Origin of the sequence: Roseibium sp. MMSF_3412, from assembly GCF_030733265.1 — a bacterium.
Taxonomy (GTDB): Bacteria; Pseudomonadota; Alphaproteobacteria; order Rhizobiales; family Stappiaceae; genus Roseibium.
The window spans coordinates 1-115343 of record NZ_JASHJI010000011.1; the positions used below are offsets into that span (position 1 = coordinate 1).

The following is a 115343-nucleotide window of genomic DNA, read 5'->3' on the forward strand; positions in this document are numbered from 1 at the left end:
ACGGATCGGCGGCGCCACCAGCCCATCGGTCCAGACCCTCGCCAACCGCTTTCCCTGGATGGCTTCGGCAACTGTCAGACCGGTCAGCCAATGCCAGGAAAGCCAGGTCCGATGAAACCTTTGGAAGAAATCCTGCGGAACGCCGCCCGTTCAGACAAGACAATTGTCCTGAGTGAAGGTGCCGACCCGCGGGTCATCCAGGCAGCGGTCGATGCTCGAAAGCAAGGTATCGCCAGGATCATTCTGGTCTGCGACAGCGAAGCCGAAGAGGCGCAACTGGCGAACGCCCGCGAGATCGACGGGCTGGAAATCCATCGTCCGGCGACCTCGTCCCTGACTAAAGAGCTTGCAGAACTGTATCACTCGATGCGCAAGCACAAGGGCGTCGACCCTGAGCAGGCAATGCAGCAGGCGCTTGTGCCACATGTCTATGCGGCGCTGCTCGTCAAGGCCGGACACGCAGACGGCTGTATCGGCGGTGCGGTGCTCTCCTCCGCGGAAGTTATCAAGACCGCTATCCAGGTCATCGGAGTGGCGGAGGGAACCAAGCTCGTTTCGAGTTTCTTCCTGTTTCTGTTTTGCGAAGACCACCATGTACGAAAAGGCGCGTGTATTTTTTCCGACGCCGGACTCGTGGTCGATCCGACTGCCGAGGAATTGAGCGAAATCGCCATCGCATCCGCGCGCTCATACCAGGACCTGACCAACGACGCCGCCCGGATTGCCATGCTTTCCTTTTCGACACGCGGAAGTGCGGAACATCACGCCGTCTCGAAGGTTCAGCAGGCAACAATGCTTGCACGTGAGGCGGCCCCCGACCTTCTCATCGACGGTGAATTGCAATTCGACGCAGCGTTCGTACCAGAGGTTGCCCAATCGAAAGCGGCGGATTCACCAATTGAAGGTAACGCGAACGTTTTTATCTTTCCTAATCTTGACGCAGGAAATATTGGCTACAAGATCGCACAGAGGATTGGGGGAGCGAAGGCTATCGGGCCGATCCTGCAAGGACTATCGCATCCGGCAAACGATTTGTCGCGCGGGTGCAGCTCGGAGGATATTCTTCACATGATCGCAGTTACAACCGCACAGTCAGTTCACAAGGACACGAAGACAACCGGCATGGAGCGGACCGTATGACGGCCCCCATTGTCGACACCTCGCCGAAAGTCTCCGACGAGGTTCGCAAGACGACCTGCTACATGTGCGCCTGCCGCTGCGGCATCAATGTGCATCTCAAGGACGGAAAGGTCGCCTATATCGAGGGCAACCGGGACCATCCGGTCAACAAGGGCGTTCTGTGTGCCAAAGGCTCTTCCGGCATCATGCAGGTCAATGCCCCGTCGCGCCTGCGCGCGCCGCTCAAGCGAACCGGTCCCCGCGGCTCGGGCGAATTTCAGGAAATCTCCTGGGATGAAGCTCTGGAACTTGCCAAGTCCTGGCTCGAACCTGTCCGCAAGTCCGCCCCGGAGAAGCTCGCTTTCTTCACCGGGCGCGACCAGTCGCAGAGTTTCACCAGTTTCTGGGCGCAGAATTTCGGCACGCCCAACTATGCAGCCCACGGCGGGTTCTGTTCGGTCAACATGGCGACCGCAGGCATCTACACGATGGGCGGTGCCTTCTGGGAATTCGGCCAGCCGGACTGGGATCACACCAAGCTCTTCATGATCTTCGGTGTCGCGGAGGATCACGATTCCAACCCCATCAAGATGGGTCTCGGCAAGCTCAAGGCGCGGGGTGGCAAGGTCATCGGCGTCAATCCGATCCGCTCCGGCTACAACGCGATTGCCGATGAATGGGTCGGCATTACACCCGGTACGGACGGGCTGTTCATTTCGTCCCTGATCCATGTCCTCTTGAAAGCCGGCAAGGTCGATCTTTCCTATCTTGCCCAGTTCACGAATGCACCGTGTCTGGTCAACGCAACCCCGGGCTCTTCCGAGGAAGGGCTGCTGATTCGCAACGACGACGGCAAGCCGTTGGTCATCGACCGGACAAGCGGGACATTGCAGCCTTTCGACAAGCAGGGCGTCAAACCGGATCTGGCGGCCCAGGTCGACATGGACGGCGTCATGCACAAGACAGTCTTTCAGCACCTTGCCGACCGGTTTCTTTCCGACGATCACAGCCCGGAAGCCGTTTCCGAGCAATGCGGGGTGCGCCCGGGCCGTATCCGGGCGATTGCCGCAGAACTTGCGCGCGTCGCCTTTGAAGAAGCCTTTGAGCTGGATCAGCCCTGGACCGATTTCCGCGGCACCCGCCACGAGAAGATGCTCGGCCGTCCGGTCAGTTTCCACGCCATGCGCGGTATCTCCGCGCATTCCAACGGGTTTCAGACCTGCCGCGCGCTTCATGTTCTTCAGATCCTGCTCGGCACGGTCGAGGTTCCGGGCGGTTTCCGGTTCAAGCCGCCCTATCCGAAACCCGTCGAAGCTCACCCGACACCGCATTGCCATTCGAAGCCGGACTGCCCCCTGGACGGACCGCATCTCGGCTTCGTCCGCAGTCCCGCCGATCTGGCTCTGAAGGAAGACGGCACACCGGCGCGCATCGACAAGGCGTTCACCTGGGAAAACCCGCTTTCGGCCCACGGCCTGATGCACATGGTGATCTCGAACGCGCATGCGGGCGATCCCTACAAGATCGACACCCTGTTTCTCTACATGGCCAACATGGCCTGGAACTCGTCCATGAACACCCGTGGTGTCATGGACATGCTGACGGACAAGGACGAAAACGGCGACTATGTCATCCCGCGGATCATCTATTCCGATGCCTATTCCTCGGAAATGGTGGCCTATGCCGACCTGATCCTGCCCGACACGACCTACCTGGAGCGTCACGACTGTATTTCGCTGCTGGACCGGCCAATCTGCGAGGCGGATGCCGCCGCCGACGCGATTCGCTGGCCGGTGATCGAGCCGGACCGCGACGTCCGCGGGTTCCAGTCGGTACTGGTCGATCTTGGAGCGCGGCTCAAGCTGCCCGGTTTCGTCGATGAAAACGGCACAGCGCTCTACAAGGACTATGCGGATTACATGGTCAATCACCAGCGCAGGCCGGGGATCGGACCACTGGCAGGGTTTCGCGGTAACGGAACGCAGACCGGCCGGGGAGACGTCAATCCCGACCAGTTGCAGCGCTATATCGACAACGGCAGTTTCTTCGTGGAACATGTTCCGGACGAGGCGACCTACTACAAACCCTGGAATGCCGCCTACCAGGACTGGGCGGTCGGGCTCGGTTTCTACGACGCTCCTCAGCCCTACCTGTTTCAGCTCTATGCCGAACCGCTGCGCCGGTTCCAGCTTGCCGCGGAAGGACACGGTGAACGCCAACCGCCGGATCACCTGAGACAGCAGATCAAGGACTATCTGGATCCGCTTCCGGTCTGGTATCCGCCCATCGAGGACGGCTCCGTCGATACGGAGGCCTATCCCGTACACGCGCTGACGCAACGGCCGATGGCAATGTACCATTCCTGGGGCAGCCAGAACGCCTGGCTGCGTCAGATCCACGGGCGCAATCCGCTCTATGTTCCGACAAAGATCTGGCAGGAAAACGGGTTCAAGGATGGCGACTGGGCGCGGCTTACCTCCGTCCATGGCGAGATCACGGTTCCGGTCGCGCATATGGCCGGGCTCAACGAAAACACGGTCTGGACCTGGAACGCGATCGGCAAGCGCAAAGGGGCCTGGGCGCTCGACGACGACGCACCGGAAGCGACCAGCGGCTTCCTTTTGAACCACCTGATACACGAACTTCTGCCGCCCAAGGGCGATGGTCTCAGATGGTCGAATTCAGACCCTGTCACCGGTCAGGCCGCGTGGTTCGACCTCAGGGTGAAGATTGAAAAGGCGTCCGCTCCTGCGGAAAGCCAGCCGGCCTTCGGGCCATTGAAATCGCCGGTCGGCAAAGGACCCGCCACAGTGCAACAGAAGGTGACCTCATGACCCAGTTGCCAGCGGCCACGGACAAGAAACTCGGCCTTGTCATCGATCTGGACACATGCGTCGGCTGTCATGCCTGCGTTACCGCCTGCAAGGGCTGGAACACCGAAAACTACGGTGCGCCGCTCAGCGATACCGATGCCTATGGCGGTGATCCGGTCGGGACCTTTCTCAACCGGATTCACAGCTATGAAGTGGAACCCAAGGGCGGCGGCTGCAGCCAGACGGTCCATTTTCCGAAGTCTTGCCTTCATTGCGAAGACGCGCCCTGCGTCACGGTCTGTCCGACCGGTGCCAGCTACAAGCGGACCGAGGACGGGATCGTTCTTGTCAACGAGGATGCCTGCATCGGCTGCGGATTGTGCGCGTGGGCCTGCCCCTATGGCGCCCGCGAGATGGATGCCGTCGCCGGCGTGATGAAAAAATGCACGCTCTGCGTGGACCGGATCTACAACGAGAACCTTCCCGAGGAAGACCGTGTTCCGGCCTGTGTCAGAACATGTCCGGCCGGTGCCCGCCACTTCGGTGACTTCGCCGACCCGGACAGCAACGTGTCGAAACTGGTCGCCGAGCGCGGCGGCATGGACCTGATGCCGGAACAGGGAACAAAGCCGGTCAACAAGTACCTGCCGCCCCGGCCCAAGGACCAGTTGCCGGACATGGATGTTCTCACGCCCCTGCTTGAACCTGTTGCCGAGGAACCCAAGGGTTTTCTCGCCTGGCTCGACAAAAGACTGGAGGCGCTCTGATGCATCCGGCTCCCTCCGTTATCGTCTTCACCGTTCTCTCCGGTCTCGGCTTCGGGTTTCTGACATTCCTGGGGCTGGGTCTGCCGGACGTTCATGGCGTGGAAGCGTTTTTCTACTTTGCGGTCGCCTTCGCGCTTGCCGTGGGCGGGCTCGTGGCTTCCACCTTCCATCTCGGCAACCCGCAGCGCGCTCTGAAAGCCTTCACCCAGTGGCGCTCCAGCTGGCTGTCGCGTGAAGCCTGGCTGTCGACGGCCGCGCTGATCATCCTCGCGATCTACGCGGCGGCGGCGGTCTTTATCGGCATCTCCGTGTTTCCGCTCGGCCTGCTCGGCGCGATCCTCTCTGTCGCGACGGTCGTGGCGACATCAATGATCTACGCACAGCTGAAGACGGTGCCGCGCTGGAACCACTGGCTGACCCCAGCGCACATGCTGACTGTCTCGCTCGCGGGTGGAGCGATCCTCGCACAGCAAACCGCCGCAGCGCTCGTGCTGCTGCTCCTGGCCGGTGGCTTCCAGATCCTGCACTGGGTCCTTGGTGACCGCCGCTTTGCCGAACGCGGTCATACGATCGAAACAGCAACCGGCCTGGGAGACCGCGGCAGCGCGCGGCTGTTTGAACCGCCGCATACCGGATCGAACTATCTCCTGAAGGAAATGGTGCATGTGGTCGGGCGCAAACACGTCCAGAAACTGCGCATCATCGCCTTCGCGGGCATGATCGTCGTGCCGCTGGCCATCGTTGCGCTGCTGCCTGTCAACCCGTTCACGGCGATCCTTGCCACGCTGATCTATCTGGTGGGCGCCTTTGCGTCCCGGTGGCTGTTCTTCGCCGAGGCTGAACACGTCGTCAGTCTCTACTATGGCGCGACAGGTTCGAAACCACCCTATCAACCTAGCTTCTCGGGCTGACACCGCTTAAGATATTGGAATGCAAAGCGAGACCAGACGACGCAAGATCGGTTTTCTGTTGGTCGACGGCTACGCGCTCATGTCGGTCGCGTCGGCGATCGAACCCCTGAGGGCGGCCAATCTTCTGGGCGGGTCCGAGTATTTTCAGCTGTCCTACTACTCGCAAAATGCCGGCCGCGCCCGCGCCTCGTGCGGTGCCTATATCGAAACAGAACCGCTTGGCATCCTGAGCAACCAGGTCGATCTTCTGCTGGTTGCCGCCGGGACCAATCTCGAAGAGGCCGAGAACACCGCCTTTTACGCACAGCTGCGCAAGCTTGCCGCGCATGGCGTCGCCCTCGGCGGCATCTCCGGCGGCGGTGCGCTTCTGGCGAAGGCCGGGCTGATGGAAGACCGGCGTTTCACGGTCCACTGGGAACATTTCGAAGAACTCAACGCCCTTTCGGACGGATACTTTCTGGAGCGGCGGATCTTCGTCATCGACCGGAACCGCTATTCCTGCGCGGGCGGGGTCGCGTCGCTCGACATGATGCTCGCCCTTGTTAAATCAGAACTAGGTACGGAACTCGCAACGACAGTCAGCGACTGGCTGGTTCACAGTGGCATGCGCAGCGCGGACGAGCCGTTGCGCTCGCGTTACCTTGGCAGCAACACCGGCGTCAACAGCTGCGTGACGGCAGCGGTCGACCTGATGGAAAGCCATGTCAGCGACCTCCTGACACTGGACCAGATCGCGATGCTCGCCGGTGTCAGCTCACGCAAGCTGCAACGCAATTTCAAGTCGGATCTCGGCATTTCCGTCATGCGCTGCTATATGGACATCCGCCTGCACAAGGCCGATGAATTGCTGCGCAAGACCCGCATGGCGGTCGCGCAGGTTGCCTTCTCGACGGGTTTTGTCGACCAGGCGCATTTTGCGAGCGTCTACCGGGAGAAGTTCGGCTTCTCGCCGACGGAGCGCCGGAAAAGAACCCGCAAGGCGTCAAACGTCATGCGGACACCGGAGCCTGACGAGTATTCGGACCAGGACAGTCTCCTGGAACATCACTGAACCGACATGGGTTTTGCATAAACTGATGGCCTGACGCCCCGTTTGGCCTTGCCTTTTGTCGTGATTGCCCGTATTCAGCCCGGCCATTCCAATTTCCAGAGCCCTTCCGCCCGAACTGCCGCGACCAGCCCGCGGTGCGTTTGCGCGTTTCTTCGTGAGGACCGCTGCCATGACTGAAACCATCGGACTTGACTTCGGAACCTCCAACACGGTGGCGGTCACCGCGAACGGAGCCGGTGCAACAAGTCCCGTCCGCTTTCAGGACAGGGACGAGAGCTTCACGTCACTGCCGACCGTCTTGAGCTTTCTCGACCGTGGCGCGGCGCGGGCCCTGCATCCCGAAGTCGGCCCCTGGGCCATCCGGCAGTTTCTGGAAAGCTTCGGAGACGTGCGCTTCATTCAGTCGCTCAAGACTTTTGCGGCGAGCAGCCTCTTCAAGGGAACCGGCGTTTATGGCGTCCGGTTCGAATTTGAGGATCTCATGTCGACCTTCCTGCGCTGTGCATTCGAGCGCGCTGGAACCAGCTTCGACCCCACCGGAACCCGGCTTGTTGTCGGCAGGCCCGTGGAATTCGCCGGGTACCGGCCGGACGAACAACTGGCGATGGAACGCTACAGGAGAGCGTTCCGGAAGGTCGGTTTTGAAGACATCCTGTTCGTGATGGAGCCGGTCGGTGCAGCGTTCTCCTATGCGCAGTCGCTACAAAGGGACACGACAATCCTCGTCGCCGACCTCGGCGGCGGCACCACGGACTATTCGATCATGCGCTTTGAGACCGAAGGCGGTCACCTCAAGGCGACCCCGCTCGGGCGCGGCGGGATCGGCATTGCCGGCGACACGTTCGACTACCGCATCATCGACAATGTCGTGCTGCCGAAACTGGGCAAGGGATCATCCTACCAGAGCATGGGCAAGGTGCTGGAAATCCCGCCCAACCTCTTTTCCAATTTCGCGCGCTGGCACATGCTCTCCATCTTCAAGACCTCCGACGATTTCAAGGAAATGAAGAAGCTGCTGCGCTGGTGCCTGGAGCCTGACAAGATCGAGCTCTTCATCGAACTGGTGGACGAGGACCAGGGTTATCCGCTCTACAAGTCCGTGTCGGAGACCAAGGCCCGGCTGTCGGCGGAAGACGAGGCCGAGTTTTCCTTCTCCCCGCTTGGCACCGATTTCCGGGCAACCGTCGCCCGCAAAGATTTCGAGAGCTGGATCGCGGGCGATCTTGCCAAGATGGACAAGGCGCTCGACACGACGCTGGCAAAGGCGGGATTGCAGGAAAACGAGATCGACCGGGTGTTCATGACGGGTGGAACATCGTTCGTACCCGCCGTCCGGCGACAGTTCGCGAACCGCTTCGGCACGGAGAAGATCTCCGGCGGGAACGAACTCACGTCCGTTGCCAATGGCCTTGCCCTGATCGGTGCGCGCGCGGACGCGGACGACTGGGCGGTGGCGGCTTAGGTTTGTTCTTCAACTTTCGGTCATACGTCCGGACCCGCAAGAACCGTCATATCAACCTCAACCCTGTCGCCGGCTGAGACTTTCTCGGCTCTTCTGACAGCTGCCTTGACCGGCAGCAGGAAGGAGCCCGACGCCTTGTCCGGCCAGATGGTCGTGCGCCAAGTCGAGGATCCGATGGTCGCCTTCACCTTGATCATGCCCCAGCTTTTCGTCTTCTGACCACCCGTTACAAACCGGATCTGGTCGGCGCTTTCCAGCGGCAAGGTCACAAACGTCCAGCCGCCCGGACCGGGTGAAAGCCAGAGGTCACCGGAAAATGTCATTTGGTCCAGCACGGCAGATCGGCATCCTTTTCAAAAAACGGGATTTTCTTGTTGTTGAAAGCCGATGTGCCGTCAAGGCTAGGGTACGGACCCATAAATGACGCCGATTTGGCGGTAGAAATGGCAAAATCTCGCGAGGAAGCGTGCGCAGAGCGGGCGTTATGCCCGGTCAAGCACGGTGACGCTGCGAGGTGAAGCCATTTTGCCGTCCTTCGGATTTGGCCGTTTTGGCCATCTGCAGCGTCGCGAAAGGCTTGAAAATGAACCACATTTCCTGCGCTTTCGCTCCTCACAGTTAATCAAAACGATCCAAACCAAATTGACTTCATTTATGGGTCCGTACCCTAGAGGGTCACCATCGTCACAGCCTCATGAGAAACCGGGCACCGGCACTGCCCGCGCCCGGCCCCGGATTACCCGAACGCCCGGCGGAGCGCCGGGATGCGTTTCACGACCAGGTAATCAAGCGCAAGTACGCCAAGCAGCGTGACCCCGGCGAGCGGGAAGGCCAGCGACACTGCCAGCATCAGGATCATCGCGCCGCGCCAATGCGGCAGGTCATCCGGCGTCTTCGGCGCAAAGACACGCAGGGCCGCGCCCTTCGGGCGGCGCATCCACCACATGACGACACCGCTGACGGACAGGAAGATCACCGACAGGCAGACGAACGTGTTGAGAACGAGGTTCCAGAGCCCCATGAGACCCATGTGAAACGGGATGCCGACGGCCATTGCCTTGCCCGCCGCCGAATAGTCGGCGAAAGCGACATTCGCAAGAACCTTGCCGGTATACTGGTCGACGTGAACCGTCCGGTCGGAGAACGGATCTTCCGCGTCGGCACTCATCGTGTCCTGATTGATGGTCCACACACCGGCTTCGCTGCGCGGATAGGCGATGCGGTAGCGGGCATTGAAGCCGATCGATGCGGCGAGGGCCGCGACACTGTCGATATCAACAGGCGCTCCTGGTGCCGTTCCCGCAACGCCGGCCTCGGACCCGGAGGCCGGCATTTGTGTCTGTTCCAGGGCCCAGGGCTGATCTGAGACCGCGCCATGGTTCATGGAGGCATGGGTTTCGTCCGAAAGCGGGACGTTGTCCCATTTCTCCGCCGGAAACGTGCTCCAGGCCTGCACGATCTTGCCGCCCCAGATTCCGGTCCAGGCCATTCCGGTGATCAGGAAGGCGAGCAGGAACACCGAGACATAGATCCCGATGTTCACATGCAGCGTCTTCCAGAGCGCCCTTCCCCTTTGGCGCAGATCGGGGACGAACGCTTGTATCAGGGACATGTCCCTGGGCCACCAGAGATATATGCCCGTGATGATCAGGACGATGGCAAGACCCGCTGCGATTTCCAGAAAGCGGTCCCCCGGTGTCCCGAGCAACAGGTCGCTGTGGATGCCGTCGGCGAAATCGTACCAGCCCTGCCGCCGGTCCCAGCTTTCAACGACGCCGCCGGAATAAGGATCAACGGCGACCATGGACTGGGTGCCGTCATGGGTAATCCGGAAAACGGAAACGCTGTTTTCCGACCGGCCCTTGAGCCATTCGACAAGGGTGCTGCCGGGCTGGTTCGCCAATGCGGCTTCGGCCTGATCGGACACGCTCAAGGCAACCGGATTTTCGGGAACCTGGACGGTGATCTTCTCGCCATCGCGGCCATCAACGAAGCCGATATACATCATCATCATGCCGGTGACGGCAAGGGTCGTGAGAAAGGGAATGACGAAGAGGCCGGCGTAGAAGTGCCAGCGCCATGCGGCCAGGTAGAACCGGCTGGGTGCGGACGTGCTGGTGCCGTCCCGGGAATAGGTGCTCATGGATGCTCCAACGCGAGCGGGCAGCCCGCCTGACGAGGCGGCTGGGCTCGCTTCATGATGTTTCGTGGATTGATTGTCGCTCAGATCCAGCGCGGTGGAGCACGGGCACCGAGACGGCCCGGCGCGGCGACCGGAGGCAAGCCGGATTCGCGTTTCGCCAGAACCTTGTGCGGTCCTTCAAGGCGCGCACGCAGTTCAATTCCCTCGCCGGCTCCCAGGAAAGATCCCACACCTGCAAAGAGACAATGATCTGTGGAATTCGACCCTTCCGGGCCATCAGGCAGCGCGGGGACAATGTCCCCGTCCGCGTCCAGCGCGACGGTCCGGTGGCCTTCGGGCGTACAGATCGTGACCGTGAAGGTTCCATCGGCCTGAACGCGCGGCATGTATCCGTTGGGTATCAGGGAAACGAGCAGGAACGGCGTCACCGCCAGCAAGAATGCTGCGATCCTCACTTCCGGAAGTATCTGCCGGAAAGCTCTCACGCCAAGATTGCCCACATACCCAAGATTTACCCTCACGCGCATGCTTAACCACAAATTCTGCGGCTGTCATCAACTGTTGTCTGTTTCGACCAATGGATGTCGTTTTCGCGCTTGATCGCCTGGAACAGCTCCCCTAGATTGCCGCGACCTGACGGCGTCCTATCAGGGACTGAAAGCGATTCTGGATGCGGTTGACCCACACAGGGGACCAATGCCGGAGCTGTCCAAGGCACTTGCAGAGCGGCCGTTTTCCGGCCGGCTGATTGTCCGTGTTTGCTTTCGTCTTCCGATTCCGCCGCCGTCGATTGCCTGCAGGCGCCTGTCATTGGGAGAGAAGAATGAGCCACCGGATACACCTCACCGGACTTCTGACCGTATTTATGCCGTCAACCGCCTTTGCCCATGGCGGCCATCTCGGCGAACTGGCCGGGCATTCGCACTGGATCGGCGTTGCAGCCGTCGCGGGTGCCGCGCTGGTAGCCGGCCTTGTCGCGTTGAAGGACCGGAAGAAAAAAGACGCCGAGGACACCCCTGAGGCAGAGGCCGCAGACGACGAGACCGCCGGGGAAGCCGCGCAATGAGCGAAAAACTCGGATTGATGATTTGCGGCCACGGTAGCCGCAACAAGGGCGCCGTCAAGCAGTTCGCGCAGCTTGCCGAAGGCCTGACGGCGCGGTTCCCGGACTGGCCGGTCGAATACGGTTATCTGGAATTCGCCAATCCTGTCATCCACGACGGTCTGAACAAACTGCGCGAGCAGGGGTGCACCCGCGTTCTGGCCGTGCCGGGCATGCTTTTTGCCGCCGGCCATGCCAAGAATGACATTCCATCGGTCCTGAACACCTATCAGGCCATGCATCCGGAGATGAAAATCTCGTACGGACGGGAACTTGCCGTCGATACGCGCATGGTCAAGGCGGCAGCCGCCCGCATCCAGGCCGCGATCGACGAGGCGGACAGCGACGTTCCGCTTCATGAAACGCTTCTGATGGTCGTCGGGCGCGGCGCATCCGATCCGGATGCCAACTCGAACGTCACCAAGATCACACGTCTGCTCTGGGAAGGCTTCGGCTTCGGCTGGGCGGAAACGTGTTATTCCGGTGTCACCTTTCCGCTTGTCGGGCCCGGCCTCGAACATGCGGCCAGGCTCGGTTACAAGCGCATCATCGTGTTTCCCTATTTCCTCTTCACCGGTGTGCTGGTTCAAAGGATCTACAACACGGCCGACGAGATCGCGGCAAATCACCCGGAGATCGAGTTTCTCAAGGCAGGCTATCTCAATGACCATCCGCAGGTAATCGACACGATGGCGGACCGGGTGCAGGAAATCCTGCAGGGCGCCAACCTGATGAACTGCCAGATGTGCAAGTACCGTGAACAGGTGCTCGGCTTCGAGGCGGAAGTGGGCCTGGCGCAGGAAAGCCATCATCATCACGTCGAGGGTCTTGGCGCGGAAGCAGAGTGCCAGCTCTGCGATGAGATCTGCACCGGGGCCTGTGAAAAACAGGTTCAGGCCGCAGGACATCATCATCACCACCATGATCACGGGCATGATCACGGGCATGATCACGGGCATCATCACCACCATCACGGCGACGGGCACAGTCACGATCACGACCATGGCCACCATCATCATCCCTACCCGCATGCGGATCATCCGCACGGGCCGAAATCACTGAAGCGCGAGGGATAAGCGCCCGTGACCAGGCAGTCGTATCCGGCATACGCATATGAAAAGGACCCGTCGGCCATCTACCGGCAGTCTTTTTCCATCGTGCGCGGCGAGGCGGATCTTTCACATCTGCCGGACGACCTGCATGCCGTTGCCGTGCGGCTCATTCATGCCTGCGGCATGACCGATCTGCCGCAGGACCTTGCCTGGTCGGAGAACCTGACGGCTTCGGCGCAGCGGGCGTTCGGGAACGGTGCCGCCATCCTGTGTGATGTGGAAATGGTTTCCCACGGCATCATCCGGTCGCGCTTGCCGTCAACCTGCGACACTGTCTGCACGCTGAACGACACGCGTGTGCCGGAGATGGCAAAGCAGCTTGGCACGACGCGATCGGCTGCTGCCGTCAACCTTTGGCATGACCGTCTCGACGGCGCTGTCGTTGCCATCGGCAACGCGCCGACAGCGCTGTTCCATCTCCTGGAGACGATTGCAGCCGGTGGGCCAAAACCTGCTCTTGTGCTCGGTTTTCCCGTCGGCTTCGTCGGTGCAGCCGAATCCAAGGACGCGCTCATCGACAACCCGTTCGGAGTTCCCTATCTCGCAATCAGGGGCCGGCGCGGCGGATCGGCGATGGCGGCGGCCGCCGTCAATGCACTGGCCGCAGGACTGCCGGAGGAAGGGTGAAATGACGGGGCCGGAAGAGCGCAAGGATCTGAAATCCATCAGAGCGGGAAAGCCCATGCGCTCGCGCGGGTTCCTGTCGCATTCCGGCGGCCAGTCCGGACCAGACGGCGAAACTGCAGGCGGAAGCACGGCAAGTCCGGCGAGCCGGAAATCGCAGGGAATGAAGCAAGCTGTGCCTCAAACGGACGCCAAACCGCGTGAGCTCACGCCCAAGACCACGACCAAACCCTACCGGCTGGAGGACACATGAGTCTCCCCTGGCTGACGCTCGTCGGGATCGGCGAGGACGGCGTACTGGCACCCGGTGGTCACGAGGCCCTGGCCCGCGCCGACGTTGTTTATGGCGGCGCGCGGCACCTGGCGCTCGCGGGCGATCTTTCTGCCGAGAAACGGACCTGGCCGTCTCCTTTCGCCGATGTATTCAACACCCTTGAAACGCTCAAATCCCGGCAGGTTGCCGTGCTGGCGACAGGCGATCCGATGTGGTTCGGCATAGGATCATCGCTTGTGCAGCGCTTCGCCCCGCAGGCGCTGACCGTTCTGCCGTCCCTGTCCGCCTTCCAGCTCGCCGCCTCGCGCATGAGCTGGCCTCTTCAGGACTGCGAGTGTCTTTCCGTGCACGGCCGGCCGGTGGATCTGTTGCGCAGTGCGCTTTACCCGGGCGCGCGCCTTCTCCTTCTGACGAGCGGTGAGGAAACGCCCCGGCAGGTCGCGGATCTGCTGGCGGACGAAGGCTACGGCCGCACCCGGATGACCGCACTTGAACATCTTGGCGGCGAGAAAGAACGCCGGACAAGCGGCAATGCCGAAGACTGGTCTGGCGATGTTGCCGCTTTTCACACGCTGGCTCTCGACGTCATCGCCGATCCGGGCACGCGACTGCGTGCCCGCGTGCCCGGCCTTTCCGACGATGTCTTCCGCCATGACGGCAAGATGACCAAACAGGATATCCGAGCCGTTACCCTCGCCGAACTGAAACCCCACCCGGGCGCTCTTTTGTGGGATATCGGCGCGGGGTGCGGATCGGTCGCCATCGAATGGCTGCGTGCCGCCAACCGGACCCGTGCGATCGGCCTTGAACCTCATGCAGAACGGCGCGCAATGGCGGCGGAAAACGCAATTGCCCTTGGTGTGCCCCATCTTGAGCTTCTTGATGCGACCGCCCCTGACGGCCTCGACGGCCTGGTCCGACCGGACGCTGTCTTCATCGGCGGCGGGCTAACTGCGCCCGGTGTCGTCGAAACGTCGCTTGAAGCGCTTCCTGCCGGTGGCAGGCTTGTCGCGAATGCCGTGACACTGGAAAGCGAGGCGGTTCTTCTTGCCGCCTATCAGACGCATGGCGGCGTCTTGAAAAAACTCTCCGTCCACCGGGCAAGCCCTGTCGGCGGTTTGACCGGCTGGCGGCCGCTGATGCCGGTAACGCAATGGAGCCTTGAAAAGCCATGAGCGGAACCCTCTACGGTATCGGCCTCGGCCCCGGCGATCCGGAGCTGATGACGCTGAAGGCCCATAGGCTGATTTCCTCGGCGGAGGTCGTTGCCTATCCTGCGCCGGACACGGGCGAGAGCTTTGCCCGCTCGATCGCCGCGTCGACCATCCCGCTGGACGCGCGCGAGATCCCGATCGTGGTCCCCATGCGGGTCGAACGTTTTCCGGCCCAGGAGATATATGACAAGGCTGCAGCCGAGATCGCCGAGGTACTTTCTGCCGGTGTCGATGTCGTCACGCTGTGCGAGGGCGATCCGTTCTTCTACGGCTCCTTCATGTATCTGTTCGAACGGCTTTGCGACCGCTTCGACATCGAAGTCGTGCCAGGCGTAACCTCGCTGACGGCCTGCGCGGCGCAGCTTCAACGTCCGCTGACTTCGCGGAACGATGTTCTCACGGTCATACCCGGCCCGCTTCCGGATGCCGCGATCGAGCAAAAGATTGAAGAGGCGCAGGCTGTCGCCATCATGAAGGTCGGCCGGCATCTTTCCCGCCTCAGGGCGCTGCTCGATCGCATGGGCCTTCTGGAGCAAGCCGGCTATGTCGAGCGGGCCAGCCTTGCGAAGCAAAAGGTGCATCGGCTGATTGACCTCGACGCGGAAACCGCACCCTATTTTTCCATGATCCTCATTTACAAGGGAGACGAAGCGTGGACGCTTCCCCCATCCTATTCGTCCTGAACCAGGCAGGGCTGGACACGGCAGAAGATGTCGCGCGCCGCTTTTCAACGGCGCGTATCCACGGTCTGGCCGGCCGGGTGCCGACAGCCGACACCCAGTTCAATGAAACGATCGAACACCTGCAACTGCTGTTCAAGGCCGGGCACCCGATCGTCGGGTTTTGCGCAAGCGGCATTCTGATCCGGGCGCTTGCGCCTATCCTCGGCGACAAACGCACCGAGCCGCCGGTGATCGCGGTTTCCGAAGACGGCTCCAGCATCGTGCCGCTGCTCGGTGGCCATCGCGGTGCCAACGAACTGGCGCGGATCCTGGCGAAGTCTTTGCGCGGCCATGCGGCCATCACCACGGCCGGGGATACAAAGCTCGGGATTGCCCTCGATGTGCCGCCCAGGGGCTGGGTGCTGGCCAATCCGGAAGACGCCAAACCGGTCATGGCCGAACTGCTGTCCGGTGCGGATGTGCGTCTGGAGGGGACGGCGGACTGGCTTGCCAGCGCTGATCTCAAAACTTCCGAGGACGCCGCGATTGTCCTGACGGCCACCGAAAAACCGATCGAAGGCGGGCCGACGCAGCTTGTCTATCATCCTCAAAAATACGCCGTCGGTGCGGGCTGTGCCCGCTATTGCGATCCGAAGGAACTCATCGATCTTGTCGAAACCCAGTTGGCTGACGCAGGCATTGCCAGGGGAGCCGTTGCCTGCGTGACGACAATTGAACTGAAGTCCGATGAAACGGCGGTCCTTGAGCTCGCCGCGCATCTGGGGGTGCCGCTTCGTGTCTTTTCGGCAGTGGAACTCCAGCGCGAGACACCGCGGCTCAAGAACCCTTCCAATATCGTCTTTCAGGAAGTCGGCTGCCACGGCGTGTCGGAAGGCGCCTCGCTTGCAGCTTCCGGCCCGTTCGGTTCGCTCGTCGTTGAAAAACAGAAAACGGAGAACGCGACCTGCGCAATCGCGCGCGCGCCGCAACCGATTGACCCGGACACCATCGGCCGTGCCCGCGGTCATCTGTCGGTGATCGGCATCGGGCCGGGCAAGGACGACTGGCGGACGCCCGAAGCCACGAAACTCCTGGCGGAAGCCACAGACGTGGTCGGCTATTCGCTTTATCTCGATATCGTCGAGCCTCACATCACCGGCAAGAAGCACCATAATTTTCCGCTTGGCGCGGAAGAGGACCGGGTGCGGTTCGCACTGGAGGAAGCCGGCAAGGGCAAGAATGTTGCCCTGATCTCGTCCGGCGACGCCGGCATCTACGCGATGGGTGCGCTGGTCTACGAGCTGCTGCACCGGAACGAGGAATTCGGCGGTGTCTCGGATGCCGCCAAACGGGTCAGCGTTACCAATGCGCCGGGCATTTCGGCGCTTCAGGCGTGTTCGGCGCGGATCGGCGCACCGCTCGGGCACGATTTCTGCGCGATCTCGCTCTCCGATCTTCTGACCCCCTGGGAATCCATCGAGGCGCGGCTGAAGGCCGCCGCCGAAGGCGACTTCGTGATTGCGTTCTACAATCCGGTCTCCAAGCGCAGACGCACGCAACTTGCCACGGCGCGTGAGATCCTGCTTGAACACCGGCCACCGACAACACCCGTCGTTCTCGGCGTCAATCTCGGACGCCCGGAAGAGACCTTGAAAGTCACCACGCTCGAAGCGCTCACTGTCGATGAAGTCGATATGCTCACCACGGTTCTGGTCGGTTCGTCCAACACGCGCGCAATCATGAAGGGCGATGGCAGCATTTTCGTCTATACACCGCGCGGCTACGCCAAGCGGATCGACGCACCGAAACCGGACAGCGCCGAGACCGCACCGGAAACCGAAGAGGCAGTAGATATCCAATGACCGTTCATTTCATCGGCGCGGGTCCCGGCGATCCCGATCTCATCACGGTGCGTGGCCTGAGGCTGATCCAGTCCTGCCCGGTCTGCCTCTATGCCGGCTCACTTGTGCCGGAACAGATCGTTGCCGCAGCGCCCCAAGGCGCCCGCGTGATCGACACTGCGCCCATGACGCTCGATGACATTATCGGGGAAATCGCGAACGCCCACGAAGCGGGCCTGGATGTCGCCCGGGTCCATTCCGGCGATCCCTCGATCTACGGGGCCACGGCGGAACAGATGCGCCGGCTCGATGCACTCGGGATCGACTATGACGTGACACCCGGCGTACCGGCTTTTGCGGCGGCGGCCGCAGCGCTGAAAGCCGAACTGACGATCCCCGAGGTCGCACAGACGGTCATCGTCACCCGCACGGCGATGCAGTCGTCGGCCATGCCGAACAACGAGGATCTCGATACGCTCGGCAAGAGCGGCGCGACACTTGCGATCCACCTTTCCATCCGGAACCTGCGTGAAATCGAACGTCAGCTGACGCCGCACTACGGTGCAGATTGTCCGGTGATCGTGGCTTACCGGGTCGGATGGCCGGACGAAACCTTCATTCGCGGCACGCTTTCGACGATTGCCGCAGGGGTCCGCAAGGCCAAGATCACCCGCACCGCCCTGATCTTTGTCGGTCATGCGCTGAAGCCGGGAGAAGACTTTCGCGACAGCGCGCTCTACGACGCCGACCATGTGCATGTTCTGAGGCCGAAGAAGAAAGCGAAGGCCTCCTGACGGGGAGCCCCTCACCCTGACCCTCTCCCCAAGGGAGTGGGAAACAGGTGGGCGTGGAGACCCGCTCCGGACCTATTGAAGCCCTCAGAATGAGCTGAGATATCGGTGCCGTCCCGGACCCGATCCGGGACCTGCTGAACACGTGTCATGAGGCCCCGGCTCAGGGCCGGGGCGGCACCCAGGTTCTCCTTGTCTATCCAACGAGATGAGGGATTTGTGTCACGCACATTACCACCCGCAAACCCGATCACCTCTCCCCGTGGGAGAGGTCGGCCTGAAAGGCCGGGTGAGGGATCATAGCTGTGAACGCTCCTAAGGCGTTTGCCTCCTCACCCTGACCCTCTCCCGGCGGGAGCGGGAAACAGGTGGGCGTGGAGACCCGCTCCGGACCTATGGAAGCCCTCAGAATGAGCTGAGATATCGGTACCGTCCCGGACCCGATCCGGGACCTGCGCAGCGCCATGCAAAAGGCCCCGGCTCAGGGCCGGGGCGGCAATGAATGCGGGGCAATGAGGTCCTGTTCAACTCTCCTCTTTCATCAACGCGTTCAGGCGCCAATTGTCCGTTCGTCCTGGAAAACCTAAATGACCCGTCATTGCCGGACCTGATCCGGCAATCCAGGCCGTTCCGGCGCCCCAAACTCTATCCCCGATCCGGGAAAGGTCACGGCATGGGTCCCATGGTCGAGCCATGGGACGACCGGAGAAATAAGGAGGACAACGAAGATCGGGGGTAAGGGTGCGTGTTTGTCGCGCGCGCTCAACAAACCGCCAGTGCCGTCCCGGACCTGATCCGGGACCTGAGCAGCGCCCGACAAGAGGCCCCGGCTCAAGGCCGGGGCGGCACCCAGGTTCTCCTCGTCTTTCCTACGAGATTAGGGATTTGTGTCACGCACATTACCACCCGCAAACCCGATCACCTCTCCCAGATGGAGAGGGAAAACGGGGCGTGCGCAGACACCGTTTTCACTGCTCCGCTGAGCCTGCGGATCAAGATCCGGTATCCGCGCCGTCCCGGACCTGATCCGGGACCTGCTCAGCGTTTGGCAAAAGGCCCCGGCTCAGGGCCGTACCGGCGATCAGAAGCTGATGAGGATGCGCAGAAACATGCCAGCCGGACAGAGTCAGGCGTTTCCGTTTTATGCCTTTTGTTGCGCGATCACATGGGCAAACGACCCCATCACGGAACCGGCCCTCAGCCCCATGTCAGGCAAGGTATTGCCTTCGGCATCAGTTGCACGGAAAAGACGATCCGCCTCGCCTTCCCTTGCGATGGTGGCGTAATGAAATTCGTGTGCCGTGAGAGAGGTGTCCCAGGGCAGTCCGCCAATGGGCTCAAGCCTGCGGTATCCGAGGTGCCTCTTGCGGGTTTCAAACGAGGTTTCCAGTGGCAGAAGCCCGAGCATTTCGTGCCTTGCACCATCGGCATCAACAAGCCCTTCGCCAAGAACCATGTAGCCGCCGCATTCACCATAGATGAGACGACCCGCGCGCGCGGCTTCTCCCAGACCGGCTTTGAAGTTTCCGGCAGCTGCCAGCGCCGCCGCGTGAAGTTCGGGATAGCCACCGGGCAGGAAAACAGCGTCGGAACCTGGATCGGGCGCTTCGTCGCCGAGCGGTGAAAAGAAGCTGAGCTCCGCGCCCTGGCTACGCCAGAAATCCAGCACATGATGATAGGAAAAGGCAAAGGCGACGTCCCGCGCTATTGCGATCCGTTGGCCCAACGGTGCCGGCAACCGCGCCCTTTCACTGTTCCGGCTGGCAATGATGCCGGACGCAGCTGCAATCGCGGCCAAGTCGACATTCCGGGTGCAAAGTTCCGCGGCCCTTTCCAGAAAGGCCTCAAGGTCGGGATGCTCGAAGGCCTGCACAAGGCCCAAATGCCTTTCCGGCAGAAGCAGATCCGAAGTCCTCGGCATCGCGCCGAAAACCGTTATGCCGAGGGGGCCGAGAGCGGTTCGCAGCATATTTTCATGACGCGTGCTGCCAACGCGATTGAGGATGACCCCGGCAATCTCTATGTCATTGCGGTAGGTCCGGAAACCGTGCACCAGCGCTGCGACCGACTGGGATTGCCGGGCGCAGTCGACAACCAGAACAACGGGAAGGGAAAGCGTTGCGGCGAGTTGTGCGGCCGACCCCTGGCCGTTCGCAGCCCCGTCGAAAAGCCCCATGGCGCCTTCGACAAGAAGAAGATCGTGCCCTGCCCCTTGTCTGGCTGCGAGGGCAGATACCGTCACGCCGTCCATTGCCCAGGCATCGAGATTGAGACAGGGCGTGCCGCTTGCCGCTTCATGGAATCTCGGATCGATATAGTCCGGGCCGGATTTCGCAGAGACAATGGAATTCCCGGCATTCCTGAGTGCCCGGATCAATGCCAATGTGAGCGTGGTCTTGCCCGCCCCGGAGGACGGCGCGGCGATCAGAAGACCCCTGGCCGCGTCTCCGTCAGGTTCAGCCGGCATCTGCCGAGCGGCCTTCGGGCCTCAGGCCCAGCGGGTCGGAATTCAGCACCTTGCCCGACATCGCGCCGAGCCAGTCAAGACCTTCCCGCAGGCGGACGACTTCGCCGACACAAACAATCGCCGGCGGTTTGATCCCGGCAACCTTCGCTTCTTCGGAACACCGGCCCAGCGTGGTTTCGAGAACCTGTTGCCCGGCCAAAGACGCATTGCACACGATGCCCACAGGTTCGTCCACCGATCGTCCACACGCAACAAGCTTAGCCGCTATCGTCTCCAGATGCTTCATCGCCATATACATCACGATGACAGGCGATCCCTTTGCGATGCCGTCCCAGTTGACGGCATCGGGCGTCAGTCCGGTCTGATCGTGTCCGGTCAGGAACGTCACGGCCTGATTGCAGTCGCGGTGAGTTGCCGGAATTCCGGCATAGGCAAGACCGCCGATCCCGGCGGTGACGCCTGGAATGATCCGGAAAGGCACGCCTGCTTCCACAAGCCCGAGTGCTTCCTCACCGCCGCGTCCGAACACAAAAGGATCGCCGCCCTTGAGGCGCAAGACGCGTTTGCCCGCCCGCGCGTAGTCGATCAGCTTCAACGTGATGTCGCGCTGTTTCGGGCTCGGCTTGCCGCCGCGTTTGCCGGCATAGTCGGTAATCGTACCGGGCTTTACCCAATCCAGAATGCTCTTGTCGACAAGAGCGTCGTAGACGACGACGTCCGCCTGACGCAAACCGTTGACCGCGTGCAGCGTCAACAGCCCCGGATCGCCCGGACCCGCACCCGCAAGCCAGACCCAACCGGATTCGAATTCCGGAAGTCCCTGAGGCAGGTTGTTGTTCAGTTCCGACACAGTCATCTTTCCTGTGTATCCGGCAAATCATCGGACGCCAAGCAAATCAGCGATAGAAATCGAAAGGAATGCGACATTTCAGTCAATTACGCGGCTGAAGCGCGCACCGGCGCAAGACTTCGGCTATAGAGGAAGCATGTCGAAGACCGAGCCGAAAGAACTGAGACGGGGCTGGACCACCGGCGCATGCGCGACCGCAGCGGCCAAGGCTGCGTTTACCGCTCTTCAAAACGGCACGTTTCCCGATCCGGTGACAATTACCCTGCCCAAGGGCGGAACCGCGGATTTCGTTCTGACCAGGCACGGCCTCTCCAACGGGGCCGCCTTTGCGACAATCACCAAGGATGCGGGCGATGATCCGGATGTGACCCATGGCGCGCTGATCACGTCCACCGTGCGCATGCTGCCCGGCGGCGAAGGCGTCCGGTTCAAGGCTGGTGAAGGCGTCGGAACAGTCACCCGTCCGGGATTGCCCATCCCGCCCGGCGAGCCCGCCATCAATCCCGTGCCGCGACAGATGATCAAGACCGCTCTTTCGGAGGCCGCGGCCACACTCGGCGTTGCGCCTGACGCAGAGGTTGAAATCTCGATCGAAGGCGGTGCGGAGCTTGCATTGAAAACCATGAACGCACGGCTTGGGATCGTAGGCGGATTGTCAGTGCTCGGCACAACGGGAATCGTGCGGCCGTTTTCCTGTGCCGCGTGGATCGCCTCGATCCACCGGGGTATCGACGTCGCCCGTGCGGTCGGGCTGAACCATGTCGTCGGTGCCACCGGATCGGCATCGGAAGACGCAGTCCGCAGCCGATATTCGCTCGACGAAACGGCCTACCTGGACATGGGCGATTTTGCCGGCGGGTTGCTCAAGTATCTGCGTCTGCACCCGGTTGAAAAGCTGACGCTTTCCGGAGGCTTCGCGAAATTCTCAAAGCTCGCCCATGGGGCGCTGGATCTGCATTCAGGGCGCAGTTCGGTCGATTTCGCCTTCTTGCAGGACCTGCTCACGGAAGCCGGAGCCTCTCCGTCCCTTGTTGCGGACGCCGCCAAGGCAAACACCGCCAAGGAGGTTCTCGACAGATCCCGTGAAGAAGAGCTCGATCTGAGCCGCCTTCTGGCAAGGCGCACGAAACAGGAGGTTCGCCAGATCCTCAGGGACGCACCGATTGCGCTGGAGGTCCTGATCACGGACCGGGACGGTACTATCCTCGGAGAAAGCGGTTTTGACGAAGACTGATCACATCCTGCTGCTCGCCGGAACGTTCGAGGCGCGCCAGCTCGCAAAGCAGCTTTCGGCTCGTTTTAGAGGGTCCCGTCTGACGGCGTCCTTTGCCGGGGTCGTCAAGGATCTGCCGGACCTGGATGTGCCGACCAGGACAGGCGGCTTCGGCGGTGTTGCGGGACTGAGCAGCTTTCTGTGCGCGGAACGTGTCACCCTTGTCATTGATGCGACCCACCCGTTCGCCGCGCAAATGAGCCGGAATGCGGCAGATGCCTGCGCAGCCCTGCAGCTTCCTCTGATCCGGCTGGAGCGGCCTGTTTGGACCTCGCTTCCGGGCGATACCTGGAGGCACTTCGATACGATGCAGGCCGCATCCCGGGCTCTTCCACAAGGTGCAAGGGCGTTTCTCGCCGTCGGCCGCAAGGAAATCCGGCACTTCACGCCGCGTGACGATGTTTATGGCCTTGCCCGGATGATCGAAGCGCCGCCGCAACCGCTGCCGGCGGGTTGGGACCTGGTTCTACAGCGCCCGTCGCAATCAGCTTTTGAAGAAGCGGATCTGCTGCGGAACCACGGCATCACGCATGTTGTGACGAAGAACAGCGGCGGGGGCCGCGCCTACGCGAAGATCGAAGCTGCGCGCAGGCTCAAGCTGCCCGTCTTCGTGATCGACCGGCCGCAACTGCCTGAGGCTGAGACGGCGGCGGACATTGAGGGTATCCTCGAAAAGGCACGGTTTCTGACGGATCAAACTGGCAGTTGAAACGCAGCGTCAGATTTCGGATTTACCGTATTTGAGCCTGATGAGCGCAGCAAAGAAACGAGGTATTCCGATGACGTAGCGGCGGAACAGACGACGCGGTTCCTGCAGCAGGCGGAACAGCCACTCCAAACCTGCGGCCTGAACCATCTTCGGAGCCCTGATCACCGATCCCGACAGGAAGTCGAACAGGGCACCGACACCGATCGCAACGGTCGCATCCAGGTTCGCCCGGTTCTGAACGATAAAGTCTTCCTGCCGTGGATTGCCCATGCCGACGAGAAGAAGATCCGGCGCGGCGCGATTGATTTCCGAGCAAACGGCACTGCAATCGCTCATGTCGAAGTAGCCGTTGCGCGCACCCACGACCTGATGCTGGGGATAGACCCGCTCGATGTGATCCTTTGCCAGCTGAACACGGGCCTCGCTTGCACCAAGCAGAAAAATCCGAAGCGGCACATCAATGTCGGCCAGTATTGCCGGAACCAGATCGGTCCCGTTCAGATTGTCCGGGAACCGCTCGCCGGTCAGAAAGCGGCCGGCAAGGTCGATACCGACACCATCGTTCAGCAGGGTCATTTCCTGCAACGTTGCCGCAAAGGCCGGATTGTCGAGTGCGGTCAGCGTCGTGTGTGCGTTGCAGATGGCGATTTCGACCGGATAATGCAGCTTGACGGATGTACGGACCAGCTGGACAGCTTCTTGCGTCGTCATCCGCAGAATCGACAGGGGTCCAATGACCGCCGCGCCAACCCTGACCGGAAGGTTCAAATCCACTTTATTCATCGAATGAGCGCCATACTGTACTGAATGCACTTTTTCGTCTTTTCTTAATTCAGGATCATATCGTCTTAGCGCGAATACAATTAAAATAACTTAATAAGAAATCACCTGAGATTTTTACTATTAATACTTAGTTCCAAAAAAGATAAAATTTGAACTGGTTTTTCACTCGCTTTGAGATAACGCACCAATCTGTCCCGAAAACAGACCATTCATTTGCGATGCGTTAATCATGTTTGTTTACCAATCGGTCTGATGACCAATCGCGCCGGGACAACACGGACAGGGCGTGATCAATTGAAATGCGCGCAGCTGCTGAAGCAAACCTGAAGTTCGACCGCTGAATGATAGACTTGTCAGAGATACCGGCGATTTTGCGACGCCATGTCGGCTGGCTGATCGTGTGCCCGATCGTGTTTGCGATGCTTGCGCTCACCTACGCCTTTCTCAAGACACCTCTCTACCAGACCAGCGCGGAATTGCTGATTCAGCCCGAAGGCGTTCAGATCATCGGTGCCGACACCTCCGTGTCGCGCGGCAGTCAGGCCCTGCAGGGCATGGATCTCGACAGCCAGGCGTTCGTCATCTTGTCAGCAGCGGTTCTGAACGAGGTTGCCAACACGCTCAAACTGGACGGAAACCCCGACTTTCTGAGGCCGGGCCTGAAAGCCAGGTTGCTTGGCGCGCTGCTTGGCGGAGCAACCAGCGGCTCCAGGTCGTCTGCCGATATACGCAACGCAACCCTGGAGGGGCTGAGAGAGGTCATTTACGTCAACCGGCGCGACGATTCATTTGTCTTTTCGATTACGGTCACGCATCCGGACCCTGATCTTGCCGCCGCGATCGCCAATGAAACGGCGCGCGCCTACATAAAGCAGACACGCAGCAGCCGGACGGAAGCGCTTGCCCGCGCAGGCTCAACGCTGGGAAAACAGGCCGTGCAACTGCGCGCGCGCGTCGAGGCGGCGGAAGCTGCCATTGAGGCCTACAAGGCGCGGCGCGGTCTGATCAGCACGTCCGGAGGGTCGATTGTCGACCAGCAGATCGAGGCCCTCAATACGCAGATAACCGACGCGCGCGTCGACCTTGAACGCACCAAGGCGCTTTACGACCAGATGGCACCGCTGACACTTTCCGATGTGGAAGCGGGCACCGTGCCGTCCGGCACCGGGAACTCCGTTCTGAGTTCATTGCGGGTCCAGAATGCACGGGTTGCCCAACAGGTTGCCGAAGCCGCGACCACCCTCGGCGCGAACCATCCGACGCTTCTGGAATTGCGTTCGCAACTCGCCAACACCCAGCGGGAGATCAAGAGCGAACTGCAACGCATCAAACAGGCCGTGCGCAGCCGCTTTGAACAGGCGCAATCGACGGTCAACGCGCTGGAGCTGCAATCCAAGAAACTGCAGTCGCAAAACAGTCTGCAGGGCAAGGCCCTGATCGAGCTGCGCCAGCTCCAGAGCGAGGCCGATGCAAGCCGTGCCGTCTACGAGGCCTTTCTCAAGCGCTCCAGGGAGCTTGAAGAGCTTCCTGATGTCGATACGAATTCGACACGCATCCTGTCCGAGGCCCCTGTACCGAGCAATGCCAGCGGCCCGAGAAAGATTGTTGTTCTGGCCGCGGCAATGGTGTTCGGGTTCGCCGTCGCTGCTTCGGGAGCCGTCGCCGTGACCGTCCTGAAGGGGCCGATGGTCTCCGAGCGGCAGCTGGTTGCTCAGACGGGCGCACCCATTCTGGCCAATTTGAGCGGCTTTTCCGCCCGGGACGAGAACAAATCAGCAATTGCAAGGGTGCGCGTGGCATATGCACTCCGGCACGCGGTCGCCCATAACAGGCCGGCCAACGTCCTCGCCCTCTCGGTCGGCAGAACAGGCAACACCGCAGGGTTCGTGCGCAGCGTCGCGGAAGAACTTCACGACATGGGGGAAGAAATCCTCTTTGCGCATACCACACCCGGGCGTGACAACACCGCGGTTCCGCCCTCGCGGTCACGATCGAATGGCTCACGACTGGACGTGCTCGGCGAGGTCGTCGCCAATCTCGGCAACAACAGGGAAATGCCCGCGCCGACACATGTGGGCCACGGCCATGGCCTGGCCAGTTACCTCAGCGTGGAACAGATCGACACGCGCAAGAAATACGCCTCCGGTGCGGACCTTGGGGATTCAAACGAAGACATCCTCCTGGTCGATGCCGGGCATATCGACGAGAGCCCGATGCTGCCGGTTCTGCTGCGGCACTGCGACGGCATCGTTCTGATTACTGCGGTCGGCAACACCAATGCGGCCGAGTTCGAGCACGCGGCAGCTTTCCTGGAACCCTGGTTCGACCGGATCATCGGAAATGTCGTACTCAACCCCGTATGACCTGGGCCAATCCTGGCGGACGCCGCAGGCACAGGGCGCGGCTCAGTACCGCCTCTGGCTCAGGTGTGTCTATGCGGTGGTGCTTGGAACGCTGCTTTTCAACTTTGCGCTGGCATTCGTCAACACCAACGCCTTCCGGATCTCCGAGAGCCTTGTGATCGTCTCGGAAATGGCGTTGCTGTCCGCGGCTCTGTTTCTCGTATTCAGCCGCAACAGCGTGCTTTTGCTGCTCCTGCTGCTTTACTTCAGCTACATGGGACTGATCCTGGCGTTGCGTCCGGAACTTGACCTGAAAGCGATCCGCGATTTCCTCATCCCGATCGTGTTTTACCTGATCGGGCGGAATTTCAGGCGCATCGAGGACGCCGACAAGCTGGTCTGGATCTGCACCATCGTGGTTCTCGCAGTCGGCTTCTTTGAATTCATCTTTCTCGACATCTACACACGCATTGTCAGTATTTTCGATTATTACGTCGCCAGGGGAACGCTGACAGCCGATTCCAATTTTGTCGAAGGATCAAACCTTTTCGTCTCCAGTACACGTATCGGCGGGCGGAATTTTCTCGCCTTTCTCGGCAATGTGCGCGCGTCTTCGGTGTTTCTTGAACCTGTGACAATGGGCAACTTCGGCGCGTTCTTGTGTCTCTGGGCGCTGTTTCGCAGCGGAATGCGGCATCGCATGCTGATGTTTGCGGCCGCTTTTGCCGCCGTCGTGCTGCCCGATGCCCGCTTTGGCATGCTGGTCTGTTTCGCCCTGGTCGCCGCGGCCATGCTCGGTCACTTTCTGCCACGGATCAGTTGGTGGGCGCTTCCGGTCCTTGTCGTTTTCGCCCTTGCCCTATACGGCGGATGGTCCACGGCGATCGGCTGGACCGACGATCTCGGCGGGCGCCTTGTTCATGCAAGCCAGCTGCTCCAGCAGGTCACGCCGGAAATGCTGTTCGGCGTGGCACGGAACATCCCCTTCCTGGCGGATAACGGGTTCGCCTACTCGCTTGGCCAGATCGGTGCGGTCGGGCTGATCGCGCTCTGGACCGCGTACATGTTCGCCCCGATCGAGGACCGGCGTGCAATTCAGTTCAAGGCTCTTGCGGCGACCTACATCGCGCTGCTCATGACAATTTCCAACTCGTTCTATTCCATCAAACTGGCGGCTCTTTTCTGGGTCGCAGCGGGTGCCGCCGATGTGATGCGGCGCAAGGACCGGCAGTCCATCGACCCGGATTTCGTACGCCGGGTGTGACTTCAGACGCAGGCGCTCCGGGCTCCGCTTCTCAGAACCGCAACACTTTCCGGTACAGGTCTTCATATTCACGCGCCTTTGCCGGCCAGCTGTAGCCACGCGCCGCTGCAATGGCATCGTTCCGCAGCGCGGGCTGTTGCTGGAGAGCGGTAAAACGTGACCTCAGGGCTTCGGTGGCCATGCCACTGTCGGCAAAGTCAACGGTGCGAACGATCTCATGTTTTCGTGCAACCGCGCCGAAGGCTTCGTTCGCCTCCACCACGGGCAGCAAACCGGCACTCATGGCCTCGATCAGAACCAGTCCGAAGCCCTCATATTCCGATGCGCTTGCAAAAAAGCTGCTCCGGGCGAACAACGTTTTGAGTTCGGTCTCGCCAAGTCCGACATGGATATCGATGTTTTTTGAAAGGCCACGCGCCTCGGACATGGCAAGTAGCTCCGCCCCGGTCAGATCGGACTCCATGCCCGCAACGTCCAGATGCCACTCCGGGTCCGAGGCAACCAGATTTGCCATCACATCCATCAAGCGTTCCAGACGCTTGTTGGAGGAAAAACGGCCGAGTGTCAGCAACCGTTTCACCGGCTGTTTCGCGCCGGCATTCATAAACTTCCCGATGTCGACCCCGTTTTCGATCAAAGATGTCTTGGCAGGAGCAATATTGCTGAACAATTCCAGATCGCTGCCGCTGCAACACGCCAGAGCGGAATACTGGCGTGTTGATAAACGCGTCAACGTGTTGAACCAGACCGTCTTCAAGCGCGCGAATTTCCGCGTGTGGAAAAATCCACCATGGCTCGTCGCGACAAGCGTCTTGCGGTGAAAGGGCCTGGCGAAGGCAAGAAAGTCGTAAAAGAAGTCGATCGCGTGAACATGCACCAGGTCGGCACCCGTAATTTCGTTCAGGACGGACGGGGCAACCGGGTAGCGGGAGCTGCCGCGGTATGGAATGCGCACGACTTCAATGCCGTCAACCACGTCGTGTCCGGGCAGCCTGGTGGCTGGATCGGTAAAGACACGGTCCAGCGTCACGACCTTGACATCTGCAAAGCGGTTCTTTTGCTGAAGCGCCAGGTTTTTGACCACATCCTCCAGTCCCCCGATGCTCGGTGAGAACTGCCTGACGACATGGACGACAGACGTGCCTGAAAAGGCCGGCGGAACGCATTCCACGTTGTCTCGCTGACCTGTTGCGTCCATTTGATCGATCCGGTTGGGGCTGTTGTTCGAGGGTATCCGGATTGACATTATCACCTGCCTGTCAACAAGATCTTTAACGAACCCATCATCCGGGCACCAACAGGCCATCCGTGCGACAGAACCACCCGACATCATCCTTGCGTTCTTCAACCTTTAGCTCCGCCGCGGATCGCTGGCTGCGGACCCTGGGCTGCTTTGCAGTTCTGTTTGCGCTGACGGGCGTCTGCGCCCATGCCGCCAGCTGTCTCAGGGGCGTCAACATTGCTGGGGCCGAATTCGGGGGGCCGGAGGCGAAATACGGCGAAGGCTATATTTATCCCTCCGATTCAACACTCGACTGGGCCGCCGCCCGGTCAATGACCGCAATCCGCTTGCCATTCCGCTGGGAAAGGCTGCAGCCGCAGCTTTTCGGCGAGTTCGACCCGGCAGAGCTCGCAAGGCTTCAGGTCACCGTTCAGGCCGCCACAAGCCGAGGCCTCATGGTTGTTCTCGATCTGCACAATTATGCCGAATACGGCGGGGACAGGATCGGCAACGGGGTGGTAGGCGCTGACGCGTTCGGAGATTTCTGGCGGCGGCTGACGCCGTATTTCGCGGCAAATGACCGGGTCGTTCTCGGCCTGATGAACGAACCGGCGGACATAACGGCAAAGACCTGGTTTGCAGCCGCACAGGCCGGCCTCAACGCCATCAGGGAAGCCGGCTCGGACCAGCTCGTTCTGGTGCCGGGAACGATCTGGACCGGCGCATCGCACTGGTTCGATCCGCAAGAGGGCGGCTCGAATGCAGAGCATGCCGTCACCATTCGCGATCCGAAGGACAATTTCGCATTTGAAGTCCACCAGTATCTCGACGAAGACTATTCGGGCACGCATGACAGCTGTCCGAGGGCAGGCGATGCCATCGACGCCCTCAAACAAGTCGCGGCCTGGATGAAGGAATACGGATACAGGGGATTCGTCGGCGAATTCGGCGGCACCGGATCGCCCGATTGCCTTCAGGGGCTTGAGAACATGGCGCGTTATCTGAACGGCGACAGTGAAACCTGGATCGGGTGGACCGCCTGGGCTGCCGGGGACTGGTGGGGCAACTATCCCCTGTCCCTGCAACCGGCCGACGGACAAGAGAGGCCGCAGATGGAGATTCTTGCGCCCTTCATGGATGTCGACAGCGCACCTGCACAATGCGAGTGAACAACCTTTTTGGACTCCACACCTAGCCGCTGGCGGCCCTAGCGTGCCGGACGCCGGCGCCCGTCCTTTGACTGTTCAGGCATGTGCAGACTTCGGCGAGGATATCGAAGCCCCGATCGATCTCCTTGAGCGTACTTGTCAATGGAGCCAGGAACTTCAGGACCTGGTCATCGCGGCCACAGGTTTCGACGATCAGCCCGCGCTCAAAACTCATCTGCTGAATGAGGCCCGCGATTTCCGCTGACACATTGCTTTCAAGCCCCCATACGAAGCCCTTGCCGCGATAGCTCAGTTCGAGTTCCGGGTTCTGAGACACAAGCTGGCCAAGCCTGTCTTCAATGTGCTCGGCCTTCGCCTTGACCTCGTCGTAAAACTCAAAGTCACTCCAGAAATGCTCCAGAGCCACGGTCGCGGCAACGAAGGCCAGGTTGTTGCCCCGGAACGTTCCATTGTGCTGGCCCGGTTTCCAGACATCATGTTCAGGCTTCATAAGCACGAGGGCCATCGGCAGTCCGAAGCCGCCAATTGATTTTGAAAGAACGACGATGTCAGGGCTGATACCGGCCTTTTCGAAACTGAAGAAGTCACCCGTGCGCCCGCAGCCCATCTGGATGTCGTCAATGATCAGGAGCACACCGAACTGCCGGCAAAGGTCTTCCAGGGCCTTCAGCCAGGCCAGCGGTGCGACATTGATGCCGCCCTCGCCTTGAATCGGTTCAACAATGATTGCCGCCGGCGCCGAATTGCTATCCGACCTGATTTGAAGAATTTCGGCAATCGTTGCGACTGATGCAGCGTGTTCTTCCGTTGACGCGCAGAACGGCAGCGGATCGCGTTCTTGCCGTTCCAGGAAAGGAAGGCCTTCCTTGTAGTAAGGGTTGTCCGTAAGTTCCAGCGACCCGGTCGTCATTCCGTGGAACCCGTGGGTAAAGCTGAGAATGTCGTGCCGACCCGTCACCTTGCGCGCAATCTTGATCGCCGCCTCGACGGCATTGGTGCCTGTCGGCCCGCAGAACTGAAACCGGTAACTCATTCCCCTCGGCTGCAGGATCAACCGGTCGAACGTGTCAATGAACCGGTTCTTTGCGACGGTCGCGAAGTCGAGACTGTGGGCGATTCCATCGTCAGACAGGTAGCCGATGAGCGCGTTCCGGATAACCTTGCAATTATGTCCGTAGTTCAGCGCACCCGCACCGGCAAGGAAATCGATGTATTCGGTGCCGTCCTCGGCAACAATCGTACTGCCAGATGCCGATTTGGCGAGGAAGGGAAAACTGCGAACATAGCTGCGGACGTTCGATTCAAGTCTGTGTGCCGGATCGGTCTCAGTCAGCTTGTCCATAATGTTCCCCGTCATCGTGCATGGCCGGTTGCCGGCCATAAACTGCATTACAGACTCACGGATTATGAGGAACGGGTCTTAAATTTCGAAGAAAAATCAAAGTAAACTTCTTGCGTATTGTTTGCGGCACTTTGTGCAATCGGCCGCAATATCTGATTAAGCATGTATGATAAGTGACAGGCGCTATCGTGTGACGAACTCGTCCCAGTAACGCGCGAGCTTGAAATCGTAGCTGTCCGGCACGAACGTCTCAAAGCCACCGCTCGGATAAAGCGTGATCTCCCCCACGTAGATCCCCTCAGACGTGTTGTAGAGATCTATTCTGGCAAACCCCAGTTCCCGGCTCAGCGCGCGCGCAATCCCGAGCATGTCTTCGAATTTGTCGGGCTTCGGCAAATCCTCCGCAAGCAGGGGGTAGTAGTTCATGTGGACGGGAAGACGGTCCCACCCCGGTGAGTAGACGCTTTCATACATGCCGTCCGGCCGGGGCGTGCGAACTTCGATATGCACAACATTGCCGTTGAAGCTGTAGAACCGGTAGTCACTTAAGGCTTCGCCGGGCTTTCCAATCAGCTTTTCAACGATGATGCGCGGTTCGACATTGGAATAGGCCCATTCCCGGTTGATCCTCGAGTGATCGGCGGCCAGCCAGTCCGCTTCCGGCCGTTGCCGCATCAGGTCATCGATGTCGCCTTGTTCGCGCAGGAAAAAGCCTGCGCCACTTGCGTGGGTCGGTTTGACGACCACCGGCAGCGGGATCGTTTCCCAGTCAACAATTCCCAGATCCTTGCCCACCCAATAGGTCGGAATCACGTAGGTGTCCCCGACACGCTCGGTGATGTAATCTTTGGCATCGGCCTTGTCGACGACCTTGGAATAAAGCGGATTGCGATCCTCGATCTTGCGAATCTGCTGATATTCGGAAAACCGCGCGGGCGCCTTCCAGTTCGGAAAGCGCCCGAAAATCGAAAAGTACTTCCAGGTCAGGTAGATCTTGTCGGGAAAGACAGAAATCAGTCTCCAAAAGATACGCTGCAACCTGTGCCTGACGCTTGCATGCTTCTTGGGACCAATTGCAACACTATCCATTTCAACTACCTGAAAGCTCGTTCTTTAAGCCAATGTCAATACGCGCATGACCATTGTTTCCCGGCGCATGCACGGTGCATGCAAACAACTTGAAAAGCCTTAAAGCACACAACCGTTAAGATCTGACTTAGCGGCAAGGTTTTTCGATGGTGCACAGGGGAAGACTTGTGAGCGGACGGAAGATCCTGCTGATTTCGAGGCACGACTACAGGACCGGCTGGCGTGCGGGACGGCATTTCCTGGCGGATGCGTTTCGTGACCTTGACGCATCCGTCCAGTTCTTCTCCGTCGGTTTCAGCGCGCTCTCGATGCTGAGCGACGATCACCGCAAAAGCCTCTTTGCCAGGGCCAATGAATGGCAAGAGGTGGATGGTATCAATTGCTACTTGTGGCGGTCCCCGCTGCACCCGTTCGGCAGAGGTCTCGGCAAGTTCGAAAACCTGACAAATGCCCTGTTCCGCTGGTGGATCCGGTCGGGCAGCAGCGCCCTTGATGAAGCGGCTGGCGGTGCGGACCTGATCATTGTGGAATCCGGCATATCCGCGGCCCTGATAGGCCGCGTCCGCAAGTCGGCACCGGATGCGAAGATCATCTATTTCGTTGCCGATCTTCTCGACACCATCGGTGCGCACGCCTTCATTGCCGACCAGCTCTACAAAGACAGACACGCAATCGACCGGATCGTGGTCGTCGCCCGCGCAATGGCGCCTCACTTCCGGGATTTCGGCTGCCCGGTGCACTTCATACCCCACGGGGTGTCGAAGCGCGATTTCGACGGGATTGGTGCAAGCCCTTATGAGACCCCCCGAAACATCGCCACTGTCGGCTCCATGTTGTTCGATGCCTCCTGTGTCACGATCGCGGCAAGCGCTTTTCCCGACGTTCAGTTCCACCTCATCGGTACACCGGGCATTGAAGGAAACCCCGACAATGTCATCGAATACGGACGGATGCCGTTTCGCGAAACGCTGCCCTATCTGAAACATGCCGATGCGGGTATAGCCCCTTACCGCTTCCGCTCAGATGCCGCCTACCTTGCCGATTCGAGCCTCAAGCTGATGCAGTACGAGTATCTGCGTCTGCCGGCCATTTGCCCGGACTTCGCTGTCGGAGACAAGATCAACCGGCACGGCTACAAACCCGGCGAACCCGATTCAATTGCCCGGGCGATCCAGGCTGCACTCGGCTCGACTTTCTCCGATGAAGCATCTGAAGTGCTTGACTGGAAAGATGTTGCCAATCGTTTGCTCGCTCTCGATCAAGATCAACCGCTCATCAATTCTTAAACGATTTCAGGTATTCGGTAAGGCAAAGCACCCAAGGCGCGATGGTCGCAACAACGCCGAACCTGTGACGCAAGACCCGTGCTTCAAGAATAGTGCGGCGGATCAATCGGGGCGCAATACAGGGACACGAAGCGCAATCCAATGGCATCGATGCTGCGAATGTCTGTCATCAACACCTCCGCGGGCATGCTGTCCATGCTCATGGGCTTCGTCTGCAGCATCATTGTTGCGCGAACGCTTGGCGTTGAAGGCACGGGTGTTGTGGCTTATGCGCTGTGGTTCATGTCGGTCGCGACCGTGGTCTCCGATTTCGGCATGCCCCAGGCCGCGCTTCGGTTCATTGCCCGCGACACCAACGAGGAAAGCGGCAGAAGCCCGCTCTTTCGAAATCTGCTCAAGCGATTTGTCCTGACAACCGGGTTTATGGCATGCGGCATTGCGGTCTACGCTCTGTGGCAGCAAGGCCAGGGCAATATCGACGGAGCGATTGCCTGGGCCGCAACGATCGTCCTGTTCCTGAGCTACGCCTATGCCTCCATGGCAATCAACGCGGCGCAAGGGCTCGGGCAGTTCGACCGCACCGCGTCCATGACCCTGGTCGGCTGCATCGTTCAACCGGTGTTCGTCTTTGCCGGCGCTTTCATATTCGGTCCGGCCGGTGCGATCCTTGGTCATGCGACCCGGCACCTGCCGCAAGCTTTCGACCTTGGGCGGTACTTCGGCAGATCAACTGCCCCGGATCGAAAATTGCCAAAGGACGTTGCCCTTTATGCCCGCAACAACTGGTTTTCGGGAAGCATCTTTGCGCTTTTCGGCGCGCGTATCGAGCTCGCGGTCATCGGGTTTTTCTTCACGTTCACACAAGTCGGCTACTATTCGATCGGACTGACCATGTCTGGCATGGTGGTGCAGTTCGCCGTGTTCAGTCTTGCTTTCGTCATTCCGCAATTCGGGGTGCTGCACGATCAAAAGGATGAACGGGCCATTGCAACAGCGTTCGAGGGAACAATCCGCTGGCTTGCAATCGTGATTGCGCCGGTCGCGATCGGCGGCGCTTCGATCGCCCCTGTCCTGATACCGCTCGTTTTCGGGGAAGACTTCCAGCCTGCCGTCTGGCCTGCGGTGATCCTGCTCGGATTTTCGATCGCCCAGGCGATGTCGGCCGTGATCTCCCGCGCCATTCTCGCCAGGGACAGGAGCGCTGACGAGTTACGCATGACAATCGCCTGGTGTGCAATTACCACCGTGGCACTGCTTCTGATCGTTCCCGCATTCGGACAGATGGGCGCAGCAGTGGCGCGCGCAGCGGCAAGCCTGCTGCTTCTTCTGATACTCGGCATCTATTGCCGGCGCGTCCTCAAGCTGAGGCTTCCTCTCGTTGCGCTGCTGAAATGCATCTGCGCTGCGCTGCTTTGCGCCGGAACGGCGACGCTCGTGCTCTCCAGGCTCGATGGTATCGCCGGGTTGCTGTTGGCCGTGTGTGCTGCAGCGTTGGTCTACCTGGCGGCGCTTCTGGTCTTCCGCACGGTGCCCAGATCCGAATACGAACCGGTGCTGAGCGATGTCAAAGACCGCTTGCGCGGCCTGAAGGCAACCTGAAGCAAAAAGCCTCAATCCGCCGCAAGTCCGATTAAGGCGATATTAGTCTGAAGCGGTTATGCTTGGGCCAAGACCGCTACTTGGGGTTGTTTCCGTTAACAGGAATGCACGCTTGCCAGCCTGCATCGTTGACGGTGCGACGGGGGACCGGCAGTCATGCGACCAACCAACGGAAAGACACGATTGAACCATGTCCTTGACGAACACCTTTGGCGATCGCCTTGAAACGGTCCTGCATGCCTCTCAAAAACTGCTGTCGAAGGAGCTTGTGACTGCTTTCTCGGTCAGCGTTTTTTCCCTGATCGTGCTGGGCACGCTTGCCCTTGCCTATTTCAACCCGATCTACAACTGGGACATCCTCGCCTATGTCGGGATCGCCGCCGAGGATCAGCTGGAAAGTGCGGAGGAGATTCACCAGCTGGCTTATGGCGAAGTCCAGGAAGCCGCCTCGGAGCTGCAATTCTACAAGGTTACGGCAAGCATCCCCTATCGGGTCAATCAATATGAGCAACCCGAACACTTCGTTTCACTCTTCCCGATGTTCCGGGTCAAGGTCGGTTACATCGAGGCGATCAAACAGCTTGGCAGCGTGACGGGGCTCGTCCACGCGACAACGATCATCTCAACGGTCTCCGCCGCACTGGTCGGCCTGTTCATCCTCTTCTGGAGCGCCCGCCAGAACTTCACTCAGGGTCTCATGATTATCGGCCCGGCGGCGATCCTGATCGGATTTACCTTCTCCGCACGGGAAGCAACGCCGGATCTCATGATGGCGGCCTTCGCGCTGCCGGCGGTCTATTTCATATGCCGCGAACGCCCGCTTTACGCCGCTCCATTCCTGTTCATGATGTTTCTGGTAAGACCGGACGGGCTGCTGTTCTTCTTCGCGCTGCTGCTTGCCGCACTCGCCATCGGCAGAGACAGGATGATCTATCTCGCTCTGTTTGCGGGAGCGCTGCTGCTTTACTTCCCGATCACCAGTTCCGCCGATCATCCGGGCTGGTGGCCGCATTTCTACTTTTCAAACGTTGAGTACCAGGACGACATGCGCGGATTCGATCCGGCCTTCAGCGCGGTCCTTTACGTCAAGGCCCTTGTCGTCAATCTCGCCCGGACCGTACAAGCCTTCAACTGGCTGATGGTGCTGGCGATTTTCCTTCTCGGCTTCGGACTGCTCCTGCGCGGCGGTGCAAGTGTCAGCAAGGGACAATGGATAGCCGTCATTGCGATCACGCTCTGCATCGGGGGCAAGTTTGTCACTTTCCCGCTTCCGGATGACCGGATCTACCTGCCATACATGTTGCCGCTGCTGGTGGTTCTGATGGAAATCTGGAAACCGGTCTTTTCGCTTCCTGCCGAGAATGCCCGCGCCCGCGTTTGACGGGACTGCAGATTGATCAAATACAAAAAACGCCGCCCGACCGGGCGGCGTTTTCAACTCTCAGATCAGTGTCTGAAGCGTTGGATTCAGGCTTTCCTGCGGGACCTGTAAAGGGCCATGCCACCAAGAGCGGTGAGCAGAAGAAGACCGCCGGCCGGAAGCGGAACAACGGTTGCCTTCACCGTCCAGTAGCCATCTTCAGTCGGCGCGATCACGCCGGCAATCGGATCCACTTGGAACTTCCATGTACCGGAGAATACACCGATCCACTGGCTGCCGGAGCCGTCAAATCCGAAGCTGGTAAGCGGACCAGCTGTGCCGTAGTTGAAGTTGCCGTCAAACCCGACCTGATCGCTGAAAGGCATCCATGAGAACATCACGTTGTACAGCGTGGCACCAAAGTTCATGGTCCAGCCGTCTTTGTGCTTCGTGCTGTTGAGATGGCGTACGGTACCGAAAATGTGGGTATCGCCGGTCAGATCGAGTACTGGTGAACCGGTGCCGTTACTGAAATCGTTCAGCGCGTGATCGATCACCAATCCATTGGAATCAGGGTTCGGAAAGTTCGGACCACCCTCGGTCACATTTCCCGATACTGGTATTGCGTGAGCCTTCTCCGCGGATGCAAGCGGAAATGCAAGCAACGCGGCTGCCAAAGCCAAGCCAAGAAACTTCATTTTTTGTCTCCTACCTAAAAATTTTTTGCCCGAAAGTTATGAATCTGTCCCCGTGCAATCGAGGCATTCTCGGATTTTTTTCTTTGGACAAAAGTTAACACAATCCTAACGCAGCGTAAACAAGTCGACATAATTTATTTTTATATATCTATCAATAATTTAGATGATTCAATAGGACAAAGACATAAGCAGATCGGGACCAGGCTGAAAATGGCAATCGAAAGAGGTGCCCGTGCAGCATGAACGCCTCCGCATCACCGGCGACGCCAGGCTGAACAAGCACACACGCACGAGCGAGCGGCTGTTCCGGACATTTCCGAGACCAAGGCTTGCGTTGCTTTTAAAGATGCCCATTGGCGCGTTGGATATCCAGCCAAAGGATCGCTGCCGGCACCAGGCGTGCATTTACCAACGGCAAAACCCCGCCTCTTGCGAAGCGGGGCTGCGTCCTGAACGCGGTCTTGATTGATCCTGCCTACGCCGCCTGTGACTTGATGAAGCCGTTGACGATGCTGACGATACCCTTGGACAGAAGATCGTCGAGTGCATCACAGAATGTGTCGACATTCTCCGTGTTGCAGACAAGCGGCGGCTCCAGCCGGATGACGTTGCGATTGTATTCGGTAAAGGCGACCAGGATATCGTAGTCGCGCAGCAGCTGGGCGCCGATGAATCCGGAGAGCGACCCTTTCAGCTTGTCGTCGAGCAGTGAGAGCATCGGACGCAACACGACGGGCATCGTCTTTGAGAAGTCCTGGAATTCGAGGCCGACCATCAGCCCCTCACCACGCACATCCTTGATGATCTTCGGGTACTTTTCCTGAAGCTGTTTCAGTCTGGCGATCAGATGCGCGCCGACATGCGCGGCGTTTTCGATGAGATCTTCATCGTAAAGCACATTCAGCCCTTCAATCGCTGTGATGCTCGCCTCGCCGATACCGCCGAACGTCGCCTGAGCGTGGATCATGGCTGTCTTCGGGGAGCCGTAGGCTTTCATATAGACATCACGCTTTGCGATCATTGCTCCGACGGCCGCCTTGCCCGCGCCCAGCGACTTCGCCAGCGCGGTGACGTCCGGGACAACGCCATAATGTTCGAATGCGTAAAACCTGCCGGTACGGCCATAGCCGCACTGGACTTCATCGGCGACCCAAAGGACGTTGTGTTTGTCACAAAGCGCCCGAACGCCCTTCCAGTAGCTCTCCGGTGCGGAGATGATGCCACCTCCGCCCTGGATCGTTTCGAGCACGACGACGCCAATGTCGGGATCCGCTTCAATCACCTGCGTCAAGGCGTCCAGATCACCGAACGGCACCTTGATGTGGTTGTCGACAAGCTTGAAGTCGCCCTGGTAGAGATCTGAATCCGTGATGGACAAGACGCCTTTGGTCTTGCCGTGAAACGAGTTGCCCGCATGGACGATCTTGCAGTTCTTCCTGCCGGACGCGCGTTCGGCCACCTTGACCGCCGCTTCCATGGCTTCAGACCCGGAGGAGCCGAGAAAAACCATGTCCAGTTCACCGGGCGAACACGCTGCCAGGTTCTTTGCAAGCGCAGTGGCATATTGGGACAGGAACGCAATCGCGATCTCGTGACGGCCTTCTTCCTGGAATTTCTGCCGTGCCGCAATCACGCGCGGATGGTTGTGACCATGTGCCAGTGATCCGAACCCGCCAAAAAAATCGAGGATTTTCCGGCCGTTCTGATCGACGTAGTACATGCCCTCGGCGGTCTCGATCTTGACCTTGTGGAACCCGAGCAATTTCATGAAATGGAACTGGCCCGGGTTGATGTGCTCCTTGAAGAGATCGGCCATCGTCCTGGCGTCAAGCGCCTTGGCCTCTTCGACCGTGATCAGGTCCGGCTTCCGGTTGTCCGGCAGGTCAGTGCCGGAATGCTCGTAGTCGTCACGAAGTGCGGTGTTCTGCATCATCAGGAATTCCTATTCTGCCGGCTGCGCTGTGCTGTGGCTGATGCCCGCACCGCTGTCTTTTTGTGCCCGGTATTCGTCGTAGGCGGCAATCAGCATGTCTTCGTCACGGTAAGCCGGGACCCAGCCCAACTGGCGCTCGCCCTTGGAAACGTCCAGGACGCACATTTCGTCTGCGATCAGGTATTGCTCAGGGTCCATGAGCGGCATGTTCAGGGCATCGAGCAGGTCAAGCGTCCGCTTGACCGCAAAGCCCCAGGTCGGCACGAGGATCGACTTTGAGCTCGCGTGCCTGACCAGATCTCCCAGGAGCTTTCTGACAGGTGGCGGGTCGATCGACCCAAGGTTATAGGCCTCGTTCGGGACACCGGCCTTCCAGGCCTTGTAAGCCGCGTCGGCACAGTCATAAACGGAAATGAACTGGTAGGGGTTCCTGCCCGAACCGATCATCGGGACAGGCAAGTTCATGTCAATCAGTTTGAAGAGTTTGGTCAGGATACCCAACCGGCCCGGCCCGATAATCAGGCGTGGGCGGAAGAGCGTGATATCCATGCCGCGCTGCCGCCACTCCTGCGCAAGAGTTTCGGTATCCAGCTTCGACTGACCATATTCACCGAGGGGTGAAACCGGGTGCTCTTCCGTCATCGGATAGGTCACGGTGTGGCCGTAGACCATGTCGGTCGTGTAATGCACTAGTCTGGAAGCTCCGGCCCGGTCCATCGCCTCGATGATGTTTTTCGTGCCGTCATAATTGACCGGGTAGAAGAAGTCGTGCCGCTTGGCCCGTACCTGGATCGGCGACAGCATTTTTGCAGACAGGTTGTAGACCATGTCGTCGGAGGCAACCGGAACGGCCGCAATCGCTGCCGGGTCCGTGACATCGCAGTCGATGAAACCTGCCTTTGCATAAACGTGCCTGTTCGTGTCCGAGATGTCGGCAACGATCACGTCTTCACCTTCTTCCGAAAGGCGCTTGGCAAGCTGCCGGCCGACGAACCCGTCGCCGCCAAAGAGGATATGTTTCACTTCGAAGTCTCCTCAAGAGAAGCCGTTTGGATCTTGGCCTGCGCCGCGACCGCATCCTGTTTCGTGCCGCCCTGCGCGATGAACACCGTGCCGACGCAGATCAGTGAAATGCCGAGAACCCGCATTGCATTCAGGTCTTCGTGGAAAATGAAATAGGCGTAGACGGCGACCACGACGTAGGCGAGCGACAGGAACGGATAGGCGTAGGACAGTTCCACCCTGGAAAGCACGTAGAGATGCGACGCCATCGAAATCACGAAGGTGCACAATCCGAGAAAAACGAATGGCGTGAAGACAACCTGCAGAAGCTTGATAACCAGGTTGCTGTGAAGCGAGCTGAAGTCACCAATCTGCGTCATGCCGTATTTCAACATGATCTGTGCGGCTGCATTTGTCAGAACCGTGAACAGAATGAAGGGCAGGTACGTATTCATGCAGGATGATCTCCGCGCACATTTTTTGATTCAGTTCGAATATCTGTCCAATTTCATTAGATTGGATTAATTCAGGACTCTTTCTGTTTACCCATCTACTTATGAATAACAGATCGTTACTTTACCGGTTGAGCTTTTGCTTATTTCCATTCTTTATGGGACCTCATTGACTCATGACCGTTCTGCGCCAGAAATCCGAAAGCAGTGCCGGATCACGCATTGCCTCAAGTTTCTGCCATTCGGGAAACGAGGCCTTGAACGTGGCGGACGACATGCGGCGGTCCTTGTATGGGTTCACGGCGCCACCCGCCGCGAGCGTGACCTCATCCAGTTTTGCGAGAAGTCCGAGCGTTGCAGATCCCTTGTCGGGGAAGTCCAGTGTCAGCGTGTAGCCTGCGCGCGGGAAGCTCATGAAACCGGGGCTTTTCAGTGATCCGAAACGCTTCAGGACCGTCAGGAACGAGCCGTGCCCGGCTGCCTGCGTACACTCCAGAAGCTTCTTGACCGTCTCGAAGCCGACGTCCTCCGGGATCACGCTCTGATGCTGGTGGAGACCGCGCGGCCCATAAAGGCGATTCCATCGCCCGATCCGGTCCAGCGGAAAAAAGAACTTCTCGCAAGCAACCGTCTTTACCGAAACGCCTGCCGGAGCGCTGCGGAAATAGCTTTCATTAAAAAGGCGCAGGAATGGACCCTGCAACGGGCTGATCGGAGGCGTGAACGGGATCTTAAGCGGCGATGTTCCGGCGGCGGCTGAATGTCCGCCTTTCGTTTCATGATCGCCCGCGATCAGATGCCCGCGCCCGAAACGGGTTCCCGTGCCCAGAGAGTCGAGCCAGGCGACGGCATATTCGTGTCGTTCATCGGCTTCGCGCGCGAGTTCGAAATATTCTCCGAGATCATTGAAACGGGTTGTCTCCTGCCTGATGGACGAGGCACCAACGCGCATCAACTGAACCGACGCCTTGCGGATCAGTCCGGTCAATCCGAGGCCGCCGACCGTCGCTTCAAAAAGGCCGGTCCCGTCTTCCGGCGTGACGACGAGTGATCCCCGGTCCGTCCGGTCAAGGTGAATTTCCCTCACATGACAGCCGAAGGTTCCCCGGCGATGATGATTTTTTCCGTGGATGTCGTTTGCGATGGCGCCGCCAAGGGTGACGAATTGCGTTCCGGGCAAAACGGCGGGGAACCATCCGGCCGGTGCGACCGCGTCGATGAGGTCGGACAGCAGCAGGCCCGCCTCTGCTTCCAGGATGCCCGTCGTGTCATCGAACGAAATGATCCTGCCGGCTTTGCGCGATGCGATCGCGGCGCCGGAGGCGTTCAGGCAACTGTCACCGTAGCTGCGTCCGTTGCCGTAAGGCAGCGCGCTGCCGCCGGCCCTTTCATCCGCCAGAAATGCCTCGGGCTTCAACAGTTCGGAGTTTTCGACACAGAGCCCACCCCAACTTTCGACATGTGCGGTCATCGGGCTCACCACACGGCTGCAATAAGAAACAGGACCGCGCCGCAGCCGATCATCAACTGGCTGCGCCAGTCCTTCAGAATGAAGACGATCGGATCCTCGTGCATCTCGTCGCGCCGGGCCAGGATCCAGATCCGCATGATGATGTAGAGGATCAAAGGGCACAGCAGCCAGATCATCTGAGGCACGGAATAGGCACGCTCGATTGCCGGACTTTGAATGTAAAGCGCGAGCACGAGCACCGCGGCAAATCCCGAGGTCATGCCGGCCTGTGAAATCGTTTCGAGATCAACGTGCCTGTAACCGCGCCCGGTGACTTCTCTGGACGCGGTTTCACCCACCTGCTGCAACTCGGTGAACCGTTTGACCAGTGCCAGCGAAAGGAAGAAAAACACGGAAAAAGCAAGCAGCCAGAAGGAGTATTCGATACTCGCGGCAACCCCGCCTGCCAGAACACGGATCGTGTAGAGCCCCGCCAGCACGAAGACATCCAGCAGGAGCATGCGCTTGACCGAGAACGAGTAGGCCGTCGTGATGGCAAGATAGAGGGCGAGGATACCGGCAAACCCGATCGGCAGAGCCGTGGAAATCAGGAACGCCACGACGATCGAACCGAGCGCCAGTGCAAGGCCGTTCGGAATACTCAGTTCACCGCTTGCAAAGGGTCGTTTCCACTTGGTCTTGTGATTGCGGTCGGCCTCAAGATCCAGCAGATCGTTGAGAATGTAGATTGCGGATGCCGACAGCGAGAAGGCGACAAAGGCCAGAACCGCGCTCAAAAACACGGAACCGATGAAGATCTCATGCGCCATGACGGCCGGGACGAAGATCAGCGTGTTCTTCAGCCACTGGTGCGGCCGCATCGCTTTCAATGCCGCCTTTGCCTGGCTTCCGGTCGCATCAATCCGGCTGGCACCCGATTGTTTCTGCCATCGGTCCGCCGCCCTGTCCGGAGCGACGACGACAGCTTCGGACGCGGCCTCGAACAGACAGACGTCATGATGCGAATTGCCGTAATACTCGAAGCCCAGATCTCCCGCTTCGGCTTCAATGCGTTCCAGTTTGCGTCCCGAGGTCAGGTTGGTGTTTTCATCGGAGGCGAGCACGGCGTCGAACAGGCCAAGATGCTCAGAAACGGCGTGTGCGAGTTTTTCATTGGATCCGGTCGCCAGCACAAGACGCCGTCCAAGCGCTTTCTGACTTTCAAGCTCCGAAACGACTTCCGGCCGATAAGGGAGAACGGTCACGTCGATTTCGGCCGTTTCGGCCAGTCTGGCCTTGGTGAAGGCGATGCCTCTCAGGACCCAGCCGAACAACGAGACCACGATCAGCGGGTTGCGGCGCAAGGCCTGAAACAGGCTTTCCCAAAGCAGATCGGTGCGGAGCAACGTTCCGTCCAGGTCAACGTAGATCGCCCTGTTTGAAGTTTCTAAGCGTTGATCCATAACGCAGATGCCCCGAGGCCCTGCTCCCCTTGCAGCTCTCTGCGGAGCTTTCAGAGCGGAACCTCTTTCCCTGATTGCCTTTGTCGATTGCACACAAGACGTGCTCTTTAAGACTTGGGCTACCGGAAATTTCTTAGCATGCGCTTTAGAGAATTGTAGAAGCCCAGTATTTGTTGGGCATTTTTGCGTAATTTAAGCCCATTTTAACAAGGCGATGCAGTTATACTTAGTTTTGTATTAACTCAAAATGTTCAATTCGACACATCCCGAAGGTTTCTGCAAGTCAGGAACCCTGGCCCGGAAACGCCGCGAAGTCGATGTGACCCACCGTGCAGCGGAACCTGCCCGCCCCCGCCTGATCCAGATGCCCACTGCGCCAGGCCTCGACCTGTTCGCCCGATGCCCCGTATTTCACGCCGACACTGCTCCAGCCCGACAGAAACTCTGCCAGGAAGCCGGTGTCGGAAGGACCGATCTCCCAATCAGACGGCCCCTGAACAACCTGGTAACCGGCGGACCGGAACAGATCGATGGCGCGCGCTGCCGCGCCCGGACCCAGAGCCTTGCCGAAACCCTTGTCCGAGAGCTGATCGTGGTTCAGGGCGTCCCGCATCGTATCGTCCAACGCGGATGCCGGCTCGAAACCGATGCGCCCGTCATAGCTCAAACTGGCGAGGAACGGTTTGCCGGCCTCGACCACGCAATTCACAAGACGCTGCAAAAACGGCTCTGAGACCAGATCGAGAAAGGCCGATGTGCTGATCGCGTCGACTTCGGAAAAGGGCAGCGCTTCAACATCGCTGGCGAGGTCGATCCCGAGCGTGGCAAGATCTCCGGAACCACTTGTGCTCCAGCGTGACGTTGCCACCTCAAGCAGACCGTGATCATAGTCCGTCAGGAGCCAACTCGCGTCTTCCGGGAGGTGGTGTTTCAGGGCGGCCACCGTTGAGCCGGCCCCGCTCGCAAGATCAAGCATCCTGGGCGCAGCGGAAGGAACACGCTCCATAAATGCGGCCTCGACAGCCTGATCTCTTGCAGCAAGATCCAGCGGCTCTCTCAATGCGAGCCAATCGGAAGAAAACCCGCTCATTGGCCTGCCCCTTTCAGGGCGGCAGCGAATTTGGCCGCCGCGTCCTTCCAGTCCGGCAGGCCCGCTGCCGCGGCTCTTGCCGCTGCGGCCATATCGAGGCGCTTGCGCTCATCCGTTATCAGCAGTTTCAGCGCGCTCCGCAGTTTTTCGGTGTCTTCCGTTCCGCAATAGATCGCAGCGCCATCTGGAAGCGTGTCCGCAACGGCACCACCGCCGCTGCCGATCACCGGCAATCCGTGAGCCAGCGCCTCCGTATAGGCCATTCCATATCCCTCGTACCGGCTTGCCAGCACGAAAACGTCCGCCCCGCGGTAAAAACCGGAAAGATCCTCGGGAGCGATCGCCCCCTTGAACGTGACACGATCGGTGAGCCCGAGCGCGGACAGCTGTTCCAGAAGCTCGGCATGGCACAGAGGGTCGGCGTCAAGGCCGCCGACGATGTCGAGATGCCAGTCGTTTTCCTTGAGGTCGCCAAGGGCGGAAAAGAGAAGATCGTAACCCTTGCGCCTGACCACGGTGCCGACCGAAAGCAGGCGAAGCCTGCCGGACGGCTGTCGTGCCGCCAATTCCTGTTTCGCGGTTCCGGGCAAAACGACCGTGATCCTGTCATTCTCCGCGCCAAAAAGATCCTCAACCTGCGCGGCCGTGGCATGGCTTGTGACAATGATGTGCCGTGCCTGGGCAAGCGCTTTCCGTTCGCTTTCAAGAAGACGTGACGCCTGCGCCTCGGAAACGCCCGTTTCCCGGCACAGGGGGTGATGCACAAGGGCGCAGAGGCCCAGCCGGCCGGATATGGCCGCGGCCGCTTCGGGCAAGACGCCGAATGCAAGCCCGTCGACGACAAGCTGCGCACCGTCCGGGAGGTGTTCGAGCACGTCCTGCGCCCGCGCACGCGTTTCATCAGCGGGAAAGGGAAATCCGTCGCCGAGAGGGACCAGTTCCACCTGCCAGCCAAGATCCTGGAGCCCTGAGATAATCTCCCTGTCGTAGCCGTAGCCGCCTGTGGGCGTATCCAGTTCTCCGGGGTAAGCGAAATACAGCGTATTCATGCGACTTCAGATCTTTGCCTCGTACCAGGCCCGGGCGACGTGGGATTCGGAGATGGTCACCCTTATGGCGTCGAGCTCGCTGCCGGCCCGTCCGAGCCGGTCCTCACGGGCTGCCTTGGCGAGATGATCGTGAATGTGTTTCGTGAGGAACTCCGTCGTCGTATTGACGCCGGCAAATGCCGGAACGTCGTCCAGGTTCTTGTAGTTCAGCGGCGCCAGAACCTCCTTGAGAGCTTCGTGAGCCCGTCCGATATCGATGACCACACCGTTCTCGTCGAGTTCCTCGGAAAGGAAGGCCGCGTCGATGACAAAGGTAGCGCCGTGCAGCGCCTGCGCAGGCCCGAAGAGTTCCCCCTTGAAGGAATGGGCAATCATGACATGGTCGCGAACTTCTACTGCAAACATTTCCTGGTTCCTGAAACAGCGGTTGAAACGGTATCGGACAAATTCCGGGGCACTTTCTAGCAGGGTTCGTCGTCATAGACGACAAGGGTCATCAGCACATCTGACGCTTTGTTCAACAAATCGGGAAGCCGGTCCGGCAAGGCCGTGAACGAAACCTTGTGAGTGATGAGGGTGTCCAGCAGAGGGTCTTTCAGAAGCGTCAGCGCCATCTCCATGCGACGCCGATAGGTCCAGCGGGCCTGACGCTCGACCGGTATGGTGCCCACCTGGCTGGAAACCAGCTTCAGGCGCCGGCAATGAAAGTCGGTTCCCAGCGGAACGGCAACACTTTCTGCGCCGTACCAGCTCATTTCCACGATGGATGTTCCATCTCCGGCGCATTCAAGCGCCGTGGAAAGCCCGGCTGCACTCGCGCTTGCATGGAACACGAGATCCTGGTTTCCGGGCGCGTTTTGCGGCAGTGCAAAATTAAGTCCGAGTGTGTGCGCAGTTTTTGCACGCTCGGGGTTTGTATCGATGACGGTCACGGTTGATCCAGGCAATTGTCCGGCAACGTAAGCTGTCAGGAGACCGACGACACCGCCACCGACCACGCAGATGTGATCCCCAGGTGATGGTTTTCCGTCCCATATAGCGTTAAGCGCTGTTTCCATATTGGCAGCAAGAACAGCACGTTCTGGCGTCACACCATCGGGAACCGGCACACAGGCCTCGGTTGGAAGAGTGAAAGCACTTTGATGCGGGTAGAGCGAAAATACGATTTGACCGACGAGGTCCGGGCCACCTTCACGCACCCTGCCAACACTGGCGTATCCGTATTTCACGGGGAACGGAAAGTCTCCCGACTGGAACGGCGCCCGCATGCGCTGCCATTCGCTTTCCGGAACATCACCGCGAAAGACAAGGCCTTCGGTTCCGCGGCTGACCCCGGAAAAGAGCGCATCCACGAGCACTTCTCCAGGCCGGGGCCGATTTGCCGCAACCGGCCTGATTTCGCATTGCATTCTTCTGGTGTACCACAGCGCTTGCGCCTCGGCTGTGCCGCGCGTCACCACCCCTTTGTCCATCATTCCCGTAACGTTCCGCTTATTCACTTGGCCAGTGTCAATATCAGGACACTTTGACATGCGCACTATCGTCACGATTGCCCGGATTGGAAGTCACAAAAATGTTTCGAGTCTCTGACACCTCCCATTCAGCCATCTCAGCGCGCGCAATGACAGTCCGGCGGCTGGTTTTCTCCGCCCTGCTTGCGATCAGCTTTTTCGGGCTGACCGCCCTGATGGCGGTGACCCTGTCTCCCGGTGGCCTGACACCGCTCGACCTGTTCATCCTTGTCTGCTTCATGGTGACGCTTCCCTGGACGATTATCGGTTTCTGGAACGCTGTCATCGGTCTGCTCGTCATGCGGCTTTCGAAGGATCCCGTGAGAGCGGTTTGCCCGATCGAAACCGGCTCTCCCGATGCACCCCTGACAAGCTCAACCGCTCTTTTGTCATGCGTGCGTGACGAAGATGTTGACGGCCTTGAGAAAAATCTCAGCGCGATGGTTTCCAACCTGATCCGGTCGGGCTATGCGCCGCATTTCAAGCTGTTCGTTCTCAGCGACACGTCCCAGGACGCGATCGCCCTGCAGGAACAGGAAATGGCGGCACGGCTGTCTCAACGGTTTCAGGGACAGATGGATGTCGTCTACCGCCGCCGCGCCGTGAACACAGGCTACAAGGCGGGCAATATCGAGGATTTCTGCGACCGCTGGGGCGATCAACACGACTTTGCGCTCGTGCTCGACGCCGACAGCTACATGTCGGCCGAGGCAATTGCGACGCTCGTTCGCGGCATGGAAGCAAACCCGAAGGTGGGTATCCTGCAAAGCCTTGTCGTCGGCCTTCCGACTGACAGCGCCTTTGCCCGCGTGTTTCAGTTCGGCATGCGGCTCGGCATGCGGTCCTACACGATCGGCAGTGCCTGGTGGCAGGGCGATTGCGGACCTTACTGGGGTCACAACGCGCTCCTGCGGCTGAAACCGTTCAAGGAAGAGTGCCGACTGCCCGTTCTGCCCGGCAAGGGCCCACTCGCCGGAACGATCCTGTCACATGACCAGGTGGAGGCGGTTCTCATGCGCCGGGCCGGCTATGAGTGCCGCGTGCTTCCGCTGGAAACCGGAAGCTACGAAGACAATCCCCCGCATCTTCTGGAGTTCATCCGCCGGGATCTGCGCTGGTGCCAGGGCAACCTTCAGTATCGCCGCCTCATCGGCATGAAAGGGCTGAAGCCCGTCAGCCGTGCGCAGCTGGTCCTTGCTATCCTGATGTTCCTCGGTTCACCCGCCTGGATCGGCTTCATGGTCGGTGCGGCGGTTCTCGGGATGACCACAGACTACGCCCCTTACCGGGCCGACACGGGTGTGTTCATGTTCTTCACCGTGCTCAGCATGGTGTTCGCCCCGAAAATCGCCACCGTGATCGACGTGCTCGCGCGGCGGGACCTCAGAAAGGCGTTCGGCGGGCCAATCCGTATCCTGATCAGTTTCGTGTCTGAAATCGTTTATTCGGCCATGCTTGCGCCAATCATGGCGGTGGCCCACACGATGTTCATGGGCGGCCTTGCCGCCGGCAAGGCCATTGGCTGGGGCGCACAGGCGCGCGGCGTTGCGCGTCTTCCCGTGACCTTGGCGGTGTCCAGGCTGTGGCCGCAAACACTGTTCGGCATCGTGGCCTTCACTTGGTTTTCATTTCAGCCCATTGAGCTGGTCTGGCCGATCCTGCCCATTGCCATTGGGCCGTTGCTCGCGGTCGCGATTGCGGTCTCAACATCAACAAAGTCCCTCGGCAGGCTCGGGATCCAGTCGACGCTTTGGCGCATACCGGAAGAGACGGCACCGCCGCCGGAACTGGCCGACCTTCATCTGGCCGCCCTTTCCAAGGGCTCTGTCCAGTCCGTGGCGCAGCCCGGGATCGTCCAGGGCGACCCGGAACCCGCAGAGGTCTGAAACAAAAAAAGTCCGGCTCGCGCCGGACTTTTTCGTTCATGCATTGTGGTCTAATCGATTAGGCTGCGTTCGACGAAGCGATCGGCTGGACAAGGAAATCATAGATCTCAGCAGCGTCGGAGGACCCCCGTACGCCTTGCGTGACCGAACCGTCCCGCAGCTGGCGGGCAATTCTGGCAAGGGCCTTCAGGTGATCCGCCCCGGCGCCTTCAGGCGCAAGCAACAGGAAAACCAGATCGACGGGCTCGTCATCAAGCGAGTCGAAATCGACCGGTTTTTCCAGCTTTGCAAACAGCCCCACCAAACGGTCAAGGCGCGTCAGCTTTCCGTGAGGAATGGCGATGCCGTGGCCGACACCGGTCGAACCCAGACGTTCACGCTGCAGCAGCGTATCGAATATCTCGCGCTCGGAAAGCCCGGTCAACTCGGCTGCGCGGGAAGCCAGTTCCTGAATTGCCTGTTTCTTGCTTTTGGCCTTCAGCCCGGCAATCACCGCGTCTTTACCCAGAAGATCACTGAGATCCATAAGTTCGCCTACAAGTCTTAGAAGCCGGCCTGCGTTTCGCGGCCAGCTTCGTCCGCATCATCTATTCGGCAGCTTCACCAGCCACCAGTGCAGGGTCGATCCACCCTATATTGCCATCCGGCCTGCGGTAAACAACGTTTACGCCGCCGTTTGCCGCATTTTTGAACATGACGACCGGTGCTTCGGTCAAATCCAGTTCCATCACCGCCATGCCAACCGTCATCGTCTTCACTTTTGCCGATGTTTCGGCAATGACGAGCGGGTTGAAATCCGCGGGCAGCTCTTCGTCGTCCTCCGTGGAGGCCAGAACGTATGACGCTGCTTCAAACGCTTCGCGACCATTGCCATTGTGGCTGTGATGGTCCTTGAGCTTCCGCTTGTAGCGGCGCAATCTCTTCTCGATCTTGTCCGCAGCATTGTCGAAGCTGTTGCGCGGATCCTGATCCTGTGCCGACACCTGTAGCACGATTCCCGTGTCCAGATGCAGGCTGCACTCCGACTTGAAGCCGGTGCCCTCCCTGCTGAGCGTAACGTGGCCAGTGAATCCACCCGTGAAATACTTCGACAGGGCATCTTCAATCCGGTCTGTGATGTGCTCGCGCAATGCATCGCCCACATCCACATTTTTACCCGAAATCCGCAAAGCCATGGGGACCTCTTCTTTTTCTGTTGGCCGTTAGTTCATCAGCAGTTGCCGATGCCGAGACGCGAAACGTCTCAAGTCCACAATGGACCAGTCAGCGCCCAAGCGCCATCCCCTCATTACGTCATGAGGGCGGTGCTATAATTGCGCTAACGCAAAGTGTCAATTGTAAATAAATGGGTATGCGTCGACTGCGTTAGAATAGCGTATATCCAAGATTTTATTTGCGCGGATGCTGCAAAACAAACTCGAACTTGCGCGGAATTTCCGGGCATCCCGGGAACAGCCTGCGTCCGGAAAACCCGGCATCGCACTGTTACAGTTTGGCATTTTTCTCACGACGTCGCTGCACCGACGAGCCGATTTTCATGGCCTCGCGATACTTGGCCACGGTCCGGCGGGCAATGTCGATGCCGTCCCCCTTGAGAGTTTTGACAATCGTGTCATCGGAAAGGATCGCTTTGGGGTCTTCCCCGTCGATCATCGTCTTGATGCGATGGCGGACGGATTCGGCCGAGTGGCTGTCGCCGTCGCCCGTGCCGGAGATGGCCGACGAAAAGAAATACTTCAGTTCGAAAATACCGCGCGGCGTCGCCATGAACTTGTTCGACGTGACCCGGCTTACCGTCGATTCATGCATGCTTATGGCTTCCGCCACGGTTTTCAGGTTCAGCGGACGAAGATGTTCGATGCCGTAGGTCAGAAATCCATCCTGCTGGCGCACAATCTCGGTCGACACCTTGAGGATGGTCTTGGCGCGCTGATCCAGGCTCTTGGCGAGCCAGTTCGCCGTCTGAAGCGAGTCGGTCAGGTATTCCTTCTCGGTCTCGTTGCGCGCCGTCTTGATCACGGTCGCAAAATAGGTCTGGTTGACCAGCACCTTGGGCAAGGTGTCCGAATTCAGCTCCACGGCCCAGGTGCCGTCATTGGCCGGGCGAACGAAGACATCCGGCACCACCGGCTGCACCAGCGCAGAGCCGAAGGCGCTGCCGGGCTTGGGGTCGAGGGCGCGGATTTCAGCGATCATTTCGATCAGATCCTCATCGTCGACGCCACAGATCTTCCGCAAGGTCTGCAGATCCCGCTTTGCAAGCAGCTCGATGTTCTCGATCAGAGCTTCCATCGCCGGGTCGAACCGGTTCTTGTCGATCAGCTGCAGCTTGAGGCATTCGGCCAGATTGCGCGCAAAAACACCGGCGGGCTCGAACGCCTGCAGGACACCGAGAACTGTCTCGACACGGGTCAGATCAACACCCAGCTGTTCTGCCGTATCGTTCAGGTCCGCATAAAGGTACCCGTTCTCATCCAGCGAGTTGATCAGATGACCCGCAATCAGCTTGTCCGCTTCATCACTGAGCGCCAGGTTCATCTGCTCTTCGAGCGATGTTCCAAGGGAAGCCTCCTCGGCGACAAAGGCTTCGAGATTGTAATCCTCGGACGCTGCGCTGCTCGATGCATTCTTGTAGCTGTCGCCGGTTTTCAGCTGCGCGGGATCAGGAGACGCCGGGACGCCGGGTTCATCTGGAAAGACATTGCCAAGATCCGTGTCCATGCGCGACGCGATCGCTTCGGACCCGGTCTCAAGGTCGTTCTGCATCCAGTCGCCCGCATTCGGGTCGTCTGCACCTTCCGCAGCGCCATTAGCGGTGTCCGGCGGCTGGTCGGCAGCGTCCGGCGTATCGGGGGCGCCGCCTTCGCCGGCCTCACCGCCCCCCTTTTCAAGCAGTGGATTGCGCTCAAGTTCCGCCTCGACATAGGAAACCAGATCAAGATTGGACATTTGCAGGAGCTTGATCGCCTGCATCAGTTGCGGCGTCATCACCAGCGATTGGCTTTGCCGCATCTCCAACTTTGTTGAAATGGCCATCGAGTTCCCAGGCGCGTTTGGCTTCTTTTGGTCTGCTTTTTGCTTCTTTGTTACAGACCTGCACTATAGCCTAGCTCGACACTCGTCATCAAAGCGTAAATTGTTCCCCCAGATAAAGTCTGCGTACGTCAGGATTTGTCACGATTTCCTGGGGCAGACCCTCGGTCAGGACCTCGCCCGAAGCGATGATATAGGCCCTGTCGATCAGTCCGAGCGTTTCGCGGACGTTGTGGTCCGTGATCAGCACACCGATGCCGCGTTGCGTCAGATGACGCACAAGTTGCTGGATATCGCCAACTGCAATCGGATCGATACCGGCAAAAGGCTCGTCAAGCAGCATGAAGGAGGGACGGCTGGCGAGCGCGCGCGCGATTTCAACGCGTCTGCGTTCACCGCCCGACAGAGCGATACTCGGCGACTTTCGCAAATGCGTGAGACCGAATTCCGCCAGCAGCGAATCGAGTTCCTCGCGCCGCTTCTGCCGGTTCGGTTCGATCACCTCCAGCACCGCGCGAATGTTCTCCTCCACGGTCAGCCCCCTGAAAATGGAGGCCTCCTGAGGCAGGTAACCGATCCCCAGCCGTGCCCGGCGGTACATCGGCATCTTGGTGATGTTGAAGCCTTCGAGCAGGATCTGGCCCTGGTCCGGCCGGATCAGGCCGGTGATCATGTAAAATGTCGTGGTCTTGCCGGCCCCGTTCGGTCCAAGCAGACCGACGGACTCGCCCGGCTTGACGGTCAGGCTCACATATTTCACCACCTGGCGGCGGCCATAGGTCTTGCCTATGCCTTCGACGACAAGGGCCTGCGACAGGTCGTCTTCAGGCAAGTCGTGGTCAGGCATGGTTCCGTGCAACCCGTTGTAATCCGAAGATGAAATCTTCACTTAAGACTATCCAATCAATCCCTGCTGCATTGTCGTTTCCTGCGCCGGTACCGTCTCGCCGGGCGCGCACTCAAAGGGTCAGTTTTCTTCTACGCTGTTGGGCAGGATCCGCACTTTGACACGCCCGCCGCCGCCACCGGAATTGGAGACGCTCGCCTTGGCTGCGGTCAGATTGGCCTGTCCGGTCTTCAGGTTGACCGTCAACTTGTTGCCGACAACGACGTTGGGGCCCTGGCTGAGAACGACTTCGCGGCCGGTCATCACCATGATTTCCTTGTTCATGTCGAAACTCGCCGCATCGCCCTTCGCGGTCTGATCCTTCGAGGTGACGAAGACACCACCTTCCGCTTCAAGACGCGAAATACGCTGCTGAACGGCCCCTTCACCGGTCGATGCGCCCGACCCGGCGTAGAAAACCTTGAGCCGTTCCGTTTCCAGGCTCGTTTCGCCCTGAATGACAACGACGTCGCCAACAAAAGTTGCCGTGTTGTTGTTGTCTTCCACGAGGAGCTCGCTGGCCTCGATCTCGATCGGTTCGCCGTCATTCGATCCGAACCCGGCGAAGGAATCAGAGAAAGTCTGCGCGTGCGCGACCGATGCAAGGAAACTTGCAGCCACCGCCAGCGAAAGGCGTTTCAAAACTGTCATCTGCTATTGTCCTTCCGAAGCCGGATTGATCGTCATCTTGATGCCATCCGAAAACCGGACGAGGCCGTTTTCCTTATCATAGGAAAGATTTCCGGACTGAACATGCCCTTGATCAGAGCGAATTAAAACCGGCTCCGACGTTTTCATGGCGCCGTTCTTCAGATTGACGTCCACGACCGACAGGTCGACCGTGTAGCCCTCGCTCCACTCGATCTGAATGCCTTCGTAAAGGCGCAACGTCTCCGCCGCGTTGTCATAGGTGCCCTTGAGGGCAATGATTTCGGCGCTTTCGTCCTTGCTGAGCACGATATCGGCCCGGATGGTTTCCAGATCTATGATCCGCGGATCGCTCAGTCTCTGGATCGCACGGCGTGCAGTGACCTTGTAGGACCGGTCGCCATCGTGGCCGGACAATTCGGGATGGTCCATTACAAGACCTTCGCTGGTCAGCATCAGGTTTGCCGCACCGAAACCGCTTAGAACGTTGAACAGGATAACAAGCCCGGCCATGCCTGCCAGAATCAGCAGTCCGATCGCCGGAAACGCCCAGCGAAGCACGCGCACCAGCAGGCTGTGACGGCGCGCCGCCCGCTGTACCCGGCTGAGCTGGTGCCCGGGAAGTACATGCCCCATTTGTCCGCTGGTGATACTCAACAAATTCTCCAACTGCCACACGGTCGCCGATCAATCTCGGGCCAGCCTCAGGAATGCGCAAAAATATCCGTTTCGTCCCATCCCTTGAGATCAAGTTCTGCTCGGGTCGGCAGAAACTTGAAACAGGCATCCGCTATATGGCTGCGCTCTTCCCGCTGCAGCATGAACTCAAGTTTTTTCTTCAACGCGTGCAAATGCAGGACATCCGATGCCGCATAGGCCAGTTGCGCGTCCGATAGGGTTTCCGCGGCCCAGTCGGAGCTCTGCTGCTGTTTCGAAAGATCAACACCCAGAAGTTCGCGGGTGATGTCCTTCAACCCATGGCGGTCCGTATAGGTTCGCACGAGTTTCGAAGCGATCTTGGTGCACCAGACCGGTTCGACCTCGATGCCTAGATAGTGCCGCAGCACGGCAACATCAAACCGGGCGAAGTGAAAAATCTTCGGTTTTGCGGTGTCGGTGAGAAGACGGGCCAGGTTGGGCGCTTCGGTCTGGCCGCGCGCGATCTGGACAACATCCGCCGTGCCATCACCGGAAGAGAGCTGAACCACACACAGACGATCACGATGCGGGTTGAGTCCGAGCGTTTCGGAATCGACCGCGACGGCCTCAGCCGCCTCATAGGCGTTCAGATCAGGAAGATCTTCCTTGTGGTATCTGATGCTCATGTGACGCCGTCTCCTGTTGCCGTGCCGGTTTTTCATGCATACAGCAAATGTTTGACCGTGAGGTAAAACATGCAGCCGGTCGTGGCAAGCGGATTGCTACAGGCAGCCGTTGAAGACGCTGCGTAATCGTTGTGCAGTGCTACTTTTTGATGCGGAACGCCTCGTGACAGGTCTTGCAGGTCGCGGCCACCTTGCCAAAAGCAGCCGCCACCGTTTTCTTGTCCGCCCCCTGCGCCGCCAGGCCTTCGAGCGTCTGCGCGGACGACTGCAGGCTCTCCGCGTAAGCGGAAAACTCCGGCCATTCCGCCCAGATCTCCGGACTGGCTTCCGTGGGCGACATCAGGCTGCCTTCGGGAAACAGGTCTGTCATGGCATCGCCCGCGTGTCCGGCAATGGCCTTCGCCGCGCGTTCGATCTCGTCCGGCTTGTAGGCAGCCGTGCCTTTCAGCATCTGCCCCACGACCTTCACGTTCCGGCTGATTTCGGTCATCGCGTCCATGCGTTCCTTGACGATCCCCGTCGCACCGCCATGGGCGAAGGCAGCGCCAACTGCCAGCGTGAGCAGACCGACCGCAAGCGCTGATGAACGTGTTGCCGTTTTCATCTGGCGGTTCCTCTCCTAGTAGATACCGTTGGCTCGCTGCAGCGACCTTACATAAACAACAATCTTGCCCACCTCGTCCTGGCTGACGGAGTCCACAGGCGGCATGTTGCCGAAAGGCCAGTGGTGCGAGCGAACGCCTTGCGCCGCCGCCAGGAAGAACGAGCCGTCAGCATGATGGCTGGGTTCATAGATCTTGTGGACCAGCGGTGGCCCCAGTCCCACGCGTCCATCCGCGACGTCGCCATGGCAGGTCGCGCAATTGGCCCGGAAGAGAGCTTCCCCTTGCAATGCGACCTGGGACAGTTCGGGCAGCTGAACCTGAACCATCGCGGCACCCGTTTCGGCTGGCTGCGGATCATCGTTTTCTCGTGATTGCCAGTAACCCCAGCCACCGAGTGACGCAATGGACACTGCCGTCACAATAATCAGAGTGCGCATCCGGCTCATCACGAACGTCCCCTCATGTCCCTGTCCGGCTCTCCCATACCTGCCAGATCGTCGATGATCGGACAGGTTGGCCGGCTGTCGCCGTGACAGGCGTCCGAAAGCGTTGTCAGAACTTTCTTCAGCGATTTCAGCTCATCGATTTTCCGGTCGATTTCGACGATCTTGGACTGCGTGATGGCTTTCACATCCGCGCTGGCCCTGTTGCCGTCTTCGTAGAGCGACAAGAGTTCGCGGCATTCCTCGATGGAAAAGCCGAGACTGCGGGCCCTTTGCAGAAATTTGAGCGTCTGAAGGTTTGCGTCGGAGAAGTCGCGGTAGCCGTTTTCACTGCGGAGCGGCCGGACAAGCCCGATATCCTCGTAGTAGCGGATCGTCTTGACCGGCAGCCGGCTCTGTTCCGATGCGGTTCCGATATTCATTTTGAGATCCTCAAAGCTTCAGGGTGCGCAGGCGCAAGGCATTGGTGATCACGGAGACCGATGACAGGCTCATGGCGGCGGCGGCCAGCATCGGGGACAGCAAGACTCCCAACAGCGGATAAAGGACGCCCGCCGCGATCGGTACGCCGACGGAATTGTAGGCAAAGGCGAAGAACAGGTTCTGCCGAATGTTCTTCACCGTTGCACGGGCGAGCGTGCGTGCCCGCAGGATGCCTTCCAGATCTCCCTTGAGCAAAGTCAGGCCCGCACTCTCGACCGCGACATCCGCCCCGGTGCCCATGGCCAGGCCGACATCGGCTGCCGCCAGGGCCGGTGCGTCATTGACGCCATCTCCGGCCATCGCCACCCGGTGCCCGGCGGCCTTGAGCTCCTCGACGAGTTTCTGCTTGCCTTCCGGAAGAACACCGGCGCGGACATCGTCGATGCCGAGCGCGGCGGCAACGGCTTCGGCCGTTCGCGGTGCATCGCCGGTCGCCATGACGATTTTTACCCCGTCCGCGTGCAGCGCATCGATTGCCGCCCTGGCGTTGTGTTTCACAGGATCGGCGACAGCGATCACTCCCTGCACAACGGCCCGGCCCGCATCCTCCCTGACGAGATACATGACCGTCTTGCCGAGCCCGGCGAGCTCTTCGGCACGGTCCTGAAACTGGTCAAGCTCAGCCCCGGCCCCGGTCGCGAATGATGCATTGCCGAAGAACACGCGGCTATCGCCGACCAACGCAGTCACGCCCTTGCCCGTCACGGCTTCGAAACAGCTCATCTCGGGGATATCCAGCGCCCTCTCGCGCGTCACGTCAAGGATTGCCTCTGCGAGGGGGTGCTCAGACCCTTTTTCAATCGCAGCGGCCAAAGCCAGCATGTTGTTTTCCGCGACGCCGTCACCGGCGAGAATGTCAGTCACGACCGGTCTGCCTTCCGTCAGGGTGCCGGTCTTGTCGACGACTATGACATCCACTTCGGCCAGGTGTTCCAGGCTCTCGGCGGTCTTCACGAGAACGCCGGCCTGTGCGCCCCTGCCCGTCGCCGTCATGATCGACATCGGCGTTGCCAGCCCAAGCGCGCAGGGGCAGGCGATGATCAGAACCGAAACGGCCGCGATAATCCCGTGCACGAACGCCGGGCTTGGCCCGAAGACCAGCCATGCGAAGAACGCGAGCACGGCAACGGCAACCACCGTTGGCACGAAGTAACTTGCAACACGGTCCGCCAACCCCTGGATCGGTGCACGCGAGCGCTGTGCGGCGGCGACCATATCGACGATCTTGGACAGCATCGTATCCGCGCCGACGAGTTGCGCTTCCATGACCATCGACCCGGTCTTGTTGAGCGTGCCGCCCGTGACCTTGTCCCCTGGCTGTTTTTGCACCGGGACCGGCTCACCGGTAACGAGACTTTCGTCGACGGACGAGCCTCCTTCCAGCACGACGCCGTCAACCGGCACTGCTTCGCCCGGACGGACCCGCAGCCGGTCCCCGGCCAGAATGTTGTCCAGAGGCGCGTCATATTCGTCGCCATCCGCGGTCAGGCGCCGTGCGGTCTTGGGCGCGAGATCGAGCAGCGCCCGGATGGCATCGCCGGTTCGTTCCCTTGCGTTCAGTTCCAGGACCTGACCGACAAAGACAAGCGCGACAATCACAACCGCCGCCTCGAAATAGACGGGCATGTGGCCGCTGGCGCCTTTCAGCGCGTCGGGGAACAGGAACGGCAGGAAGGCGGCGATCATGGAATAGAGATAGGCGGTCCCGACACCGATCATGATCAGGGTCCACATGTTGAAATGCCGCGTGACCAGCGACGTCCAGCCGCGCTGGAAAAACGGCAGGGCAGCCCACAGGACGACGGGTGTCGCCAGAATGGCCTCCAGGTAAATGGCAACCCCTTCCCCGATCCAGTCGCGGACCGGCACCCCGACCATCGGTCCCATTGTCAGGACGAGAAGCGGGATGGCGGCGACAACGCTGACCCAGAGGCGGCGGGTAAAGTCGATCAACTCATGATTGGGTTCGTCCGACACACCGCTCATCGGCTCCAGGGCCATGCCGCAGATCGGGCACGTCCCCGGGCCCTCCTGAATGATTTCCGGATCCATCGGGCAGGTGAAGAGCGCACCGGAGGCAGACTTCTCCGCGTCGAGCTTCTTTTTTTTCTCGTTGTTGCCGGACAGGTAGAAATAGGGGTCGGCGTCGAACTTGTCGTGGCACTTCGGATTGCAGAAGTGGTAGGTCTCGCCCTTGTACTTCAGGGACGGCTTGCCCTTGCCCAGCGTCACCGACATCCCGCAGACCGGGTCTACGGCCTGGCCGGGATCCGTGCGTTTTTCCAAGGTGGCAACTTGTTCCTGCATGTTCTGCACACTCTTCATCAAGACTGATTTCAAGCGTCAGTTAGGGCCTCCAGTCACTGGAAGGTCAATCTGAAAAACCACGTAGGCCATGCTCCCGGCATTGCCGGGACCTGCCTCAAGCGACAGACGCCGACGTTTCTAACCGGCTTTTTGCTTCAGGCTGGCCATCAGATTGTGGAACTTTTCGCCCTGAACGGCGACATGATTGCGCAGGGCATCGGCCGCCGCCTCCGGTTCTCCGCCGGCAAGGGCATCAACAATGGCCTCGTGTTCGGCCATGGACTGCGCCATCCGGCCGCGGAACTTCAGCTGCTGCCGCCTGAACGGTTTCAGGCGCTTGTGAAGTTTGGTTGCTTCCTGCTCCAGAAAACCGTTGCCCGACTGCTGGTAGATCGTTTTGTGGAAACGCTCGTTTTCAGCGTAATACCCGTCCGTATCCCTCGCCTCGACGGCCATCTGACACCTGGCATTCGCGTCACGAAGTTCTTCGATTGCCTCGTCGGAAATCCTGCGCGCAGCCAGCCGGCCGCAGACGGCTTCCAGTTCCGCCATGACCTCGAACATTTCCATCAGCTCGATCGGCCCGGGCTGGCGCACGAACGCGCCGCGCCGCGGCACCAGTTCGACCAGACCCGACAGCGCCAGTCTTTGCAGCGCTTCGCGCAGTGGCGTGCGGGAGACGCCGAACTGCTCGGCAAGCCTCACCTCGTCCAAACGGTCCCCGTTCTGGAAAATGCCGCTGAAAATGTGCTCCTCGAGCGCTTCAGCAATGTTGTCGGCGCGCCGTTGTTCCATGACTTTTCTTCTAGTTCGGCCAGCGCTGAAACGCAAACCCGTATTTTTTGTATACAAGATTGTTGACTAAAAATACAGAACGATCCTACACTGCCGGCGCCGTCCGGGAGAAATTCCCGTTCGGGCACTTCGGGAGGAAATCATGAAATCAATTTTGAAAGGCGCGGTGGCAGCCCTTGCCGTCATGAGCACTGCAACGCTGGTTCAGGCAACGGAACTGCGGTTGTCTCACCAGTGGTCCAACAAGGATGTCCGCCACCAGGTGGCGCAGATCGTTGCAGATGAAGTGGCTGCCGCAGATGTTGGTCTGGAGATCAAGATCTTCGGCTCCAAGTCCCTGTTCAAGCCACGCGAGCAATACAAGCCGCTCAGCCGCGGTCAGCTCGACATGACCGTGTTTCCGCTGAGCTATGCCGGTGGCCAGCAGCCGGCCTACAACCTGACCCTCATGCCCGGTCTGGTGAAGAACCACGACCATGCGGCGCGCCTCAGCGAGTCGCCATTCATGGACGCCCTTGAGGCGAAAATGGCGGACGATGACGTGATGGTCCTGGTTCACGGCTACCTGGCCGGTGGTTTTGCCGGAACGGACAAGTGCATCACCAGCCCGGATGACGTCAAAGGACTGCAGACCCGTGCGGCGGGCAAATCCTTCGAACAGATGCTGGCAGGCGCAGGTGCCTCGATCGCATCCATGGCGTCTTCGGAGATCTACAACGCCATGCAAACGGGCGTTCTTCAGGCAGCCAACACGTCGTCTTCGTCGTTCGTGTCCTATCGCATCTACGAACAGGTCAAGTGCTACACACCTGCGGGCGACGTTGCCCTCTGGTTCATGTACCAGCCGCTTCTGATGAACAAATCGACATTCGAAGGTCTCAACGAAGCGCAGCAGCAGGCGCTGCTGGCCGGTGCCGAGAAGGCCGAAGCATTCTACCTTGCCGAGGCGAAAAAACAGGATGCGGCCTCCGTGCAGGTGTTTGAGGAAGCCGGTGTCGAGATCGCACAGATGAGCCCGGAAGACTTTGAAGCCTGGCGCAAGCTGGCGATGGAAACGTCCTACCAGAAATTCGTCGAGGAAGTTCCGGACGGGCAGGACCTGCTCGACAAGGCGCTCGCCGTAGAGTGACACACCAGGTGGCGGCCGATGGCCGCCACGCTTCTTGTTTCAATCCCGGATCTTGAGGGAGTCGGTAATGGCCGGCCATAGTTCCGCTGTTGTCGCGCGCACGGGAAACAATCCGTTCCTGCGCGCCGTCGCAGCCATCTCAACCCTTGCAGGCTGGTGCTCGGCGGCCATGATCGTTGCCGCGGTTGCGATCACCTGCCAGATGATCTTCGTGCGGTTCGTCCTCAACGGTTCGACGGTCTGGCAGACCGAGGCGGTCATCTACCTCGTCATCGCAGCGACACTGGTCGGACTGCCTTATGTCCAGCGCCTGCGCGGTCACGTGAATGTGGATCTCATTCCGCTTTCGCTCGGGCCTCGTGCGCGGTTCGCACTTGCCATGCTCACCTCCGCCCTGTCGATCGTCATCGTGTCGATCATGCTGTGGTACGGGTTCGAATACTGGCATTTCGCCTGGGATCGCGGCTGGCGTTCCGACACGGTCTGGGGCGTCAGGCTCTGGATCCCCTATTTCTCCATTCCGATCGGGTTCGGTCTGCTCCTGCTTCAGCTGATTGCTGACCTGGTGGCCGTTCTGACCGGAACCGACAAACCGTTTGGCCTGGAGTAAGCGAGATGGATCCCCTTCTACTGGGCGCAATCGTCGCGATTGCCACAATCCTGGTTCTCTTTTCCGGCGTTTCGGTCGCCATCGGGCTGCTGATCGTTTCCGCGGGCTTCCTGATCATCTTCGACGGCCCCCGCTCGCTGGAACTCATGCCGGAAATCCTGTTCGGCAAGCTCGACAATTTCGCACTTCTGTCGATCCCGATGTTCATCATCATGGGCGCATCGATTGCGTCGACGCGAGCCGGTGCCGATCTCTACGAGGCCCTGGAACGATGGCTGACGCGTGTGCCGGGCGGACTGGTCGTGTCCAACCTCGGCGCCTGCGCCCTGTTCGCGGCCATGTCCGGCTCATCCCCCGCGACCTGTGCCGCAATCGGCAAGATGGGAATTCCGGAAATGCGCAAGCGCGGTTATCCGGACGGCGTTGCAGCCGGGTCCATTGCCGCCGGTGGAACACTGGGCATCCTGATCCCGCCCTCCGTCACGATGATCGTCTACGGCATCGCGACCGAAACCTCGATCGGCCGGCTGTTCCTGGCCGGTGTCATTCCCGGCCTGTTGCTGGTCGGTCTCTTCATGGCATGGTCGCTCTACTCGACCTGGCGGTCGGGAGAAGGCAGACGCCTCAGTTCCGGCAGCTACAGCTGGGGCCAGCGGTTCGAAATCCTGCCGCGCGTCCTGCCCTTCATCGCCATCATTCTGGGCGTGCTCTATGCCATGTATGGCGGTGTCGCAACACCGTCCGAGACGGCTGCGGTGGGTGCGCTTCTGTGCCTTATGATCGCAATGATCATCTACAAGCTCTGGCAGCCCCAGGCGCTTTGGGTGGTTCTGCGCGACAGCACCAAGGAATCGGTGATGATCCTGTTCATCATCGCCGCCGCCGGTGTGTTCTCCTACATGCTCAGTTCGCTGTTCATCACCCAGTCGATCGCCGAATGGATCGGCACGCTGGATGTCAATCGCTGGGTCCTTATGGGAGCCGTCAACATCTTTCTGCTGATCGCCGGTTTCTTCCTGCCGCCGGTCGCCGTCATTCTCATGGCAGCGCCGATCCTCTTGCCGATCATAACCACAGCCGGATTCGATCCAATCTGGTTCGCCGTTGTTCTGACGATCAACATGGAAATCGGGCTGATTTCTCCGCCCGTGGGTCTGAACCTTTACGTGATCAACGGCATCGCACCCGATATCTCGCTGAAAACGATCCTGACCGGTTCGCTGCCGTTTGTCGGATGCATGGTGCTGGCGATCATCCTTCTGTGTCTGTTTCCCGAACTGGCGACCTGGCTTCCGGACGTGGTCATGGGGAAAGCGGTATGACGCTGTTTGCCGACCTTCTGTCCACGGTCTTCGAGCGCCGCTACCGGCTCCCCGGGCGCTATCTCAGGAACGAGCGTCCGCTTGAGGACCTGGCTGACGAACTGGTCGGCTCGGCGGGCGAAACATCCGGTCTGGCCCTTGCACAGGATATCCTGTCCGGCTTCGAGAACCTGGATGATGACGAGAAACTCGCCTTTTTCCGGACAATCGCCGGCAGGCTCAACATTGATCCGGAAAAGGTGCGGATCGCGCTTGACGCCTATGAGCAGTCTCCGTCCAAGGCGACGTACAAGGACTTCATGACAGCGGCGGAACCACGCAGGCAGGAACTGTTCCGCCGCCTCAACCGGGTGCCCGGTGCAACGGGTACGCTGGTCGACATGCGTGCAAACCTCTTGAGACTCGGCGGGCAGGATCCGGAGCTTGATGCGCTGGATCTCGATCTCAGGCATCTGTTCGCGTCCTGGTTCAATCGCGGTTTCCTTGTGCTCAGGCCGATCAACTGGGAGAGCCCGGCCCACATCCTGGAAAAGATCATCGCCTATGAGGCCGTGCACGCGATCCACAGCTGGGATGACCTGCGCCGGCGGCTGGAGCCGGCGGATCGGCGCTGTTTCGCCTTCTTCCATCCGTCCATGCCGGACGAACCGCTTATTTTCGTGGAAGTCGCGCTGACCAAGGGGATCGCCAACTCCATTCAGTCGCTGCTGGCAGAAGACCGGGAAGCGCACGCGGCCGAAGACGCCGATACGGCCGTGTTCTATTCGATCTCGAACTGCCAGGCCGGCCTGGCGAACATCTCGTTCGGTAACTCGCTGATCAAACAGGTCGCGTCCGACCTGGCGGCCGAGCTCGACGGGCTGAAGACCTTCGTCACCCTGTCCCCGATCCCGGGCCTGACACGCTGGCTGGAACGCGAAGGCGACGAATGGGCAGATGATCCGCCGGACCAGATGAAGGCCAAGGCGGCGCATTATCTCCTCAATGCCAAATCGAGGGGAGACAGCCCCTTCGACCCGGTCGCCCGGTTTCACCTGGGCAACGGGGCGGTCATTCATGCCGTTCATGCCGGAGCGGACATGTCCGAAAAAGGTCAGGTCCAATCAGGCGGCACGATGGTCAATTATCTTTACGATCTCCCAAAAGTGGCGCAAAACCACGAAAAATACGCGACAACGCAGGAAGTCATGGCCACGGACGCGGTCAAGTCACTTGCAAAGACCGCTGTGCTCAACAAGAACAGAAAAGGCGACGCCAATGCCGAACCCACTCTTTGACAGCCTTTTTGGCATTCATGCCGGCAAATCGACGACATTTCTGCGATTGCCGGACGGGCATACCCTTACCCATCAGGACTTTCTGGAAACTGCAGCCAGAACCGCGAACGCCCTGACCCGTCTCGGGCTGACGGCTGGCGACCGTGTTGCGGTTCAGGTCCAGAAGTCGCCGGAAGCGCTTGCCCTTTATGCCGCCTGCGCGCAGGCCGGTCTGGTGTTTCTTCCGCTCAACACGGCCTATACGGTCGATGAGCTGACCTATTTCATCGACAACAGCGGCGCGTCCCTGGTTGTCTGCGACAGCAGGAGCGAGGCCGACCTTAAACCGGTCGCCGCCAAGCTGGGTGCGAAGCTCGAAACGCTGAACGCGGACGGGTCCGGTTCCCTGAGCGCAAACGCGAGCGAGATGCCGTCGCATTTTGCCACCGTGGAGCGGAGCGGCGATGACCTTGCAGCCTTCCTCTATACGTCCGGCACGACAGGCCGGTCCAAAGGGGCCATGCTGACGCAGAACAATCTCCTCTCGAACGCGCAGACACTTGTCGGGGAATGGCGGTTTACCAGCGAGGATGTTCTCCTGCACGCGCTGCCGATCTTCCACACGCACGGCCTGTTCGTTGCAACGAACGTGACCCTTGCGGCAGGCGGAAGCATGATCTTCATGCCGAAATTCGACCTGGACGAAATCATCGCACACATGCCCGAAGCAACCTCGATGATGGGCGTGCCGACATTCTATACGAGACTGCTGGACGATCCCCGGTTCACGAAGGACCTGACCTCCCACATGCGTCTGTTCGTTTCCGGCTCCGCACCGCTTCTCGCCGAAACACACGTCCAGTTCGAGGAGCGAACAGGCCACCGCATCCTGGAACGGTACGGCATGACCGAGACGAACATGAACACGTCCAATCCCTATGACGGCGAGCGGCGCGCCGGAACCGTCGGCTTCCCGCTTCCGGGCGTTGAACTGAAGATCACCGATACGGAGAGCGGAACCAGCCTGCCCCAGGGCGAGGTCGGTCAGATCGAAGTGCGGGGGCCGAATGTCTTCAAGGGCTATTGGCAAATGCCGGAAAAGACGGCTGCAGAGCTGCGCGGCGACGGGTTTTTCATTACCGGCGATCTCGGCCGGATCGATGATGACGGCTACGTTCACATTGTCGGGCGCAACAAGGACCTGATCATCTCCGGCGGCTACAACATCTATCCGAAAGAGATCGAACTTGTGCTCGACGATCAGCCCGGCGTAATGGAAAGCGCGGTGATCGGCGTGCCGCATCCCGATTTCGGTGAAACCGTGCTTGGTGTGATCGTGCCCGAGAAAGACACGTCCCCGGACCTCGACGCGATGCACGATGCGGTCAAGGCATCGCTCGCCCGGTTCAAGCATCCGCGAAAGCTGATCCTGCTGGACGAGTTGCCACGCAACACCATGGGCAAAGTTCAGAAGAACGTCCTGCGCGACGCCTACAAGGACATGTTCGCATAAGGGCACGGACCGCACGCGCGCCGGCCTCATCCACGTGCATTGCCATTTGAGGTGATTGACTGGGTGGCGCAGGCGGACTAGCTTGGCGCATCAATTCCACGCGAACCCGGGGAGGATCACATGACATTTTTTCGATATCACGATCGTACCCGCGGTCCCGTCCAGGCCCTGCAAACGCGTTTGTAGGGCTGATCGAAGGACATAATTCAACGTCACGACGATCTGCCCAAAGGGCGGCTCACGGAGCCGCGTATCCCGGTTTGAAAGTTGTGACCCATGTCTTTGATCAATCTGCGCAATCTCGGCGTTGTTCTTTCCACCCCCCTGTTTGAAAACCTCAACCTGAACCTTGAAAAAGGTGACCGGATCGGTCTCGTCGCGGCGAACGGAACCGGCAAATCAACCCTGTTGCGCATCATCGCGGGTCTTGCCGACGCAACCCATGGCGAGATGACCCTCGCACGGGGCACGAAGGTTGGTCTTGTCTCGCAGGATGTTCCGGACGGTCTCCTGGAACTGACCCTCCATGACGCTGTCCTTTCCGCGCTCACGCAGGAACAGGCCGAAACGGAAAGCTGGCGCGTCGATATCGCACTCAACGATCTTCAGGTTCCAGAATCGCATTGGCAACACCCCTTGCGAAACCTGTCGGGCGGCTGGCAACGGGTGGCCCTGCTGGCACGGGCCTGGGCAGATGAGCCCGACGTCCTCCTGATGGACGAGCCGACAAACCATCTGGATCTGAACCGGATCGGCATTCTACAGGACTGGATGACAACCGTCGCGCGCGGCACACCGATGATCATTGCGAGCCATGACCGGGCGTTTCTCGACGCGGTCTGCAACCGCACCCTCTTCTTGAGGCGCGAGACATCGCACGCGTTTTCCCTGCCTTACACCAGGGCGCGTCAAAACCTGGCGGAACTCGACGGTGCCGCCGAGCGCCGGTTTCAAAACGATCTCGCCAAGGCAAACCAGCTCCGCCGGAAAGCCGCGAAGCTGAAGAACATCGGGGTTAATTCAGGGTCAGACCTGTTGCTCAGCAAGACCAGGCAGTTGAAAGAGCGGGCGGATAAAATCGAAAACGCGGCCCGGCCCGCCGAGAAACCCAACTCCGCCGGCAAGATCCGGCTGGAGAATTCTAGCGCTCATGCCAAAGCGCTTGTCAGCCTTGCGCAATCAACCGTGACGATCCCGGGCGGTCGAACGCTGTTCAAACTTCCGCAGCTCTGGATCAATCCCGGTGACCGCGTGGTCGTTCTGGGTGCGAACGGCACCGGAAAGTCGCGTCTCTTGTCCCGGATCATGGACGCCCTTGAGACCGAGACTGCCGACACACGCGTCGCGCCATCAGCCGTGCCGGGTGTCTCGGATCAGAACCTGTCACAGCTGGACCGTTTCAGGAGCCCCATTTCGGCGGTCACGGAAGCGTCCGATGTCGGCGACAACAGGGCGCGCGCACTCCTTGCCGAAGCCGGGCTTTCCATTGAGCTGCAGGACAAGAACATAAAGACGCTTTCGGGTGGACAGCGCAGCCGCCTGGCCATGCTGCTGCTGCGGCTCAAGCGGCCGAATTTCTACATTCTTGACGAGCCGACAAACCACCTGGACATCGACGGGCAGGAAGCGCTCGAACGGGAACTTCTGGCTCAAGACACCACGGCACTGATCGTCAGTCACGACCGGACGTTTGTCCGCAATGTCGGTACCAGGTTCTGGCAGATCGACGGCAAACGGCTCACGGAAACGGACAGCCCGGAACCGTTCTTTGCGGCGCAGCTTCACGAGACAGTGTGACCGTCAGCCGAGGACGACGACCTTGGTGCCGACATCGACGCGCTTGTAAAGGTCGATGATGTCCTGGTGCCACATGCGGATACAGCCGCTGGACGCATTGGTCCCGATGCTGTTTGGCTGATTCGTGCTGTGAATGCGGTAGAGCGTATCCTTGTTGCCCTGCCATAGATAGAGGCCCCGGGCGCCGATCGGGTTGCCCGGGCCGCCTTCCTGGCCGTCCCGGTACTTTTCCAGTTTCGGGTCGCGCTCAATCATCTCGTCGGGCGGGAACCATTTGGGCCATTCGCGCTTGAACCGGATCACGGCCTCGCCGTTCCAGGCAAACCCCGCCCGGCCGACACCGATACCATATCGGATTGCCCGCCCGCCCGGCTCAACGAGATAGAGAAACTTCTTGCGCGGATCGACGACGATCGTGCCGGCCGGATAGCGGGTCGGATAAAAGACGGTCTGCCTCAGGTATTTCGGGTCGAATGACTGGTAGTCGATCCCCGGAAGCGAAAAACCGCCATCGCGCACCGGAGCGTAGGCGGAGGCATAGTTCGGCGTTCCGTCGGCCAAAGGCGTCAGGCCTGCCTGCACCGTCGATTTCTGCTGCCCCTGACAGGCCGCCAGAAGAAACGGAACACAAAAAACCAGACTGCGACGGCTCAGTTTTCGCGACATGTTTGTGTCCTTTGGCTCTTTCACACCGTGCAGGGCATTCCGGCAACTCTGCCTGTTCGAAACGCTTCACGCACCCCTGACCGGCGCCTTTCCGTCAACAATCAACAAATACAACATCAAAAGCAGGCAACAATATTATGGTAAACGCAGCCTTAACAAGGGCCGTTCGGGATCAAATGCGCGGCGAATTTACCGCAATGCGTGGCATTCCCGCCAGTGTCTGGCGACACTCAAAGGAGATTGCTTCCGTCTTTCGATCACGGGCTCAAGGCGGCGCTGATTTTTCCGGTTGTGGAGTGAATCCCCCTTTCCTCCGAGGCTGAACGCCAACTTCGCCAGCAGTCGCGCGCAAGATCTTCCAAGTAAATTAAACGATTTTTTCAATTCTAAAATCCCCTTTTATTCAAATAACTTCACTTACTTTCGTAGCGTAATTTATGTATCCTGAAAAAGCCCTTTATCAAGAATATTGAAAATCAAATAGATCAGAAATATAATACTTATCAACAGCTTATATTGTTTTTCTATTTCTTTGAATTTTCTCTTATTGGTTGTGAGGGCGCGTGTATGTTGGAACCAGAAGACAAAACCGCTGTCGAAACAGCGGGCGATTTTGCTGGCATAACGAAGTGGGAGCGGTATAGCGACGAAAAAGGCGGAGCCGAGCAGGAACGGCGCGATTTCGAGCGCTTTGCGATTGCCATTCTGAAAGTGCAGGACAAGGTGCGCCGGCGGTCCGGCGCCTTGCGAATTGACCGCGCCCAGCACGCCAAGGCGCTTCTTTCCGTCGATAACGCCATGCTCCGGATTTCGGAGGACCTGCCCGAAGAGCTCGTCGCGGGTCATTGGCAGAAAGGCGCAGAACTGCGCACCACGCTGCGCCTGTCCAACGCCAGCGGCCAGCATCAGCCCGACAGCGAGCGCGACCTGCGTGGCGCAGCTCTCAGGGTTGATGCCGGAGACGAGGTCCAGGACCTCCTCATGACCAACTTTCCCGTCCCCCATGCCCGCGATGCGGAGCAGTTCATCGCCTTTGCCAGTGCAATGGCCGGCAACCGCATCATCGGGATCGTCAAGCTTCTCTTCGCCGTTGGTCCCCGCGAGGCAATCCGCATGCTGCGCAATGTCGCCGGTGGCACAGGGCGCAAGGTGCACACGCTTTCGCAGGAAAGCTTCTGGAGCCGCGGTGCGATCCTGTGGGGAGATGCCGGTCCGGTCAGGTATTTTCTCCGGCCTCAGTCGAACGACGCCGGTGCGGATACCGATAAGGACATCCCAATTGACCAGAACTACCTGCGCAACGAGATCGCGCAGAGGGTTGGCGAAGGCGATGTCAGCTGGGAACTGTGCGTTCAGCGGTTTGTCAGCGAAGACGTCACGCCGGTCGAGGACGCCGCCGCCGAATGGCCCGAGGACAGGTCGCCGCCCATCGTTGCCGCGCACCTCACCATCCCCAAACAGGACGTGGCAACGCTCGAGGCACAAGAGAAGGCCGCGGCAATCGACAGGCTTGCCTTCAACCCGTGGAACACGCAGCCCGGATTCCGTCCGCTCGGCAACCTCAACAGGGCACGCAAGGCCGTCTATGCGGCAAGCGCCGCGCACCGGGCCCGCAAGAGGTTTTATGAGCCGGTCCCCCTGCGCAACCGGATCGTGACCGCCGTGCTGGCACCGACCTTCGGCTTCGTCAACCGCTGGCGGCCCTGGTACCGGCTGCCGCATCTGGTGGCGCTCCTGAACCTGTCGCTTCTGCGCCATCAGCTGCGCAAGGAAAACCTCATCGACCGCGAACCGGTCGACCCCAACCCGCAGGCGACGCAACCCGATGCGCCGACTCCGGAAGCCGCCTGGGACGGACGGTTCTTCGACGGGACGCAGAACGATCTCAGCGTGCCGGAGATGGGCAAGGTCGGTGCCGTGTTCGGACGCAATCTCACGCCCGATCCGCGCCCGGACGACATCAACACGCCCAACCCGGTCGAAATCAGCCAGCAGCTGCTCTACCGGAAATCGTTCATTCCGGCGACGTCGCTCAACGTGCTCGCCGCCGCATGGATCCAGTTCCAGGTCCACGACTGGGTGCAGCACGCCCGCAGGCCCCTTGGCGAGAAAGACCTCGAAGTGCCGATGCCGGATGGCCAGACCTGGAAGAACACGCCCAAGGGCAAGAAAGAATCCGTCATGCGGATCGCCGGGGACCAGCCGATCGGGACCGAGGGCGGCGCCAGTCTGACATTCGAAAATACCGTCTCGCACTGGTGGGACGGATCGGAAATCTATGGCAGCAGCCTGCAGAAATCCGACCGGTTGAGGGACGGCACCGGCCCGACGCTGCGCCTTGAAAACGGATACCTGCCGGAAAACAATCTCGGCATGGAAGTCACCGGTTTCAACGAAAGCTGGTGGCTGGGCCTCTCGGCCCTGCACACGCTGTTCGCGCGCGAGCACAACACGGTCTGCGATGCGCTGCGCAGGGAGTACCGGGACTGGAGCGACGAACGGATCTACCAGACCGCCAGGCTCGTCATTTCCGCGCTGATCGCAAAGATCCATACGGTCGAGTGGACACCTGCCATTCTTGCGACACCGGAAATCGATGTCGCTCTCAACGCGAACTGGTCGGGACCGGCAGGCGCTTTCACGCGCATGGGGCTCTGGCTGCAAGAGGCCCACGCCCTGCGGGGCATTCCGGACACCCTGCCCGACCATCACGCTGCGCGCTACTGCCTGACGGAGGATTTCGTCACCGTCTACCGGCTGCACCCGCTCCTGCCGGACGACTACCGCATCCACGACAGCCAGACAGGCACCTTCCGGGAGAAGCTCGAATTCAACGATATCCAGGGCATTCGAACCGACGAGGTCATGCGCAGGATCGGCCTGTCGGATGTGCTCTATTCCATGGGCAATGCCCATCCGGGCGCAATTACGCTGCACAATTATCCGCGCGCCCTGCAGCACTTCACCCGCACGTCGCACGATCTCAAGTCCGAGATCATCGACCTCTCCGTTGTCGATATCGTGCGCGAACGCTCGCGCGGCATCCCGCGCTACAACAAGTTCCGGCAAGGCCTGCACAAGCCGCCGATCCGCAGCTGGGAGGAGATCACCGCCAACGGCGAGGATGTCCGCCTTCTCAAGGAAATCTACGGCTCGTTCGACAATATCGACACGATGGTCGGCCTGTTCGCGGAAACGCCGCCGCCGGGTTTCGGCTTCTCCGACACCGCGTTCCGCATCTTCATCCTGATGGCGACGCGCCGGCTCCAGTCGGACCGCTTCCTCACGGTCGATTTCCGTCCGGAAATCTATTCGCCGCTCGGTCTTGCCTGGGTCCAGGAAAACACCATGACCAGCATCATCCTGCGCCACTTCCCGGAATTCGCGAGTGTTCTGCCGACCGGACAGAGCGCGTTTGCGCCGTGGCGTCCGCGTCAGACCTGAGGAGACACGCTCATGCCCGTCTCCGTTCCACGTCTGAATTATGTGTGGCGTTCCGCTCTTTGGGTTCTGAATGCCGTCGTGCTCGTTGCGGTGGCCGCCACCGGCTATCTTGTCTACGTCGAAACCACCTGGGCGACGCCGGACTTCCGCGCCGCGCCCGAAGCCTTCCGGCACGGCACGATCGGGACCGAGGTCATGCCGCTGCCGGTCGCCCTTGTCCTGCCTGAGCTCTTTCCGCACCACTTCCAGCCTGCTGGACCGGACGCGGGAAGCTGGGTGGACCAGTTCGGCTTTCTCGACGATCCCGACAATCCGGACGACCTGCCGGTCGGTTTCACGACGACGAACTATCGCCCGCTGACGGCGGCGCCCTCTCCCGTTCCCTTCGTCGCGCTCACCTGTGCCCTTTGCCACACCACGGAATTCGGCACCTCGGACGACGCAACGCCCGTGCGCGTGCTCGGGCCCGGCAGCGTTTCAATCAACCTTTTTGCCTGGCTGGACGCCTTTCAATCGTCGATCCTGGAACGCATGCCCGCACCGGCAGGCGAACCCCGGGAAAACGCGCCTTACCGCCTGACGGTGCCGGCGATCCTGGCGGCCTATGAGGAAAAAACGGGAGAAGCTCTCTCGCTTCCGGAGCGCATCATGACCGGGCTCTGGCTCCGGCAGATCAGAAGCCGCCTTGAGGACGGCATTGCCCGTTTCGACGAACCCTACGGCCATGGCCGGTCACGCGATGAGGATGTCACGCCGACCGGGCCGACGCGCACGCTGGCATTCCGCACGCTTTTGCGCAATGTCATGCATTACCCGGCCAACAATCTGCCGATCCATTCGAAAATCGCGACGATCTTCAATCAGGGCTGGCGCGAGCGTGCGCAGTTCGACGGCTCGGTCGCGGATGTCAATGCGCGCAGTTCGCTGGCGGCGGTCGCCGCCGGTGCAACCGAAGTCAACCTTGCGCATCCGGAGATCGTTCACAATATCCGCGAGGCAATCGCCTACACGATCGACCTGAAACCGCCGCCCTTCGAGGCGCTGTTTCCCGCAGCGGCGCCGCCGGACCCGGCAACGGTTGAACGGGGCCGGGCGGTCTACCGGACCTATTGCCTTTCGTGTCACGGCGACAAGTCCCCGGACGGCTGGGAGTTCGGGCCGCGGACGCACGACGTGATCCCGTTAAGTGAAATCGGCACCGACCCGGAGCGGGTGATGTTCCGTCACTACGGCGAAATGCCCGATGCGCTGCATGCCTATTTCCCCAAGGAACACGCCTTCGCCTTTGACCGGGGCGATGTGTTTCCGCAGCCGGAAGAAGCCGGCAATCTTGCCATTCGCGGCTATGTCGCCGGCCCTGTCGACGGTGCCTTCCTCAGAGCGCCATATCTCCACAATGCCAGCGTGCTGACCCTGGCGGAGCTGATCAATCTGGAGCCGAGGCGGACGGAATTCTATCGCGGCCGGAACACCTACGACACCGAGCGGGTCGGGTTTCACAGCCCGTCGGCACGGGACGACCAACGGTATTTCCGTTTCGACACGGCCGCGCCGGGCAATTCCAATTCCGGGCACGACTATCCCTGGGCGATCGACGATCCACGGCGCGATCCCGCCGCCCTTTCAGACCTGCTCGCCTATTTGAAAACGCTGTGAGGTTCGACATGACCCATGACAGACCGCGCGCACTCACCCTGTCCCAGGTCACGCTGGTCAACGTGGCTTCGGGACTTCTCATCATCTGGTGCCTGCTCGCGCCGGAGCTCGGCGGAGACCTTGAGCTTGGGCGCACCAAGCTGACCATCTGGGCGACGACATTCCTGCTGCTGCCGGCCCTGGCCTTCTGGCTGTTCCGGACATCCGGCCAGGCGGTGGCCAATCTGGCCTATCTGTTCTGGACCGGTGCCTGGGTGCTGTTCGTGCTCCATGCCTACTGGGCGGTCTTCATCATCTTCGACGGTGTTGCCGACACGTTCGTGCAACAGGGCACGGTGATTGCCGGCGGCAATTTCCTTCTGCTCGGCCTGTGGACGCTGGATGTCGCGATGATCTGGCTGCTGCCCGCCCGCATGCAGTCTTTCTGGGTCCAGTTGGTCGTCCGGCTGATCGCCTTCCTGATCTTTGCCGGAACGCTGGTCGTTCTCAGGGGCGGGGCCATTCAGATCCTGGGTTTCGTATTCACCGGCACGCTCATCGCCGCGGCCTTTGTACGCGCGATCGTCCAGGTGCCCGCGCATAAAGTGGAGGCTCAACATGGACAAGCAGGTTAACACGCACAAAGGCCTTAACGACCTTCTCGCCCGGCCGCTTCTGGAAACGATGTGGCGGCGCCGGACGCACCGGGTGCCGCGCGGCGTGGAGGAAGTCGCCGCCGGTTCCATGACCTACAAATCCGAGCAGGAACCCAAGCCGCTGTCGGAGCTTGAGGAAGCCGTTCTGATCGCCACGACCGGGGCAACGGGTCTGACCATGCCGGACCGGCCGTTCCAGGACCCGGACACCGGCCGCCTGGTGATGGCCAAGCCCAACCTGACCATGACAGGGCGGACGGCCGGAAGCCCGGACAACGCCCAGGGCACCCACTTCTTCCTGATCAATGACAGCGGCACCTATTTCCTGCGCCAGTTGCCGCCCAGCGGCGAAGCGTTCTCGCCGGAAACGCTGATCGCGCGCGCAAACGAATCGAAGGTGCAGCTGCTGGACAGGCGTCTCGACGTGAATGAGGGCGGACGCAACTTCCCCGCCTATCTCGATTCCAACCGCCTCCTGTCCAACCTGCCGGGGACAACGATCCTGGTTCCGGTGGTCGATCTCTCGCACCAGTATATCAACGGCCTGATGTATCTCCTGACGCAGCCTGACGGGTCACGGCCCGCGCTTGTCGACGACCGCAACTTCTATTTCTCCGCCGGCGTGAAGGAGTGGGTACGTCGAAAGTTCCTGAACAACGACATCAAGGTGCCGCTCGGCATCATCGGCTCGCTCAGAACGCAGCTGGAAGCGCCGCTGCTGTTGCAGAACCTGTTTCTTGTCGCCGAGGCCATGGGCCTCGGAGCCTGGATCCACGCCACGATCAGCCCGCCGGTTCTGACCGGCGATCCGAAATTCAGCGACCGCTACGGACCGATGCTGGGGTTTGAACATGCCGTGCCGAAATGGCGGCTGATGGATATCCTGCGCTGGCACGTGCCCCTGCCGCGCTTTAGCAACCTTCGCTCGCACCCGATCGCCCTGCGCCACAAGGGCGAAGACCTGATCGTTGCCAAGTGCCCGCCCAATTTCGCCACCATGAGCGAGGCGGTCGATGCGGTTCTGACAAAGAAATTCGGCAGCGGCGGTGTCTACCAGGACAGTGAGACGTTCAAGAAGATCTACAAGGACGATTACGGCGAGCGCTACCTGTCGGAAGCGGCGGAGTACAATCAGGACGTCATCAACTGCGCCCGCGATGTCTGCAATTACATCTACGACACGCACGGCCGTTTTCCGGCGCATTGCGAAGCCATCCACGTTCCCGGCGTGTGGCTGCAGGTCCATCACGTCGAAATCCCCTACTATGAGAAGTTCTTCAAGGACGGCCTGACGGAATGCCACCGCAACCACGATGCGCTCTGGGACGCGGACGGCGCAGCCTGAGAAAAACGGCGGGGGGGGGGCACGCGGGCAGCACCACGGCCAGCCGATGCCGAAACGCTGCGCAGGTGGCCTCGCCGGATCCCTGCCTTCCCGGATCGGGTCAGGTCAGAACAGGACCTGCCCGGAGCGTTTTGACGCGAACGGACGCGGTCCGGGTGCAGACGTCATGACCCTGTTTCTGCTGAATTGGCATAGGACGCCTCTTCTTCCGGGGTGTCCGCTCTCCAGTCCGGATCAAAATAAAAGCTGCTGGCAACCACTAAAACAACCGCGAGCCCGACACACCCGAACGCGAGCAGGACGGCCCCTTTTTCAAAATTCCTGTTCTCCATGGATCCCCCAATTGGCCAAGAGAGACAACAGGATAGAGGCTCCAAGGATTGAGGCTTACTTAACGGCAGTGGTTAACTTGGCATTTTACGACACCCTGCCCCGCGATTGCCAAGAAATAGTTTTTTGGGGGGGTCTTCTAAAGCCGCGAAACACCTGGAACAGACGCCCAAACAAGCGTTGCGTCCGCCCTGGATCCCAAGAAGAATTCGCCTCCCAGACTTTCCAGTTTCAAAGCTCGGTTCTTGAATGCCGTTTCTGCCGCTTCAGCAGCTTTACGATTCTCAAACGAAGCATGCAACGCAACCTTCCAGCGCCCGGGAACTGCAGGCGGGAATCCGGCATTGATTTGATCTGTGCGCGTTTTCGGATCATTCGAAACGCCGACCTTGAACGCCACCCTTTTGTCTCCAAGACTTTGTTGGCGACCCGTCAACGCTGCTGTGTCTCCTGTAAATTCAAGGAGATACAGAAACGTTTCTCCATCCGTGTGGCTTGCTGTTCGCTCCCCGCTTGATCCGGGGAATGCCTTGGATGGGGAAAAGACTTCCTTGAAAGAGAGCACGATACTGTCGTCCTCATCGATCGTTTTTTCACCAAAAACATTGGCTTCTCTGACCTTGATCTTGAGCGCGGTTGCGATTTCGTCCTGTGTCAATGGTTGCCCCCATACGCCAATGCCCTGCCCGGCTGCGCTATCGTATGTCTCAGGTGCAATCCGTTCGATTGGAAGCTTGTCGACGGCATGCCATGCCCTGCGGACCGGCAGTGCGTATGTCCAGCTGTCTGAATGACCGGAGTCCTTTTTCGCCAACAAACTGGCTTCAGAGGCTTTTTCGTAGTCCCGAATGGGACGCGACTCGATCTGAACGAACCCGAGAATATGGGACCGCAACGCCTTTTTGGTCTGAAAGGTCGAAGCCCCATATATCAGCATCAGATCCCCATCGTTCAGCTCGCGCAAAGCACGGGCCTGACCATTTTGATTTGTCCAGCCGACATATCCGGCCTCTTCGGGATTGAAGGTGTAGAATGCGCGTATCCACATATTGCGGTTAAATGGCAAACCGGTCTCCATTGTCGCTCTCCCTTGTTAGGCCACGTAGAGCCCGTTCTCTGCGACCTGTGCCTGACCGAGTGCGGCGAGGCTGGCGAGAAGCGGATCAACGGAGGTCGTGCGGGCGCGCTGAAACCGGCGGGCGATCTGGTCAGGTGTTGCCTCACCCAACTCTTCCAGCGCTTCTCGCACAGCGGCAATCTGGTCAGGCAGGGTTTTGGGCCAAGGCGCCTTTCCGAGCTTGATGGCAGCGCCGACATCCAGCTCGGCCTGTTTATCTGCGGCTTCAGCCATTCTGCCTTCCGGGTTCTGATACTCCGGACGCAGCCAGCGGATGTGCCCTGCCGCTTCTTCCGCTGCGCGTTCCTTGTTCAGATCCACAAGGCGAAACAGGATTTGCTCGTCGGTGAGATCAGCAGGCCAGCCATAGGCATCGGCCACGGCGGTGTCGATCCGATCATGAATGTCTCTCAAGATGCCGATCAGGCCTTGGTCGTAGATGTCCTTGTCCCTGCCCTCGATCGTCTCGCCGGCTCGCAGCTTTTCGAGAACGTTGTACATCTGGGTCAGAGTTAATCTGGGGTAGGTGGCCTGCTGTCGCTTACGGTGGGCGTCCAGTTCTTCACCGAGTGCGTCGAGCGTTGCCTTCTGGGGATCGGTGAGGTCGGGGAAGGGGAAGGGGTCAAAGCAACGGGTTTTGTTGTAGCGAGGTCGGTCTTCCAGTGTTCCACCTTGTGCGAGAGACCAGATGACGTGGTGTGCGCTGGAAAGCACTGTAAGCTCGGCTGCGTCATCAAGAGCGATCACCACGAGCATGTTGTCTGGCAAGATATCCGCGTCGAGAAACTGAAATGCGCGATGTTTCATTGTTTCGACGGTTGCGATATAGCGCGACATTCCTTGGAGAGCGGGGCGTAAATCACGGCGTGGCTCGCCGTGTATCCACCAGTTTCGTTTGTAGCTTTCGCGGTTGTTTAGATCCCGTTCTGGTTTCACATTGTCTAGAACATGCTGATAGATGGCCGGAAGGCGCTCTCGTGCCTCGGTTTCGGACAGCCCGAACAGATCAATAACCATCACGCCGCGTGGTGTTGAAGTGAGATCTCGTCCGTTACGATAGTTCCGAATGTGCCGTGACGCATCTTCAATCGTGCCGAGCCCGAGTGTCTTGGCCTTTTCTCGAGTTACGATGAAACCAGCGCCATGTAGCTTTACCCCCGGCGACGAAAGTCCTCGATTTGCTTGCAACACTCCGACCCCGGCAGCATCGGCGCCAATCTGCAAACTCGCAAAAACCTTTCCGGTCTTGTGATCGAAGGTCACCAGGCGCTCGTCCACCTCTGATTTTTCCTTGCTTTCCGTCGCCAGCGTCAGCACTTTCCCGGCCCGATTTCCTGCAGCAGCTACAGTCATGGCAATGCGCACCGACGCCCCGAACTGCGTATCCACCCAGGGATGATCGGGAATAGCGAAAAGCAGCGAGAGTGGCTTCTTCTGATCGTTGAGATGCGGTTCCAGCACCCGGCGATTAAAGGTCTGGCGCAACGAGTTGGTTGTAATCAGGCCGAAGCGGCGGGTGCCCCTGCCTTTCTTGGGATCGTGTCCACGGGCTGCAAGCGCTGCCTTGTCCCACCAGAACATGACCAGATCCGCACTTTGCGGCATTTTCGGATGGGCCTTCCAGAGGGCTTCGACATAACCGTCGCCGAGACTGTCGCGAAGACGACTCGCGCCAATGAACGGCGGATTGCCGACGATAAAGGTGGCGTCAGGCCATTTGGCCGGATTGGGCTTTTTGTAGTCATAGACTTGTATGCGAGCGTCTGGGTCTGGCACCTCCTCACCGGTCACCGGGTGGCGCATGGTGGTGACACCGTCCCAGCGGGTCACCGGTTTACCTTCCTCGTCTAGCCGCGGAAAGCGGTCGTCCCACTCCAGTACAGCATCGCGGTTTTCAATGTTCTTGAAATCTTTCAACACAGGCTCGGACGGCGATGCCCTTCCATGGGTGCGGAAATGCCATTGCAGGTAGCCAATCCAGAGCACGAGTTCAGCGACCGCCGCCGCCCAGGGGTTTATTTCGATGCCAAGAAACTGGTGCGGGTCGATCGTGTGGCCGGTTAGTCCAAGCAATGCCTGGTCTTCACCCAGTTCCTGAAGAAGTGCGATGACCTCACCTTCCAGGCGCTTCATCATTTCCATGGCGACATACAGAAAGTTTCCCGAGCCGCAGGCTGGGTCCAGAACACGTATCTCGCAGAGCTTGCGGTGGAAGTCGCGCACGACCGTGCGCGCTTCCTTTTCCTTACCGTCCGCCATCAAGCGCTGCACGGCAGTCTGCACGTCTTTCCAATCGGTGCGTAGAGGCTCCATGATTGTCGGAGTTACAAGCCGCTCGACGTAGCTTCGCGGCGTATAGTGCGCACCGAGCTTGTGCCGCTGACGCTGATCGAGCGCACGTTCAAGGAGGGTTCCAAAAATGGCCGGCTCAACCTCTTTCCAGTCAGCTTCAGCCGCCTCGATGAGCAAGCCAAGCTGCAAGCTGTCGAGCGGCAAAGCGTCCGACTCCTTGAAAAGCCCGCCATTAAAGCGCCTCAAATCCTGAAGCAGCGCGGCGGAAAATCCACCAGAATTCATGGTCTCCCAGAGACCCTTTAGCGTTGGTGCAGCGTGTTCAGGATGACCGCGCAGCTTCTTCAGGAGAGCGGTGAAGCTGCCGCCTGGGATCAGTTCGACATCCTCAGCGAACATGGAAAACAGACATCGCATCAAAAAGCGGGCAACAGTTTCACTGTCGTGACCCTGCCCCTCGAAGCTTTTCCCAAGCTCAGCCAGATGCACCGCGATGTCCCGCGTTACCGCAGCTGATTTGAGCGACGTATCGAGTGACTCCGGCGCAGTCCAGATCGTTCGCAGCAAGTCACGCGTTTCGGGATCACGTAATTTCTCCAGAGAGATGCGGTACCGATTGCCGTCGGGAAACTGGTTGTAGCCCTGTCCCGCTCCCGAAAAGTCAGCATAGACTTCGATGACATGCCCGACATCGACGACCAGAAGAAATGGCGGCCAGCCGTCTTCCTTCGAAACGGCGCGCGCGTAGCCGTCAGCCTGGTTTCGCGCCTTTAGCATGGTGTCGTCCCACTTGGCTGAACCCCGGACGCCATGAGCATGCGAAAACTTCGCATGCTCTTCCCGAAGGCCATGGGCCAACTGATCGTGATTTTCCTTGCGAATCCGTTCGCTGCCCTGTTTCGCTTCAAGAACAAAGCAACCTCGTTTGTACAAATCTATACGCCCACGGCTCTTGCGGCCTGTATGCGTAAACATGACCGGACGCTCGAAGCGATAATCAAGAAAATCGCCATCTTTGTTTGAGTTCTTTGGTCTCTCAACGCCAATTAAATCTGTCAAATCATTGGCAAATGACTGAAAATTTGCCATCTCACTACCACCAGACAGCTGCCAGGTTTGGATAAATTTCTCAATTTGCATTGATCCGTACAGCATTTTTTATTTGGTACAAGTGACAATGCAGATAAAACAATTTTTAGTTGTATTTCAATCATGGATTGTATTTTTGCGTAAATGAGATTGAATTTCATCAGTAGTTTCAATTGAGCTATTAATCGCCGTAGAGAATTTTTGCAGATAGGTTGTAGACCTAAGCCAATGACTGAACCTGTCTTTTCTGAAATTTCCACTCGGTTGATTTGCGGTGATGCGGCACGAACGGGCATATGCAAAAACTTGCCGTGTAAACCGAATATCGGCCTCTATCACTCACCGCATCCGGCAACTGGCGGCAATAAATGCTCGAGCTTGGGCAGTCTGGTGTCGTGTTTCGATGAGGAAAAGGCTCAACGCATCCAGACGCAATTCCACAAACAAAAAAAGCCCCGGAAAACCGGAGCTTTTTTAAAGGATGTCAGACCGTATCGGACAGTCTGAAATCGGAATTTGGTGCCCAGGAGAGGACTCGAACCTCCACGCCCGTAAGGGCACTAGCACCTGAAGCTAGCGCGTCTACCAGTTCCGCCACCTGGGCTGTGAGGGGGGCTTGTAAGCGCCGGGCTGGTCCTTGTCAATCGCAAGGTGCGACTTTTTTTGATCAAACGCAGGCAGCCCTTCACACCCGGCTCACAAAGCTCTAAGTAACACTGTGACGGGTGCGGCGCTGACGCTCCGGACCGTCAGCTCAGGACGCGAAAAAAGGCATTTCCAGATGTCCACACCTCTCAACGGCAAACTCGTCACAATCTTCGGCGGGTCGGGCTTCCTTGGCCGGCATATCGTGCAGTCACTGGCGCGGCGCGGCTACCGGATACGGGCCGCCGTCCGGCGGCCGGATCTTGCAACGCATCTGCAGCCGCTCGGCGCGCCCGGACAGATCATGGCGGTGCAGGCGAACCTGCGCTACCGCTGGTCGATCGACCGCGCGGTGATCGGCTCGGACGCCGTCATCAATGCCGTCGGTATTCTTGCCCCGACAGGCAACCAGACATTCGACGCCGTGCAGGCCTTCGGTCCGCGTGCCATCGCGGAGGCCGCGCGCGGCGCCGGTCTTTCCGCGATCACGCATATTTCCGCAATCGGTGCCGATGCCGACAGCACATCGCAATATGCGCGCACCAAGGCGGCCGGTGAAGCCGGTGTCCTGGAAACGCTGCCGGACAGCGTCATCCTGCGCCCGTCGATCGTGTTCGGACCGGAAGACGACTTCTTCAACCAGTTCGCGCAAATGGCCCGCTTCGCGCCGGCCCTGCCGCTGATTGGCGGCGGCGACACCAAGTTCCAGCCTGTCTATGTCTGCGATGTCGCCGAAGCCGTGGCGCGGTCCGTTGACGGAGACCTGACGCCGGGCGCGACCTACGAACTCGGCGGGCCCGAGCACAAGAGCTTCCGGGAGTGCCTGGAAGAGATGCTGGATATCACCCGCCGGTCGCGTTTCCTGCTGCCGATCCCCTTCCCCGTCGCATCGGCCATGGGCAAGGTCATGCAGCTCCTGCCCGGCGCGCCGCTCACGGCCGACCAGGTGGAACTCCTGAAGACGGACAACGTGGTTTCGGAAGCCGCCATCAAGGACGGGCGCACACTGGCAGGCATCGGCATCGAGCCGGCGACACTGGCCAGCATCCTGCCGACCTATCTGGAGCGCTTCCGGCAACACGGACAATACGACGCGCACAGGCCTGTCTGAGCTACGACGCAGCCCGGGAGCCGGTCTGAGCTGCGACGCAGCCCGGGAGCCAGTCTGAGCTGCGACGACTTGCGGCGTTTTACCCTCTCCCAATGGTTGAGGGGCAAATGCCGGCAAGACAACTCACACCTGTCCCCTCACCCGACCTTTCAGGCCGACCTCTCCCATGGGAGAGGGAACAGCCGCGGCGGCAAAAACGTTTGCGCTCCAACACCTGTCTTTCCAGGCTCGAACAACCGCTGGCATGGCGGCATGGATCGCCAGATCAAGTCCACTTTTGTCCGGTTTAACCCGGCAATGATCTGTTGCGGCGATCCCCGGTCGATGAACTTGTCATCCCTGCTGAAGCGGCAGGGAATCAGTACCCTCTTGTTTCCCTATCTTCATCTAACCTCCAGCGACACGGCGTACTGGCTCCCGGTCTTGCCGCATATGCGTCAAACCGGGACGACAAATCCGGGAAGCAAGTCTGTATCCCGACTTGGTACTGATCGGAATTATAAAGCTTCCTCAACGGCACAAGTTCGATCGCAACTTCTAAGCCGGACAGCAGTGGATCAAGCCCTGCAATGACGGCTGAAATCAGGGGGATAAATTCCCCAATCAAGCTCCGCAAACTCCGCCTCATCCTGAGGACGCGCGGAAGCGCTGTCTCGAAGGGTGAGTTGCAGACCCGGAGCGCGGCCCATCCCTCGGGGCCTGCTTTGCCGCGCACCTGAGGATGAGGTGGATTTGCGAGAGGGTTTATGACCGCTCAATCAGGTCAAGCCGGCGAGCCAATGACAAAACCGTTTCTTTGAACGGCACCGGCCACCTTCAGAAGCGATGACGCGGCCAAAGGCAGCGCAAGTTTTTCAGGCGCGCGCAAGGCCCGTTTCGCCGGAAAGCTTCAGTTTTGTTGAAAATGGTTCTAGGCTTTCTCCCGACAGGAGGGGGCCATGTCACCTATCGCCAAAATAACCATGGTTTTTGTCGTCTTTGTTGACCTTCTGGGTCAGGGGCTCGTGTTTCCGATCATCAACGGCCTGATCATGGAACCGAGCACGTCGATCCTGGCCAAGGACACGTCGACCGCGGCCCGCCATTTCAACTACGGGCTCATCATCGGCATCTTTTTCATCTGCTGGTTCTTCGGCGCGCCTTACATTTCCAAACTGTCGGATACGATCGGGCGCAAGAACGCCATCCTGATCTGCCTGTTCGGTGCGTTTGCGGGCTATGCGCTTACAATCATCGCGCTTTATGCCAACAGCTTTCTTCTGCTCATTCTCGGGCGGGCGATCACCGGGCTGACCGCCGGCAACCAGCCGATCGCCCAGGCCGCCATGGTGGATGGCAGCACAAGCGACGAAGACCTTTCAAGAAACATGAGCTACATCATGCTCGGTATCAGTTTCGGCCTCGTCGGCGGCCCGCTGATCGGCGGGTTCCTGTCCGACCCGATCGTGCTCGGGAGCCTGGCGAGCATCAAACTGCCCTTCTTCGCCAGTCTCGTCCTGGTGGCGATCGCCGTCTTTCTGGTCGTCTTCTTCTACAAGGAGGACCCGACTGAGCGGGAAGACTTCGCGCTGCGGCCGGCGGAAATCTTCGAAACGCTCTGGCGGATCAAGGACTTTCCGCTCGTTGTCCGGCTGACGATCGTGCTGTTCTTCTTTCACCTGGCCAACGTGACGTTTTACGTCTTTGTCGACAACTACCTGACCAGCCGGTTCGGCTACGGCGTGCTCGGCAGCAGTTTCGCCATGATGACCATCGGAGCGGCCATCGCGATCTCGAGCACGTTCTTCGTCGTGCCCGTACAAAAGCGGTTCACGAAAGAACGGATCCTAGCGGTGAATTTCATCGTCTGGATCCTGGCAACAAGCATGTTCATCCTGTCGCCGGACGGCCCGCTGACCTATGTGCCGATCTTCTGTTTCTTCTTCATCTTCGGCATCACCTATCCGACACTGCTGTCGATCTTCTCCGCTTCGGTCGGCCCGGAGGAACAGGGGTGGGTGATGGGCATGACGGTTGCGGTGTTCACGTTCAACGCGGGCGCGATGTCGCTGATCGGGGGCGGACTGATCGGGATCAATCTCGACCTGCCGTTCTATATCGTGATCGGATGTGCCCTGACCGCGCTGGTGGTGATGTTCCTGTTGTGGAACAAGCCGGAAGTGAAGACCCTCCTGCGAAAGACCGGCGACTGATACCACCCTCAGCATATAAGACCCTATCTGTTGAGGGTGGTATGTCTGTCCCAAGCCAGCCGCCGGCCTCTCCTATCTCCAGAAATCCGCGCCGTAGCGGTCCTGGTGCAATTCGCTGTATCCGCGTTCGGTGCGCCTGAGGCCAATGTCCTTCAACTCCTGTTCATTCAGGTGAGAAAGGGCACGGGCAGTTGTCCGGCGGCGAAAATACCGGCGGAACTCGTCGGCACATACACGAAGAACGGTGAACACAATGCTGCGGCTATGCGCGCGGCTGCGGAAAACGGTGTCAATTTCATAGCTCATCTCTCAACTCCTCGGGGATCATGACCGCCGTTTTGCGGCGACAGGAGCACAATGACAGGTCAATCCTGACAGCTGTGAGTCAGGTTTGATCTCGTTCTGTTCCCGGGATATGATTTTTTTTGAAACAACCGTCCAAGGTCTCTTTTCATGAACCCGATTGAACGCGCGCTCGGCATCCTGCTGCTGCTGACAGGCGGCAAACTCGTTCCGGCAACCGTGCTTGCCGAACGCTTCCAGGTGTCTCTCAGGACGATCTACCGGGACATCGACCGGCTGATCGCCCTCGGGGTGCCCGTTGACGCGGAACGCGGGGCGGAGGGCGGCTACCGCCTTGCGAGCGGGTATCTGCAGCCGCCCGTGGCGCTGTCGCGCGATGAGACCGCCGCGCTCCTGGCCGCGATGGCGCTCGTGCGCAGCAGCCGGACCGTGCCGCTGGCGAACGACCTCGCATCTGCGGAAAAGAAGCTGCTCGCCACGCTTCCGAAAACGGTTCACGGCCTCCTCAAGGAGGCGGACAAGATCGTTGGCATCGAACCAATTCCGCCCGATATCTTTCATGCCGGCACCAAGGCTGAGCCGACGGAAGACTGGCAGCGGGCACTGGATGGGTTCATGGCCGGTATCCTGGACGGCAAACGCGTCCGTTTCGACCACGTCAACCCGTCGCGCAGCACCGCGAAGGCGCATGATGTCGAACCCTATGGCGTCATGTTCGACCGGGATCTTTGGTATCTCGCCGGGCGCTGCGTCGACACGCAGACAGTGAAAGTCTACCGGGCCGACCGGGTGCGCGACCTTGAAATCAGCGGCATGTTCTTCCGGCCCGACAAGACCTTCTCGATCAAGACGCTGCTCGGCGGCGCCTGGCTGTCGCAGGCCATGCGCCGGTGGGAGCAGGAAGAGGAAATCGCCAAGATCCTGATCACCGCGCAACAGGCCAAGAAACTGAGTGCGGACTGGTACTACCGCCACGCGGTGTTCACCCCGGCAGGTGACGGCAAGATCCTCCTGAGCATCCCCAGCACCGACCGGGCCCGCATCCTGCCGCTTGTCAGGTGGCTGGGACCGGGGGCCGAACTCCTGTCACCGGACGCTCTGCGCACGGAGTTTGCCGCCGAGCTTGCCGCGCTGACAGCGCTTTACGGCGGCGGCGCGTCTTAAGAATCGTCAGCCCAGGAAATAAAGACCGGCGAACCCGGCAAGCCCCACGAAGATGCGCCACCAGGCAAACGGGGCGAAGCCGTGCCGGGAGACGAAGTCCAGGAGGCCCTTTACCACGAAGACGCCGGAGATGAACGAAGCCACAAAGCCGATGGTAATGAGCATGGCATCATCGGCGGACAGGACGTTGCGGTTCTTGTAGAGATCATAGGCGAAGGCACCGGCCATCGTCGGCATCGCCAGAAAGAACGAAAACTCGGCAGCCGAACGCTTGTCCGTTCCCATCAGCAACGCGCCAGCAATGGTCGCGCCGGACCGGGATACGCCGGGGACCATGGCAAGGCACTGACAGAATCCGATCTTGAGGCACAGCGACAATGGATAGTCCATCACGTTGGTGTAGCGCGGCTTCAGCGGCAACCGGTCGATCCAGAGCAGGATGACACCGCCCACCAGCAGCGTTGTACAGATGAGAGCCGGCGTTTCGAAGAGCACTTCCTTGATGAAACTGTGCAGCATGACCCCGATCACCGCAGCAGGAAGGAAGGCAATCAGGATGCCGACCACAAAGCGGCGGCTGGCCTGGTCGCTTGGCAGCGAAACCGCCAGGTTCCACAATCTGGCGAAATAGACCGAGAGAATCGCAAGAATGGCCCCCAGCTGGATCAAGACTTCGAATGTCTTTCCCGTGCTTTCAAATCCGAGAAAATGACCGAGCAGGAGCAGGTGCCCCGTTGAAGACACGGGAATGAATTCCGTCAAACCTTCGACAATTCCCAAAATAAGCGCATTTACAATCGTTTGGCCGTCCATTGGATCTTTTCTCCAGCAGGCGTAATAAAAATGAGAGCCGGATCGGAGATCATTCGCGACCCGACATTTGCGCGACGGCTGCCTATTTGCAGCACCATTTTCCCCACGTCAAACCCTTGATAACCATATGTGAGGCAAACTGGTTCAAGAATTCTTAGTCTTGCCACAGTTCGGGCTCTAAACCCTTTCATGCTCACGCTTTACCATCATCCTTTTTCGCCATCGTCCCGGTTCATTCGCCTTGTCCTGAGCGAATACGGCGCGGCCTTCGAGGAGCGCCATGTCGAACCCTGGGACCGGCCGCAGGAACTCCTGGTGCTCAATGCCGCCGGAACCGTGCCGGTGCTGGTTGAAAATGACGGACCGGCCATCTGCGGACCGGGGCCGATCATGGAGTATCTCGATGAAACTCGCGGCTATGCGCTCACGGACCGGCGCCTCATGCCTGATCATCCCGAAGCGCGGGCCGAAACCCGCCGGCTCGTCGAATGGAGCCTGGTGAAGTTCGATCAGGAAGTGGTCGGGCACCTGGTGCGCGAGCGTATCTACAAGCAGATCATGCCCAAATCCGCTGGTGGCGGCGAGCCGGATTCGGCCGCACTGCGCGTGGCACGGGCCAACATCCATCATCACCTGAAATATTTCGGCTACCTGGTCGCCTCACGCCGCTGGCTGGCGGGCGACCGCCTCTCCTTTGCCGATTTCGCGCTTGCTGCCGGCTTGAGCTGCGCCGATTATCTGGGCGAAGTTCCCTGGACCAACGAACCGGATGTCAAAAGCTGGTATGCCCGGGTGAAGTCACGCCCATGCATGCGCCCGCTTCTTGGCGAAAAGGTGCTTGGCATGCCGCCCGCCGCCTCCTACGCGGATCTTGATTTCTAAAACCTGCCTGCAACAATGGGCACACGCTCAGGGCCAGGCGTTTCCTGTTTTCAAACCGGTCCCAACCCGCGCTGCCGACACCATTGGACACAAGAGCCCGAAAACTGCTGACCGCCCTGGAACAGAAAGCCGAAACCCTCGGCTTCGCCGGACTGCGGGTGGCAGCCGCCGACAGCATACCCGGCGCGGACGAGCGGCTGCGCACGTTCCTTGAGCGCGGATACCACGGGACGATGGGCTGGATGCAGGAGACGGAAGACCGCCGCGCGTCCCCCCGTGCCCTGTGGCCGGAAGTGCGGTCGGTCCTCATGCTGGCGATGAACTACGGACCCGACGATGCCCCGGAAAACCACCCGCTCGCACATCTGGACAATCCAGAGACCGCAGGGATCTCGGTCTACGCGCGGCACCGCGACTATCACGACGTGATCAAGGGACGGCTGAAGGAACTGGCCTCCTTTCTGGTGTCGAGAGCCGGGGGTGATGTCAAGGTGTTCGTCGACACGGCGCCGGTGATGGAAAAGCCGCTTGCCCAGGCCGCCGGTCTCGGATGGCAGGGAAAACATACCAACCTGGTCTCGCGCGAACTGGGATCCTGGTTCTTTCTGGGGTCGATCTTCACGACGCTGGAGTTGCCGCCGAGCGGCCAGGAGCAGGATCACTGCGGCCGTTGCCGGGCCTGTCTCGACTGTTGTCCGACTGACGCCTTTCCAGCGCCCTATCAGCTTGATGCAAGACGCTGCATCTCGTATCTCACGATCGAACACAAGGGCCCTATTCCGCTCGAGTTCCGAAAGGCCATGGGAAACCGGATCTACGGCTGCGACGATTGCCTTGCCGCCTGTCCGTGGAACAAATTCGCCCAATCGGCGTGTGAGGTGAAGCTGATTGCGCGCCGCGACCTGACCAATCCGGACCTCACCGACCTGCTCGATCTGGACGACGCCAGCTTTCGGAACCTGTTTTCCGGATCGCCGATCAAGCGGATCGGCCGCAACCGCTTCCTGCGCAATGTCCTGATCGCGGCCGGAAACTCCGGCCAGCCGCACCTTCTGGCGAAAGTTGAAGCGATTCTCGGCGATCCGGACCCCGACGTCCGGGGCGCAGCCGTCTGGGCCTACCGGCAGCTTGCGCACGAAGAAGACTGGACGGCCCGGAAAGACGCTGCCCTGAGCCTTGAGACCGACGACCAGGTTCGCAACGAATGGCTGCAATAGATCGGCATTTTTACCCATCACGATTCGACGTCATCAAAAGAATGGGTCATAGTCATGGAATGGCCAATGACAGCCCCCTATATCGTAGTCGACCGTTTCCCGACGGTCTTGTCTGCTGATCCGATTTGGAGCCAAAACATTGATTTTAAAAGCCGCCTTCGCCAAGACCTCTCAGTCGTTCAGAACACGTGCCGGGCTTTTGTCCGTCAGCACCGCTTTGGTCCTCATGTCCGGTACAGCCCTTGCGCAGGATACGGGAAAGGCCGCGTTCGACGCTTATATCGAAGGTTTGAAGAACCTGGGTCTGGAGTATGAAAACGGATCTGTCGACTATGATGAAGGCAGCGATACGCTGACGCTGACGGACAGCACGCTCACGTTCAGCGGAGTACTCAAGGACATTCCGGTCGAGGAGACCGACGTTTCAGGTAATGACGGAGCGACCGCAATCGATCCGTCCAAGCTGGAAGACATCACCTATTCGCTGTCCTTCAACTCGCCGTCGGTCACGATCACCGGGCTGACGCATGACAACGGCAGCTTCACATCGAAGAGCTGGGTCTGGGCAGACAACTCGCAGCTCCTGATCGAAGGTGCACGCGAGAGCAGGGGACGCCTGAAGGTCGACGGCCGCATGTCGGGCATTTCAGCGACCAATTATGAGTTCGTTCTTCCTGAAGTCCCGGCCGAAGACCCGGCCAGGCGGGCGAGCCGGTGGCTCCCGTTCGTCAAGGCAACGCTGCTGACCTCCTATGACGAGGTCAGAGTGGACAGTACCGGCGTCACCATCGAGGCCTATGCGGCAGACGACGGCAAAGAGGTCGAAGTGCTTACAGGCACCATTCAGATGGATGGCTATCTGATGGCCGGCGCCCGCGACGGACGGATTGCCGAATACTCGATCGACCAGATGACGCAAAACCTTCGGACGCTCGAGCCTGCGTCGGGACAGATGCTTGCGCAGACGACAAGCCAGGGAAAAACGGTTTACAGCGACCTCGACATCAAGAGCCTGATCGACCTGTTCGACCCCTCCGTTCCCGAAACCGGTGAGGAAAAGACCCTGATCGGGTCCGGGTCTGCCGTTGACTACAAATCCAGTCAGGAAATTGCCCCGGGTGTTGCGTTGAAGATCGAGGCCGAAAAGGCAACGCTCGACAAGGCAACGATCGTCAAACGCGACAACAACCTCCTTGCCATGCTCGATAAGCTCTTCAACAAGGAGGTGCCGGGTCCTGAAGAACTGATCACCAATGTGTTCCAGTTCTACCGGTCCTTTGCCTATTCAGACGCGCGCATAAGCGGCGTTTCCATCATCTTTCCGCTTGGACCGGGTCTTGAGTCCGCAATCAAGATCAAGGAAATGGCGATGACCGATATCGGCTCAAACGGTATCGGTGAAATGATGCTGGTCGGTCTGGATGCCCCCAATCTGCCGGAGGGCATATCCGCGAAGCTGGACTGGGCCGCCATTGGCGACATCGAATTCGCCGAGTATGAGCCGATCGAGGAAATCATCGGCAAACTGGTGTCAGACCCGACCTATGGCGAAAACAACCCGCTGGAAGTCGCCCGGGCCTTCATGCCGAGGTCGCTTGCCTATGAAGTCGAAGGCCTTGAGGTCAATGTTCCGGAGATCGGACTGACTGCGCTCGGCAAGCTGGAGACAACCCTGTCGACCACGGTCCCGCCCTTTCCGACCAGCCTGTTTTCCAAGACCGACGGACTACGTATTCCGGTCAAGGCGGTCCAGGACCCACAGGCACAGGCGCTGTTCCAGGGTCTTGGGCTGGAAACGATCGTCTGGTCCGACGAAGCGCGTCTTTACTGGGACGAGGCAACACAAGACCTTCGCCTGGAGCGCCTGATGATCGATATTGAAGGCGTCGGCCGCGCCGAAGCGTCCCTCCGGTTCGCCAACGTTCCCAAGGCGCTGTTTGAAGATCCGGAAGGCCAGGGCCAGCTCGCCGCGATTTCGGCCCAGTTCGTGGATGCCTCCATCACGTTCAACGATGCCGGCCTGACCGGCAACGGCCTCAAGTTCATCTCCGAGGCCCAGGGCATTCCCCAGGACGCGCTGAAGCAGGCGCTTATCGCCCAGGCCGCCGGGGCAACCGCACCCATCCAGAACGAAGCCTTCACGAAGATGGTCAGCGATGCCGCGTCAAAATTTCTCAATGATCCGAAGGACCTGAAGATCACGCTGACCCCGGCGAACCCGGTGCCGCTGGCGCAGATCCTCGGCAGCATGGCCGCACCGCAGACCCTGCCGGATCTGCTCAACGTGAAGATTGAGGCAAACTGAGCCGGGAGCGGTCACACAGACAATTCCCGTGCGAGTATGCATGGAAATGAAACCCCAAGGGCGCCTCAGGGCGCCCTTTTTGTTTGAACGCGCTCCTTGAGCGCCTCCAGGGTCTTTGCATAGGACGGCTCAATCCAGTCGGAGTTCCAGAACCAGAGCCCCAGACCCCGATCAACCTCGTGCTGGATGACTTTCGTTCCACCATCGACCGGTTCCAGCAGCCATCGATGGTCGAATGTCAGCAGCCCGGGAACGCCACCGGTCTGCCGCAACTCCCTTAAAGGTGCAAGGGTGACAACATTCCCCGTCATTTCAAGCAGCTTGCCGTTCGGGTCGCGCACCTTGTAGGCGAGCTTCGCGCCCTGGGCATAGTCGCCCTTGGCTTCGACAAAAACCGGGTTCCATTCGGGATAGGACGGGGTGTCCATCAGGACCGCCCAGACAGTCTCGGCGGGAGCCTCGATCACGGTCTCCACGTGGAAGGTTTTCTTCGTCAGGAAAGCGCCTGCGAGCGTAGCGACGATGAGGGCGGGAACGCCCCATTTCAAAAGTGTCCAGACCATCACAAATACCTGTCGAACCAGCCCATCATCTCTTCGGGGTGGGTGCCAAGATAATCGTAGGCGGCGAACCGGCTCTTTTCGAGATCGAGCAGCATCAGGTCCTTTTCCACTTTCAAAGCGTCGTAGTAGTCGCGCACCATGCCCATCTCGGTCCAGGGATCGTTGGTGTTCTGAACGACCAGAGTGGGCACTGTCACTTTCGGCGCGTCCTTGACGAAATCCGGCGCTGACATGTCGAAGCCGAGCCGTTTCGCGCTGGCCTTTTCACCTGACCGTGCCATAAAACCCGGCATGCCAAGCGCCTTGATGAAACAGGTATAGAGAAGGGGTTGAACCGCGATCATCGCCTTGAGGATCGTGCGTTTGCCCAGGCTATCCTCGCGGCCAAAGGCATACGTGGTCGATGCCGAACCCATGCATATGCTGAGCAGTCCGATTGACGCCTCCGGATATCGTTCGCTCGCAAAATCGACGGCCGCGATCACGTCCTTGGCTTCTTCCGGCCCCCAGCTCACCCAAGGGATAGTGCCGATGTCGCTCTCGCCATGACCGCGCAGGTCATACATGAGGACAGAGTATCCCTGGTCGATAAGGTATTTGGCCTGGCGCAGGAACTTGATATCCTGCTTCCACGGGGCGATCGGGCCGTGGCCCTTGGGGGTCCAGCCGCCGCGATTGCATTGGACGCCGAAATGGCTCTGGACGATCACCTTGCCGGTCCCGCCCTTGATCAGCCAGCCGCGAAGCGTGACGCCATCTTCCGCCTTGAATTCCACGTTCTCATAGTCGAGCCCATGGGCCTCCGGACTGTCGAACAGCGGTGACTGAAAGGGCTTGACCATCATGTTCGAGATCATGTTTCCGAACATCCTGTTACTCCTGATATCCCGGTGCGTTTGAACAAACCAAAACCCAGCGCGTCGCCCGTCGAAGCATTTGCGGCTTGGGAAGCCGATTGTGTTTTGACGTCATTCGCCGCCTGACTTTACAACCTTATAATTTTTGTAAGCTTGTATTTTACATTCTTACGTAACTTGTCAAGTGGTCGAATTCACTTTATGTGACCTCTATGACCGAAACGCAGCCCAAGCCGTTGAATGAAACCGAAGAAAGAATTGTCGAGGCAGCTATCCGATGCTTCGTGCGCTTTGGTGCGCGCAAGACGGCGATGGCCGACATCGCGGCAGAAGCGGGTGTTTCGCGGCAAACGCTCTACGACCTTTTTGGCGGAAAGGACGATCTCATCCGCGCCTCGATCCGCGTGATCACGGATCGCAACCTGGCAGCTGTCAGAGGACGGCTGGACACATGCGCGACATTGTCGGAGAAGCTGGACGCCTACTTTGCCGAGACGGTGATAAAAAGCTTTGAACTCCTGCAAACGGCTGGAGATGCGGAAGATCTTGTTTCCGGACACAACGCGGCGGGTCGCGACGAGATCGCGCGCTCTCACCAACGCCACGAGATGTTGGTGAGAGAGTTGCTGATGCCTCACGAGATCGCGCTTGGTGAGAATGGCCTAACCATTGAACAACAGGCGCATCTATTCGTGACTACCGTCATGGCGCTGAAATACGGTGCCTCCAGCCGCGGCGACCTAGATCAGCTCCTTGCCGCGCTCAAGTCGAACGTACTCGCGGTGACCTGCACAGCACGCTAGCTCGCCCGCGGTCGACCGACCTGCAGCTTCAAACAAGCAATACAGCGACGTTGCTGGAACGATCTGGAATACTCCGTTTGACAGACAAGAATGAAAAAGGCGGCCCCGAGGCCGCCTTTTTTGTATCTGTCACTCCGCCGCGTGCCGGTGTTCGGCTGGTCCAATTTTTGCCGCGCAGAACTTGAACTCCGGTATCTTGCCGAACGGGTCGAGCTGCGGATTGGTCAGGAAGTTTGCCGGTGCCTCGAAGAAACAGAACGGGATGAACAGCATGCCGCTGGATACGTCCCGGTCGGCACGCAGGGTCAGCGTGATCGCACCGCGCCGGGTTTCAACGGTCACCTGCTGACCGATTTCGAGACCGGAAAGCTTGATGTCGCGCGGGTTCATGGAAACCACGGGTTCCGGCTCGATGGCGTCAAGAACCGCAGCGCGCCGCGTCATCGCACCGGTGTGCCAGTGTTCAAGCATCCGGCCGGTGGTGAGCACAAGCGGGAAGTCTTCATCCGGCAGCTCGCTCGGTGGCACAAGGTCCGTCGGCACGATCTTGCCGCGCCCGTCCGCCGTCGGGAAGGACTGGCCGAACAGGATCTCGTTGCCGGGCTTGTCCGGCGCATCGGCAGGATAAGTGACCGTTCCGTCGCGCTCGAGCCGGTCCCAGGAGATGTTGTTGAGGGACGCCATGTGCGAGCGCATTTCCTCGTAGATGGCCGGAACGCCGTCATAGGTCCAGTCGAGGCCCAGGCGGTTGGCAATCTCGATCAGGATCTGCCAGTCGGCACGCGCTTCGCCGGGCATCGGAACGCAGGGACGGCCGATCTGCACCTGACGGTTTGTGTTGGTATAGGTGCCGAGCTTTTCCGCATGTGCCGATGCCGGAAGAATAACATCGGCATGCCAGGCGGTCTCGGTCAGGAAGATGTCCTGAACGACGAGATGCTTCAACGAAGACAGGGCCTTGCGGGCATGGGTCTGGTCCGGGTCCGACATGGCCGGGTTTTCACCCTGCACGAACATCGCCTCGATGCCGCCGGCAAGGATGTCGTCCATGATCTCGACAACGGTAAGCCCACGCACCGGATCGAGCGTCCGGCCCCAGGCGTCTTCGTATTCACCCCGGATATCCGCATTTTCAACGGACCGGTAGTCCGGGAAGACCATCGGGATCAGACCGGCGTCGGAAGCACCCTGAACGTTGTTCTGCCCGCGCAAGGGATGCAGGCCGGTTCCGGGGCGGCCGATCTGGCCGGTCGTCAGGGCCATCGCGATCAGGCAGCGGACATTGTCGGTGCCGTGCACATGCTGCGAAACACCCATACCCCAGAAGATGATGGATTTTGCACTGGTCGCATAAAGACGCGCAACCTCGCGCAGGGTCTGCGCATCGATCCCGCAAACCGGTTCCATTGCCTCGGGCGTGAACTCGCGGATTTTTTCTGCCAGCGCTTCGAACCCGTCGACATGGGCAGCGATGTACTGGCTGTCATAAAGGCCCTCCGTGATAATCACATTGAGGATCGCATTCAGCATGGCAACATCGGTGCCGGGCTTGAACTTCAGACCGTAATCCGCATGCCGCATCAGGTCCTGGCCGCGCGGGTCCATGACGATCAGCTTCGTGCCCTTCTTGGCCGCCTGCTTGATATAGGTCGCGGCGACAGGATGGTTCTGCGCAGGGCGCGCGCCGATGACGATCATGCAATCGGCATCTTCAGCGGCGTTGAAGGGCGCTGTCACGGCACCTGAGCCGATCCCTTCCATCAGCGCCGCCACGGAAGACGCGTGGCACAGCCGCGTGCAATGGTCGACATTGTTGGTCTGGAAGCCCTGGCGGATCAGTTTCTGGAAGAGATAGGCCTCCTCGTTGGAGCCTTTTGCCGAGCCGAAGCCCGCGACGCCCGCGCCGCCCTTGGCGTCGAAGGCTGCCTTCAGACCGCCGGCAGCGCGGTCCAGCGCCTCTTCCCAGCTGGCTTCCCGGAAATAGTCGAGATGGTTTTCCAGCGTCATGAAAATGTCGCCGCGCTTGGGCGCATCGTCACGGCGGATCAGCGGCTTGGTCAGCCGCTCCGGGCTCGAGACGTAGTCGAAACCGAAACGTCCCTTGACGCAAAGCCGGTTTTCGTTCGCCGGGCCATCGCGGCCTTCAACCTTCACGATTTCGCCGTCCTTGACGGAGACGGATGTGAGACAGCCGACACCGCAGAACGGGCAGACGCTGTCGACGGTTTCCTCGGCGAACACTTCACGCACCTTGCCGGTGTCATCCAGAAGGCTCTTTTCCATCAGCGCGCCCGTCGGGCACGCGGAAACGCACTCGCCGCAGGCGACGCAGGTGGAAATACCCATCGGGTCGGCAAGGTCGAAGACCGGGGCCGTGTGCGACCCGCGATCGGCCATCCCGATCACGTCATTGACCTGGACTTCCCGGCAGGCGCGCTCGCACAGGTTACAGGCAATGCAGGCATCCAGGTTTACGGCGATTGCAGGGTGCGAAATGTCCTGCTGCGGTTTCTCGCAAGGCGCGAATCGGCTTTCGTTCACGCCGATTGCGTCAGACCATTTCCAGAAATCACTCTCCGGATCGGGGTGGGCCTCCCGGCTTGGCTGATCGGCCGCGAGCAGCTCAAACACCATTTCCCGCGCCTTGGAGGCACGTTCCGTTTCCGTCTTTACGACCATGCCCTCGGACGGCATGCGGATGCACGAAGCCGCGAGCGTCCGCTCACCTTCGATATCGACCATACAGGCCCGGCAGTTGCCGTCGGACCGGTATCCGGGAGCATCCTTGTGGCACAAATGCGGGATCGCGACGCCTTCGCGCTTGGCCACCTGCCAGATGGTTTCCCCTTCCTGAGCGGTGACATCCTTGCCATCGAGGGAGAAAGTGACTTGGCTCATCCTTCGAATTCCTCCGGGAAAAACTTGAGCACGGATGCCACGGGATTGCTTGCAGCCTGACCGAGGCCGCAGATCGAGGCAGAGCGCATGACCGCGTCAAGATCCGCAATCTTCGTTTCGTTCCAGTCGCCGGCAGCGAGCAGATGTTCCATCTTTTCCGTTCCCGAGCGGCACGGCGTGCACTGGCCGCAGCTTTCATGCTTGAAGAACCGCATGAGGTTCAGCGCAACATCACGCATGTCATCCTGGTCGGAAAAGACGACGATCGCGTGGCTGCCGATGAAGCAGCCATGTTTGTCGAGAGTGCCGAAATCCAGCGGTTCGTCGGCAAGCGAGGCAGGCAGGATGCCGCCTGAAGCGCCTCCGGGCAGATAAGCCTTGAATGTGTGGCCGTCTTCCATGCCGCCGCAGAATTCTTCCAGAAGCTCGTTCATGGTGATCCCGGCCGGAGCCAGTTTCACGCCCGGTTCCTTGACACGGCCCGAAACAGAGAAGGACCTGAAGCCCTTGTGATCGCGCCGGCCCTGCGATGCGAACCACTCCGGTCCCTTTTCGACGATGTCACGGACCCAGAAGAGCGTTTCCACGTTGTGGTTGAGCGTCGGGCGGCCGAACAGGCCCACCTGGGCAATGAAAGGCGGGCGGTGCCGCGGCAGGCCGCGCTTGCCTTCGATCGATTCGATCATCGCGCTTTCTTCACCGCAGATATACGCACCGGCGCCGCGGCGCAGCTCGATATCGATATTCGTGATGATGCCGGAGGTCCGCAAAGCCGCGATTTCTGTTTCCAGAATTTCCAGCACCGCCGGGTATTCATCGCGCATATAGAGGTAGATCCGGTCCGCTGAAATCGCGTGTGCCGCGATCAGGGCCCCTTCAAGCAACCGGTGCGGGTCGCGTTCCAGATGGTAGCGGTCCTTGAATGTGCCCGGCTCGCCTTCATCGCCGTTAATCGTCAGGTATTTCGGGCCCGGAAGGTCATTGACGATCTTCCATTTTGTTCCGGTGGGAAATCCGGCTCCGCCAAGGCCGCGCAAGCCGGCTTCAAGCGCCATGCCTGCAAGGGCGGCAGCATCGAATTCGCCTGCGCGCACACGGTCGAGCAACCTGTAGCCGCCATCCGCACGATATTGATCGAGCTTGATGTAGTCCGGCATATCAGGCGTCGTCTTTCCCTCGAACAGGATCGCGCGCACGGAGAGTTCGCTGGCATTGTCGACGGCCCGTTTTCCGACCTGCGCAGCCGGAGCACCGGCGCAACGTCCGATACAGGGTACCTTCTGGATCCGGACCTTGGCCGGATCGACACCGCTTTCAAGCGAAGCGGCCAGTGCATCGGCACCCTTGATGGAACAGGCCACGCTGTCACAGACGCGAATCGTCAGGGGAGCAGGCTTTTGATCCTCCTCCCGAACAATATCGAAATGGTGATAGAAACTCGCGACTTCATAGACTTCCGCCTGGGCCATCCGCATTTCGACAGACAGGGCTTTCAGGTGCCGCGCTTCGAGGCAGCCATAGGCATCCTGAATCTTGTGCAGGTGTTCGATCAGCAGATCTTTGCGGCGCGGTTCATCGCCCAGGAGCGCCTGAACTTCACCCAGGGCCGCATCTTCCAACTGACGCCCTTTTGGCTGGGACGGCTTTCTTGAAAGCCCCTTGCCGAAAGACATTGGCGTTCCTCCTAAACGTGCAAGGCACGCGGCCTGTTACGCGTGCCCCTGCTCTTGCCCAAGTCCTGGAAAGACACGGAAATCATACGCGACTGCCGTGCCGAATATCCATTTGAGCCGGATGCTAGCGGTGGAACAATGCCTTGTCTGTTTGAAAAGCGACAACGAAACTTCAAAACTTGACGCTTTGACGATGACGGTTGCGGGCGATCAGGACGTCAGGTGGGAAAACGCTGCCACGACCTGCAGATAGACCGGCCGCTTGAACGGAACGATCAGGTCCGCAAGGCGGGCCGCGTGCTCCCAGCGCCATTCGGCGAACTCGGCCGAATGGCCGTCCGGCGGGGCCAGAATGTTGATTTCGTCATCATGTCCGTCAAAACGGTAGGCAACCCACTTTTGAGCCTGACCGCGATACTTGCCCTTGCGCGTCGATCTGACGACTTCGGGCGGGTAGTCATAGGCGAACCAGTCCGGGGCTTCTTCCAGAAGCGTGACGGAGCTGATCGAGGTTTCCTCGTAAAGCTCCCTGCGCGCGGCCTCAATCGGAGTCTCGCCCTTGTCGATACCCCCTTGCGGCATCTGCCATGCGAATTCGTAGTTGGCGGTGCTGCCGCCATCGTCCCGGCTGCCGATCCAGACCTTGCCTTCGCCGTTGATCAGCATGATCCCGACGCAGGGACGGTAGGGCAGGCCTTCGGACGGCTCAGGAAATCCCGGACCAAGCGCATGCTTTTTCACTTCAACACCTATCAGAAAATCAGTCGTATCGGAGTTTGGCCCCGGTACGGTGAATTTGAGGTTCGCATCATTGCTCCCAAGGCCTGCGAAGCGGACTTCAATTTCCCCGCACTAGCCGTCGATGGTCGCGCTTACCGGCACAAGCTGAAGGCCCCGCTGTTCCAGGTCGCGCACCCATTTCTCGAGCTGGCGGACGGTCACGGGCAGTGCCGATCCGGTTGCAACGGCAACGCCGCGCGATCTCGCGATGCTCTCCAGTTGGAGCAGTTTTGCATCGATATCATCTTCGCGCGGTACCTCGTCCAGAACCACGTCAACGCCGGAATAGGGTATCCGCAACTCGCTGGCCGTCTCCGCGGAGAGACTGCGGGACGATGTTCCGTTGTCGACAAACATCAGGCCCCGGGACTTCAGCTTTTCCAGGAGATACTGGATGGACGGCTTGGTCGCCGTGAAGCGTGCACCCATGTCGGGAATCGCGCCAACATAATTGGTCGCCCGCGTCAGCAGGAATGCAAGCCGGTCGAGCATTTCCGCGGGCTGCAGGCTCACCAGAAGCGTGTGCGGTCCCGGGTCGTTGTCCGGGAAATCGAAGGGCTCCAGCGGCAGCTGCAGAAGCAGTTCGTGGCCCTTTGTGCGCGCCTGCTGCATCCATTGATCGAGGTCGTCGCCATAAGGCGCAAGCGCGAGCGTGACATCCGCCGGCAACCGGTCAATGGCGTTCTGCGTTCCCGTTTCGCTGAGACCCATACCGCTCAGGATCACCGCAATCTTCGGGATGGAGGTGAATTCCCGGACGACCGGGCGGGAATAGGCATCCAGAGGCCGGACACCCGCGTCGCTGACCTTCGGAAGAAAGCCGTATTCAGAGCGCTCGCTCACCCGCGTATCCGGGTTGGCGGACAGACTTTCGACAGGGGCTTCCGGTCCCTTGCCGTCGGGCCGCTGCACCATGTTGTAACGCGGTCCGAGCAGATCCTGACCCGCGTCGGGCCGCAGGTTCGGACCAAGATCCTCGTTCAGGCCAGGCCGGATTTCGACAACTTCGATGTCCTGGGAAGTCACGCCTTCCACGGTGGCCTCGAGCGGAATGACCGCAACCGGCTCACCGCCCAGCGGATCGTCCACGACCGCGACCCAAATGAGTGTCGTTGTGATGAAGACGCTCAGGAGGCCAACGCCGATAAGGCCAAACGGCAGCCTGACCAGCCGCCGCTTGCCCATCCCTAGGGGAGCTGTGAGATCTTCGCTCGACATGTCGTTCTGGGCCTTTGTTCCGGCGTCGCACCGGCGCGGATTCTTGTTGTCGGGATACGCAGAACGAGAATGGAGGGGCTGCGCGCCGGAGGTCGGCGCACAGCAGATCGCAAATGGCGGTTAGTTCTTGACCGCGGCGCTGTCGGACACCGGCGGGAAGGCGCTGTTCACCTGTTCGCCGCGCAAAAGATCAAGCGCAAGGTTCAACTGGGTGTCGTCTTCCGGATCCGGCGGGACATAGGCCTGGCTGCCGGACTGCTCTTCGCCTTCCGCTTCCAGGTGTCCGCGCAAGCCGGCCTCACCGCGCGTTTCAACGCGGCCGACAAGCTCTTCCGGCAGTTCCTGCAAGGCCTCGATATCCGGCACGATGCCCTTCGCCTGAATGGAGTTTCCGGACGGTGTGTAGTAGCGCGCCGTCGTCAGGCGGATCGCACCGTTGGCACCGAGCGGGATGATCGTCTGCACGGAGCCCTTGCCGAAGGACCGTGTGCCGAGGATTGTCGCACGGCGATGATCCTGCAGCGCACCGGCAACGATCTCGGACGCGGAGGCCGAGCCGCCATTGACGAGCACGATCACCGGCTTGCCATCGGTCAGATCACCGGCCCTGGCGTTGTAGCGCTGGGTCTCATCGGCTTCCCGTCCACGCGTCGAAACGATTTCGCCACGGTCAAGGAACGCATCGGACACGGCAATTGCCTGGTCCAGAAGACCGCCCGGATTGTTACGCAGATCAATCACGTAACCCTTGACCTTGTCTTCACCGATTGCGGCCGTGGTTTCCTCGATGCCTTTCTTGAGGCCGTCGAAGGTCTGTTCGTTGAACTGGGTCACGCGGACGTAGCCGACATCTTCCTCTTCACGCCAGCGCACCGAGCGAATGCGGATGATGTCGCGCGTGATCGTGATGTCGAGCGGTTCGGTGCGTCCCTCGCGGCGGATGGTCACCACGATGTCGGTGTTGACCGGACCACGCATCTTTTCAACGGCTTCGTTCAGCGTCAGGCCCTGCACCTGCTCACCGTCGATGTAGGTGATCAGGTCACCGGCCAGAACACCGGCCTTGGCAGCAGGTGTTTCGTCGATCGGGGAAACGACCTTGACGAGGCCTTCCTCCATGGTGACCTCAATGCCGAGACCGCCGAATTCACCGCGTGTCTGCACCTGCATGTCGCGGAAGCTCTTCGGTGACATGTAGCTGGAATGGGGGTCGAGCGAGGTCAGCATGCCGTTGATGGCGCTCTCGATGAGTTGCGCATCGTCCGGGACCTCGACGTAGTCTGAACGCACGCGCTCGAAAACGTCACCGAACAGATTGAGCTGCCGGTACGTATCGGTCGCAGCCGCGTTTGCCGCAGCCGATACCTTGAACGGCATCTGGGACATTGTCGTAACTGCCGCAGCCCCCATCAGGGCACCCACCAGCAGCAAGGAAGCTTTCCGTATCATCCGCGAGCCTTTTCTTCTTCTGTGCGTGCCCACCAGGGAGTGGGATCGACCGCACGGCCGTCCTTCCGAAATTCAACATATAGGATCGGCTGGGTCGAACCCAAGCCGAACGTCGACGCGCTTGCCCACTGGGTCGCGCCCATAACACCAACCGGTTCCCCGGTAAGAACAAACTGCCCCAATTCCGCATCTATCCGATTCAGGCCGGCGAGGAGCACATGGTAGCCGTCGCCAGTGTTCAGGATCAAGAGCTGACCGAAAGAACGGAAAGGACCTGAATAAACCACCCATCCGTCCGCCGGCGAGGTCACATTAGACCCCGGCCTTGTGGCAATAGATTGACCTTCCGTCACACCACCGAATTCATCTTCCTGGCCGAAGTCCTTTAGCAGGGTTCCCGCAACCGGCTGCGGTAACCGGCCCTTAGCCTCTTCGAACGTTATCTGCGGCGCAAGCCGCCCCGGATCAGCGAAGGGATCAAAATTGCGCGAGGCGTTCCGTTTTGCGTCAATCGCCGCCTGCCGCGACTTTTCAGCCGCATCGCGGGCACTCTCGATTTCGGCCTCCAGATTGGCAATCAGCTCTTCCAGGGACCCGGCCTGATCGGCCAGCAATGCCGCGCGCCTCTTTTCCTCCTCGAGAACCTTGACCGACTTCAGATGTTCCTGCCTTTTGGCGCTCAGGAGAAGTTCAAGACGGGACTTTTCCTCAGCCAATCGCATGGCGTCACCGCCCAAACGGTTTTTCTCTTCCGCAATCACCGACTTCAGGCGCTGCAATTCGGCCAGATCAGCCGCCAGCGCCTCGGTTTCCACCTTCAGCTCCGGCATGACAGCGTTCAGAAGAATCGCGCTGCGGACCGCCGAAAGGGCATCGCTCGGACGAACGGCAAGCGCCGGAGGCGGCCGCTTGCCGATCCGCTGAAGGGCCGCCAGAACTTCCGCCAGAACATCGCGGCGCGCGACCAGCGAGAGGCGGACCGCGTCTTCGTTTTCGCCCAGGCTCATCAGTCTGCGCTCGGTATCGGTCAACTCCGTTTCAAGCGTCTTGATTGTGTCAGAGGTGCTTATGATCTTCGCGTTCAGCGTTTCCCGGTCACGGTCCAGCGCGCGGATCTCGCGCGCAATCGCGGCCTGACGATCGGATGACACCTCGATATCCCGCGATAACGCGGCCAGTTCGTCTTCCCGCTTCTTCTTGCGTTCCAGAAACGCATCGATCTCCGACGGCCCGGCGCTTTCCGCCTGCGCCTGTTCGTCGAGACTTTCACTAGCATTCAAGGGTGTGGGCGCGAGCATGAGACAAAGCGCGAGCCCACGCAAGAACGAGCCCGATGTCCACCAGTTCCAATGTCCAGGACGCACAGCCTTGATGCGATCCGGTCTCAATTCTCGTCAGCTCCCAAAGGTTACCCTTCCCGCGATACACTGACTGCGTTAACGAACCGTTTACTCAGGTAACCAGCACCTTAATCCGGTGACCCTCGCGGTTACGCGACCGCCTGTGTCTGTTCCACCTTATTGTTCCCATAATCCGTTACGTCCGGAATACGGCGAGATACGGGCGAAATCGTGTTTTCAGATCACTTGAAGCGTTAACAAATGTTAATGATCTTGTCCTCAAGGAGCATGCACCTCGCCGGCAGAGGACGAAACCCGACGAAAAAGCTCTAGAAATGGCGATAGACCAGATCTTCCGGGTTGGGCCGCTCAGCGTCCTTGTCCAGGACAGCGCCGAGACGTTCGGCCAGATGGCGCGAGCGCAAATTGTCCTCATCAACATAACTGACGAGGCTCGGCAGTTCGCGCTCGTTCCGCGCCCAACCCAGAAACCTTTGCGCTGCCTCGTAGGCAACACCCTTGCCCTCCGCCTCCGGATAAACGAACCAGCCCAGTTCATGCTCGGGAAACAAGGGACCATGATTGATACCGACCTGTCCAAGGCAGGATCCCGATGCATTTTCCTCGATCATCAGGGCTCCGTTGCCCATCAGCGGCCATTGGGCCATGTCATGGCAAAACAATGCCCAGGCCATCTTCTTGTCGAACGGACCGCCCATCCCGGCGGACCTCTCAGTCTGCATAAAGTCGACATAGGCCGGCCAGTCGACCATCGTCATCGGCCTCAGGACCAGGCGTTCGGTGCGCAGCGTGGGAATGTCTGCCATGTCGGGTTCCAGACTTAAGGATGCGGCCGGCAGGCCGGTTCTGCGAAATCTCAGGCGCGGTGATAGGGGTGGCCGGACTGTATGGTCATGGCGCGATAAATCTGTTCCGCGAGAAGTATGCGGGCAATCTGGTGCGGCCACGTCATTGCCCCGAGCGCGAGTTTCAGGTCCGCCCGTGCAATGAGTTCGGCCCCGTGACCATCGGCCCCGCCGATCGCAAACACGACATCTGAAACGCCCTGGTCCTTCCAATTCTCAAGTTTCTGACTGAAATCGGGACTGGTCAGGTTCTTGCCGTTTTCATCCAGAACCACGATCCGCGCCGCGCCGGCTACCGTTGCCATAAGGGCGGTGGCTTCCTCGGTCTTGCGGTCTTCCGGCCGCTGCGCCCTGCTTTCGGCCAGTTCGACGACGCGGACGTCCGTGACCCCGAGGCTGCGGCCGGTCTTGCGAGCGCGGTCAAGATAGCGTTCGAGCAAGTCCTTTTCGGCACCTGCCTTCATCTTGCCGACGCAGGAGAGTGTGAAGCGCATAAGATCCCTGCCGGAAGAACTCCGGTTTCAACTTCGCGGCAACCCGGTCTGCTCCTCTAAGAGCATCCCGGCTCAACCGGCTTTCGCGCCGCTACGCCCGAAAGCCGGATAAGGGAGGCTGTTCAGCCGATAAATTGCGGCGCTTCGTCCGTGTCGGGTGCCCACATCTTTTCAAGATTGTAGAAGCCGCGAACTTCCGGACGGAAAATATGTACAATCACATCGCCCGCATCGATCAACACCCAGTCACAGGTGCTCTGACCTTCCACCGTTGCGGATTTGACCCCGGAGGATTTCAGATCCTTGAGCAGATGATCGGCGATCGCGCCGACATGACGATGTGACCGGCCGGACACAATCACCATGTGATCTGCCAGAGAACTTTTACCAGCGATGTCGAGGGTTATCAGGTCCTCAGCTTTGGAATCGTCAAGACTGCTGAGAACCGTATCGAGGAGACCTGCCGCAAGATCAGCGCTTACGGAAGCCTGCAGAGGAGAGGACAATTCTGTCCGCCCACTTTCAAAGGTCATGGTCAGGTGTAGTGCCTTTCGCCGTTTGTGCCGTCCCGAAACCAACGTCGTCACGAACCAGATCGTTCGGTTTCACGTCACCCGTTTTGGATGCAGGACCGGTTGACCGTACCTCGGCCGCGCTCGCCGCGACCGTCCCTATAATACCGCTTCCCGTTTGGCATTTTCAAGACAGGGGTTTTTTCTCGGTAAAAATGACAGTTTTTCTATTCAGTCAGGTTTCTCAGATCGGTTGATGATGTCCGGTCGAGCGGCGTGTGCAAAAACGTCCAGACCGGGGCCTTCATGTCGGGAAGAAGCCCTGCATCCTCTTCCGGAAGTCTATATTTTTCATAAGCTTTTGCCATTGGCGACGACAAAACCGAAAGCGAGGCTCCCGGCCTGTCTACAATCGCGAGCGGAACGGAAGCGACAATTTTCCGCCAGTCCTGCCAGCGATGGAAACTGCCAAGATTGTCAGCACCCATGACCCAAACGAATCGGACGGACGGGCGCATGGCGCGCAGCGCGACGATCGTTTTGGCCGTATAGGGCGTCCCGAGCACGGTCTCGTATGCCGTTACTTTCATGCGCGGGTGGTCGGCCAGCGCGCGGGTCAGGTGCAGCCGCCTTTCGAGCGGTGCCAGGTTGGCGTGATCTTTCAGCGGATTGCCGGGCGTCACGAACCACCAGACCTGATCGAGACCGAGACGCCTGAGCACCGTCTGGGCAACAAGGCGGTGGCCGGAATGCGGCGGATTGAAGGACCCGCCGAACAGTCCGATGCGGTTTCCCGGCTCGACATGCGGAAGCTTCAGCCAGTCCTGATGCAGACCGGCCTGGATGTTCGATGGGTTCATGGACGGGTCTGACCCGAGCCGTGAACCTTGTATTTGAAGCTGGTCAGTTGCTCGACACCGACAGGCCCGCGTGCATGCATGCGGCCGGTCGCAATGCCGATCTCCGCACCCATGCCGAATTCTCCGCCGTCGGCGAACTGGGTGGAGGCATTGTGCAGGACAATGGCCGAATCCACTTCCGCCTGGAACCGGTCCGCCGTGGCCCGGTTCTCTGTCAGGATGCAATCGGTGTGGTTGGAGCCGTAGGTCGCAATATGCTCCATCGCAGCGTCGAGGTCAGACACAATTCTGACGGACAGGATCTTTTCGAGATACTCGGTCGACCAGTCTTCCTCGCTTGCGGCAAGAACGTCGCCGCAGATCTCGCGCACCTTGTCGCATCCACGGATCTCGCAGCCCTTTGCCCGCAAGGCATCAACGACGGCCGGCAACTGCGTGCGGGCGATGTCCTGATGTACCAGAAGGGTTTCGAGCGCGCCGCAAATTCCGGTGCGGCGCAGCTTGGAATTCACGATGATGTCGACGGATTTTGCGATGTCAGCGTCCTTGTCGAGGAAGATGTGAACCAGCCCTTCCAGGTGTGCGAACACCGGCACACGCGCCTCGGTCTGAACCCGCCCGACAAGGCTGCGGCCACCTCGCGGCACGATCACATCGAGATTGCCCTGCAATCCCTTGAGCATTTCGCCGACCGCGGCCCTGTCGGTGACAGGCACGATCTGAATGGAATCTTCGGGCAGCCCGGCCGCCTTCAGTCCGGCCTGAAGCGCCGAATGAATGGCCTTGTTGGAGTGTATCGTGTCGGAGCCACCGCGCAGGACGACGGCGTTCCCGGCCTTCAGACACAATGCGCCCGCATCCGCCGTCACGTTGGGGCGGCTTTCATAGATGACGCCGATCACGCCGAGAGGCGTGCGCACCCGTTCGATCCTGAGGCCGTTCGGCCGGTCCCATGCGGCGATCACGCCGCCAACCGGATCTTCCAACGCAACAATATCCTCCAGCGCCTTGGCAATCGCCTCGATGCGCTCTTCGCTCAAGGTGCCGCGATCCAGGAAGGCTGCGGTCTGACCGTTGGCTTTCATCGCCTCCACATCAAGCCTGTTGCCCGCAAGGATGTCCGGCGTTGCCGCGCGCACGGCCTTCGCCATTTCGCTCAAGGCCCTGTTCTTCGCTTCTGCTGGTGCGGTCGCAAGAACCCGGCCGGCAGCACGGGCCCTTTGCCCGATCTCTGCCATCAGATCTTCGGTCGTCCTTGCCTCAACCACGTCCAGCATTTCCATCACTCCTCAAAAGCGGATCTTCATGCCCGCACAATTGCTTGCTTTTACCGCGTTCCGTTCAAAAACGCATCCTCAAGCACCAGATCGTCCCGGTGAACCATCTCGGCGCGGCCCGGATATCCGACGATCGCCTCGATTTCCCGGCTGTTTCGGCCGGCAATCAGGCGTGCTTCAATAACGTCATAGGCAACAAGACCGCGTCCGATCGTCCGGCCTTCGGGGCTCACAAGCGTCACCGCATCGCCGCGCGAAAAGGTGCCTGATACCGAGACGACGCCAGCCGGCAGCAGGCTCTTTCCCGACTTCATGGCGGTCAGTGCACCCGCGTCGAGCGTGATCTTGCCCCGTGGTTCCAGGTGGCCGCCGATCCAGGCCTTGCGCGCGCTGGCCGGTGTCGCGGCCGCCGGAAACCAGGTTGCCCGGCCGCCGTCGCTCAGCCGTGCCAGCGGGTTCAGTTCCTTGCCGGAGGTGATCACCATCGATGTGCCGGCGGCCGTCGCGATCTTGCCCGCATCGATCTTCGTCTTCATGCCGCCGCGCGAAAGTTCCGATCCGGCGCTGCCGGCCATGGCCTCGATCTCCGCGGTGATGCGCGGCACTTCGGGCAGGAAAACCGCATCCGGGTCTTCCGAAGGCGGCGCGGTATAAAGGCCGTCGATATCGGAAAGCAGAACAAGGCAGTCCGCGCTTGCCATCGTCGCCACACGCGCTGCCAGGCGATCGTTGTCGCCATAACGGATTTCGGAGGTGGCAACGGAATCGTTCTCGTTGATGATCGGCACCGCGCCCATCTTCAACAGCATACCGATTGTCGCGCGCGCATTGAGATAGCGCCGCCGTTCTTCCGTGTCGCCCAGCGTCAGCAGGATCTGGCCCGCCTTTTTGCCATGCGTTTCAAGCGCGCCAGCATAGGCTTGTGCCAGCGCAATCTGGCCCGCAGCCGCCGCCGCCTGGCTTTCTTCCAGCTTGAGCGGTCCCTTCGGCAATCCGAGTTCGCCGCGTCCCAGCGCAATCGATCCGGAGGACACGATCAGGACTTCTGAGCCCGAGCCCATCAGCCGCACGATGTCGGAGACAAGCGCTTCCAGCCAGTCCCGCTTCAACTCGCCGTTTTCCACCAGCAGGGCAGACCCGATCTTGACGACGATCCGCTTGAAGGCCGCAAGACTGCGATGTGCGTCGGTCGACATCAGGGGTGCCACCCCTCCTGTTCGGGCGCCGGCACCTGGTTGGCTGCGTCTTCCTTGTCCTTGTCGATGCCGCGCACGATCATGCGCAGCGCCCGGTCGACATTGAGCCCGCTCGCCGAAGACAGGATCAGCGGTTTCTGACCGCAGGCCGCTTCAAGGCTTGCGGACTGTTCAGCGATCAGGTCATCGGTAAGCGCGTCGCATTTCGAAAGCGCAACGATTTCCGGCTTGTCGGTGAGACCTGCTCCATAAGCTTCCAGTTCGCCGCGAACGACCTTGTAAGCCTCGCCGGGATCCTGCTCGCCGGACCCGTCGACCAGATGCAGGAGGACCCGTGTGCGTTCGACATGGCCAAGGAAGCGGTCGCCCAGACCGGTGCCTTCGTGTGCGCCTTCGATCAGCCCTGGAATATCCGCCATCGCGAAACTGTTGCCGTCGATCTGGACAATGCCGAGATTGGGATGAAGCGTGGTGAAGGGATAATCCGCAATTTTCGGCTTGGCGGCGGACACAGTTGCCAGGAAGGTCGACTTGCCGGCATTGGGCAGGCCGACGAGGCCGGCGTCCGCGATCAGCTTCAACCGCAGCCAGATCCACTTTTCCTCGCCCTCGAGGCCCGGATTCGCCCGGCGCGGCGCCTGGTTGACCGAAGACTTGAAGTGGGCGTTGCCGAAACCGCCATTGCCGCCTTTCATCAGAACGACCCGCTGACCGAGTTCGGTGAGATCGGCAATCAGCGTTTCGTTGTCTTCTTCCAGGATCTGGGTGCCGACGGGAACCTTGAGAACGACATCCTTGCCGTGCGCGCCGGTCCGGTTGCGGCCCATGCCATGGATGCCGGTCTCGGCCTTGAAATGCTGTTTGTAACGGTAATCGATCAACGTGTTGAGACCGTCGACACATTCGATAACGACATCGCCGCCCTTGCCGCCGTCGCCACCGTCGGGACCGCCATATTCGATGTATTTTTCGCGCCGGAACGAGACACAGCCTGCGCCGCCATTGCCCGAACGGACATACACCTTGGCCTGATCTAGGAATTTCATTTTTCTTCTCTTTTTCGTCCTGCTGTCAGGCCATGACCGGTGAAGGTCAAAGACCGCGCATGAAATCCGTTCGTGTCATTTCACTTCTGATGGCGGGCAAGGTCTCGCCGCGCGACACGCTCGCGCAGCCGACTTCGCCAACGGGCCGGAATCCTGCCTTTTCCATCACCTTGATCGAGGCCGGGTTCTCCATCATCGCTTCGCAGGCCAGAAGGTCGTGCGCCGTGTTTTCGAACACCCAGCCAATCGCAGCCGTCAAGGCCTCGCTCATGAACCCCCTGCCCCAATAGGGCCGCCCCAGCCAATAGCCGATCTCCGGGGTCTCCTGCAACTTTTTGAAGCCGAGACCGCCGATCAATTCGCCTTCATGGTCAACATGAAAACCGAGTTCGTCTGCCGTTTCGACAGCTTCCCAGCGCGCCGCCGATCTTTCCAGATACTGCCGCCCCTGGTCCAGGTCATACGGATATGGCACGCGCGACAGCATCTTGGCGACCTCATAGTCGCCAAGCAGTTCGGCACACCGGTCGAGATCGTCCGGGACCGGTGGCCGGAGCGTCAACCGGCCGGTCCGGATCACAGAAGCCGTCATGCCGCTGCCTTTCGAGCCTCGAAGTCGGCGCGCGCCAGCCGGACGACAACGTTGGATACCTTGCGGTCAAGTGCCCTGGAGAACCGTTCGGTCATGCTGTAGGGCTTGAAACCGAGCTTGCGCAGCAGTCCACGGGAGCGGAAGTTCTCTTCATAGGCGCGTGCTGCAAGAGCCTCGGTTCCATGAGCCGCAAAGGCCCATTCAATCACCGCTTCAACAGCCTCGCTGGCATACCCGTGCCCCTGAAAGGCTCGCCCGATCCAATAGCCGAGGGTCGGATGATCGGCGAGATTGTCCAGATCGCCGGGCGCCTCGACCGCCGCGATCCCGATGAAAACGCCGCCGAGCGTGATCGCGAACACCGCTTCGGTTTTCAGCGGGTCCTTGCCGACAACCGTCTTCAGGAAAGCTTCGGCCGAACCTTCCTCGTAAGGCCAGGCGAACGACGTCATCCAGCGGGCAACCTCGAAATCCTTGCCGCCCAGTTCGATCATCGCTTCGGCGTCCGCCATGGCGATCGGCCGCAAGATCAATCGTCGCGTTCTCAATTCCTGCAATCCGGTCATTGTCCCTGCCCCCATCCTTTCAAAGACTTCCAAACGGTTCTGTCCAAAACATATCTTTCGATCGGCACGGACCCGCCCGCGCCGATGGACCGGATCATCGCCTGATCCCGGTACTGGAAGCCGGATTTCACGAGCACCCGGCGCGAGGCCGGATTGGTGACCCGGCAGGAGCCCTGAAGCTCGTCCATGTCATGGTGGGTGAAGGCATGGTCGACCAGCGCATGCACCGCTTCGGTCGCATAGCCCTGACCCCAGAAAGGTTCACCCAGCCAGTAGCCGACATGAACGGTTCCGTCCTCTTCGAGCGCCGCATATTTCGCGACGCCGATCAGTCGGCCGGTGCTTTTCAACCGGATGGCAAAAAGGCCGGTGTTCTTTCTTACCTGCGCCGCCCGCGCAATCAGCGCGCGGCCGTTTTCCAGGGTGAAGGGATGGGGCATCATGGCGAGGTTTGCCGCCACGGTCTTGTTGTTGGCCAGAAACACCAGATCGGCCAGATCGTCCTTGCGCGGCACATCGAGCCGCACATGAACCGCTTCCTGCGGCAACGGGGCCGCGACCAAACTGCTCTCGTCTAACAATCCATCGCTTTCAACAACCATCATTTCCTCCAGCACAAACAAATCAAGGGAGAGATGGCGCCCCATCTCCCCCTTGGATCTTCGACTGGTCTCTGGTTGCTGACCTGTCTCGAATTGCCGGGGTCTTAAGGGACGCCGGCGCTTCGAAACTTCACGTCGGCTTTACTCCGCAGCTTCCGCCACTGGGACCACATTGATAAGTGTTCGTTTGTTGGCGGCCGCCTTAAACTGAACCTTGCCTTCCACGGTCGCGAAAATGGTGTGATCCTTGCCCATGCCCACGCCGGTGCCCGGGTGCCACGTGGTGCCACGCTGACGAGCAATGATGTTGCCGGGAATCACGGATTCCCCGCCATACTTCTTGATGCCGAGACGGCGGCCAGCTGAGTCGCGGCCGTTGCGGGATGAACCGCCTGCCTTCTTATGTGCCATCGTTAGAACTCCTCGTTCTTCGAATTCTTAATTCAACAGTCGTGAAACGGCGGCTTACTGGCCTGCCAGTTCCTTGGCCTGTTCAACCCAGTTGTCGCGCTCGATACGGCCCTTGAAATTCAGGACCTCATCAACGCGGGCGATGTCTTCCGCAGAGAAGTTGACGATCTGCTCGTAGGTGGTGATGCCCAGAGCGTTCAGTTTCTTCTCAAGAACCGGGCCGACGCCGGAGATCTTCTTCAGATCGTCCTTGCCGTCCGGTGCGGTGAAGAGCGGCTCGACAGCTGCGTCTTCCTTCTTGGTTTCCTTGGCCGCGGCAGCCTTCGGAGCTTCCTCGGCTTTCGGAGCCGCTTCAGCAGCAGGTGCTGCTTCGGCTTCAGGTTCGGCCTTCGGCGCTGCCTTTTTCGGCGCAGCCTTCTTGGCCGGTTTTGCGCCACCGGTCAGGATGTCGGTCACCTTGACGAGGGTGAAGGACTGACGATGGCCGTTGCGGCGGCGGGAATTCTGACGCCGGCGCTTCTTGAATACGATGATCTTGCGGCCACGGCCCTGATCGACCACTTCCGCAACCACGCTGGCACCTTCCACGGTCGGAGCGCCAACAGTCGTGTCCGTGCCGTTGCCAACCATGAGCACTTCGTCGAACGTGACGGTGCTGCCGGCTTCGGCGTCGAGTTTTTCGACCTTCACGAGGTCGTCTGCGGCAACAGTGTACTGTTTGCCACCGGTTTTGATTACAGCGAACATGTCGCGCACGTCCTTCTTTTCGTTTTTGACACCGGCACAGGCCTTTTGGCTCTCGAGAGCACCGGTTGCATTCAGGTCGAACTCAGGCGCCTGTCCCACCGGATTGCCATCCGTCGGACAGATCTTTGTGTCGGGTTGCGTGAAGCGAAAAGCCCGCCAGGCCTTGATCGACAAAGAAAACCCGAAAAAGATGAACCTTTTCGAGCCCGCGCAATATAACTCTCCGGCGCGCGGAGTCAAACGGAAATATGAAGCCTTCGGCCCGCAAAGCCCGCGCACGTGTCACGGTGCCGGCTCACCGGCCTATCCGCCCGGTGCCGGCCCAACATGAACGGATCACATCCGCCGCGCCCCCGGCAACGCGCGTCTTCTTACACCGTCAACGCTCGCGGACCAAACTGTCTGTTTAAAGAATGCAATTCGGGTCTTGCGGATAAAAAGGAGCTTGTCTATGTTCCGCGCCACTTGAGACCCGTTTGTCGCAAGTACCGCGGAGAGGTGCCGGAGTGGTTGAACGGGGCGGTCTCGAAAACCGTTGAGCGCGCAAGCGTTCCGGGGGTTCGAATCCCCCTCTCTCCGCCAGCGACCTTTTTCCCTACCTCTTTATTGAAATCATTTTCATAAACTGATCGCCGGTATGCTGCCCTGCCTGTCCTGCTTTCAACCGATCTCCGACGGTCTTCCGTGTATTGCAGCGGCTCGCCTGGCTTTGTTGTCCGCAAGGAAGCCGGCGGGCTGAGAGCAAGCGCGGATGAAATCGATCTCAAGACGGCACAGTCCGGCAATACAGCCCTGAATTCGGACAGAGTGTTGTCCTTCGTGTGAAAGACCTGAAAAAGCTTCACCGGGAATTCCATGAAAAGGCGCTGTCAAAGCCTGGGAGACTGAAGCAGGGCCTCTTTGGTCAAACCCAGTTTTCTCTGACAGACCCTGACGGCAACAGTCTCTATTTCGCAGAAGCGCAGTTCTGAGGCACTCTGTCGTAACCAGACTCGCAAATCCCAAGAGGTCATGATGTCCACGCCCGTTCGTACAGAAAGCGATTCCTTCGGTGCCCTGGAAATACCAGCGGACAAGTATTACGGCGCACAGACCGCGCGCTCGCTGATCAATTTTCCGATCGGCGGCGAGACCATGCCGCTGCCGCTGGTCCATGCGCTCGGCGTGATCAAGCAGGCCGCAGCACGGGTCAACCGGGATCAGGGCAAGCTTGCTCCGGACCTCGCCGACGCCATCGACCGCGCCGCGGGTGAAGTGGCCGCCGGCAATTTCGACAGCGACTTTCCGCTGGTTGTCTGGCAGACCGGGTCGGGCACCCAGTCGAACATGAACGCCAACGAGGTCATCGCCAACCGGGCGATCGAGATTCTCGGCGGCGAGATCGGCACCAAGTCCCCGGTCCACCCGAACGATCACTGCAACATGAGCCAGTCGTCGAACGATACCTTTCCGACCGCCATGCATATTGCGGCCGCCCGCGAGATCCATCACCGCCTGCTGCCTGCGCTGGAGCACCTGAAAACCGCTCTAGCCGCCAAATCGGCGGAGTGGAAGGACATCGTCAAGATCGGCCGGACCCATACGCAGGACGCGACGCCGCTCACGCTCGGGCAGGAATTCGGCGGTTATGCCGCCCAGCTGGAGATGAGCATCAAACGGGTAACCGAAGCCTCGGACGGGCTCTACGACCTTGCGCAGGGCGGCACTGCCGTCGGCACCGGGCTGAACACGAAGACCGGTTTTGCGGAACATTTTGCGGCGGAAGTCGCCAAGATCACCGGCCTTCCGTTCCGGACAGCCCCCAACAAGTTCGAGGCGCTGGCCGCGCACGATGCCTATGTCTATGCCCATGGCGCTCTGAACACCGTCGCAGCGTCACTCTTCAAGATCGCCAACGACATCCGCCTGCTCGGCTCCGGCCCGCGCTCAGGTCTGGGCGAACTTTCCCTGCCGGAAAACGAACCCGGGTCGTCGATCATGCCGGGCAAGGTCAACCCGACCCAGTGCGAAGCCATGACGATGGTGTGCACGCAGGTGTTCGGCAATCAGACGACGATGTCGGTCGCCGGCAGTCAGGGGCATTTCGAACTGAATGTCTACAAGCCCGTCATGGCCTGCAACATGCTGCAATCCATCAGGTTGCTGGCGGATGCCTCTGTCAGCTTCACCGACCGCTGTGTTGCCGGCATCAAGGCCAACGAGGACAACATCACGGCGTTGATGGAGCGTTCGCTGATGCTGGTCACCGCCCTGGCCCCGGCAATCGGCTACGACAAGGCAACGCAGATTGCCAAGACCGCCCACAAGAACGGAACCTCGCTGCGCGAGGAAGCCCTGAAACTCGGCTATGTCACGGAAGACGAATTTGACAGGCTGGTGCGCCCGGAAAAGATGATCGGCCCGAACTGATCCGGCCGGACTGCATGGACGAACAACGCGGCCGAAAGGGCTTGCGGCCAACGCGGCGGGCATGGTTGAAGCAAGCGGCTGCGTATCTGCTCTAGGTGATGGACCCATAAATGAGACTGAGATGGCATGCGAAATGGCGAAATCCCGTTAGGAAGCGTGCGCGGAGCGGGCTTCCTGCCCGGTCAAGCACGCTGACAACACAGGATGAATCCATTTCCATGTCCTTCGAATTTGACCGGTTTGCTCCTCCTCGGCGTTGCGAAAGGCTTGAAAATGAACCACATTTCCTGCGCTTCCGCGCCTTGATGAGAAGCAAACCGCCTCAAACCATTTCGGCCTCATTTATGAGTCCATCACCTAGTGATAGTCTTTGCACCGTGACATCTTGCCGATGCCGGGATTGAACGTGTTGGTCGGGTCGCATTTTCTGTAGAAACCGGCAAGGGCCGGCTTGGCCTTGTAGAGGTGCCCGACATTGTGTTCCGACGGGAACTCCGCCCGCCGTTCATCGAGGATCTCGATCATCCTGGCCTTGATCTCATTGGCGTCGTATCCCGCCTTGACGACATAGTCCTGGTGGAGAACGTGGCAGAAGAAATGACCGTAATAGAGCTTGTGGCTGAGCGCTTCATCGATCTCGGGCGGCAGATGTTCGAACCAATCCTCGTCGTTGCGGCGCAAAGCAATGTCGAGGGCAAGGATATCGGAAACCTTACCCTCGTTTACCGCCATGAAGCGCACCGCCGCCCCGGCCGCGGCAAAGCGGTGCAGACCCGCGATCTTGCCTTCACGCGGATCACAGGCGAACCAGTCCGCGCTTTCACCATCGAAGCTTTCCTTCAGATAGGTCTCGACCTCCTCAATTCCGCCGTCACGGGCTTTCAGGATCAGGTGGTGTTCATACCGCTCGCGGAATGCCTCCATGCGTTTCGGCAGGACGTTCGGCCAGATGTTTGAAAGACACTGCATGACCCGGTCGATCAGGTTCCGGGGCAACACAGGCAGCCTGTTCAGCCGTGCATCGAACCAGCCCTTGAGCGCGAAAAAAGCCGGCAGACGGTCCGTGCCCAACCTGTCGATCATGACCAGCGTGTCTTTGCCGTAACGTTTTGAAATGTCGTAGCACTCGCGGTGCATATACTCCGCGGAGACGGGCAGCGTGTGCAGCGAGGGCAGCAGGTCCCGGCGCAGGCGTGTCAGAATGCCGGTGTCATTGGTCCCGACATAAAACACCTGCTCCCGCTCGTTCTTCGGGAACGTATCGAGACGCACGGCGAACACGGCCAGCTTTCCGGCGCAACCCGACGCTTCAAACAGACGGCCGGGGTCGTTGTTGAAGCGTGAGGGGGTATCGGCATCGATGTCGCGGATGCGCTCGATATAGTCCGCGTCGGACGCCTTTGCGTTGGTCGCCTCCATGTCGGCAGCGGTGTAGTCGCCGCTCTCAAGCCGCGTCAATATTGTCTCGGGCGTGTCGCCAAGCCTGATGCCGAGATGGTTCACCAGATGCAGCTCACCGTCCTCGTCGACATGCGCAAACAAGGCGAGTTCGGTGTAGGACGGCCCGCGTTCGATCAGCGATCCGCCGGAATTGTTGCACACGCCGCCGACCACCGAAGCGCCGATGGACGAAGACCCGATGACCGAATGG

General features: G+C 59.8%; 98 protein-coding genes and 2 tRNA genes (1 of these 100 running past the window's edge). 42 read left to right on the forward strand and 58 right to left on the reverse strand.

Annotated elements, in window-relative coordinates:
• Positions 1-111 precede the first annotated feature (111 nt).
• The 6 genes from pta to RBB49_RS18490 all read left to right on the forward strand — a co-directional run bounded on the left by pta (position 112) and on the right by RBB49_RS18490 (position 8123).
• Positions 112-1140, forward strand: a complete 1029-nt coding sequence (pta, locus tag RBB49_RS18465) for a phosphate acetyltransferase (RefSeq protein ID WP_306144347.1) — start codon at positions 112-114, stop codon at positions 1138-1140.
• Positions 1137-3953: a molybdopterin oxidoreductase family protein gene (locus tag RBB49_RS18470; protein WP_306144348.1), complete on the forward strand. Its 2817-nt coding sequence runs from the start codon at positions 1137-1139 to the stop codon at positions 3951-3953. The genes pta and RBB49_RS18470 overlap by 4 nt, the downstream gene beginning before the upstream one ends.
• Positions 3950-4699, forward strand: coding sequence for a 4Fe-4S dicluster domain-containing protein (locus RBB49_RS18475; protein WP_306144349.1), 750 nt, complete (start codon positions 3950-3952; stop codon positions 4697-4699). Before RBB49_RS18470 ends, RBB49_RS18475 begins: the two co-directional genes overlap by 4 nt.
• Positions 4699-5610 carry a DmsC/YnfH family molybdoenzyme membrane anchor subunit gene (locus RBB49_RS18480; protein ID WP_306144350.1) on the forward strand — a complete coding sequence of 304 codons (912 nt, stop codon included), beginning with the start codon at positions 4699-4701 and terminating at the stop codon, positions 5608-5610. The genes RBB49_RS18475 and RBB49_RS18480 overlap by 1 nt, the downstream gene beginning before the upstream one ends.
• A 19-nt stretch (positions 5611-5629) precedes the next feature.
• Positions 5630-6661, forward strand: a complete 1032-nt coding sequence (locus RBB49_RS18485) for a GlxA family transcriptional regulator (RefSeq protein WP_306144351.1) — start codon at positions 5630-5632, stop codon at positions 6659-6661.
• Between the two features lie 169 nt (positions 6662-6830).
• Complete coding sequence (locus tag RBB49_RS18490) at positions 6831-8123, forward strand: Hsp70 family protein (RefSeq protein ID WP_306144352.1); 1293 nt, start codon at positions 6831-6833, stop codon at positions 8121-8123.
• Positions 8124-8143: 20 nt separating this feature from the next.
• Here the strand turns inward: RBB49_RS18490 and RBB49_RS18495 are convergent, their stop codons facing one another.
• The 3 genes from RBB49_RS18495 to RBB49_RS18505 all read right to left on the reverse strand — a co-directional run bounded on the left by RBB49_RS18495 (position 8144) and on the right by RBB49_RS18505 (position 10793).
• Positions 8144-8458, reverse strand: a complete 315-nt coding sequence (locus RBB49_RS18495) for a DUF1905 domain-containing protein (protein ID WP_306144353.1) — start codon at positions 8456-8458, stop codon at positions 8144-8146.
• Positions 8459-8859: 401 nt separating this feature from the next.
• On the reverse strand, positions 8860-10266 hold the full coding sequence (locus tag RBB49_RS18500; protein WP_306144354.1) for a PepSY domain-containing protein: 1407 nt from the start codon (positions 10264-10266) through the stop codon (positions 8860-8862).
• An 80-nt stretch (positions 10267-10346) separates the two neighbouring features.
• On the reverse strand, positions 10347-10793 hold the full coding sequence (locus tag RBB49_RS18505; protein WP_306144355.1) for a hypothetical protein: 447 nt from the start codon (positions 10791-10793) through the stop codon (positions 10347-10349).
• Between the two features lie 296 nt (positions 10794-11089).
• On the opposite strand from RBB49_RS18505, the gene RBB49_RS18510 reads away from it, so the two are divergent.
• From RBB49_RS18510 to cobM, 8 genes are read left to right on the forward strand one after another with little or no spacing between them, the layout of a single operon-like run.
• Positions 11090-11332, forward strand: coding sequence for a DUF6732 family protein (locus RBB49_RS18510; RefSeq protein WP_306144356.1), 243 nt, complete (start codon positions 11090-11092; stop codon positions 11330-11332).
• Positions 11329-12444, forward strand: coding sequence for a sirohydrochlorin chelatase (locus RBB49_RS18515; RefSeq protein WP_306144357.1), 1116 nt, complete (start codon positions 11329-11331; stop codon positions 12442-12444). Before RBB49_RS18510 ends, RBB49_RS18515 begins: the two co-directional genes overlap by 4 nt.
• A gap of 6 nt (positions 12445-12450) precedes the next feature.
• Complete coding sequence (locus RBB49_RS18520; protein WP_306144358.1) at positions 12451-13107, forward strand: precorrin-8X methylmutase; 657 nt, start codon at positions 12451-12453, stop codon at positions 13105-13107.
• A 1-nt stretch (position 13108) separates the two neighbouring features.
• Positions 13109-13357 carry a hypothetical protein gene (locus RBB49_RS18525; protein WP_306144359.1) on the forward strand — a complete coding sequence of 83 codons (249 nt, stop codon included), beginning with the start codon at positions 13109-13111 and terminating at the stop codon, positions 13355-13357.
• Positions 13354-14553: a precorrin-6y C5,15-methyltransferase (decarboxylating) subunit CbiE gene (gene cbiE / locus RBB49_RS18530; protein ID WP_306144360.1), complete on the forward strand. Its 1200-nt coding sequence runs from the start codon at positions 13354-13356 to the stop codon at positions 14551-14553. Before RBB49_RS18525 ends, cbiE begins: the two co-directional genes overlap by 4 nt.
• Positions 14550-15275, forward strand: a complete 726-nt coding sequence (cobI, locus tag RBB49_RS18535) for a precorrin-2 C(20)-methyltransferase (protein ID WP_306144361.1) — start codon at positions 14550-14552, stop codon at positions 15273-15275. Before cbiE ends, cobI begins: the two co-directional genes overlap by 4 nt.
• Positions 15245-17116: a precorrin-3B C(17)-methyltransferase gene (gene cobJ, locus RBB49_RS18540; protein ID WP_306144362.1), complete on the forward strand. Its 1872-nt coding sequence runs from the start codon at positions 15245-15247 to the stop codon at positions 17114-17116. The genes cobI and cobJ overlap by 31 nt, the downstream gene beginning before the upstream one ends.
• Entirely contained in the window at positions 17113-17889 is a 777-nt protein-coding gene (gene cobM, locus RBB49_RS18545; RefSeq protein ID WP_306144363.1) for a precorrin-4 C(11)-methyltransferase, read from the forward strand. Before cobJ ends, cobM begins: the two co-directional genes overlap by 4 nt.
• 1138 nt (positions 17890-19027) lie before the next feature.
• Here cobM and RBB49_RS18550 read toward each other — a convergent pair.
• Both RBB49_RS18550 and cobA read right to left on the reverse strand, forming a co-directional pair.
• Complete coding sequence (locus RBB49_RS18550; RefSeq protein ID WP_306144364.1) at positions 19028-20353, reverse strand: cobyrinate a,c-diamide synthase; 1326 nt, start codon at positions 20351-20353, stop codon at positions 19028-19030.
• A complete protein-coding gene (cobA, locus tag RBB49_RS18555; RefSeq protein WP_306144365.1) occupies positions 20343-21209 on the reverse strand; it encodes a uroporphyrinogen-III C-methyltransferase in 867 nt (288 codons plus the stop codon). Before cobA ends, RBB49_RS18550 begins: the two co-directional genes overlap by 11 nt.
• A 130-nt stretch (positions 21210-21339) precedes the next feature.
• On the opposite strand from cobA, the gene RBB49_RS18560 reads away from it, so the two are divergent.
• Both RBB49_RS18560 and RBB49_RS18565 read left to right on the forward strand, forming a co-directional pair.
• On the forward strand, positions 21340-22437 hold the full coding sequence (locus tag RBB49_RS18560; protein WP_306144366.1) for a cobalt-precorrin-5B (C(1))-methyltransferase: 1098 nt from the start codon (positions 21340-21342) through the stop codon (positions 22435-22437).
• The gene (locus RBB49_RS18565) at positions 22424-23185 is read left to right on the forward strand and encodes a cobalt-precorrin-6A reductase (RefSeq protein WP_306144367.1); all 762 of its coding nucleotides are present in this window, start codon (positions 22424-22426) and stop codon (positions 23183-23185) included. The genes RBB49_RS18560 and RBB49_RS18565 overlap by 14 nt, the downstream gene beginning before the upstream one ends.
• Positions 23186-23194: 9 nt before the next feature.
• On the opposite strand, the gene RBB49_RS18570 is transcribed toward RBB49_RS18565, so the two are convergent.
• Positions 23195-23896: a WecB/TagA/CpsF family glycosyltransferase gene (locus RBB49_RS18570; protein WP_306144368.1), complete on the reverse strand. Its 702-nt coding sequence runs from the start codon at positions 23894-23896 to the stop codon at positions 23195-23197.
• Positions 23897-24309: 413 nt separating this feature from the next.
• Here RBB49_RS18570 and RBB49_RS18575 point away from each other — a divergent pair, with 413 nt between their 5' ends.
• A complete protein-coding gene (locus RBB49_RS18575; protein ID WP_306144369.1) occupies positions 24310-26331 on the forward strand; it encodes a GumC family protein in 2022 nt (673 codons plus the stop codon).
• On the forward strand, positions 26309-27574 hold the full coding sequence (locus tag RBB49_RS18580; protein ID WP_306144370.1) for a UDP-phosphate alpha N-acetylglucosaminyltransferase: 1266 nt from the start codon (positions 26309-26311) through the stop codon (positions 27572-27574). Before RBB49_RS18575 ends, RBB49_RS18580 begins: the two co-directional genes overlap by 23 nt.
• A gap of 31 nt (positions 27575-27605) precedes the next feature.
• Here RBB49_RS18580 and RBB49_RS18585 read toward each other — a convergent pair whose 3' ends face one another.
• Positions 27606-28820, reverse strand: a complete 1215-nt coding sequence (locus tag RBB49_RS18585; protein WP_306144371.1) for a glycosyltransferase family 4 protein — start codon at positions 28818-28820, stop codon at positions 27606-27608.
• 89 nt (positions 28821-28909) lie between these two features.
• Here RBB49_RS18585 and RBB49_RS18590 point away from each other — a divergent pair, with 89 nt between their 5' ends.
• Positions 28910-29965: a glycoside hydrolase family 5 protein gene (locus RBB49_RS18590; RefSeq protein WP_306144372.1), complete on the forward strand. Its 1056-nt coding sequence runs from the start codon at positions 28910-28912 to the stop codon at positions 29963-29965.
• Between the two features lie 22 nt (positions 29966-29987).
• Here RBB49_RS18590 and ectB read toward each other — a convergent pair whose 3' ends face one another.
• Positions 29988-31307 carry a diaminobutyrate--2-oxoglutarate transaminase gene (ectB, locus tag RBB49_RS18595; protein ID WP_306144373.1) on the reverse strand — a complete coding sequence of 440 codons (1320 nt, stop codon included), beginning with the start codon at positions 31305-31307 and terminating at the stop codon, positions 29988-29990.
• Positions 31308-31490: 183 nt separating this feature from the next.
• Positions 31491-32396, reverse strand: a complete 906-nt coding sequence (locus tag RBB49_RS18600; protein WP_306144374.1) for an ATP-grasp fold amidoligase family protein — start codon at positions 32394-32396, stop codon at positions 31491-31493.
• Positions 32397-32563: 167 nt separating this feature from the next.
• On the opposite strand from RBB49_RS18600, the gene RBB49_RS18605 reads away from it, so the two are divergent.
• The 3 genes from RBB49_RS18605 (at position 32564) to RBB49_RS18615 (ending at position 36662) form a co-directional block, all read left to right on the forward strand.
• Positions 32564-33682 (forward strand): hypothetical protein, encoded by a 1119-nt coding sequence (locus RBB49_RS18605; protein WP_306144375.1) that lies wholly within the window; start codon positions 32564-32566, stop codon positions 33680-33682.
• 159 nt (positions 33683-33841) lie between these two features.
• Positions 33842-35281 carry a lipopolysaccharide biosynthesis protein gene (locus RBB49_RS18610; RefSeq protein WP_306144376.1) on the forward strand — a complete coding sequence of 480 codons (1440 nt, stop codon included), beginning with the start codon at positions 33842-33844 and terminating at the stop codon, positions 35279-35281.
• Between the two features lie 190 nt (positions 35282-35471).
• Positions 35472-36662: a hypothetical protein gene (locus RBB49_RS18615; RefSeq protein ID WP_306144377.1), complete on the forward strand. Its 1191-nt coding sequence runs from the start codon at positions 35472-35474 to the stop codon at positions 36660-36662.
• An 86-nt stretch (positions 36663-36748) separates the two neighbouring features.
• Here the strand turns inward: RBB49_RS18615 and RBB49_RS18620 are convergent, their stop codons facing one another.
• The 10 genes from RBB49_RS18620 to RBB49_RS18665 form a co-directional block, all read right to left on the reverse strand.
• Entirely contained in the window at positions 36749-37339 is a 591-nt protein-coding gene (locus RBB49_RS18620; protein ID WP_306144378.1) for a VPLPA-CTERM sorting domain-containing protein, read from the reverse strand.
• A 475-nt stretch (positions 37340-37814) separates the two neighbouring features.
• Positions 37815-39269 carry an aspartate aminotransferase family protein gene (locus tag RBB49_RS18625; RefSeq protein WP_306144514.1) on the reverse strand — a complete coding sequence of 485 codons (1455 nt, stop codon included), beginning with the start codon at positions 39267-39269 and terminating at the stop codon, positions 37815-37817.
• A gap of 12 nt (positions 39270-39281) precedes the next feature.
• Complete coding sequence (locus RBB49_RS18630) at positions 39282-40295, reverse strand: NAD(P)-dependent oxidoreductase (RefSeq protein ID WP_306144379.1); 1014 nt, start codon at positions 40293-40295, stop codon at positions 39282-39284.
• Complete coding sequence (locus tag RBB49_RS18635) at positions 40292-40729, reverse strand: EamA family transporter (protein ID WP_306144380.1); 438 nt, start codon at positions 40727-40729, stop codon at positions 40292-40294. The genes RBB49_RS18630 and RBB49_RS18635 overlap by 4 nt, the downstream gene beginning before the upstream one ends.
• 163 nt (positions 40730-40892) lie before the next feature.
• On the reverse strand, positions 40893-42197 hold the full coding sequence (locus RBB49_RS18640; protein WP_306144381.1) for an FAD-binding oxidoreductase: 1305 nt from the start codon (positions 42195-42197) through the stop codon (positions 40893-40895).
• Between the two features lie 5 nt (positions 42198-42202).
• Positions 42203-43639: a UbiA family prenyltransferase gene (locus RBB49_RS18645; protein ID WP_306144382.1), complete on the reverse strand. Its 1437-nt coding sequence runs from the start codon at positions 43637-43639 to the stop codon at positions 42203-42205.
• A 283-nt stretch (positions 43640-43922) separates the two neighbouring features.
• Complete coding sequence (locus RBB49_RS18650; RefSeq protein WP_306144384.1) at positions 43923-44729, reverse strand: class I SAM-dependent methyltransferase; 807 nt, start codon at positions 44727-44729, stop codon at positions 43923-43925.
• A complete protein-coding gene (locus tag RBB49_RS18655) occupies positions 44726-45778 on the reverse strand; it encodes a glycosyltransferase family 4 protein (protein WP_306144385.1) in 1053 nt (350 codons plus the stop codon). The genes RBB49_RS18650 and RBB49_RS18655 overlap by 4 nt, the downstream gene beginning before the upstream one ends.
• A gap of 6 nt (positions 45779-45784) precedes the next feature.
• Complete coding sequence (locus tag RBB49_RS18660; protein WP_306144386.1) at positions 45785-46183, reverse strand: 6-carboxytetrahydropterin synthase; 399 nt, start codon at positions 46181-46183, stop codon at positions 45785-45787.
• A 56-nt stretch (positions 46184-46239) separates the two neighbouring features.
• A complete protein-coding gene (locus RBB49_RS18665; protein WP_306144387.1) occupies positions 46240-47253 on the reverse strand; it encodes a zinc-binding alcohol dehydrogenase in 1014 nt (337 codons plus the stop codon).
• A 98-nt stretch (positions 47254-47351) separates the two neighbouring features.
• Here RBB49_RS18665 and mdoH point away from each other — a divergent pair, with 98 nt between their 5' ends.
• Positions 47352-49175 (forward strand): glucans biosynthesis glucosyltransferase MdoH, encoded by a 1824-nt coding sequence (gene mdoH / locus RBB49_RS18670; RefSeq protein ID WP_306144388.1) that lies wholly within the window; start codon positions 47352-47354, stop codon positions 49173-49175.
• Between the two features lie 58 nt (positions 49176-49233).
• On the opposite strand, the gene ptsN is transcribed toward mdoH, so the two are convergent.
• The 12 genes from ptsN to RBB49_RS18730 form a co-directional block, all read right to left on the reverse strand.
• Positions 49234-49701, reverse strand: a complete 468-nt coding sequence (gene ptsN, locus RBB49_RS18675) for a PTS IIA-like nitrogen regulatory protein PtsN (protein ID WP_306144389.1) — start codon at positions 49699-49701, stop codon at positions 49234-49236.
• 61 nt (positions 49702-49762) lie between these two features.
• Positions 49763-50350, reverse strand: a complete 588-nt coding sequence (gene raiA / locus RBB49_RS18680) for a ribosome-associated translation inhibitor RaiA (protein WP_306144390.1) — start codon at positions 50348-50350, stop codon at positions 49763-49765.
• 310 nt (positions 50351-50660) lie between these two features.
• The gene (gene rpoN, locus RBB49_RS18685) at positions 50661-52211 is read right to left on the reverse strand and encodes an RNA polymerase factor sigma-54 (protein ID WP_306144391.1); all 1551 of its coding nucleotides are present in this window, start codon (positions 52209-52211) and stop codon (positions 50661-50663) included.
• Positions 52212-52299: 88 nt separating this feature from the next.
• The gene (gene lptB, locus RBB49_RS18690) at positions 52300-53055 is read right to left on the reverse strand and encodes an LPS export ABC transporter ATP-binding protein (RefSeq protein WP_306144515.1); all 756 of its coding nucleotides are present in this window, start codon (positions 53053-53055) and stop codon (positions 52300-52302) included.
• 120 nt (positions 53056-53175) lie between these two features.
• A complete protein-coding gene (locus tag RBB49_RS18695; protein ID WP_306144392.1) occupies positions 53176-53745 on the reverse strand; it encodes an LptA/OstA family protein in 570 nt (189 codons plus the stop codon).
• Positions 53746-53748: 3 nt separating this feature from the next.
• Positions 53749-54399 carry an LPS export ABC transporter periplasmic protein LptC gene (gene lptC / locus RBB49_RS18700; RefSeq protein WP_306144393.1) on the reverse strand — a complete coding sequence of 217 codons (651 nt, stop codon included), beginning with the start codon at positions 54397-54399 and terminating at the stop codon, positions 53749-53751.
• A gap of 47 nt (positions 54400-54446) precedes the next feature.
• Positions 54447-55067, reverse strand: a complete 621-nt coding sequence (locus tag RBB49_RS18705) for a ribonuclease D (RefSeq protein WP_306144394.1) — start codon at positions 55065-55067, stop codon at positions 54447-54449.
• Between the two features lie 139 nt (positions 55068-55206).
• A complete protein-coding gene (locus tag RBB49_RS18710) occupies positions 55207-55671 on the reverse strand; it encodes a cytochrome c (protein ID WP_306144395.1) in 465 nt (154 codons plus the stop codon).
• Between the two features lie 15 nt (positions 55672-55686).
• Positions 55687-56109: a cytochrome c gene (locus RBB49_RS18715; RefSeq protein WP_306144396.1), complete on the reverse strand. Its 423-nt coding sequence runs from the start codon at positions 56107-56109 to the stop codon at positions 55687-55689.
• An 8-nt stretch (positions 56110-56117) separates the two neighbouring features.
• Positions 56118-56537: a Cu(I)-responsive transcriptional regulator gene (gene cueR / locus RBB49_RS18720; RefSeq protein ID WP_306144397.1), complete on the reverse strand. Its 420-nt coding sequence runs from the start codon at positions 56535-56537 to the stop codon at positions 56118-56120.
• A 10-nt stretch (positions 56538-56547) separates the two neighbouring features.
• Positions 56548-58905 carry a heavy metal translocating P-type ATPase gene (locus RBB49_RS18725; RefSeq protein WP_306144398.1) on the reverse strand — a complete coding sequence of 786 codons (2358 nt, stop codon included), beginning with the start codon at positions 58903-58905 and terminating at the stop codon, positions 56548-56550.
• Between the two features lie 138 nt (positions 58906-59043).
• The gene (locus RBB49_RS18730) at positions 59044-59700 is read right to left on the reverse strand and encodes a GntR family transcriptional regulator (RefSeq protein WP_306144399.1); all 657 of its coding nucleotides are present in this window, start codon (positions 59698-59700) and stop codon (positions 59044-59046) included.
• Positions 59701-59842: 142 nt separating this feature from the next.
• Between RBB49_RS18730 and dctP the strand changes: the two genes are divergently transcribed.
• From dctP to RBB49_RS18760, 6 genes are all read left to right on the forward strand, one after another.
• Positions 59843-60829: a TRAP transporter substrate-binding protein DctP gene (gene dctP, locus RBB49_RS18735; protein ID WP_306144400.1), complete on the forward strand. Its 987-nt coding sequence runs from the start codon at positions 59843-59845 to the stop codon at positions 60827-60829.
• 67 nt (positions 60830-60896) lie between these two features.
• On the forward strand, positions 60897-61439 hold the full coding sequence (locus RBB49_RS18740) for a TRAP transporter small permease (RefSeq protein ID WP_306144401.1): 543 nt from the start codon (positions 60897-60899) through the stop codon (positions 61437-61439).
• Between the two features lie 5 nt (positions 61440-61444).
• Positions 61445-62761: a TRAP transporter large permease gene (locus RBB49_RS18745; RefSeq protein ID WP_306144402.1), complete on the forward strand. Its 1317-nt coding sequence runs from the start codon at positions 61445-61447 to the stop codon at positions 62759-62761.
• On the forward strand, positions 62758-64038 hold the full coding sequence (locus RBB49_RS18750; RefSeq protein ID WP_306144403.1) for a malonyl-CoA decarboxylase: 1281 nt from the start codon (positions 62758-62760) through the stop codon (positions 64036-64038). Before RBB49_RS18745 ends, RBB49_RS18750 begins: the two co-directional genes overlap by 4 nt.
• On the forward strand, positions 64019-65530 hold the full coding sequence (locus RBB49_RS18755; protein ID WP_306144404.1) for a malonyl-CoA synthase: 1512 nt from the start codon (positions 64019-64021) through the stop codon (positions 65528-65530). The genes RBB49_RS18750 and RBB49_RS18755 overlap by 20 nt, the downstream gene beginning before the upstream one ends.
• 276 nt (positions 65531-65806) lie before the next feature.
• Positions 65807-67327, forward strand: coding sequence for an ABC-F family ATP-binding cassette domain-containing protein (locus tag RBB49_RS18760; protein ID WP_306144405.1), 1521 nt, complete (start codon positions 65807-65809; stop codon positions 67325-67327).
• Between the two features lie 3 nt (positions 67328-67330).
• Here the strand turns inward: RBB49_RS18760 and RBB49_RS18765 are convergent, their stop codons facing one another.
• A complete protein-coding gene (locus RBB49_RS18765) occupies positions 67331-67993 on the reverse strand; it encodes a L,D-transpeptidase (protein WP_306144406.1) in 663 nt (220 codons plus the stop codon).
• A gap of 567 nt (positions 67994-68560) precedes the next feature.
• Between RBB49_RS18765 and RBB49_RS18770 the strand changes: the two genes are divergently transcribed.
• Genes RBB49_RS18770 through RBB49_RS18785 form a run of 4 tightly spaced genes read left to right on the forward strand, consistent with a single transcriptional unit; the run spans position 68561 to position 75073 of the window.
• On the forward strand, positions 68561-71437 hold the full coding sequence (locus RBB49_RS18770) for a peroxidase family protein (protein ID WP_306144407.1): 2877 nt from the start codon (positions 68561-68563) through the stop codon (positions 71435-71437).
• Positions 71438-71449: 12 nt separating this feature from the next.
• Positions 71450-73093: a hypothetical protein gene (locus RBB49_RS18775; RefSeq protein WP_306144409.1), complete on the forward strand. Its 1644-nt coding sequence runs from the start codon at positions 71450-71452 to the stop codon at positions 73091-73093.
• 8 nt (positions 73094-73101) lie between these two features.
• Positions 73102-73707 carry a hypothetical protein gene (locus tag RBB49_RS18780; RefSeq protein WP_306144410.1) on the forward strand — a complete coding sequence of 202 codons (606 nt, stop codon included), beginning with the start codon at positions 73102-73104 and terminating at the stop codon, positions 73705-73707.
• The gene (locus RBB49_RS18785) at positions 73691-75073 is read left to right on the forward strand and encodes a hypothetical protein (RefSeq protein WP_306144411.1); all 1383 of its coding nucleotides are present in this window, start codon (positions 73691-73693) and stop codon (positions 75071-75073) included. Before RBB49_RS18780 ends, RBB49_RS18785 begins: the two co-directional genes overlap by 17 nt.
• Positions 75074-75542: 469 nt before the next feature.
• On the opposite strand, the gene RBB49_RS18790 is transcribed toward RBB49_RS18785, so the two are convergent.
• The 3 genes from RBB49_RS18790 to RBB49_RS18800 form a co-directional block, all read right to left on the reverse strand.
• Positions 75543-76481: an EVE domain-containing protein gene (locus RBB49_RS18790; protein WP_306144413.1), complete on the reverse strand. Its 939-nt coding sequence runs from the start codon at positions 76479-76481 to the stop codon at positions 75543-75545.
• 15 nt (positions 76482-76496) lie between these two features.
• Positions 76497-79952: a DNA methyltransferase gene (locus RBB49_RS18795; RefSeq protein ID WP_306144415.1), complete on the reverse strand. Its 3456-nt coding sequence runs from the start codon at positions 79950-79952 to the stop codon at positions 76497-76499.
• A 466-nt stretch (positions 79953-80418) separates the two neighbouring features.
• Positions 80419-80505: transfer RNA gene (locus RBB49_RS18800), tRNA-Leu, on the reverse strand.
• Between the two features lie 177 nt (positions 80506-80682).
• Between RBB49_RS18800 and RBB49_RS18805 the strand changes: the two genes are divergently transcribed.
• Positions 80683-81657, forward strand: coding sequence for a complex I NDUFA9 subunit family protein (locus tag RBB49_RS18805; RefSeq protein WP_306144416.1), 975 nt, complete (start codon positions 80683-80685; stop codon positions 81655-81657).
• A gap of 938 nt (positions 81658-82595) precedes the next feature.
• Positions 82596-83849 carry an MFS transporter gene (locus RBB49_RS18810; RefSeq protein ID WP_306144417.1) on the forward strand — a complete coding sequence of 418 codons (1254 nt, stop codon included), beginning with the start codon at positions 82596-82598 and terminating at the stop codon, positions 83847-83849.
• Between the two features lie 72 nt (positions 83850-83921).
• On the opposite strand, the gene RBB49_RS18815 is transcribed toward RBB49_RS18810, so the two are convergent.
• Positions 83922-84155 (reverse strand): DUF1127 domain-containing protein, encoded by a 234-nt coding sequence (locus tag RBB49_RS18815; protein ID WP_306144418.1) that lies wholly within the window; start codon positions 84153-84155, stop codon positions 83922-83924.
• A 147-nt stretch (positions 84156-84302) separates the two neighbouring features.
• Here RBB49_RS18815 and RBB49_RS18820 point away from each other — a divergent pair, with 147 nt between their 5' ends.
• Complete coding sequence (locus tag RBB49_RS18820) at positions 84303-85316, forward strand: YafY family protein (RefSeq protein WP_306144419.1); 1014 nt, start codon at positions 84303-84305, stop codon at positions 85314-85316.
• A gap of 6 nt (positions 85317-85322) precedes the next feature.
• Here the strand turns inward: RBB49_RS18820 and RBB49_RS18825 are convergent, their stop codons facing one another.
• Complete coding sequence (locus RBB49_RS18825) at positions 85323-86129, reverse strand: undecaprenyl-diphosphate phosphatase (protein ID WP_306144420.1); 807 nt, start codon at positions 86127-86129, stop codon at positions 85323-85325.
• A 189-nt stretch (positions 86130-86318) separates the two neighbouring features.
• Between RBB49_RS18825 and RBB49_RS18830 the strand changes: the two genes are divergently transcribed.
• The 3 genes from RBB49_RS18830 to RBB49_RS18840 all read left to right on the forward strand — a co-directional run bounded on the left by RBB49_RS18830 (position 86319) and on the right by RBB49_RS18840 (position 90533).
• Entirely contained in the window at positions 86319-87011 is a 693-nt protein-coding gene (locus RBB49_RS18830) for a glutathione S-transferase family protein (RefSeq protein WP_306144421.1), read from the forward strand.
• An 83-nt stretch (positions 87012-87094) separates the two neighbouring features.
• Entirely contained in the window at positions 87095-88228 is a 1134-nt protein-coding gene (gene queG / locus RBB49_RS18835) for a tRNA epoxyqueuosine(34) reductase QueG (RefSeq protein ID WP_306144422.1), read from the forward strand.
• Between the two features lie 139 nt (positions 88229-88367).
• Positions 88368-90533 (forward strand): hypothetical protein, encoded by a 2166-nt coding sequence (locus RBB49_RS18840; RefSeq protein WP_306144423.1) that lies wholly within the window; start codon positions 88368-88370, stop codon positions 90531-90533.
• 65 nt (positions 90534-90598) lie between these two features.
• Here the strand turns inward: RBB49_RS18840 and RBB49_RS18845 are convergent, their stop codons facing one another.
• Complete coding sequence (locus RBB49_RS18845; RefSeq protein WP_306144424.1) at positions 90599-91096, reverse strand: SRPBCC domain-containing protein; 498 nt, start codon at positions 91094-91096, stop codon at positions 90599-90601.
• Entirely contained in the window at positions 91096-91965 is an 870-nt protein-coding gene (locus RBB49_RS18850; RefSeq protein WP_306144425.1) for a S9 family peptidase, read from the reverse strand. Before RBB49_RS18850 ends, RBB49_RS18845 begins: the two co-directional genes overlap by 1 nt.
• Positions 91966-92165: 200 nt before the next feature.
• Here RBB49_RS18850 and RBB49_RS18855 point away from each other — a divergent pair, with 200 nt between their 5' ends.
• A complete protein-coding gene (locus RBB49_RS18855) occupies positions 92166-92756 on the forward strand; it encodes a TetR/AcrR family transcriptional regulator (protein ID WP_306144426.1) in 591 nt (196 codons plus the stop codon).
• A gap of 129 nt (positions 92757-92885) precedes the next feature.
• Here the strand turns inward: RBB49_RS18855 and fdhF are convergent, their stop codons facing one another.
• From fdhF to RBB49_RS18945, 18 genes are all read right to left on the reverse strand, one after another.
• A complete protein-coding gene (fdhF, locus tag RBB49_RS18860) occupies positions 92886-95654 on the reverse strand; it encodes a formate dehydrogenase subunit alpha (RefSeq protein ID WP_306144427.1) in 2769 nt (922 codons plus the stop codon).
• A complete protein-coding gene (locus tag RBB49_RS18865) occupies positions 95651-97327 on the reverse strand; it encodes an NAD(P)H-dependent oxidoreductase subunit E (protein WP_306144428.1) in 1677 nt (558 codons plus the stop codon). The genes fdhF and RBB49_RS18865 overlap by 4 nt, the downstream gene beginning before the upstream one ends.
• Before the next feature lie 210 nt (positions 97328-97537).
• A complete protein-coding gene (locus RBB49_RS18870; protein WP_306144429.1) occupies positions 97538-98068 on the reverse strand; it encodes an RNA pyrophosphohydrolase in 531 nt (176 codons plus the stop codon).
• A 111-nt stretch (positions 98069-98179) separates the two neighbouring features.
• A complete protein-coding gene (locus tag RBB49_RS18875) occupies positions 98180-99325 on the reverse strand; it encodes a divergent polysaccharide deacetylase family protein (protein WP_306144430.1) in 1146 nt (381 codons plus the stop codon).
• 120 nt (positions 99326-99445) lie between these two features.
• Positions 99446-100774 carry a S41 family peptidase gene (locus RBB49_RS18880; protein WP_306144431.1) on the reverse strand — a complete coding sequence of 443 codons (1329 nt, stop codon included), beginning with the start codon at positions 100772-100774 and terminating at the stop codon, positions 99446-99448.
• The gene (locus RBB49_RS18885) at positions 100771-102162 is read right to left on the reverse strand and encodes a murein hydrolase activator EnvC (protein WP_306144432.1); all 1392 of its coding nucleotides are present in this window, start codon (positions 102160-102162) and stop codon (positions 100771-100773) included. Before RBB49_RS18885 ends, RBB49_RS18880 begins: the two co-directional genes overlap by 4 nt.
• Before the next feature lie 281 nt (positions 102163-102443).
• A complete protein-coding gene (locus RBB49_RS18890) occupies positions 102444-102941 on the reverse strand; it encodes a GNAT family N-acetyltransferase (protein ID WP_306144433.1) in 498 nt (165 codons plus the stop codon).
• A gap of 50 nt (positions 102942-102991) precedes the next feature.
• Entirely contained in the window at positions 102992-103474 is a 483-nt protein-coding gene (gene rlmH, locus RBB49_RS18895; protein WP_306144434.1) for a 23S rRNA (pseudouridine(1915)-N(3))-methyltransferase RlmH, read from the reverse strand.
• Between the two features lie 122 nt (positions 103475-103596).
• Complete coding sequence (rsfS, locus tag RBB49_RS18900) at positions 103597-104007, reverse strand: ribosome silencing factor (protein ID WP_306144516.1); 411 nt, start codon at positions 104005-104007, stop codon at positions 103597-103599.
• A 206-nt stretch (positions 104008-104213) separates the two neighbouring features.
• Positions 104214-104846, reverse strand: coding sequence for a nicotinate-nucleotide adenylyltransferase (locus tag RBB49_RS18905; RefSeq protein WP_306144435.1), 633 nt, complete (start codon positions 104844-104846; stop codon positions 104214-104216).
• On the reverse strand, positions 104843-106123 hold the full coding sequence (locus RBB49_RS18910) for a glutamate-5-semialdehyde dehydrogenase (RefSeq protein ID WP_306144436.1): 1281 nt from the start codon (positions 106121-106123) through the stop codon (positions 104843-104845). The genes RBB49_RS18905 and RBB49_RS18910 overlap by 4 nt, the downstream gene beginning before the upstream one ends.
• A gap of 50 nt (positions 106124-106173) precedes the next feature.
• Positions 106174-107319, reverse strand: coding sequence for a glutamate 5-kinase (proB, locus tag RBB49_RS18915; protein WP_306144437.1), 1146 nt, complete (start codon positions 107317-107319; stop codon positions 106174-106176).
• Complete coding sequence (obgE, locus tag RBB49_RS18920) at positions 107319-108365, reverse strand: GTPase ObgE (RefSeq protein WP_306144438.1); 1047 nt, start codon at positions 108363-108365, stop codon at positions 107319-107321. The genes proB and obgE overlap by 1 nt, the downstream gene beginning before the upstream one ends.
• Before the next feature lie 46 nt (positions 108366-108411).
• Entirely contained in the window at positions 108412-108957 is a 546-nt protein-coding gene (locus tag RBB49_RS18925) for a GNAT family N-acetyltransferase (protein ID WP_306144439.1), read from the reverse strand.
• A complete protein-coding gene (locus RBB49_RS18930; RefSeq protein ID WP_306144440.1) occupies positions 108954-109523 on the reverse strand; it encodes a GNAT family N-acetyltransferase in 570 nt (189 codons plus the stop codon). Before RBB49_RS18930 ends, RBB49_RS18925 begins: the two co-directional genes overlap by 4 nt.
• Positions 109520-110125 carry a GNAT family N-acetyltransferase gene (locus tag RBB49_RS18935; protein ID WP_306144441.1) on the reverse strand — a complete coding sequence of 202 codons (606 nt, stop codon included), beginning with the start codon at positions 110123-110125 and terminating at the stop codon, positions 109520-109522. Before RBB49_RS18935 ends, RBB49_RS18930 begins: the two co-directional genes overlap by 4 nt.
• A gap of 141 nt (positions 110126-110266) precedes the next feature.
• The gene (rpmA, locus tag RBB49_RS18940; protein WP_305984616.1) at positions 110267-110536 is read right to left on the reverse strand and encodes a 50S ribosomal protein L27; all 270 of its coding nucleotides are present in this window, start codon (positions 110534-110536) and stop codon (positions 110267-110269) included.
• A gap of 54 nt (positions 110537-110590) precedes the next feature.
• On the reverse strand, positions 110591-111283 hold the full coding sequence (locus tag RBB49_RS18945) for a 50S ribosomal protein L21 (protein ID WP_306144517.1): 693 nt from the start codon (positions 111281-111283) through the stop codon (positions 110591-110593).
• 492 nt (positions 111284-111775) lie between these two features.
• On the opposite strand from RBB49_RS18945, the gene RBB49_RS18950 reads away from it, so the two are divergent.
• Positions 111776-111865 (forward strand) — tRNA-Ser (locus tag RBB49_RS18950).
• 432 nt (positions 111866-112297) lie between these two features.
• Positions 112298-113692 carry a class II fumarate hydratase gene (fumC, locus tag RBB49_RS18955; protein ID WP_306144442.1) on the forward strand — a complete coding sequence of 465 codons (1395 nt, stop codon included), beginning with the start codon at positions 112298-112300 and terminating at the stop codon, positions 113690-113692.
• Positions 113693-114049: 357 nt separating this feature from the next.
• On the opposite strand, the gene dld is transcribed toward fumC, so the two are convergent.
• A protein-coding gene (gene dld / locus RBB49_RS18960) for a D-lactate dehydrogenase (protein ID WP_306144443.1) crosses the window boundary here: on the reverse strand, positions 114050-115343 show its 3' portion. It continues 413 nt past the right edge of the window; only the last 1294 of its 1707 coding nucleotides appear in the window; its start codon lies beyond the right edge, outside the window — the gene reads right to left on this strand; the stop codon is at positions 114050-114052.

What these genes read in the sequence shown, in the direction of transcription:
- pta (WP_306144347.1), top strand. Translation starts at nt 112, where the DNA reads ATGAAACCTTTGGAAGAAATCCTGCGGAACGCCGCCCGTTCAGACAAG.
- RBB49_RS18470 (WP_306144348.1), top strand. Translation starts at nt 1,137, where the DNA reads ATGACGGCCCCCATTGTCGACACCTCGCCGAAAGTCTCCGACGAGGTT.
- RBB49_RS18475 (WP_306144349.1), top strand. Translation starts at nt 3,950, where the DNA reads ATGACCCAGTTGCCAGCGGCCACGGACAAGAAACTCGGCCTTGTCATC.
- RBB49_RS18480 (WP_306144350.1), top strand. Translation starts at nt 4,699, where the DNA reads ATGCATCCGGCTCCCTCCGTTATCGTCTTCACCGTTCTCTCCGGTCTC.
- RBB49_RS18485 (WP_306144351.1), top strand. Translation starts at nt 5,630, where the DNA reads ATGCAAAGCGAGACCAGACGACGCAAGATCGGTTTTCTGTTGGTCGAC.
- RBB49_RS18490 (WP_306144352.1), top strand. Translation starts at nt 6,831, where the DNA reads ATGACTGAAACCATCGGACTTGACTTCGGAACCTCCAACACGGTGGCG.
- RBB49_RS18500 (WP_306144354.1), bottom strand. Translation starts at nt 10,266, where the DNA reads ATGAGCACCTATTCCCGGGACGGCACCAGCACGTCCGCACCCAGCCGG.
- RBB49_RS18505 (WP_306144355.1), bottom strand. Translation starts at nt 10,793, where the DNA reads ATGCGCGTGAGGGTAAATCTTGGGTATGTGGGCAATCTTGGCGTGAGA.
- RBB49_RS18510 (WP_306144356.1), top strand. Translation starts at nt 11,090, where the DNA reads ATGAGCCACCGGATACACCTCACCGGACTTCTGACCGTATTTATGCCG.
- RBB49_RS18515 (WP_306144357.1), top strand. Translation starts at nt 11,329, where the DNA reads ATGAGCGAAAAACTCGGATTGATGATTTGCGGCCACGGTAGCCGCAAC.
- RBB49_RS18525 (WP_306144359.1), top strand. Translation starts at nt 13,109, where the DNA reads ATGACGGGGCCGGAAGAGCGCAAGGATCTGAAATCCATCAGAGCGGGA.
- cbiE (WP_306144360.1), top strand. Translation starts at nt 13,354, where the DNA reads ATGAGTCTCCCCTGGCTGACGCTCGTCGGGATCGGCGAGGACGGCGTA.
- cobI (WP_306144361.1), top strand. Translation starts at nt 14,550, where the DNA reads ATGAGCGGAACCCTCTACGGTATCGGCCTCGGCCCCGGCGATCCGGAG.
- cobM (WP_306144363.1), top strand. Translation starts at nt 17,113, where the DNA reads ATGACCGTTCATTTCATCGGCGCGGGTCCCGGCGATCCCGATCTCATC.
- RBB49_RS18550 (WP_306144364.1), bottom strand. Translation starts at nt 20,353, where the DNA reads ATGCCGGCTGAACCTGACGGAGACGCGGCCAGGGGTCTTCTGATCGCC.
- cobA (WP_306144365.1), bottom strand. Translation starts at nt 21,209, where the DNA reads ATGACTGTGTCGGAACTGAACAACAACCTGCCTCAGGGACTTCCGGAA.
- RBB49_RS18560 (WP_306144366.1), top strand. Translation starts at nt 21,340, where the DNA reads ATGTCGAAGACCGAGCCGAAAGAACTGAGACGGGGCTGGACCACCGGC.
- RBB49_RS18570 (WP_306144368.1), bottom strand. Translation starts at nt 23,896, where the DNA reads ATGACGACGCAAGAAGCTGTCCAGCTGGTCCGTACATCCGTCAAGCTG.
- RBB49_RS18575 (WP_306144369.1), top strand. Translation starts at nt 24,310, where the DNA reads ATGATAGACTTGTCAGAGATACCGGCGATTTTGCGACGCCATGTCGGC.
- RBB49_RS18580 (WP_306144370.1), top strand. Translation starts at nt 26,309, where the DNA reads ATGTCGTACTCAACCCCGTATGACCTGGGCCAATCCTGGCGGACGCCG.
- RBB49_RS18585 (WP_306144371.1), bottom strand. Translation starts at nt 28,820, where the DNA reads ATGTCAATCCGGATACCCTCGAACAACAGCCCCAACCGGATCGATCAA.
- ectB (WP_306144373.1), bottom strand. Translation starts at nt 31,307, where the DNA reads ATGGACAAGCTGACTGAGACCGATCCGGCACACAGACTTGAATCGAAC.
- RBB49_RS18600 (WP_306144374.1), bottom strand. Translation starts at nt 32,396, where the DNA reads ATGGATAGTGTTGCAATTGGTCCCAAGAAGCATGCAAGCGTCAGGCAC.
- RBB49_RS18610 (WP_306144376.1), top strand. Translation starts at nt 33,842, where the DNA reads ATGTCTGTCATCAACACCTCCGCGGGCATGCTGTCCATGCTCATGGGC.
- RBB49_RS18615 (WP_306144377.1), top strand. Translation starts at nt 35,472, where the DNA reads ATGTCCTTGACGAACACCTTTGGCGATCGCCTTGAAACGGTCCTGCAT.
- RBB49_RS18620 (WP_306144378.1), bottom strand. Translation starts at nt 37,339, where the DNA reads ATGAAGTTTCTTGGCTTGGCTTTGGCAGCCGCGTTGCTTGCATTTCCG.
- RBB49_RS18625 (WP_306144514.1), bottom strand. Translation starts at nt 39,269, where the DNA reads ATGCAGAACACCGCACTTCGTGACGACTACGAGCATTCCGGCACTGAC.
- RBB49_RS18635 (WP_306144380.1), bottom strand. Translation starts at nt 40,729, where the DNA reads ATGAATACGTACCTGCCCTTCATTCTGTTCACGGTTCTGACAAATGCA.
- RBB49_RS18640 (WP_306144381.1), bottom strand. Translation starts at nt 42,197, where the DNA reads ATGACCGCACATGTCGAAAGTTGGGGTGGGCTCTGTGTCGAAAACTCC.
- RBB49_RS18645 (WP_306144382.1), bottom strand. Translation starts at nt 43,639, where the DNA reads ATGGATCAACGCTTAGAAACTTCAAACAGGGCGATCTACGTTGACCTG.
- RBB49_RS18650 (WP_306144384.1), bottom strand. Translation starts at nt 44,729, where the DNA reads ATGAGCGGGTTTTCTTCCGATTGGCTCGCATTGAGAGAGCCGCTGGAT.
- RBB49_RS18655 (WP_306144385.1), bottom strand. Translation starts at nt 45,778, where the DNA reads ATGAATACGCTGTATTTCGCTTACCCCGGAGAACTGGATACGCCCACA.
- RBB49_RS18660 (WP_306144386.1), bottom strand. Translation starts at nt 46,183, where the DNA reads ATGTTTGCAGTAGAAGTTCGCGACCATGTCATGATTGCCCATTCCTTC.
- RBB49_RS18665 (WP_306144387.1), bottom strand. Translation starts at nt 47,253, where the DNA reads ATGATGGACAAAGGGGTGGTGACGCGCGGCACAGCCGAGGCGCAAGCG.
- mdoH (WP_306144388.1), top strand. Translation starts at nt 47,352, where the DNA reads ATGTTTCGAGTCTCTGACACCTCCCATTCAGCCATCTCAGCGCGCGCA.
- ptsN (WP_306144389.1), bottom strand. Translation starts at nt 49,701, where the DNA reads ATGGATCTCAGTGATCTTCTGGGTAAAGACGCGGTGATTGCCGGGCTG.
- raiA (WP_306144390.1), bottom strand. Translation starts at nt 50,350, where the DNA reads ATGGCTTTGCGGATTTCGGGTAAAAATGTGGATGTGGGCGATGCATTG.
- rpoN (WP_306144391.1), bottom strand. Translation starts at nt 52,211, where the DNA reads ATGGCCATTTCAACAAAGTTGGAGATGCGGCAAAGCCAATCGCTGGTG.
- lptB (WP_306144515.1), bottom strand. Translation starts at nt 53,055, where the DNA reads ATGCCTGACCACGACTTGCCTGAAGACGACCTGTCGCAGGCCCTTGTC.
- RBB49_RS18695 (WP_306144392.1), bottom strand. Translation starts at nt 53,745, where the DNA reads ATGACAGTTTTGAAACGCCTTTCGCTGGCGGTGGCTGCAAGTTTCCTT.
- RBB49_RS18705 (WP_306144394.1), bottom strand. Translation starts at nt 55,067, where the DNA reads ATGAGCATCAGATACCACAAGGAAGATCTTCCTGATCTGAACGCCTAT.
- RBB49_RS18710 (WP_306144395.1), bottom strand. Translation starts at nt 55,671, where the DNA reads ATGAAAACGGCAACACGTTCATCAGCGCTTGCGGTCGGTCTGCTCACG.
- RBB49_RS18715 (WP_306144396.1), bottom strand. Translation starts at nt 56,109, where the DNA reads ATGCGCACTCTGATTATTGTGACGGCAGTGTCCATTGCGTCACTCGGT.
- cueR (WP_306144397.1), bottom strand. Translation starts at nt 56,537, where the DNA reads ATGAATATCGGAACCGCATCGGAACAGAGCCGGCTGCCGGTCAAGACG.
- RBB49_RS18725 (WP_306144398.1), bottom strand. Translation starts at nt 58,905, where the DNA reads ATGCAGGAACAAGTTGCCACCTTGGAAAAACGCACGGATCCCGGCCAG.
- RBB49_RS18730 (WP_306144399.1), bottom strand. Translation starts at nt 59,700, where the DNA reads ATGGAACAACGGCGCGCCGACAACATTGCTGAAGCGCTCGAGGAGCAC.
- dctP (WP_306144400.1), top strand. Translation starts at nt 59,843, where the DNA reads ATGAAATCAATTTTGAAAGGCGCGGTGGCAGCCCTTGCCGTCATGAGC.
- RBB49_RS18740 (WP_306144401.1), top strand. Translation starts at nt 60,897, where the DNA reads ATGGCCGGCCATAGTTCCGCTGTTGTCGCGCGCACGGGAAACAATCCG.
- RBB49_RS18745 (WP_306144402.1), top strand. Translation starts at nt 61,445, where the DNA reads ATGGATCCCCTTCTACTGGGCGCAATCGTCGCGATTGCCACAATCCTG.
- RBB49_RS18750 (WP_306144403.1), top strand. Translation starts at nt 62,758, where the DNA reads ATGACGCTGTTTGCCGACCTTCTGTCCACGGTCTTCGAGCGCCGCTAC.
- RBB49_RS18755 (WP_306144404.1), top strand. Translation starts at nt 64,019, where the DNA reads ATGCCGAACCCACTCTTTGACAGCCTTTTTGGCATTCATGCCGGCAAA.
- RBB49_RS18760 (WP_306144405.1), top strand. Translation starts at nt 65,807, where the DNA reads ATGTCTTTGATCAATCTGCGCAATCTCGGCGTTGTTCTTTCCACCCCC.
- RBB49_RS18765 (WP_306144406.1), bottom strand. Translation starts at nt 67,993, where the DNA reads ATGTCGCGAAAACTGAGCCGTCGCAGTCTGGTTTTTTGTGTTCCGTTT.
- RBB49_RS18770 (WP_306144407.1), top strand. Translation starts at nt 68,561, where the DNA reads ATGTTGGAACCAGAAGACAAAACCGCTGTCGAAACAGCGGGCGATTTT.
- RBB49_RS18775 (WP_306144409.1), top strand. Translation starts at nt 71,450, where the DNA reads ATGCCCGTCTCCGTTCCACGTCTGAATTATGTGTGGCGTTCCGCTCTT.
- RBB49_RS18780 (WP_306144410.1), top strand. Translation starts at nt 73,102, where the DNA reads ATGACCCATGACAGACCGCGCGCACTCACCCTGTCCCAGGTCACGCTG.
- RBB49_RS18785 (WP_306144411.1), top strand. Translation starts at nt 73,691, where the DNA reads ATGGACAAGCAGGTTAACACGCACAAAGGCCTTAACGACCTTCTCGCC.
- RBB49_RS18790 (WP_306144413.1), bottom strand. Translation starts at nt 76,481, where the DNA reads ATGGAGACCGGTTTGCCATTTAACCGCAATATGTGGATACGCGCATTC.
- RBB49_RS18795 (WP_306144415.1), bottom strand. Translation starts at nt 79,952, where the DNA reads ATGCAAATTGAGAAATTTATCCAAACCTGGCAGCTGTCTGGTGGTAGT.
- RBB49_RS18805 (WP_306144416.1), top strand. Translation starts at nt 80,683, where the DNA reads ATGTCCACACCTCTCAACGGCAAACTCGTCACAATCTTCGGCGGGTCG.
- RBB49_RS18810 (WP_306144417.1), top strand. Translation starts at nt 82,596, where the DNA reads ATGTCACCTATCGCCAAAATAACCATGGTTTTTGTCGTCTTTGTTGAC.
- RBB49_RS18815 (WP_306144418.1), bottom strand. Translation starts at nt 84,155, where the DNA reads ATGAGCTATGAAATTGACACCGTTTTCCGCAGCCGCGCGCATAGCCGC.
- RBB49_RS18820 (WP_306144419.1), top strand. Translation starts at nt 84,303, where the DNA reads ATGAACCCGATTGAACGCGCGCTCGGCATCCTGCTGCTGCTGACAGGC.
- RBB49_RS18825 (WP_306144420.1), bottom strand. Translation starts at nt 86,129, where the DNA reads ATGGACGGCCAAACGATTGTAAATGCGCTTATTTTGGGAATTGTCGAA.
- RBB49_RS18830 (WP_306144421.1), top strand. Translation starts at nt 86,319, where the DNA reads ATGCTCACGCTTTACCATCATCCTTTTTCGCCATCGTCCCGGTTCATT.
- RBB49_RS18845 (WP_306144424.1), bottom strand. Translation starts at nt 91,096, where the DNA reads ATGGTCTGGACACTTTTGAAATGGGGCGTTCCCGCCCTCATCGTCGCT.
- RBB49_RS18850 (WP_306144425.1), bottom strand. Translation starts at nt 91,965, where the DNA reads ATGTTCGGAAACATGATCTCGAACATGATGGTCAAGCCCTTTCAGTCA.
- RBB49_RS18855 (WP_306144426.1), top strand. Translation starts at nt 92,166, where the DNA reads ATGACCGAAACGCAGCCCAAGCCGTTGAATGAAACCGAAGAAAGAATT.
- fdhF (WP_306144427.1), bottom strand. Translation starts at nt 95,654, where the DNA reads ATGAGCCAAGTCACTTTCTCCCTCGATGGCAAGGATGTCACCGCTCAG.
- RBB49_RS18865 (WP_306144428.1), bottom strand. Translation starts at nt 97,327, where the DNA reads ATGTCTTTCGGCAAGGGGCTTTCAAGAAAGCCGTCCCAGCCAAAAGGG.
- RBB49_RS18875 (WP_306144430.1), bottom strand. Translation starts at nt 99,325, where the DNA reads ATGTCGAGCGAAGATCTCACAGCTCCCCTAGGGATGGGCAAGCGGCGG.
- RBB49_RS18880 (WP_306144431.1), bottom strand. Translation starts at nt 100,774, where the DNA reads ATGATACGGAAAGCTTCCTTGCTGCTGGTGGGTGCCCTGATGGGGGCT.
- RBB49_RS18890 (WP_306144433.1), bottom strand. Translation starts at nt 102,941, where the DNA reads ATGGCAGACATTCCCACGCTGCGCACCGAACGCCTGGTCCTGAGGCCG.
- rlmH (WP_306144434.1), bottom strand. Translation starts at nt 103,474, where the DNA reads ATGCGCTTCACACTCTCCTGCGTCGGCAAGATGAAGGCAGGTGCCGAA.
- rsfS (WP_306144516.1), bottom strand. Translation starts at nt 104,007, where the DNA reads ATGACCTTTGAAAGTGGGCGGACAGAATTGTCCTCTCCTCTGCAGGCT.
- RBB49_RS18905 (WP_306144435.1), bottom strand. Translation starts at nt 104,846, where the DNA reads ATGAACCCATCGAACATCCAGGCCGGTCTGCATCAGGACTGGCTGAAG.
- RBB49_RS18910 (WP_306144436.1), bottom strand. Translation starts at nt 106,123, where the DNA reads ATGCTGGACGTGGTTGAGGCAAGGACGACCGAAGATCTGATGGCAGAG.
- proB (WP_306144437.1), bottom strand. Translation starts at nt 107,319, where the DNA reads ATGTCGACCGACGCACATCGCAGTCTTGCGGCCTTCAAGCGGATCGTC.
- obgE (WP_306144438.1), bottom strand. Translation starts at nt 108,365, where the DNA reads ATGAAATTCCTAGATCAGGCCAAGGTGTATGTCCGTTCGGGCAATGGC.
- RBB49_RS18925 (WP_306144439.1), bottom strand. Translation starts at nt 108,957, where the DNA reads ATGACGGCTTCTGTGATCCGGACCGGCCGGTTGACGCTCCGGCCACCG.
- RBB49_RS18930 (WP_306144440.1), bottom strand. Translation starts at nt 109,523, where the DNA reads ATGACCGGATTGCAGGAATTGAGAACGCGACGATTGATCTTGCGGCCG.
- RBB49_RS18935 (WP_306144441.1), bottom strand. Translation starts at nt 110,125, where the DNA reads ATGGTTGTTGAAAGCGATGGATTGTTAGACGAGAGCAGTTTGGTCGCG.
- rpmA (WP_305984616.1), bottom strand. Translation starts at nt 110,536, where the DNA reads ATGGCACATAAGAAGGCAGGCGGTTCATCCCGCAACGGCCGCGACTCA.
- RBB49_RS18945 (WP_306144517.1), bottom strand. Translation starts at nt 111,283, where the DNA reads ATGTTCGCTGTAATCAAAACCGGTGGCAAACAGTACACTGTTGCCGCA.
- fumC (WP_306144442.1), top strand. Translation starts at nt 112,298, where the DNA reads ATGTCCACGCCCGTTCGTACAGAAAGCGATTCCTTCGGTGCCCTGGAA.